109 protein-coding genes and 1 pseudogene (2 of these 110 running past the window's edge) are annotated in these 112,239 nt (G+C 62.0%); 62 read left to right on the top strand and 48 right to left on the bottom strand.

The window, feature by feature from the left end:
- A protein-coding gene (locus BM416_RS13475) for an SDR family oxidoreductase (RefSeq protein ID WP_092488381.1) crosses the window boundary here: on the bottom strand, positions 1-751 show its 5' portion. The gene continues 98 nt to the left of window position 1, outside the view; only the first 751 of its 849 coding nucleotides appear in the window; it begins with the start codon at positions 749-751; its stop codon lies beyond the left edge, outside the window.
- Between the two features lie 88 nt (positions 752-839).
- Between BM416_RS13475 and BM416_RS13470 the strand changes: the two genes are divergently transcribed.
- Positions 840-1,250 carry a winged helix-turn-helix transcriptional regulator gene (locus BM416_RS13470; protein ID WP_092488380.1) on the top strand — a complete coding sequence of 137 codons (411 nt, stop codon included), beginning with the start codon at positions 840-842 and terminating at the stop codon, positions 1,248-1,250.
- 106 nt (positions 1,251-1,356) lie between these two features.
- Here the strand turns inward: BM416_RS13470 and BM416_RS13465 are convergent, their stop codons facing one another.
- Entirely contained in the window at positions 1,357-2,067 is a 711-nt protein-coding gene (locus BM416_RS13465; RefSeq protein WP_175539061.1) for a hypothetical protein, read from the bottom strand.
- A gap of 169 nt (positions 2,068-2,236) precedes the next feature.
- Positions 2,237-3,415 (bottom strand): aldo/keto reductase, encoded by a 1,179-nt coding sequence (locus BM416_RS13460; protein ID WP_092488379.1) that lies wholly within the window; start codon positions 3,413-3,415, stop codon positions 2,237-2,239.
- 188 nt (positions 3,416-3,603) lie between these two features.
- Between BM416_RS13460 and BM416_RS13455 the strand changes: the two genes are divergently transcribed.
- Positions 3,604-4,584: an AraC family transcriptional regulator gene (locus BM416_RS13455; protein WP_175539060.1), complete on the top strand. Its 981-nt coding sequence runs from the start codon at positions 3,604-3,606 to the stop codon at positions 4,582-4,584.
- Positions 4,585-4,591: 7 nt separating this feature from the next.
- Here the strand turns inward: BM416_RS13455 and BM416_RS13450 are convergent, their stop codons facing one another.
- The gene (locus BM416_RS13450) at positions 4,592-5,101 is read right to left on the bottom strand and encodes an Lrp/AsnC family transcriptional regulator (protein ID WP_065926116.1); all 510 of its coding nucleotides are present in this window, start codon (positions 5,099-5,101) and stop codon (positions 4,592-4,594) included.
- Positions 5,102-5,299: 198 nt separating this feature from the next.
- Between BM416_RS13450 and BM416_RS13445 the strand changes: the two genes are divergently transcribed.
- The 3 genes from BM416_RS13445 (at position 5,300) to BM416_RS13435 (ending at position 7,379) form a co-directional block, all read left to right on the top strand.
- Positions 5,300-6,316 carry a 1-aminocyclopropane-1-carboxylate deaminase gene (locus BM416_RS13445; RefSeq protein WP_092488378.1) on the top strand — a complete coding sequence of 339 codons (1,017 nt, stop codon included), beginning with the start codon at positions 5,300-5,302 and terminating at the stop codon, positions 6,314-6,316.
- A 128-nt stretch (positions 6,317-6,444) separates the two neighbouring features.
- On the top strand, positions 6,445-6,909 hold the full coding sequence (locus tag BM416_RS13440; protein WP_092488377.1) for a transketolase: 465 nt from the start codon (positions 6,445-6,447) through the stop codon (positions 6,907-6,909).
- A 47-nt stretch (positions 6,910-6,956) separates the two neighbouring features.
- A complete protein-coding gene (locus BM416_RS13435) occupies positions 6,957-7,379 on the top strand; it encodes a hypothetical protein (RefSeq protein ID WP_092488376.1) in 423 nt (140 codons plus the stop codon).
- Between the two features lie 34 nt (positions 7,380-7,413).
- Here BM416_RS13435 and BM416_RS13430 read toward each other — a convergent pair whose 3' ends face one another.
- From BM416_RS13430 to BM416_RS13400, 7 genes are all read right to left on the bottom strand, one after another.
- Positions 7,414-8,568: a M20 family metallopeptidase gene (locus BM416_RS13430; protein WP_092488375.1), complete on the bottom strand. Its 1,155-nt coding sequence runs from the start codon at positions 8,566-8,568 to the stop codon at positions 7,414-7,416.
- Positions 8,565-9,989 carry a M20 family metallopeptidase gene (locus tag BM416_RS13425; RefSeq protein WP_092488374.1) on the bottom strand — a complete coding sequence of 475 codons (1,425 nt, stop codon included), beginning with the start codon at positions 9,987-9,989 and terminating at the stop codon, positions 8,565-8,567. Before BM416_RS13425 ends, BM416_RS13430 begins: the two co-directional genes overlap by 4 nt.
- Positions 9,986-10,975 carry an ABC transporter ATP-binding protein gene (locus BM416_RS13420; RefSeq protein ID WP_092488373.1) on the bottom strand — a complete coding sequence of 330 codons (990 nt, stop codon included), beginning with the start codon at positions 10,973-10,975 and terminating at the stop codon, positions 9,986-9,988. The genes BM416_RS13425 and BM416_RS13420 overlap by 4 nt, the downstream gene beginning before the upstream one ends.
- Positions 10,972-11,988: an ABC transporter ATP-binding protein gene (locus BM416_RS13415; protein ID WP_092488372.1), complete on the bottom strand. Its 1,017-nt coding sequence runs from the start codon at positions 11,986-11,988 to the stop codon at positions 10,972-10,974. Before BM416_RS13415 ends, BM416_RS13420 begins: the two co-directional genes overlap by 4 nt.
- Positions 11,989-12,020: 32 nt before the next feature.
- A complete protein-coding gene (locus BM416_RS13410) occupies positions 12,021-12,923 on the bottom strand; it encodes an ABC transporter permease (RefSeq protein WP_065926124.1) in 903 nt (300 codons plus the stop codon).
- 9 nt (positions 12,924-12,932) lie between these two features.
- On the bottom strand, positions 12,933-13,850 hold the full coding sequence (locus BM416_RS13405) for an ABC transporter permease (RefSeq protein WP_027603429.1): 918 nt from the start codon (positions 13,848-13,850) through the stop codon (positions 12,933-12,935).
- Between the two features lie 81 nt (positions 13,851-13,931).
- Positions 13,932-15,452, bottom strand: coding sequence for an ABC transporter substrate-binding protein (locus BM416_RS13400; protein ID WP_092488371.1), 1,521 nt, complete (start codon positions 15,450-15,452; stop codon positions 13,932-13,934).
- Positions 15,453-15,639: 187 nt separating this feature from the next.
- On the opposite strand from BM416_RS13400, the gene BM416_RS13395 reads away from it, so the two are divergent.
- Positions 15,640-16,557, top strand: a complete 918-nt coding sequence (locus BM416_RS13395; RefSeq protein ID WP_027603431.1) for a LysR substrate-binding domain-containing protein — start codon at positions 15,640-15,642, stop codon at positions 16,555-16,557.
- A 198-nt stretch (positions 16,558-16,755) separates the two neighbouring features.
- On the opposite strand, the gene BM416_RS13390 is transcribed toward BM416_RS13395, so the two are convergent.
- Positions 16,756-17,640: an NAD(P)H-binding protein gene (locus BM416_RS13390; protein WP_092488370.1), complete on the bottom strand. Its 885-nt coding sequence runs from the start codon at positions 17,638-17,640 to the stop codon at positions 16,756-16,758.
- A gap of 78 nt (positions 17,641-17,718) precedes the next feature.
- Between BM416_RS13390 and BM416_RS13385 the strand changes: the two genes are divergently transcribed.
- Complete coding sequence (locus BM416_RS13385; RefSeq protein ID WP_092488369.1) at positions 17,719-18,327, top strand: TetR/AcrR family transcriptional regulator; 609 nt, start codon at positions 17,719-17,721, stop codon at positions 18,325-18,327.
- Positions 18,328-18,548: 221 nt separating this feature from the next.
- Here BM416_RS13385 and BM416_RS13380 read toward each other — a convergent pair whose 3' ends face one another.
- Both BM416_RS13380 and BM416_RS13375 read right to left on the bottom strand, forming a co-directional pair.
- Entirely contained in the window at positions 18,549-19,976 is a 1,428-nt protein-coding gene (locus BM416_RS13380; RefSeq protein WP_092488443.1) for an aldehyde dehydrogenase family protein, read from the bottom strand.
- Between the two features lie 254 nt (positions 19,977-20,230).
- Positions 20,231-20,614: a winged helix-turn-helix transcriptional regulator gene (locus BM416_RS13375; RefSeq protein WP_065939609.1), complete on the bottom strand. Its 384-nt coding sequence runs from the start codon at positions 20,612-20,614 to the stop codon at positions 20,231-20,233.
- Between the two features lie 102 nt (positions 20,615-20,716).
- Here BM416_RS13375 and BM416_RS13370 point away from each other — a divergent pair, with 102 nt between their 5' ends.
- Positions 20,717-21,835 (top strand): NADH:flavin oxidoreductase, encoded by a 1,119-nt coding sequence (locus BM416_RS13370; protein WP_092488368.1) that lies wholly within the window; start codon positions 20,717-20,719, stop codon positions 21,833-21,835.
- A 274-nt stretch (positions 21,836-22,109) separates the two neighbouring features.
- On the top strand, positions 22,110-22,853 hold the full coding sequence (locus BM416_RS13365) for a YkgJ family cysteine cluster protein (protein WP_092488442.1): 744 nt from the start codon (positions 22,110-22,112) through the stop codon (positions 22,851-22,853).
- A 63-nt stretch (positions 22,854-22,916) separates the two neighbouring features.
- Here the strand turns inward: BM416_RS13365 and gspJ are convergent, their stop codons facing one another.
- Complete coding sequence (gene gspJ, locus BM416_RS13360; protein ID WP_092488367.1) at positions 22,917-23,522, bottom strand: type II secretion system minor pseudopilin GspJ; 606 nt, start codon at positions 23,520-23,522, stop codon at positions 22,917-22,919.
- Positions 23,519-23,980, bottom strand: coding sequence for a type II secretion system minor pseudopilin GspH (gene gspH, locus BM416_RS13355; RefSeq protein WP_092488366.1), 462 nt, complete (start codon positions 23,978-23,980; stop codon positions 23,519-23,521). The genes gspJ and gspH overlap by 4 nt, the downstream gene beginning before the upstream one ends.
- A 68-nt stretch (positions 23,981-24,048) precedes the next feature.
- Between gspH and BM416_RS13350 the strand changes: the two genes are divergently transcribed.
- Positions 24,049-24,480, top strand: a complete 432-nt coding sequence (locus BM416_RS13350) for a type II secretion system protein N (RefSeq protein WP_092488365.1) — start codon at positions 24,049-24,051, stop codon at positions 24,478-24,480.
- Between the two features lie 4 nt (positions 24,481-24,484).
- On the opposite strand, the gene gspI is transcribed toward BM416_RS13350, so the two are convergent.
- The gene (gene gspI, locus BM416_RS13345; protein ID WP_092488364.1) at positions 24,485-24,871 is read right to left on the bottom strand and encodes a type II secretion system minor pseudopilin GspI; all 387 of its coding nucleotides are present in this window, start codon (positions 24,869-24,871) and stop codon (positions 24,485-24,487) included.
- 137 nt (positions 24,872-25,008) lie between these two features.
- On the opposite strand from gspI, the gene gspG reads away from it, so the two are divergent.
- From gspG to gspF, 7 genes are read left to right on the top strand one after another with little or no spacing between them, the layout of a single operon-like run.
- Positions 25,009-25,458, top strand: coding sequence for a type II secretion system major pseudopilin GspG (gene gspG, locus BM416_RS13340; RefSeq protein WP_027603442.1), 450 nt, complete (start codon positions 25,009-25,011; stop codon positions 25,456-25,458).
- Between the two features lie 8 nt (positions 25,459-25,466).
- Positions 25,467-26,390 (top strand): type II secretion system minor pseudopilin GspK, encoded by a 924-nt coding sequence (gspK, locus tag BM416_RS13335; protein WP_092488363.1) that lies wholly within the window; start codon positions 25,467-25,469, stop codon positions 26,388-26,390.
- Complete coding sequence (gene gspL, locus BM416_RS13330; RefSeq protein WP_092488362.1) at positions 26,387-27,526, top strand: type II secretion system protein GspL; 1,140 nt, start codon at positions 26,387-26,389, stop codon at positions 27,524-27,526. Before gspK ends, gspL begins: the two co-directional genes overlap by 4 nt.
- A complete protein-coding gene (gspM, locus tag BM416_RS13325) occupies positions 27,519-28,028 on the top strand; it encodes a type II secretion system protein GspM (RefSeq protein ID WP_092488361.1) in 510 nt (169 codons plus the stop codon). Before gspL ends, gspM begins: the two co-directional genes overlap by 8 nt.
- Positions 28,025-30,355 (top strand): type II secretion system secretin GspD, encoded by a 2,331-nt coding sequence (gspD, locus tag BM416_RS13320; protein WP_092488360.1) that lies wholly within the window; start codon positions 28,025-28,027, stop codon positions 30,353-30,355. The genes gspM and gspD overlap by 4 nt, the downstream gene beginning before the upstream one ends.
- Positions 30,356-30,401: 46 nt before the next feature.
- Positions 30,402-31,820 (top strand): type II secretion system ATPase GspE, encoded by a 1,419-nt coding sequence (gspE, locus tag BM416_RS13315; RefSeq protein WP_092488359.1) that lies wholly within the window; start codon positions 30,402-30,404, stop codon positions 31,818-31,820.
- Complete coding sequence (gspF, locus tag BM416_RS13310) at positions 31,820-33,031, top strand: type II secretion system inner membrane protein GspF (protein WP_092488358.1); 1,212 nt, start codon at positions 31,820-31,822, stop codon at positions 33,029-33,031. The genes gspE and gspF overlap by 1 nt, the downstream gene beginning before the upstream one ends.
- A 57-nt stretch (positions 33,032-33,088) precedes the next feature.
- On the opposite strand, the gene BM416_RS13305 is transcribed toward gspF, so the two are convergent.
- On the bottom strand, positions 33,089-34,231 hold the full coding sequence (locus BM416_RS13305) for a pectate lyase family protein (protein WP_065926271.1): 1,143 nt from the start codon (positions 34,229-34,231) through the stop codon (positions 33,089-33,091).
- A gap of 252 nt (positions 34,232-34,483) precedes the next feature.
- On the opposite strand from BM416_RS13305, the gene BM416_RS13300 reads away from it, so the two are divergent.
- The 4 genes and pseudogenes from BM416_RS13300 to BM416_RS13290 all read left to right on the top strand — a co-directional run bounded on the left by BM416_RS13300 (position 34,484) and on the right by BM416_RS13290 (position 38,345).
- On the top strand, positions 34,484-35,746 hold the full coding sequence (locus BM416_RS13300; RefSeq protein WP_092488357.1) for a serine hydrolase domain-containing protein: 1,263 nt from the start codon (positions 34,484-34,486) through the stop codon (positions 35,744-35,746).
- A pseudogene (locus tag BM416_RS31170) lies at positions 35,680-35,826 on the top strand (hypothetical protein); the annotation flags it as partial. The gene BM416_RS13300 and the pseudogene BM416_RS31170, both read left to right, overlap by 67 nt.
- 37 nt (positions 35,827-35,863) lie before the next feature.
- On the top strand, positions 35,864-37,201 hold the full coding sequence (locus BM416_RS13295) for an alginate export family protein (RefSeq protein ID WP_092488356.1): 1,338 nt from the start codon (positions 35,864-35,866) through the stop codon (positions 37,199-37,201).
- A gap of 40 nt (positions 37,202-37,241) precedes the next feature.
- Entirely contained in the window at positions 37,242-38,345 is a 1,104-nt protein-coding gene (locus BM416_RS13290; RefSeq protein ID WP_092488355.1) for a polyamine ABC transporter substrate-binding protein, read from the top strand.
- A gap of 26 nt (positions 38,346-38,371) precedes the next feature.
- On the opposite strand, the gene BM416_RS13285 is transcribed toward BM416_RS13290, so the two are convergent.
- The gene (locus tag BM416_RS13285) at positions 38,372-38,983 is read right to left on the bottom strand and encodes a TetR/AcrR family transcriptional regulator (RefSeq protein ID WP_092488354.1); all 612 of its coding nucleotides are present in this window, start codon (positions 38,981-38,983) and stop codon (positions 38,372-38,374) included.
- A 98-nt stretch (positions 38,984-39,081) separates the two neighbouring features.
- Entirely contained in the window at positions 39,082-40,839 is a 1,758-nt protein-coding gene (locus BM416_RS13280) for a sigma-54-dependent Fis family transcriptional regulator (RefSeq protein ID WP_092488353.1), read from the bottom strand.
- A gap of 270 nt (positions 40,840-41,109) precedes the next feature.
- Between BM416_RS13280 and BM416_RS13275 the strand changes: the two genes are divergently transcribed.
- From BM416_RS13275 to BM416_RS13265, 3 genes are all read left to right on the top strand, one after another.
- Entirely contained in the window at positions 41,110-42,585 is a 1,476-nt protein-coding gene (locus tag BM416_RS13275) for a benzaldehyde dehydrogenase (RefSeq protein WP_092488352.1), read from the top strand.
- A gap of 37 nt (positions 42,586-42,622) precedes the next feature.
- Positions 42,623-43,390, top strand: coding sequence for a coniferyl-alcohol dehydrogenase (locus tag BM416_RS13270; RefSeq protein ID WP_092488351.1), 768 nt, complete (start codon positions 42,623-42,625; stop codon positions 43,388-43,390).
- Between the two features lie 81 nt (positions 43,391-43,471).
- Positions 43,472-44,419, top strand: a complete 948-nt coding sequence (locus BM416_RS13265; protein ID WP_092488350.1) for a SphA family protein — start codon at positions 43,472-43,474, stop codon at positions 44,417-44,419.
- On the opposite strand, the gene mhpT is transcribed toward BM416_RS13265, so the two are convergent.
- Positions 44,397-45,605, bottom strand: a complete 1,209-nt coding sequence (gene mhpT / locus BM416_RS13260) for a 3-(3-hydroxy-phenyl)propionate transporter MhpT (RefSeq protein ID WP_065947035.1) — start codon at positions 45,603-45,605, stop codon at positions 44,397-44,399. The genes BM416_RS13265 and mhpT overlap by 23 nt on opposite strands.
- A 307-nt stretch (positions 45,606-45,912) precedes the next feature.
- Between mhpT and BM416_RS13255 the strand changes: the two genes are divergently transcribed.
- Positions 45,913-47,238 carry an OprD family porin gene (locus BM416_RS13255; RefSeq protein WP_175539059.1) on the top strand — a complete coding sequence of 442 codons (1,326 nt, stop codon included), beginning with the start codon at positions 45,913-45,915 and terminating at the stop codon, positions 47,236-47,238.
- 6 nt (positions 47,239-47,244) lie between these two features.
- Here BM416_RS13255 and BM416_RS13250 read toward each other — a convergent pair whose 3' ends face one another.
- The gene (locus BM416_RS13250; protein ID WP_092488348.1) at positions 47,245-47,733 is read right to left on the bottom strand and encodes a MarR family winged helix-turn-helix transcriptional regulator; all 489 of its coding nucleotides are present in this window, start codon (positions 47,731-47,733) and stop codon (positions 47,245-47,247) included.
- Positions 47,734-47,947: 214 nt separating this feature from the next.
- Here BM416_RS13250 and BM416_RS13245 point away from each other — a divergent pair, with 214 nt between their 5' ends.
- The 6 genes from BM416_RS13245 to BM416_RS13220 all read left to right on the top strand — a co-directional run bounded on the left by BM416_RS13245 (position 47,948) and on the right by BM416_RS13220 (position 56,019).
- Positions 47,948-48,778, top strand: a complete 831-nt coding sequence (locus BM416_RS13245) for a p-hydroxycinnamoyl CoA hydratase/lyase (RefSeq protein WP_010567568.1) — start codon at positions 47,948-47,950, stop codon at positions 48,776-48,778.
- 76 nt (positions 48,779-48,854) lie between these two features.
- On the top strand, positions 48,855-50,303 hold the full coding sequence (locus BM416_RS13240; RefSeq protein WP_092488347.1) for an aldehyde dehydrogenase: 1,449 nt from the start codon (positions 48,855-48,857) through the stop codon (positions 50,301-50,303).
- 62 nt (positions 50,304-50,365) lie between these two features.
- Positions 50,366-52,240 carry a feruloyl-CoA synthase gene (locus BM416_RS13235; RefSeq protein ID WP_092488441.1) on the top strand — a complete coding sequence of 625 codons (1,875 nt, stop codon included), beginning with the start codon at positions 50,366-50,368 and terminating at the stop codon, positions 52,238-52,240.
- Positions 52,237-53,478 (top strand): thiolase family protein, encoded by a 1,242-nt coding sequence (locus BM416_RS13230; protein ID WP_092488346.1) that lies wholly within the window; start codon positions 52,237-52,239, stop codon positions 53,476-53,478. The genes BM416_RS13235 and BM416_RS13230 overlap by 4 nt, the downstream gene beginning before the upstream one ends.
- Before the next feature lie 35 nt (positions 53,479-53,513).
- Complete coding sequence (locus tag BM416_RS13225) at positions 53,514-55,238, top strand: acyl-CoA dehydrogenase (RefSeq protein ID WP_092488345.1); 1,725 nt, start codon at positions 53,514-53,516, stop codon at positions 55,236-55,238.
- Positions 55,239-55,305: 67 nt separating this feature from the next.
- Positions 55,306-56,019 (top strand): GntR family transcriptional regulator, encoded by a 714-nt coding sequence (locus BM416_RS13220; RefSeq protein WP_065939635.1) that lies wholly within the window; start codon positions 55,306-55,308, stop codon positions 56,017-56,019.
- Positions 56,020-56,025: 6 nt separating this feature from the next.
- Here BM416_RS13220 and BM416_RS13215 read toward each other — a convergent pair whose 3' ends face one another.
- From BM416_RS13215 to BM416_RS13205, 3 genes are all read right to left on the bottom strand, one after another.
- Positions 56,026-56,976, bottom strand: a complete 951-nt coding sequence (locus BM416_RS13215; protein ID WP_092488344.1) for a PDR/VanB family oxidoreductase — start codon at positions 56,974-56,976, stop codon at positions 56,026-56,028.
- Positions 56,977-57,005: 29 nt separating this feature from the next.
- Positions 57,006-58,067 (bottom strand): aromatic ring-hydroxylating oxygenase subunit alpha, encoded by a 1,062-nt coding sequence (locus BM416_RS13210; RefSeq protein ID WP_092488343.1) that lies wholly within the window; start codon positions 58,065-58,067, stop codon positions 57,006-57,008.
- Between the two features lie 137 nt (positions 58,068-58,204).
- On the bottom strand, positions 58,205-59,692 hold the full coding sequence (locus BM416_RS13205; protein WP_092488342.1) for an aldehyde dehydrogenase family protein: 1,488 nt from the start codon (positions 59,690-59,692) through the stop codon (positions 58,205-58,207).
- A 263-nt stretch (positions 59,693-59,955) separates the two neighbouring features.
- On the opposite strand from BM416_RS13205, the gene BM416_RS13200 reads away from it, so the two are divergent.
- Complete coding sequence (locus BM416_RS13200; protein ID WP_092488341.1) at positions 59,956-61,125, top strand: p-hydroxyphenylacetate 3-hydroxylase oxygenase component; 1,170 nt, start codon at positions 59,956-59,958, stop codon at positions 61,123-61,125.
- A 56-nt stretch (positions 61,126-61,181) separates the two neighbouring features.
- Positions 61,182-62,114: a p-hydroxyphenylacetate 3-hydroxylase reductase component gene (locus BM416_RS13195; protein ID WP_092488340.1), complete on the top strand. Its 933-nt coding sequence runs from the start codon at positions 61,182-61,184 to the stop codon at positions 62,112-62,114.
- A gap of 164 nt (positions 62,115-62,278) precedes the next feature.
- Here BM416_RS13195 and BM416_RS13190 read toward each other — a convergent pair whose 3' ends face one another.
- On the bottom strand, positions 62,279-63,607 hold the full coding sequence (locus tag BM416_RS13190) for an alginate export family protein (protein ID WP_092488339.1): 1,329 nt from the start codon (positions 63,605-63,607) through the stop codon (positions 62,279-62,281).
- A gap of 291 nt (positions 63,608-63,898) precedes the next feature.
- Between BM416_RS13190 and BM416_RS13185 the strand changes: the two genes are divergently transcribed.
- The 4 genes from BM416_RS13185 to BM416_RS13170 all read left to right on the top strand — a co-directional run bounded on the left by BM416_RS13185 (position 63,899) and on the right by BM416_RS13170 (position 67,687).
- Entirely contained in the window at positions 63,899-65,398 is a 1,500-nt protein-coding gene (locus BM416_RS13185; RefSeq protein WP_092488338.1) for an APC family permease, read from the top strand.
- Entirely contained in the window at positions 65,343-65,963 is a 621-nt protein-coding gene (locus tag BM416_RS13180; RefSeq protein WP_092488337.1) for a DUF3156 family protein, read from the top strand. The genes BM416_RS13185 and BM416_RS13180 overlap by 56 nt, the downstream gene beginning before the upstream one ends.
- Positions 65,964-66,079: 116 nt before the next feature.
- Complete coding sequence (gene feaR / locus BM416_RS13175; protein WP_092488336.1) at positions 66,080-67,042, top strand: transcriptional regulator FeaR; 963 nt, start codon at positions 66,080-66,082, stop codon at positions 67,040-67,042.
- Between the two features lie 15 nt (positions 67,043-67,057).
- Complete coding sequence (locus BM416_RS13170) at positions 67,058-67,687, top strand: TetR/AcrR family transcriptional regulator (RefSeq protein ID WP_092488335.1); 630 nt, start codon at positions 67,058-67,060, stop codon at positions 67,685-67,687.
- 23 nt (positions 67,688-67,710) lie between these two features.
- Here the strand turns inward: BM416_RS13170 and BM416_RS13165 are convergent, their stop codons facing one another.
- The 6 genes from BM416_RS13165 to BM416_RS13140 form a co-directional block, all read right to left on the bottom strand.
- A complete protein-coding gene (locus tag BM416_RS13165; RefSeq protein ID WP_092488334.1) occupies positions 67,711-68,481 on the bottom strand; it encodes an SDR family oxidoreductase in 771 nt (256 codons plus the stop codon).
- Positions 68,474-69,274 carry an SDR family NAD(P)-dependent oxidoreductase gene (locus BM416_RS13160; RefSeq protein WP_092488333.1) on the bottom strand — a complete coding sequence of 267 codons (801 nt, stop codon included), beginning with the start codon at positions 69,272-69,274 and terminating at the stop codon, positions 68,474-68,476. The genes BM416_RS13165 and BM416_RS13160 overlap by 8 nt, the downstream gene beginning before the upstream one ends.
- The gene (locus tag BM416_RS13155) at positions 69,267-70,088 is read right to left on the bottom strand and encodes a molybdenum cofactor biosynthesis F family protein (protein WP_065923951.1); all 822 of its coding nucleotides are present in this window, start codon (positions 70,086-70,088) and stop codon (positions 69,267-69,269) included. Before BM416_RS13155 ends, BM416_RS13160 begins: the two co-directional genes overlap by 8 nt.
- Positions 70,089-70,173: 85 nt before the next feature.
- On the bottom strand, positions 70,174-70,833 hold the full coding sequence (locus BM416_RS13150) for a response regulator transcription factor (protein WP_092488332.1): 660 nt from the start codon (positions 70,831-70,833) through the stop codon (positions 70,174-70,176).
- A 57-nt stretch (positions 70,834-70,890) separates the two neighbouring features.
- The gene (locus BM416_RS13145; RefSeq protein WP_092488331.1) at positions 70,891-71,256 is read right to left on the bottom strand and encodes a cupin domain-containing protein; all 366 of its coding nucleotides are present in this window, start codon (positions 71,254-71,256) and stop codon (positions 70,891-70,893) included.
- A 31-nt stretch (positions 71,257-71,287) separates the two neighbouring features.
- On the bottom strand, positions 71,288-72,586 hold the full coding sequence (locus BM416_RS13140; protein ID WP_027603486.1) for an NAD(P)/FAD-dependent oxidoreductase: 1,299 nt from the start codon (positions 72,584-72,586) through the stop codon (positions 71,288-71,290).
- 239 nt (positions 72,587-72,825) lie between these two features.
- Between BM416_RS13140 and hpaR (BM416_RS13135) the strand changes: the two genes are divergently transcribed.
- Positions 72,826-73,248 carry a homoprotocatechuate degradation operon regulator HpaR gene (gene hpaR, locus BM416_RS13135; protein ID WP_027603487.1) on the top strand — a complete coding sequence of 141 codons (423 nt, stop codon included), beginning with the start codon at positions 72,826-72,828 and terminating at the stop codon, positions 73,246-73,248.
- Positions 73,249-73,431: 183 nt separating this feature from the next.
- Here hpaR (BM416_RS13135) and hpaI read toward each other — a convergent pair whose 3' ends face one another.
- From hpaI to BM416_RS13095, 8 genes are read right to left on the bottom strand one after another with little or no spacing between them, the layout of a single operon-like run.
- A complete protein-coding gene (gene hpaI, locus BM416_RS13130; protein WP_092488330.1) occupies positions 73,432-74,235 on the bottom strand; it encodes a 4-hydroxy-2-oxoheptanedioate aldolase in 804 nt (267 codons plus the stop codon).
- 13 nt (positions 74,236-74,248) lie between these two features.
- Positions 74,249-75,052, bottom strand: coding sequence for a 2-oxo-hept-4-ene-1,7-dioate hydratase (gene hpaH, locus BM416_RS13125; RefSeq protein ID WP_092488329.1), 804 nt, complete (start codon positions 75,050-75,052; stop codon positions 74,249-74,251).
- Positions 75,053-75,064: 12 nt separating this feature from the next.
- Entirely contained in the window at positions 75,065-76,369 is a 1,305-nt protein-coding gene (locus tag BM416_RS13120) for an MFS transporter (protein ID WP_092488328.1), read from the bottom strand.
- A 51-nt stretch (positions 76,370-76,420) separates the two neighbouring features.
- On the bottom strand, positions 76,421-76,813 hold the full coding sequence (locus BM416_RS13115) for a tautomerase family protein (RefSeq protein WP_092488327.1): 393 nt from the start codon (positions 76,811-76,813) through the stop codon (positions 76,421-76,423).
- Between the two features lie 45 nt (positions 76,814-76,858).
- Positions 76,859-77,716 carry a 3,4-dihydroxyphenylacetate 2,3-dioxygenase gene (gene hpaD / locus BM416_RS13110; protein WP_074845900.1) on the bottom strand — a complete coding sequence of 286 codons (858 nt, stop codon included), beginning with the start codon at positions 77,714-77,716 and terminating at the stop codon, positions 76,859-76,861.
- Between the two features lie 49 nt (positions 77,717-77,765).
- The gene (gene hpaE, locus BM416_RS13105) at positions 77,766-79,226 is read right to left on the bottom strand and encodes a 5-carboxymethyl-2-hydroxymuconate semialdehyde dehydrogenase (protein WP_092488326.1); all 1,461 of its coding nucleotides are present in this window, start codon (positions 79,224-79,226) and stop codon (positions 77,766-77,768) included.
- Positions 79,227-79,231: 5 nt separating this feature from the next.
- The gene (locus BM416_RS13100; protein ID WP_092488325.1) at positions 79,232-80,002 is read right to left on the bottom strand and encodes a fumarylacetoacetate hydrolase family protein; all 771 of its coding nucleotides are present in this window, start codon (positions 80,000-80,002) and stop codon (positions 79,232-79,234) included.
- On the bottom strand, positions 79,999-80,667 hold the full coding sequence (locus BM416_RS13095) for a fumarylacetoacetate hydrolase family protein (protein ID WP_092488324.1): 669 nt from the start codon (positions 80,665-80,667) through the stop codon (positions 79,999-80,001). Before BM416_RS13095 ends, BM416_RS13100 begins: the two co-directional genes overlap by 4 nt.
- A gap of 161 nt (positions 80,668-80,828) precedes the next feature.
- Between BM416_RS13095 and hpaA the strand changes: the two genes are divergently transcribed.
- The 6 genes from hpaA to BM416_RS13065 all read left to right on the top strand — a co-directional run bounded on the left by hpaA (position 80,829) and on the right by BM416_RS13065 (position 87,188).
- Positions 80,829-81,734 carry a 4-hydroxyphenylacetate catabolism regulatory protein HpaA gene (gene hpaA / locus BM416_RS13090; RefSeq protein ID WP_092488323.1) on the top strand — a complete coding sequence of 302 codons (906 nt, stop codon included), beginning with the start codon at positions 80,829-80,831 and terminating at the stop codon, positions 81,732-81,734.
- Positions 81,735-81,907: 173 nt separating this feature from the next.
- Complete coding sequence (gene hpaR / locus BM416_RS13085) at positions 81,908-82,330, top strand: homoprotocatechuate degradation operon regulator HpaR (RefSeq protein ID WP_092488322.1); 423 nt, start codon at positions 81,908-81,910, stop codon at positions 82,328-82,330.
- Between the two features lie 168 nt (positions 82,331-82,498).
- Positions 82,499-83,479 carry a helix-turn-helix domain-containing protein gene (locus BM416_RS13080; RefSeq protein ID WP_092488321.1) on the top strand — a complete coding sequence of 327 codons (981 nt, stop codon included), beginning with the start codon at positions 82,499-82,501 and terminating at the stop codon, positions 83,477-83,479.
- Positions 83,480-83,547: 68 nt separating this feature from the next.
- Positions 83,548-84,480, top strand: coding sequence for a SphA family protein (locus BM416_RS13075; RefSeq protein ID WP_175472343.1), 933 nt, complete (start codon positions 83,548-83,550; stop codon positions 84,478-84,480).
- A gap of 10 nt (positions 84,481-84,490) precedes the next feature.
- The gene (locus BM416_RS13070; RefSeq protein ID WP_092488320.1) at positions 84,491-85,723 is read left to right on the top strand and encodes an MFS transporter; all 1,233 of its coding nucleotides are present in this window, start codon (positions 84,491-84,493) and stop codon (positions 85,721-85,723) included.
- 16 nt (positions 85,724-85,739) lie between these two features.
- Positions 85,740-87,188, top strand: coding sequence for an amidase (locus tag BM416_RS13065; RefSeq protein ID WP_092488319.1), 1,449 nt, complete (start codon positions 85,740-85,742; stop codon positions 87,186-87,188).
- Positions 87,189-87,250: 62 nt separating this feature from the next.
- Here BM416_RS13065 and BM416_RS13060 read toward each other — a convergent pair whose 3' ends face one another.
- Entirely contained in the window at positions 87,251-88,114 is an 864-nt protein-coding gene (locus BM416_RS13060) for a sensor domain-containing diguanylate cyclase (protein WP_092488440.1), read from the bottom strand.
- A gap of 220 nt (positions 88,115-88,334) precedes the next feature.
- Here BM416_RS13060 and BM416_RS13055 point away from each other — a divergent pair, with 220 nt between their 5' ends.
- Positions 88,335-89,114 carry a FadR/GntR family transcriptional regulator gene (locus tag BM416_RS13055; RefSeq protein WP_065939665.1) on the top strand — a complete coding sequence of 260 codons (780 nt, stop codon included), beginning with the start codon at positions 88,335-88,337 and terminating at the stop codon, positions 89,112-89,114.
- Here the strand turns inward: BM416_RS13055 and BM416_RS13050 are convergent.
- A complete protein-coding gene (locus BM416_RS13050; protein ID WP_092488439.1) occupies positions 89,054-89,887 on the bottom strand; it encodes an NAD-dependent epimerase/dehydratase family protein in 834 nt (277 codons plus the stop codon). The two genes, BM416_RS13055 and BM416_RS13050, sit on opposite strands and share 61 nt — an antisense overlap.
- An 81-nt stretch (positions 89,888-89,968) precedes the next feature.
- Positions 89,969-90,694, bottom strand: coding sequence for an oligogalacturonate-specific porin KdgM family protein (locus BM416_RS13045; protein WP_065939666.1), 726 nt, complete (start codon positions 90,692-90,694; stop codon positions 89,969-89,971).
- 359 nt (positions 90,695-91,053) lie between these two features.
- On the opposite strand from BM416_RS13045, the gene BM416_RS13040 reads away from it, so the two are divergent.
- From BM416_RS13040 to BM416_RS12995, 10 genes are all read left to right on the top strand, one after another.
- Complete coding sequence (locus tag BM416_RS13040; RefSeq protein ID WP_092488318.1) at positions 91,054-92,208, top strand: mandelate racemase family protein; 1,155 nt, start codon at positions 91,054-91,056, stop codon at positions 92,206-92,208.
- A 72-nt stretch (positions 92,209-92,280) separates the two neighbouring features.
- Complete coding sequence (locus BM416_RS13035; protein WP_092488317.1) at positions 92,281-93,891, top strand: ABC transporter substrate-binding protein; 1,611 nt, start codon at positions 92,281-92,283, stop codon at positions 93,889-93,891.
- 20 nt (positions 93,892-93,911) lie between these two features.
- Complete coding sequence (locus BM416_RS13030) at positions 93,912-94,949, top strand: ABC transporter permease (RefSeq protein ID WP_065923970.1); 1,038 nt, start codon at positions 93,912-93,914, stop codon at positions 94,947-94,949.
- Between the two features lie 45 nt (positions 94,950-94,994).
- The gene (locus BM416_RS13025) at positions 94,995-96,605 is read left to right on the top strand and encodes an ABC transporter substrate-binding protein (RefSeq protein WP_092488316.1); all 1,611 of its coding nucleotides are present in this window, start codon (positions 94,995-94,997) and stop codon (positions 96,603-96,605) included.
- Between the two features lie 42 nt (positions 96,606-96,647).
- Positions 96,648-97,565: an ABC transporter permease gene (locus tag BM416_RS13020; protein ID WP_092488315.1), complete on the top strand. Its 918-nt coding sequence runs from the start codon at positions 96,648-96,650 to the stop codon at positions 97,563-97,565.
- A gap of 14 nt (positions 97,566-97,579) precedes the next feature.
- Positions 97,580-98,419 (top strand): ABC transporter ATP-binding protein, encoded by an 840-nt coding sequence (locus tag BM416_RS13015; protein ID WP_092488314.1) that lies wholly within the window; start codon positions 97,580-97,582, stop codon positions 98,417-98,419.
- An 11-nt stretch (positions 98,420-98,430) separates the two neighbouring features.
- Positions 98,431-99,207: an ABC transporter ATP-binding protein gene (locus BM416_RS13010; protein ID WP_065939670.1), complete on the top strand. Its 777-nt coding sequence runs from the start codon at positions 98,431-98,433 to the stop codon at positions 99,205-99,207.
- 199 nt (positions 99,208-99,406) lie between these two features.
- Complete coding sequence (gene kdgD / locus BM416_RS13005) at positions 99,407-100,318, top strand: 5-dehydro-4-deoxyglucarate dehydratase (RefSeq protein ID WP_046035395.1); 912 nt, start codon at positions 99,407-99,409, stop codon at positions 100,316-100,318.
- A gap of 61 nt (positions 100,319-100,379) precedes the next feature.
- Complete coding sequence (locus tag BM416_RS13000) at positions 100,380-100,748, top strand: 5-carboxymethyl-2-hydroxymuconate Delta-isomerase (protein ID WP_092488313.1); 369 nt, start codon at positions 100,380-100,382, stop codon at positions 100,746-100,748.
- Between the two features lie 39 nt (positions 100,749-100,787).
- Positions 100,788-102,587, top strand: coding sequence for a glycosyl hydrolase family 28 protein (locus BM416_RS12995; protein ID WP_092488312.1), 1,800 nt, complete (start codon positions 100,788-100,790; stop codon positions 102,585-102,587).
- Positions 102,588-103,073: 486 nt separating this feature from the next.
- Here BM416_RS12995 and ppk2 read toward each other — a convergent pair whose 3' ends face one another.
- Positions 103,074-103,991, bottom strand: a complete 918-nt coding sequence (gene ppk2 / locus BM416_RS12990; protein ID WP_065939673.1) for a polyphosphate kinase 2 — start codon at positions 103,989-103,991, stop codon at positions 103,074-103,076.
- A 189-nt stretch (positions 103,992-104,180) separates the two neighbouring features.
- Between ppk2 and pstS the strand changes: the two genes are divergently transcribed.
- From pstS to BM416_RS12960, 6 genes are all read left to right on the top strand, one after another.
- Entirely contained in the window at positions 104,181-105,209 is a 1,029-nt protein-coding gene (pstS, locus tag BM416_RS12985; RefSeq protein ID WP_027603516.1) for a phosphate ABC transporter substrate-binding protein PstS, read from the top strand.
- A gap of 74 nt (positions 105,210-105,283) precedes the next feature.
- Positions 105,284-106,249, top strand: a complete 966-nt coding sequence (pstC, locus tag BM416_RS12980) for a phosphate ABC transporter permease subunit PstC (protein WP_027603517.1) — start codon at positions 105,284-105,286, stop codon at positions 106,247-106,249.
- Positions 106,249-107,160, top strand: a complete 912-nt coding sequence (gene pstA / locus BM416_RS12975; RefSeq protein ID WP_027603518.1) for a phosphate ABC transporter permease PstA — start codon at positions 106,249-106,251, stop codon at positions 107,158-107,160. The genes pstC and pstA overlap by 1 nt, the downstream gene beginning before the upstream one ends.
- Before the next feature lie 76 nt (positions 107,161-107,236).
- Complete coding sequence (gene pstB, locus BM416_RS12970; protein ID WP_010210300.1) at positions 107,237-107,998, top strand: phosphate ABC transporter ATP-binding protein PstB; 762 nt, start codon at positions 107,237-107,239, stop codon at positions 107,996-107,998.
- 55 nt (positions 107,999-108,053) lie between these two features.
- Positions 108,054-108,752, top strand: coding sequence for a hypothetical protein (locus BM416_RS12965; protein WP_092488311.1), 699 nt, complete (start codon positions 108,054-108,056; stop codon positions 108,750-108,752).
- Between the two features lie 56 nt (positions 108,753-108,808).
- The gene (locus BM416_RS12960; protein ID WP_027603521.1) at positions 108,809-109,360 is read left to right on the top strand and encodes a hypothetical protein; all 552 of its coding nucleotides are present in this window, start codon (positions 108,809-108,811) and stop codon (positions 109,358-109,360) included.
- Positions 109,361-109,432: 72 nt separating this feature from the next.
- Here the strand turns inward: BM416_RS12960 and BM416_RS12955 are convergent, their stop codons facing one another.
- Positions 109,433-109,684, bottom strand: coding sequence for a hypothetical protein (locus BM416_RS12955; RefSeq protein ID WP_092488438.1), 252 nt, complete (start codon positions 109,682-109,684; stop codon positions 109,433-109,435).
- 125 nt (positions 109,685-109,809) lie between these two features.
- Here BM416_RS12955 and BM416_RS12950 point away from each other — a divergent pair, with 125 nt between their 5' ends.
- Entirely contained in the window at positions 109,810-110,013 is a 204-nt protein-coding gene (locus tag BM416_RS12950; protein ID WP_092488310.1) for a hypothetical protein, read from the top strand.
- Between the two features lie 41 nt (positions 110,014-110,054).
- Here BM416_RS12950 and BM416_RS12945 read toward each other — a convergent pair whose 3' ends face one another.
- The 3 genes from BM416_RS12945 to BM416_RS12935 form a co-directional block, all read right to left on the bottom strand.
- Entirely contained in the window at positions 110,055-110,402 is a 348-nt protein-coding gene (locus tag BM416_RS12945) for a BrnA antitoxin family protein (protein ID WP_027603523.1), read from the bottom strand.
- A 3-nt stretch (positions 110,403-110,405) separates the two neighbouring features.
- Positions 110,406-110,687, bottom strand: coding sequence for a BrnT family toxin (locus BM416_RS12940; RefSeq protein ID WP_027603524.1), 282 nt, complete (start codon positions 110,685-110,687; stop codon positions 110,406-110,408).
- A 339-nt stretch (positions 110,688-111,026) separates the two neighbouring features.
- Positions 111,027-112,239: the 3' portion of a c-type cytochrome gene (locus BM416_RS12935; protein WP_092488309.1), read on the bottom strand. Its footprint extends 128 nt past the window's final position; only the last 1,213 of its 1,341 coding nucleotides appear in the window; its start codon lies off the right edge, out of view; it ends in the stop codon at positions 111,027-111,029.

The following is a 112,239-nucleotide window of genomic DNA, read 5'->3' as shown; positions in this document are numbered from 1 at the left end:
CTTGGGATGCGTTGACATCGTAGCCCGCCAGGGCCTGTGCGAGTGGCTCCGGGAGGCCGAAATTGATTAACGCAGAGGCGTAGTCAGTTTCAGGCAAGTTCTTGTAGGGAATGTTCCTGCCCGTTTGCCGAGAAACCTCGGCTGCGAGTTCCGATAACGTCCAGGCGCTGTCACCCGCCAACTCGTAGACCTTCCCCTCTTGATCGTCGCGGGTGAGCACGACGGCAGCGGCCTGGGCGAAATCTTCCCGTGTCGCCGCGGCAATCTTTCCATCACCTGCGCTGCCGATAAATTCACCGGCCGATAACGCACCAGCGATAGAGCCGGTGTAGTTCTCGGTATACCAACCATGACGCAATATCGTGAATGCCAACCCCGATGCTGTGAGCTCGGCTTCCGTTTGCCGATGCTCCTCGGCGAGGTTCAATGAAGAGGTATCCGCGTGCAGTACACTGGTATAAACGACGCGACCCACACCAGCCTGCTTTGCTGCGTTGATGACATTTCGATGCTGTGAGAGTCGCTTACCTATTTCGCTTGAGGAAATGAGTAGAAGCGTGTCGACTCCGCTGAGCGCCGCGACCAGGGTTTGCGGATTGTCATAGTCGGCAACACGTGCCTCCACGCCTAGATCACTCGCCTTGTCAGGGCTGCGCACCAGCGCGACCAGGTTGGACGCGGGTACTTTTTGCTTGAGTTGCTGGACAACGAGGCGGCCAAGTTGGCCGGTGGCTCCGGTGACGGCGATCATGAGGGGTTCCTTTTACAAAAAGTGATAGAGCAGGCAGAGTAGGGTCTTAACTAACTTTTCGTAAGTACGTACCTAAAGGTAAGTAAGCATGCCGGATTCCGAGTCCTCTGGAGCAACCCGTCCCGCAACAGTGGCCGACCGACTGCGCAGCGGTGAATTATTCGACCCGGATTGTCCCTCGAGGGTCGTGCTCCAGCACGTCAGCAGCCGCTGGGGAGTATTAGTATTGGTGGCCTTGCTCGCGGGTACGCATCGCTTCAGCGATCTGCGTCGCAAGATTGGAGGCGTCAGCGAAAAGATGCTTGCGCAGACCCTCCAGTTTTTGGAACTCGATGGTTTCGTCCTGCGCAAATCCTATCCGGTCGTGCCACCCCACGTTGAGTACAGCCTTACCCCTATGGGAACTGAAGTAGCCCGCCATGTCGAAGGCCTGGTTGACTGGATCGAAGGCAATCTGCCAAGGATTTTGGATGAACAACGTTCTCGACAGATTTCATAACGGCCTTGCGAGCTACAGGTAAGGCTATGCGTGAGGAAGACCTGGCCGCTTTGCCGTGGTCGGCAAGCGTTGCAGTTACGCGCAATGCCCAAGCGGGTCTTTATCTTCACGTCGGATGACTGAGCGACGGAGGTTTTCTGGTTCCCGCGGCAGAGTTTAACCAGAGCAGCATTGCGGCGAGAGAGGCGGCGACTACCAGCGTAAGCCACATGATGACCAGCAGGGTGAAGGTGACACTGTTGTTTAACTCACGAAAAATGCCGAAGGCAAAAGCCGTGTACCAAGACACACCCGAAACTGCACCGGAGGCGAGAAACAAGGCCGCTCTTTTGCGGGACACGCCAAAGAGAAGGGGGCGACTCAGGTCGCGTAGGGCTTCTGGCAGCACAAGCGCGTGGATGATTATTCCGTTGAAGGTCAGGACGATCACCACAATGACTTTCGCCCAGAGTTTGGGGTTTTCAAACTTTTCCGGCGACTCCATCGCGTAAAGGGCAAGGAAACCAAGGCCTGAAAGCCACAGGAGGCAGAGTCCAATAGTGACCGCGTCGCTGATGAAGTGAAAGGTGCGTCCGATTTCAACCGGGAGGCTGCCCCGGCGCATCCAACGCAAGATCCAGAGGTCCAGCATCGTCGCCCCACCGAGACCGAAGCACATGCCGAGCAGGTGTATACCTATAAGGAGTGTCAGCACTTTTAGCTGTGGGAGTGGAGCCGGCAATGGAACGCTCAGCGCGAGTGTGTCGGCGAGTAAGTAGCCACTGCCGGACAGCGCAAGCAGGCCGCCTAAAATCATGAAAGACGTGCGTATCTTCATTTATTACGGCCTTGGGCGAGTGTTTTTAGTTGGACGCGTGCGCAGTTTGTTTACTGGAATAGGCTGGTCAAGCGGCTGCTACCCGCAGCGTTGCTGCAACCAGGAGGATAAGTGTCGGGTTGATGAGGCCCAGCGCCACATCAGCAGGTTGCACGGGCGTAGACCCTGCTCAGGAAGGGACCGGTGCTTGGGCATCGATCAGGTTCCGGCTCTTGAGCTCCTCCCAAAAGGCTGCTGGGATACCGACCTTCATCGCCTGCACATTGGAAACGATCTGCCCCGGCGTACGGGCACCCGGAATGATCGCTGACACTTGCGGATGTGCTGCCGCGAACTGCAGGGCGGCAGTATGAATGTCGATGCCATGTCGTTTGGCAACCGCCATGATTCGCGCGCGCTTTTCCACCGCTCCGGCAGGCAGATCCAAACTGAAGTTGTATCGGCTGCGTCCTCCCAGGAATCCATCGTTCAGTGGTGTTCCAACCACAACGCTGGTGCCCTTCCTGCTCAATGCCGGAAAGGTGTTGCGTAACGCATCGCTGTGCTCAAGGAGCGAATACTGGCAGGCAAGCAACACGATGTCGGGAGTCGGGTCATCACCGGCCATTGCCTGGACCACAGCATTCGGCGTATTGACGCCGAAGCCCCATGCCTTGATGAGGCCCTCATCACGCATCTTTTCAAGCTCAACCATCGCCCCTGTGCGCGCAATGCGATACGCCGCTTCCCAACCGCCTTCCAGTTCGGTGTTATCGGGCGAGATGTCATGGATAAACACGATATCGATACGCGGCAGCCCCAGCCGCTGCAGGCTGTCTTCCACGGAACGACGCGCACCTGCCGCGGTGTAGTCATACCGGTAGTTGAAGGGCGCGGGTGACTTCCAGATGGCATGGTCCGCGCGCGGGCCACCCGCAGCAGTCAAAACCCGTCCTACCTTGGTGGAGACCACATAGTCGTTCGGATTTTTGCCGTGCAGAAAGCGGCCTACCCGATATTCACTCAAACCAAACCCGTAGAACGGCGACGTGTCGTAAAGCCTTACACCCGCGTCCCAGGCGGCCTGTAGAACCAGGCCGGCCTGCTCGTCGCTGAGCGGTGCAAAGATATTGCCAATCTGTGTCCCGCCCATGCCAAAGCGTTGAGGCGTCATGTATCGCAGGGTAGGCGAGGGCGAATTGGAGGGCAGGTCAGTGCGCACTGGCCGGCCTTCAGTACGCATCACGCTCCCGCGCTCTGTCAGCAAAGAGGGCGCTGGGGCTGCCGAACTTGCGACACTCGATGCTGGCAGCAAGGCGGCTGCAACAGTACCCACTGCCGAGTAAGTAAGAAAATCTCGTCTGTCCATCCTACTTTCCTTTCGCGACCGAGGTTTCACGGGATCATCGAAGCCGGTATTCGTACTGGAAGTTAGAACAGCGAGGGTTGGCCGGGTGACCCTAATACGCCATATTTTTTGCACAATCCTGCCGATGCGCTTGTGTTGGTCACGCACTCTCAGCAGACTCGAACATTCCGTAAACAGGGGCGCATGTGATGACGAGCGGTTCCTTCTCGCAGTTCGGTTCCGGCCACCTGCATTCTCTGACGTTGCGCGATCCCATACAGCCCAACGAGCGTCTCCAGGCACTCAGGCGGCTGATCGAAAAAGTCACCCGGCAGATTGGTTTGAACGAGGTCTGCAAAACATCGATTCCAGGTCTGGCCTTTTATCGAATGGCTGAGCTGGGTACGCCCACTTACTGCATTTATGAGCCTTGCGTGGCCATCATTCTGCAGGGGGCGAAGGAGATCACGTTCGGCGAGGAGGCCTGTGAGTTCGGGCCGGGGGCGTTCTTCGTCACGTCGGTCGACATCCCCACACTGGCCCGCGTTACCGCCGCCAGCGAGGCAACCCCCTATTTATCCGTGGTGTTGAAGCTCAACCTTTCCATGCTCAACGAGGTGATCCAGACCTTGGCCCCCCCCACGCAGGAAATGGCTACTCAAGCGCGGGGCTTCGTATCCGGTGCGGCGTCGAGTGAGATGCTCGATGCATTCGCTCGACTCGCTACGCTGATCGAACGGCCGCTTGAAGCAGGCTTGATGTCGGATCTGATCAAGCGGGAAATATGCGTTCGGCTGTTGTTAAGTGGTGCAGGGCAGTGGTTACGCAGCGTCACCCGCGACGGTTACCGAGACAAGGGCATCGTGAGAGCCATTGAATGGCTGAAACATCACTACGACAAACCGCTGCACGTGGCCGATCTCGCCGAACGATCAGGAATGGCCAGTTCTACGCTGCATCACAGTTTTCGCAAGCTGACAGGCACCAGCCCTGTTCAGTATCAAAAGGCGTTACGGCTGCAAGCCGCACGCAGCCTGATGTTGACCGATCGGGTTGACGTGAACACCGCCGCGTTGCGCGTCGGCTATGAAAGTGTCGCTCAATTCAGCCGTGAATATGCCCGGCGTTTCGGAGCCCCGCCCTCGAGAGACATCAAGCACGTACGGGAGCAGGGCGGACTGCTCGACTAGCGACGCTTCAAAGGGGAATGTGGGTGGTCGACAAGACCTGACGCAAGCCCATGAACGATCGAATCTGGCGAACCCCAGGCAGGTAAAGCAACTGTTCCGCGTGGAGCCGGTTGAAACTGTTGCTGTCCTTGGTTCGTATCAACATGAAGTAGTCGAACTCCCCCGTCACCACATGGCACTCCATGCAGCCGGACACTTTTTGTGCGGCTGCCTCGAATGCGGCGAAGGATTCCGGTGTGGAGCGGTCCAGCACCACGCCGATCAACACCACCATCCCCGCATCCAGCGCGACATTGTCGAGCAGCGCGACTATGCCTTTGATCAGGCCGACTTGCTTGAGCCGCTCGACGCGCCTGAGGCACGCCGGTGCACTCAATTTCACCTTCTCTGCCAGCGCCACATTGGAGATGGAAGCATCTCGTTGCAGGGCCTTGAGAATGGCGCGGTCGGTTCGATCCAGCGGCTGCGGCACCGGGGCTGATACGCTTGGCTTCTTGCGAGTGTTTATTGCGTTCATGACTATTTATTCGCAATTAAAGTATGTTCGATATTTATAGCGAGAAATTATAGTTCTTTAAGCGCTAGAAGTTTGCAACACATCTTTTTGGAAATCTTCTTAATATTGAACTCATCGAAGCCCGCCTGAAAGAACCTGGAAGGCAACCTTTGCCTTTCGGTCTGGCGCTTTGATGTCCAGTAATCAAGGAGCAGCGTCATGAACCTGAATCGTTTTAAACGTTATCCGTTGACCTTCGGTCCTTCTCCCATCACGCCCTTGAAGCGCCTCAGTGAACACCTGGGTGGCAAGGTCGAGCTGTATGCCAAGCGTGAAGACTGCAACAGTGGCCTGGCCTTCGGCGGGAACAAAACGCGCAAGCTCGAATATTTGATTCCCGAAGCGCTCGAGCAAGGCTGCGATACCTTGGTTTCCATCGGCGGTATCCAGTCGAACCAGACCCGCCAGGTGGCCGCCGTTGCCGCTCACCTGGGCATGAAGTGCGTGCTGGTGCAGGAAAACTGGGTGAACTACTCCGATGCGGTGTATGACCGCGTTGGCAATATCGAAATGTCGCGCATCATGGGCGCCGAGGTACGACTGGACGCCGCCGGGTTCGATATCGGCATCCGGCCCAGCTGGGAGAAGGCCATGGACGATGTGGTGGCGCGGGGTGGCAAGCCGTTCCCGATACCGGCGGGTTGTTCCGAACACCCCTACGGCGGCCTTGGGTTCGTCGGCTTTGCCGAGGAAGTGCGAGCGCAGGAAAAACAACTGGGGTTCACGTTCGACTACATCGTGGTCTGCTCTGTAACCGGCAGTACCCAGGCCGGCATGGTCGTCGGTTTCGCCGCGGACGGCCGCTCGAGGAACGTTATCGGCATTGATGCCTCGGCCAAGCCGGAGCAAACCAAGGCGCAGATCCTGCGTATCGCCCGGCACACCGCAGAGTTGGTGGAACTGGGCCGTGAGATCACCGAAGACGACGTGGTGCTCGATACACGTTTTGCCTACCCGGAATACGGTTTGCCCAACGAAGGCACGCTGGAAGCCATTCGTTTGTGCGGGAGCCTGGAAGGCGTGCTGACCGATCCGGTGTACGAGGGCAAATCCATGCACGGGATGATTGAAATGGTCCGCCGTGGTGAGTTCCCCGAAGGCTCCAAAGTGCTGTATGCGCACTTGGGTGGGGCGCCTGCGCTGAATGCCTACAGCTTCCTGTTTCGCAACGGCTGATTAACGCCAAAAAACCAGGGAGCTCACGACGCGATGGGTGAGTCGGCATCAATATTGAATGTCACGATCCCATCGTCGAATCGTCACCCGGAGCACGTTGCTCCTATCCAACCGCCGGGAGTACCGCCATGCATGCGATAACGCAATCCGCAGTCTGGATCAAGGAGCCTTCGGCGGATGCCGGAGTGGTGATCGTTACCAGCGCCGCGTTGCCCCCGTACATGATCGACAAGCTGCATGTGGCGATAGATGAATGGGACCAGGTGGCTTATCTAGCCATCAAACAGTCCGAGGCGTTGAGGCTCGATTGGCTGCAGGTCGGGTCCAGTCCGGAGCCGTCCGACGGGGCCTACGCGTGCCATGCCAGCCAACTGTTGCGCGGCGTCTCCCACGGCAGCTTTTTACTGGATGTCGAAACTGGCACGGATTCCGGCATGACGTGGCTGGGGTCCGTCTTTGGTCATCCGTTGCGCGTGGTCGAGCTTGGAGACGTAGCCTCCTCCACTGCACAGATGGATCAACAGGTGGAGGCGGTGTTAGCGGCGACCCGAAGCCTGGCGAAAAGCGTGTTGCAGGCACGCGGCGTCATTTAACCAATGACCTGGTCCATTCGCCGGTTGGAACCATAAAGGCATCGCTTATGAGCCAAGCTGTCGATTGTCGTCCCAACGCCATGAAGTGGATGCGCGAGCCATCAAGTTGCACGCGCATCGTGGTCATCGTGTGCGGACTTGATAGCGCTCATATTGACTTGATTCATCAAGGGTTCAGCTGTTTTGACAATATTGCGCTGCTCCATGTCGATGCGGTGGACACCGTGCCTGGCAAGCGCGTTGATGTGCAAGTGGCCAGGAGTGACTGTTCTTTTGTCGTGCTCGGTGAACTGGATGAGCGTGTATTGCATAGCCTTTCCATGGGTAAGCGATGCCTCTACTCCATAGCGCCAGACGTGTCGGCCGAATGTTCGGTGATTGCAGCAGTAGAACAGGTCAAAAACTTCGCCCGAGTGAGCCATTCCCGTCACCTTGAAACGATACCCGACAGTGCCAGGAGCTGCCTGTGAACCTGTCGGAGACCACACGTAGAAAACCATGACCTCAAACGCTGTCGCCGACCGCCAGAATGGTCGCCACCAGGGCCAGGGCGCGAGGTACCAGGGTGTCCAGCTCCAGGTATTCACGATCGGTGTGGACCTTGCCACCCACCGGGCCGAGCCCGCACAGGGTTGGAACGCCCAGGCTGGCGGTAAAGCCGGAGTCGGCGCAACCGCCGGTGAATTCGCCTTCGACGCTGAAACCCAATGCCAGTGCTTTTTGTTGGTAGAGGTGCAGCAGTCGTTCGCTGTGGCGTGCTTCCATCGGTAGAAAGGTCGTCGCTTCCTTGAGGACGGCGCGGGTGCCGATCAGTTCTTCTTCGGCGACGATGGCCTGGATTGCGCTGAAGATCCGATCCCAGTGCTTGAGTTCGATGAAGCGCACGTCCAGCCGCGCACAGGCGCTGGGCGCGACGGTGTTGCTCGACGTACCACCGGATATCAGCCCAACGTTAGTGGTGATGCCGGCCGGGTAATCGGTCAAGGCATGCAGCTTGACGATCTTGCGTGCCAGGGCCTCGATGGCGCTGGCCCCGTCGGCATGGTTGACCCCGGCATGCGCCGCGCGGCCGCTGACTTCGATGATCAGCGTGGCCCCGCCTTTGCGTGCGCTGACCACGTTGCCGCTGGCCCGGCCAGGTTCGGTGTTGAGCACGGCGCGGGCGGCACGGGCGGCGTTTTCGATATGGGGCCTGGCGCTGCCGGAGCCGATTTCTTCGTCGCCGGTGTACAGGACCTGCACCGGATAGGGTAACCGGCCGGCGCGCTTGAGTGCTTTGAGCGCGAAGCAATTGAGCACCAGGCCGCCTTTCATGTCGGCGACGCCGGGGCCGTAGGCGAGGTTGGCGTCGCGGCTGTAGCCGCGAGTCGTGGTGGTGCCCTTGGGGAAGACCGTGTCGCGATGGCCCAGCAGCAACACCGGCTTTCCAGGATCGCCTGGCACTTCGGCGAACAGCACGTCACCAAAACCCTCGGCCGGTATGCGCTTGAGCAGGATGCCGTCGGCCTCCAGTTCTGCCGCGAGCAGCGCGCCCACCGCGTCGACACCCGCCTTGTCATAGCTGTTGGAGTCGGTGTCGACGATCCGCCGCAGCAGCGCTTCCATGGCTGGGCGCTGGTCGGCAAGCCAGTCCAGGGCCTGTTGTGGCGTGGCGCTCATTGCGCCTGCTCCCGTAACTGATGTTCCCGGGTCAGGCGTGCCGCGTCGTTGCCCAGGTCCCAGAACAGCCCGGCCATGATTTGCAGGCTTTCCTTGACCACCGGCGCCAGCAAGTGCTCGTTCGGCGCATGTTGTGAACAGGCCGGGTACGAGTGCGGCACCCACAATGTCGGCAGGCCGAGCACGTCCGCGAACACGTCGTTGGGCAGCGAACCACCGAGGTTTGGCAGCAGCGCAGGTTTTTTGCCGGTGGTCTGTGCCAGGGAGCCGAGCGCCCAATCGACCCAAGGGCTCCGCGGGTCCAGCCGAGTGGCATGCATCACATCGATGCGGCTTTGCTTGACCTCGACATTGCTGAAGCCATGCGCATCCAGGTGGGTACGTACCGCCGGGATAAAGGTCGTGTAGTCGCTGTCGACCACGAAGCGGATATGGCAGTGGGCGTTAGCCTTGCCGGGAATCGCATGCACCGGGGCGTCTGGGTTGCCGGTCTTGAAGGCGATGACGTCGAGGGTGTTCCAGCCGAACACCTTTTCGCTCAGCGAGAGCTGCGGGTTACCCCAGTTGGCGTCGATGTCCGGATCGCCCGGTCCGCCACCCACGGCAATATCGGCCAGCGCCTGCCGAACCGGCTCCGGCAGTGTCTCGGGCATCAGGCCCGCCACTTTCACCCGACCGTGTTCATCGACCATGCTCGCGATGGCATTGGCCAGGATAATGCCGGGATTGGCCAGCAACCCGCCCCAGTTGCCGGAGTGATGGGCGCCTTCACGTAAGTTGACCACCAGCTCGAAGTTGAAGACCCCGCGCGAGCCGAGAAAAATCGTCGGGCGTGATGCCGCCAGGCGCGGGCCGTCCGAGGCGATGAAAATATCCGCCGCAAGCTCTTTGCTGTGGGCGGCACAGAATGCGTTCAAGCCCGGCGAGCCTTCTTCTTCGCCCATTTCCAGCAGCAGCTTGACGTTGAAACCCAGCTGGCCATCGCGCGCCTTGAGCGTTTGTTCCAGGGCGGTCAGGTTGATCAGGTGCTGGCCTTTGTTATCCGCCGTGCCGCGGCCGTACCAGCGATCGCCTTCGGCAATGACGTGCCACGGCGACAGGCCTTCGCGCCATTGCGCCTCATAGCCGCGCACCACATCACCGTGGCCGTAGCTGAGCACGGTCGGCAGGTCCGGGTGTTCAATGCGCGTGGCGATCATGAAGGGGCCGCGCTCGGCCACCGGGTTGTCATAGATCTTGACGCTGAAACCCATCGCCTCGACATGCGGGGTGATGAACTCATTGAGGTAGCGATACAGCTCGGGCTGGCTGTCCGCTGCCTGGCTTTCGGTGTGCAAGGCGACGCTGCGTTGGAGCAGATTGAAAAACTCGCCGTTGTCGAATTGTGCTGTGGTGTTGCTGATAGCCAGTGAACGACTCATGAGTGGACAAGCTCCAGTGTTTGGGCAGAAGTGTCGTGAAGGTGGCAACGCACGTTGCCGCCGATAAGCGGACCATTGGCCGGGTAGGCCGTTTTGCAGGGGGCGAAGCAGCTCGGGCAGCGCGGGTGGAAGGCGCAGCCGGACGGCGGTGACATGGGGTTGGGGAAGGTGCCGTGCAGGCCGATCTCGGGAATGCCCAGGCGCGGATCGGGCGTGAGCACCGAATCCAGCAAGGCGCGGGTATATGGGTGACCGGGTTGAGCGAACAACGATTCGCGCGTGCGTTCTTCGACGATGCGCCCCAGGTACATCACGGCGACCCGGTCGGCGAGGTGTTCGATGACCGCCAGGTTATGGCTGATCAGCAGATAGGTCAGGCCGAATTCGCGCTTGAGGTCCTGCAGCAGGTTGAGAATCTGCGCCTGCACCGACACATCCAGCGCTGAGGTGGGCTCGTCGCAGATCAACACGTCAGGGCGCATGATCAGCGCCCGGGCAATCGCCACCCGCTGGCGTTGTCCGCCGGACAGCTGGCTCGGGTAGCTGTCGATCACCCGCTTGGGCAGGCCGACCACATCAAGCATCGCTTCGGTCTTCCTGCGGCGCTCGGCGGTGCTGCCGATGGCATGCACGATCAGCGGCAGGGTAACGATTTCGCGCAGGGTCTTGCGTGGATTCAGCGAGGAATACGGGTCCTGGAAAATCGGCTGGATATGCCGGGACATTTCCTTGCGATCAGTCGCCGCCAGGTGTTTGCCATTGACCAACACGTCGCCGCTGGTGGGCGGCAACAGACCGAGCAGCATCTTGGCCAGGGTACTTTTGCCGCAACCGGATTCGCCCACCAGACCGAGGGTCTCGCCACGCATCAGGCGCAGGGAAACACCATCCACGGCCTTCAGGGTGGCGGCGGGTTTGAAAAAGCCCTGGTTGATCCGAAACTCACGGCGGATGTCACACAGCTCCAAAGCGATGTCTTTTTTCATGACCTTGCACGCTCCTGAAGGCGAATCGGTGCCGGGGCCGGGGCGGCGAACAGGCAGCGCGCCATGTGCCCGTCCTGTTCGACTTCGGGGATGTTTTGCGCGCAGGCCGGGATCGCCTGACCGCAACGATTGCGGAACGCACACCCTTGCTGTTCGCCGACCAGACTCGGCACCAGGCCTGGAATCGAACCCAGCGCCTCACCCGGTTTGGTCCGGCCAGGGATTGGAATACTCGCCAGCAGACCCCGGGTGTACGGATGCTGCGGGTTCTCGAACAGTTGCAGGGCAGGGGCGGTTTCGACGATTTCCCCGGCATACATCACGGCGACCCGGTCGGCGATCCGTGCCACCAGCCCAAGGTCGTGGGTGATGAAGATCACCGCCAGGCCGAGTTCTTTCTGGATGTCGCGGATCAAGCGCAGGATCTGCGCTTGAATGGTCACGTCCAGGGCCGTGGTGGGCTCATCAGCGATGATCAGGTCCGGTTCGCACATCAACGCCATGGCGATGATCACCCGCTGGCGCAGCCCGCCGGAAAGTTGATGCGGATACTGGCGCAAGCGCTCGGTGGCATTGCTGATCCCGACCTTCTCCAGCATCTGCGCGGCGCGCCCCAGGGCCTCCTTGCGTGAGACCTTGCGATGCTGGGTCAGTACCTCGCTGAGTTGATCGCCAATGCTGTAGGCCGGGTTCAGCGAGGTCATCGGCTCCTGGAAGATCATCGCCAGGCGGTTGCCGCGCAGGTCGCACATGCGCCGCTCGCTCTGGCCGAGCATGTCGATGCCGTCCAGCGTCAGCCGGGACGCGGTGCGTTTTGCCTTGCGTGGCAACAGGTCCATCAACGCCAGCGAGGTCAGGGATTTGCCGCAGCCGGATTCCCCGACGATGCACAGCATTTCACCGCGCTCGACTTCAAAACTCAGGCCGCGTACGGCATGCAGCATGTCATCCGGCGTCGGGCTGTTGCCCATGGGGATGTCCACGCGCAGGTTTTCTACATGGAGTAGTGCCATGTTCGGTTCCCTCTATCAGTTACGGCGGTCTATCAGTTACGGCCGTCGGGCAGGATCAGATCGCGCAGGCCATCGCCGACGAGGTTGATGCCCAGCACCAGAATCATCAGGGCGACGCCGGGAATGGCGATGACCCACGGGGAAAAGAACATGTAGGGTTTGCCTTCCGCGATCATCAGGCCCCAGGACGGCGTCGGTGGCTGCACGCCAACCCCGAGGAACGAGAGGGCTGACTCCAGCAGGATCGCGTGGGCCATTTCCAGCGTCGCGACGACGATCAGTGCGCCGACCAGATTGGGCAGGATTTCACTCACCAGAATGCGCAGGGTCGAGCAGCCGAGCGCCTGGGCCGACGCCACATATTCAGCATCGCGAATCTGTTGCACCGAGGCCCTGACCACCACCGCGAAGCGATCCCATAACAGGCAGCCGAGCAGCACGATCACCACTTTCAGTGAGCCGCCCATCAACGAGGCCGAGGCCAGCGCGACCATCACCACCGGCATCGCCAGCCGGGTGGTGATCAGGTAGCTGATAAACCCATCGACCTTGCCGCCGTAGTAGCCCGCCAACAGCCCCATGAGCGTGCCGATGAAGCCGGAAATCAGCGCCGCTGCAATGCCGATGAACAGCGAAATACGTGCGCCGTAGAGCAGCCTCGACAGGTAGTCACGGCCCAGCTTGTCGGTGCCGAGCACGTATTCCCAGGTGCCGTTGGCCATCCATACCGGTGGTTTCATGCGCAGCATCACGTCTTGCGCATAAGGGTCGTAAGGTGCCAGCCACGGCGCGAACAGTGCACCTGCGAAGATAATCAGCAACAACACCGCGCCGATGGCGAAACCCCGATGCCGCAAGCTCTTGCCAAGCACTCGGCTCAGGCTGCTCGGTGGTGGCAGGTAGTCATTGATCGCGAGAGTAGTGGGGGTGCTCATGTAGGCCTCCTAGCGCACGCGAATACGCGGGTCGAGCAGTGCGTTGAGCACATCGGCCAGCAACGTGAGGATGATGTAGATCACCGCAATCAACAGGACCACGGCCTGTACCACCGGAAAGTCGTCACGGGCGATGGCGTCCCAGGCAAGTTGCCCGATGCCCTGCAGGGAGAACACGGTTTCGATCACCACCGAGCCGCCGAGCATGAAGCCGAACTCCACCGCCGCCAGCGCGACGACCGGAATCAGCGCGTTGCGCAGTGCATGCTTGAACAGCACGCGGGCAGGGCGCAGGCCCTTGGCGCGGGCGGTGCGGATGTAATCGGAACTGAGCACATCAAGCATGCCGGCGCGGGTCAGGCGCATGATTGCCGGCGTCGCGTAGTAGCCCAGGGCAATGGCCGGCATGACGAAGTGCAGCAGGGTCGCGTTGCCGGACACCGGCAGCCACTTGAGCGTCACCGCGAACACCACGATCAGCATCAGCGCAAACCAGAAACTTGGCATTGCCTGACCCAGCACCGCGATGCTCAAGGCCAGCCGGTCAACCCAGGTGTCGCGTTTGACTGCGGCCAGCACGCCCAGTGGAATGGCCACCAGCAAGGCGATCCCCAGCGCCATGGCACCCAGCCCCAGGGTAATCGGCAAGCGGCTGGCGACGAGGTTGTAGACCGATTCCTGAAAGAAAAACGAGTTGCCCAGGTCCAGCCGCAGCAAATCGCCCAGCCAGTTGAAGTACTGGGTCGGCAGCGGTTTGTTCAAGCCGTACTGCACGCGTATCTGTTCGATCTGTTCGCTGGTGGCTTCCGGTCCGCCAATGGCAGTGGCGAGGTCGCCGGACAGGTGCAAAAGAGAAAAGCTGATCACCGACACGGTAATGGCAACGCAAATGGCGATGCCCAGGCGGCGCAGAAGGAATCCAAGCATGGCAAGTTTCCTCATATCCAATGGATGACAAGTGTGAGGACGTGTCCGTGGCGCACGAGAGTCCGTGCGCCCGGTTACGTATTACTTCCACGTGGACTCGACGAAACGCGGCAGCTCATCCGGGTACGGTGTGAACGCGAGTTCCGAGGTGTAGGCGTAGTTCATCGAGTAGTTGAACAGCGGCGCCCAGTAGGCCTGCTCGCTGATGCGCTGCAAGGCCTTGCGGTAGTTGTCCTTGCGCACTTGCGGGTCGAGGGCATTGTCGGCGGTCTGCAACCAGCCCTGGACTTGTGGGTCCTTGATATTGTCGTCCGGATTGCCCTTGAACCAGGTACCGGCCGACGCCGAGGTGTCGAGGATCGAGAACGAGCCCCAGGCCTGAAACGACATGGGCACCTTGCCGCCACGTTGCTGATCGCGCAGGGCGGCGTACTTCAAGTAGCGCAGCTTGGCGTTGATGCCCACCGCGCGCAGGTTGCCGATGATGGCTTCGACGTAATCACGGTCGCGATAAGCGAAGATTTCTGTCTCGAAGCCATTTGGGTAACCGGCTTCGGCGAGCAGCGCCTTGGCCTTGGCGGGGTCATAGTCGTAGACCGTGGCCGCGGTGGTATCGCAACCGAACTGGCCGGGATAACAGGCAACCTGCAAGGGCTTGGCTTCGCCCCCCACCAATTGCGTGGCCAGCGCATTGCGGTTGATCGCATGGTTGATGGCCTGGCGCACCTTGAGGTTCTTCATCGGTGAGTTTTCAGTGGAGGTGCCCCGTGCATCAAGAATCAGGAAACCGATGCGCATGGTTTCGCCACTGGTCACGGTCAGGTTCGGCATACCCTTGAGGTCGAACGCCTGATCCGAGGTCACACGCCAGGTCCAGTCGACACCGTCGGTCATCAACTCGGCCAGACGGGTTTCTGCATCCGGGATCACGCGGAACTTGAGGTGGCTGATATGGGGCTTGCCTTGTGGGCTGTCCGGGAAGTAGTCCTTGTTGATCTCCATGGTCACGCCTTCGCCGGCCACCACCGACACGGCTTTATACGGCCCGGTGCCAATGGGCTTGCGACTGAATTCGGCCAGGCCGACCTTCTCGAAGTACTGCTTGGGAAACATCGGAACGGCGTTGGACAGGTATTCCAGTGCCGGCGGGAAAGGCTTCTTCAAATACAGGCGGACGCTGTAGTCACCGGTTTTTTCGGCGCCCTTGATCCAGTCTACGTTTTGCACGGTAACGACTTTCGCTTCGGGCGACACCACGTAGTTGAGGGTGAACACCACGTCGTCGGCGGTGAAGGCGTCGCCGTTGTGAAATTTGACGCCCTTGCGCAGCTCAAAGTCGAGGGTGGTGTCGTCGACCTGCTTCCAGCTGGTGGCCAGCATGGGTTTGTATTCGCCGCTTTTGGGGTCGCGGTAGATCAGGTTGTCCCAGATCAGCCGGCCGAGAATCACGCCTTCGCGTAAATCGTTGTGATAGGGGCTGATGTTTTCAGGCTCGCTGTCGGAAGCGTAAACCAGGGTGTCGTTGGCTTTGCCGGCATGCGCCGGAAAGCTGCTGATAAGGCCCATCAGCGCGATACTGCAGGCGAAACCTTTGATGCCCATGCCGTCGTCTCCGTTGGCGAGAGTGGTTGAATCAAAGGGCAGCGAATCGCAAATGCGTAGAAGGAGGAGGAAAAGGTCGGGCGCTGTTTTTTTTGGTCTGGACACGAATGTAGGGAAGGGCTATCAATGCCGCAAGCACAATATTTCGATACTTCCTTTGCCGAAAAGGCAATCCTTGGGGGCTCCGATGCAGCTGTATGGCGTGCAGTCCACGGCACTGCGCTATTTTCTTGAAGTCGCCCGATGCGGATCGATCAGCGAGGCCTCAATGCGGCTGAATGTGGCGGCATCAGCGGTGAGCCGGCAAATTTCCAAGCTTGAGTTGGCCCTGGATGCCAGCCTGTTTGAGCGTCGTGCCCGCGGCATGGTGCTCAGCGAGGCGGGGGCGCGACTGGCGGCTTATGCGCGCAAGTCGCAGCTTGAGGCCGAGCAGGTGGTGCTGGAAATTACCGAGTTGCACGGCTTGCAGCGCGGTCATGTGCATGTTGCCTGTTCGGAAGGATTTGCCCTGGAATACATGCCCAGGAGCATCAGCGCGTTCAGGCGTGAGTATCAGGGCATTCATTTTACGTTGGAGGTCTGTGCACCCGCTGAAGCGACCGAGAAGGTTCGCTCCGGTGAAGCCGACCTGGCGATGACGTTCAGCCTGACGCCGCAAAAGGAAATCAAGGTCGAACATGTCCTGAGCGGGGCGATTTTTGCCGTGGTCTCCAATGCCCATCCCTTGGCCGGGCGTGAGTCTGTCAACCTCGCCGAGTTGCAACCCTGGCCCATTGCGTTACCCAAGGCCGACACTACGATACGGCAACTCTTCGACATCTGTTGCGGCGTCCAGGGGTTGTTGTTCGACCCGGTATTGACCACCAATTACGTTGCCGCGCTCTACAGTTTCGTCCGTGAAGAGGGAGGCATCAGCCTGGCCAGCGAAATGACCTTGCACCAACAGGTGGCGGACAAGCAGTTGCAATGCTTGCCGATCCTTGATGAAGGCATGCAGGCGCGGCGCATCGAACTGCAAAGCATGGCTGGGCGTAATCTACCGGCGGCGGTTTCGGCGTTCAGGGATTTTCTGATCGCTGAGCTGGCGAAGGCGAAGCGGCTTTGAAAAGATGAGGTTACTCCCATCTTCCACCTTGGAAGATCAGCGAGTTTTTCTGTGCTGACTGATGCTTAACGCATAGAGAACACGCTCAAGGATGAACTCCCTGGCTTCCGGATGTTTGAATGCTCTCATGAACAGCAACCTCTAGTTTGAGATTTAAAAGGTGTGCGTCTGTTATCGAGTTCTAATGCTCGGTAGTTCCTATTTCTTGAAGGCCTCAAGGTTTTCACGGAGCCATGCGGACAGCGAACGGGGTGGGGTACCCGTGAGGTCTTCAACCGTAAAGGTTCGTTCTGTCAGTATGGAATCATGGAAGATGCGATCAAGCCCCACGAGAATCTCGGCTACAAACGGGGAGAGTCCATCGGCAACTAACGCTGAATGCTGTGCGGCTGGAGACCGATGGGTATAGGCGACTGTGTGGCCTAACAGACTGGATAATTCCTCGGCAACTTGCGGCATTGTCCAGTTTCGCGGCCCAGTCAGGTGATACGCACGTTGTGAGCCTTCTGCTACTTCCTCCAGTAATGCTATGCGCGCCGAGTCCGCTACATCTCGAGTGTCTATAAGATTTACACGTCCATTGCCTGCGGCGCCGGCCCAAGTGCCCGTTGCAACAGCGTTGCCAGTACGCTTGAGCACATCCATGAACGTGGTAGGTCTCAATACGGTAGAGGCGATAGGTTGTTGACCCAGGTGGGCTTCTATCAATGAATGCCAGGCAAATGGATTGATAGGGGTCGATGGTCCCATAACCGAAAGCTTTACGATGTGCTGCACGCCCATTTCTACGGCAGCGTCAATAAGGGCAATCTCGTTGGCGACTTGTTGGGGTGAAGTGCCGTGAGCAATGAACAGCTTCTCGACACCGGCAAGTGCTTTTCTGAGCGTTGCCGGCTGATCAAAATCCAACTCGGCAGCGACCACCCCTGGGGCAAAAGCGGTGGATGATTTTTGCCGTGTGAGCGCCAGTAGGGTGACTGGGTCTTGCGCTAACTGACTGATCAATCGCCTGCCTACGCGGCCCGTCGCGCCGGCAACGGCGATGCTCAGTGGTTGCGTCCGATTGGTCGATTGATTGAGCATGATGAAATCTTCCTATATGGTGGAACGATCAGTCCAAGTATCCTGGTCTGATCGTTCCATGTTGTCAACGGAGGATTTATGAGCGGTAAACCGCAATATGACGAAAGTGCAGTCCTGAAGGCGGCGACGGCTGTTTTCTGGCGGCATGGGTACGCAAACGCATCGGTCAGCGATCTGACTGAAGCAACGGGGTTGTCTCGATCAAGCCTGTACCAGCGGTTCCATGATAAGGATGGGCTCTTCAACGAGTCGCTTCAGCTATATACCGACCGTGTATTAACGCGAATGAGATCGACCCGGGCACAGACCTCCAGGGCGAGCATAGAAGCGCTGCTACGAGAGTTTCTTCCGAAGGCATTTGGCGTGGAGCGTCCGCCTGGTTGCCTGATATCTCGCAGTAACGCTGAGCAAGAAGACCTCACTGCCACAGGAAAGAAAACCGCGAATTTTGCGGCTTGTCAGCAGCGACAGATTTTTGTGGATATTTTGACTCATGGCCGGTTGGAGGGTGAGATAGGGCAGCATGTCGATTTGGATCTACTGGCTTGGTATTACTTCGGAATACTGCAGGCTGTGGTAAATCTGCCTTCAGTCGGGGCGACTAACCAGGTACTTGGCGGCCTCATTGATGTCGCGATGTCGGCATGGCCTGAGAGCCAAGATAGTTCGGGTATTGAGACGATATGAGTGAGTAACCTCGATGGTAGGGGTATCTTTTCCGCAGTAGCGCCTGGGCATCTGATAAGTCTGCCCCGTGCTCAATAACGGTGAGTAGCGGTACGTGATCATACCGCTACGTCATCTAAGCCATAGGTGCCGATTTATAAAGCGTAACCGAATGTCCTGGCATGGTTGGTTGGTGTTTGACGGTTACTCTGCCCATGGCCGCATGGCCGGCAGCAGGCATGTCACACCGCCCGGCGAAAGCCAACGATCGCTTTGGTTTCGAGAAAATCGCCGAACGCAACTTCTCCCCATTCACGACCGTTACCCGACTGCTTGTATCCCCCGAACGGGGCCGCCAAATCCATGTCGGCATAATTGAGCGTGACTTGTCCGGCCCGAAGTTTACGCGCCACTGCCTCGGCGGCTGCATGTTCGCCCTGAACATAAGCGGCAAGGCCGAATACGGTGTCATTGGCGATCGCCACGGCGTCGGCTTCATCGGCATAACCGATGATGACAAGCACCGGGCCGAAGATCTCCTCGCGGGCGATAGTCATGTCATTCGTCACGTTGCAGAAGATGGTCGGCTGCACATAGAAACCGGTGTCGAGCCCTTCGGGTCGGCCGAGACCACCTGTTATCAGCGTTGCACCTTCTTCGATGCCGACCTGGATCAGGTTCTGGATCTTGCGCCACTGTGCCTCGGAGGCGACCGGGCCCATTTTCGCGTTACTTGCCGGGTGTCCGACAACCCACTGCGCTGCCGCCGTGCGCGCGAGATCGGCTACCTCATCCATTCGTGTAAATGGAACAAGCATCCGTGACGGCGCATTACATGATTGACCGCTGTTGAGCATCATTTGAGCCACGCCCGCCGCCACGGCTGACGGAAAGTCAGCGCTCGGCAAAAGGATGTTCGGCGACTTTCCGCCCAGTTCCTGGTGTACGCGTTTAACCGTCAGTGCCGCATTGCGCGCTACCTGGATGCCGGCGGGGGTGGATCCAGTAAACGAGACGAGATCGACTTCAGGATGGCCCGTCAGTGCGTCGCCAACACCTTTGCCGTCTCCATGTACCAGATTAAAAACACCGGCTGGTACACCGGCATCATGCATGATCTCGGTAAAGATCGTCGCCGAGAAAGGCGACACTTCAGAAGGCTTCACCACCATCGTGCAGCCTGTCGCCAACGCTGCGGCCACCTTGCAGGTCAACTGGTTGAGCGGCCAATTCCATGGCGTGATCAACGCACAAACGCCAATCGGCTCGCGTACGATCTCAGTGGTGCCCATCTCGTGTTCGAAACTGTATTTGGCTAACGCGGCGCGAGCGATTTGAATGTGGGCCAGGCCGGCCGTGACTTGCAATTGCTCGGCAAGCCATAGCGGTGCGCCCATTTCGTCGGACACTGCTATCGCAAGATCCTGTGCGCGCAACTGGTAGGCCGCGATGATTCGATCAAAGAGTGCAAGACGCTCCTCAACCGATATTTGTGAGAACGTCTGGAAGGCGGCTCTTGCCGCTGCGACCGCTTTATCGACATCGAGGGGGCCGCCGAGCGCAACCTGGCCGGCAACCGTTTCGTCAGCCGGATTAATGACATCCATTACGATATTGCCAGCGGGCTCCACCCACGAACCATCGATGTAAAACTGAAGATTTTCGCGCATTTTAGTCCTCGTCATATTGGGCTTTCCAAAACAGGTCAGGCCGTTGGGATCAGCGCTGCCGCGTCGATATCGAAGGCGCTTGGCCAATCGTCGAGAGTCGCAGAGAGGCGTTGATCAAAGGTCGCAATAAGGCATCGAAATGCGGCCATCTTTGGCGACCCTTACAAGGTATATGCGATAAACCTGGAGTCAATTAGGCACTTAAAGTAGCGTTGGTAGGTTCAGGGATACCGCGGGCAAACCTGCGAAGGCATTCACTCCGCCGGGCTTACCTGCGCGGCCTCGTCAAACTTCAACCGGGCCGTTTCAACCTCAGGCAATTTGTCGAGCGTCCATTTATGCAATTCGCGAAATGGCTGCTGCAGTGTTCGACCCAGTTGGGTGATCTCATACTGGACTGCCACGGGCGAAAACGAGATGACCTGGCGCGAGACAAGACCATTTCGTTCCAGTCGCCGCAGGCACTGTGTCAGGGCCTTCTGAGTGACGCCCTCGAGGCGACGCTTGATGGCGTTAAAGCGATGCGGCCCGTCATCAAGTACCGCCAGAACCATCATCGACCACTTGTCTGCGATTTGGTCGAACAGCGCCCGGCTTGGGCACTCCGACGAAAAACATTGCGGCTTTAATTCCAGCATCGAAGTTTCCTCACGTATACCTAGGCGATTCTAGGTGCCTAATTGACATTTAGTTTACAAAATATACTTATATGGTTTCCAAAAGCAAATGGAGTCCATCCAATGTCAAACCCAGATACCAGCGTTTTATTTCGTCCTCTTTCCATCCGCTCGCTTGAACTGAAAAACCGGATTGTCATGTCGCCGATGACCAGGCAATTTTCCCCAGAGGGCATCCCTGGTGAAGGTAGCGCTGCCTACTACCGGCGGCGGGCTGAAGGTCGGGTCGGATTGATTTTGTCAGAAGGCACCGTCATTAATCGTCCCGCTTCACGTAACGGTCCCGGTATTCCTTTTTTTCACGGTGCAGCAGCGCTGGCCGGATGGAAGAACGTGATCGATTCTGTTCACGCTGCCGGGGGTCGTATGGGGCCGCAACTCTGGCACACCGGCGCAGTGCGTGACGTCAGCGGCTGGGAGCCTGATGCGCCGGTTGAAAGCCCGTCTGGCCTCGATTCGCCAAACGTCCCTCGCGGTGTGGCGATGAGCGAAGAGGATATTGCAGACGCAGTTGCTGCGTTCGCCCAGGCGGCGGCGGATGCCAGGCGCCTGGGTTTCGACACCGTTGAGATCCATGGGGCGCATGGTTATTTGATCGATCAGTTCTTCTGGGCCGGCACCAATCAGCGCACCGATCGTTATGGCGGACCGACGATCAAAGAGCGCTCCCGTTTTGCCGCTGAGATCGTGTCTGCTGTGCGTCATGCGGTCGGGCCCGAATTTCCCATCATCATGCGCGTCAGTCAATGGAAGCAGCAGGACTTCGGGGTGCGCCTCGCCGAGACTCCTGCACTGATGGAAGACTGGCTGCTGCCGCTGGTTGAAGCGGGTGTTGATGTTCTGCATTGCTCGCAGCGACGCTTCTGGGACCCTGAGTTCCCCGAAATTGATGGTGAGAACGGGCTGAACTGCGCGGGCTGGGCGAAGAAAGTCACTGGCGCCACGACCATCAGCGTCGGTTCGGTCGGGCTGGATAATGATGTTACTCATGCATTCGCCGGCAAGGGATCGACCCCTGCGAGCCTGGATCGGCTTGTCGAGCGAATGGAGCGCGAAGAGTTTGATCTGATCGCAGTAGGGCGTGTTCTGCTGAGTGACCAGGATTGGGTCGCCAAAGTGGAAAAAGGCGATTACGCAGATCTGAAGGGCTTCAATCCGGCCTCTTTAGCCGAATTGGTTTAAGCCTTAGACCGGATTCCGGGCATCTACGTGCGAGTCGTAGAGGCCCGGAATCCGGGTGATACGGCGTCGCCACGGATGATGCCGAGCGATCTGGCAAGCGGTGGCGACCGGTCATGGGAAGGGGTGTTCAAGTATACCTGGTAGGGATTCAGTGCCTGATTGAAACCAGGTATACAGCCTATATCATTGGTTTCTTTAACCATCGCCTCTACTGGAAGTTTGGAAGCGAGAAACAGGATTGATCATGACACCTATAAGCCAATCAGTGACGCCCATGGAAAACAACGTCACGCGGTTTACCTGCAATGGGTGTGGAACTTGCTGTAAAGAACGTCTTATCCCTCTGACGCTTCAAGAGGCCGAGGAATGGTTAGATCGCGGTGGTAACGTCGCAGTCATACTCGAAGCTTTCGACACATCAGTCTTCCCGTTGCCAGGGCACTACAACCACAGCGTGCAACGCGCGGTCGATGTGGCCAGTGGAGAGGCACGTATTCAGGTCATTGCCATTTTTGCGGGTAACGCACTGACCCAGTGTCCAAGTCTAGGGGAGGATAACCGCTGCACGATCTATGAAGATCGACCGCTGGTGTGTCGAATCTATCCGATGGAAATCAATCCATTTCTAACCCTGCGCCCCGAAGAAAAGGTCTGCCCGCCGGAAGTCTGGGAGTCGGGAGAGGTGCTATGGTCCGACCGTGTAGTTGATCCTGTCCTGGAGGATCAGATTCAACGCTCCCGGCAGGCTGACCGCGACGATGCCAAGGCAAAAGTTTCAGTCTGCGCGGCGCTGGGGATGAGTGTTGCCGCTTGGAAAGGCAACGCGCTGGCTGTTTACTTAGCCGACCGTGCGCAATTGCAGCAGGCCATCAGTCTCGTTCGCGCGGGAGGCGACGTACCGGCCAATGTGTCCTGGAAAGTCCGCGTCGATGATGCTGACCTTCACACTCGTCTGCAGGGGGCAGGTGTTGAGCTGGATCTTCGTGCACAGACTGAATATATCTTTCACTCGCTTTAATCGAAGAGCTCAGTGCTTTGCCCGCTCCAGGGCGTGGGGATACCTGGGTCGTCGCTGACTCGCTTATTGCAGCGGCCCCAGCACTTGCCGATAGCGTTCTTCCCCCTGCGGCGTCTGGCGGGTCAGGTTGATTTCCAGGCCGATGGGATCGGCTTTACGGTTGCCGGCCAGCTGACGCCAGCCTTGGCCCGCTTCCCAGATGCGCACCTGCAGGTCACTGATGCCGGACAAGACAGCCACCGCTTTTTTTGGGGGCGGCAACGGATATCGATCACTGGCCGCTGATGTGGCGCGGTACAGCGTGTCACCCTCCAGCCACCAGCGCACCCGTTGCAGACCGTTTTCGGGAAGGGCTGCATTACGAATCACGTTCAGTTGAAAATCATGCTGGTCGGAGCTGCGAACGCTGATCGCGGCGAGCCCGTCGGGCTGTTCGTCATCGTTCAAGGCTGGCGTTCTCAGTTCAACGCTGGCGCGCAGGGCCAGGTCGCGGTCCAGCTGGTTGAGTGTGCGCAACAACGCTTCGGTTTGTTCAGTGCTGGCCTGCAGATGGCTGTCGGCACGGCTCACGCTGTCGAGGCCGCGCCAGGCAATCAGGCTGACAATGGCCATCAGCATGATCGCCACCATGACTTCGATGAGGGTAAAGCCGCGCTGGTGAGTTTTCATGGTGCATTTGCCACGCGTATCTGGCCGGTCGCCGTGCGTTGAATGTCGAGGCGGTGCTGGCCATCCGAAAGCTGCAGTTGCAAGGGCGAGGCGAACCATTCGGCATTCAGTACCACCGGTTGCCTGGGGGTTACCCGCACGCTCATCGAGGGTGTTTCCCAGGCACGGGGGCGCAGTTGCGAGTCGCTCATGAAGTGATCCCAGCCCTGGCCAGACTCGTGGCGCCGACTGAAGCGAAACCCTTTAGTGTCGGCCCGCCACGTGATGGGGCGGCCGTCGGCCCGGGCTTCGGCCTGGGCGATCTGCAGCATCTGGACCACGCGGTTGGCATCCTTGCGCAGCAATTGCAACGGGTCGGGTTTGATGCTCAGGCTGATCGCCGCCGAGGCGATGCCGATGATCACCAGGACCACCATTAATTCGATCAGGGTGAAGCCTTGTTGATTGGCCTTGGTCATGACACAACGCTCCTTCGTCGTGGGTCTCTCCTGTAGACTGCCCGGCAGGACAACAAGGAGGTTTTGTCGTGGTCGCTATTTTTCGTTTGACCGCGCCGCGAGTGGTGCAGGCAGTGGCATTGGCCACGGCGCTCGCGGGTGTGCTGGTCTGGTCTTCCGTGTTGCTGACATCGGCCGAGTCCCAGGTGCCGCCGGTCGAGCCGCCGGTTTTGGCCGCGCGCCCGGATACACCGGCGTTGCAGTGGTTTTCCAACCAGCCGGCGGTGGTGGACATCAAGGTCTCCGGCCTGATGGCGGGCGTGCGCGGGGCGGTGGCGATCCTGAGCCTGAACGAGGGGCCGCCGCGCAGTTTTCGGGTGGGCGAGTCATTGGCCCAGGGGGTGCGCCTGGCGGCGATCGAGGGCGATGCAGTAGTGATTGAGCGGGGCACGCAGCACACCCGCATTAAGGTCAGCACGCTGCCGGACTCGGTGGTGCTACCGCGCTTGACCCGACCCTGAACGCTCATTGGGGCGTTGCCTTCGGCGGGTTGAGCAGCGTTTCCACCCGCGCCAACGGTGGCGCCTCGCGCTTGCGCTCCGACACCTGCAGGGTGACGCGCATCAGGCGTCCATCGGCGCTCGGTGCGATGCTCTGTTCGCAACGCAACTGCAAGCGGCCCTGATCACATTCAAACGCTTTGTGTCCCCTGGGCAGGCGTCCCTCCAGGCGCAGTTCGGCGAGCCTGCCCTGGGCCGACAGCAGCGCCATCGAGCGGTCGCGCAGCAACCCATTGCTCTGGGTCATCAAGCCTGCAACGCGGACCGCCGCCGCCATCGCCACGGCAATGATCGCCAAGGCCACGAGCACCTCGATCAATGTAAAACCCTGCTCCTTGCGCGACAGCTCCATGGGTCACTCTTGGCGTAAAAACACGCCGTAGAGTAGCACTCAGAGAGCCGCGGGCAGCGGCCAATTATTTTTGCTATCCAGATAGTTAGTTTTGTTACACTGCGCGCCGAATTAGGATCGAGCCAAGGATGGTGGATATGGATTTCGCGCGCATCAAATATGGGCCTCGCGCCCGCCACGCTCAGCAAGGATTCACGCTGATCGAGATCATGGTGGTGGTGGTCATCCTCGGCATTCTGGCGGCGATTGTCGTGCCTAAAGTGCTGGACCGCCCGGACCAGGCCAGGGCGATTGCGGCCAAGCAGGACGTCGCCGGCCTGATGCAGGCGCTCAAGCTTTATCGCCTCGACCACGGCACCTATCCCAACATGAACCAGGGCCTCAAGGTACTGGTCGAGCGCCCGGCAGATGCAAAAAATACCAACTGGCGTTCTTATCTGGAGCGCCTGCCCAACGACCCCTGGGGCCGTCCTTACCATTACTTGAATCCCGGCGCGAACGGCGAAGTCGACATCTTCTCCCTCGGTGCCGACGGACAGCCTGATGGCGACGGTGTGAATGCCGATATCGGATCCTGGCAGCTCTAAGCGCGGCCATGAAATCACACTCGCCCACAGGGGCGAAACAGCGCGGCATGGCGATTATCAGCGCGATGCTGATCGCGGCGGTGGTCGCTGTGTTCGCCGCCGGCATGCTCACCCGCCAGAGCGTTTTTACCCGTTCACTTGAGGCCGAGCAGGCGCGAGTGCAGGGCAGTGCATCACTGCTGGGCGGCCTGGAAGTCAGCCGGCGATTGCTCCGGGACGCCCGCGAGCAGGATGTGCTGACGCGGCTTGACCAGCCGTGGGCCCGGCCTATCAACACCGCTCAGGACGGCGAATTCGAAGGCCGCCTTGAGGACCTGCAAGGCAAGTTCAACCTGCGCAATTTAATCGCCCAAGAGTCTGTTGATCTCGGGCAGATGCGCAGCTTTGAGCGGTTGTGCGAGATGATCGGTGTCGAGGCCCGCCTGGCGCAGCGCATCAGCCAACGCTTGATTGAGGCCTACCCACATAGGCCGGTTGCCTCAACAGTGGGGCAGCCGCCCCCGCCATTACCCGCCACCCAGCCGATGCTGCGCAGTCTTGATCAATTACGCGGTATCGAAGGCCTCAATGAGCGGGTCCTGGCGCGGCTCGAGCGCTACGTCAGCATTCTTCCGGTCAACACCTGGGTCAACGGCAATACGGCCAGCGCTGAGGTGCTGGCCGCGGTGGTGCCGGGTTTGTCCTGGGCGCAGGCCAAGGCGTTGGTCGCCGAGCGCGATCGCGGCCAGTGGTTTATCAATCGCGGCGACTTCGTTAACCGTGCGCGATTGCCCAACCTGAACGTGGATGAACTCAACGTCGGGATCACCAGTGAGTGGTTCCTGCTCCAGGGGCAGGCCCGCCGCAATCAGCGCCGTGTTCACCTGGCTGCGCTGCTGCATCGTCCGGAAGACGCAATGCCCAGGGTCATCTGGTCGAGGCTGGGCGTATGACGCGCCTGCGCCTTGCCTTGCCACCGCTGGAGTCCTTGACGTCGGACACCGAGCTTGAGTTCGCGCAACTGGACCGCAAGGGGCACGTCAGCCATACCGGCATCAGCACCCTTGGCCAGCTGGGACAACGGGTCAAGTCTCAGGCCGTCGAGTGTTTCCTTCACCCCATGGACACGGTACTTACGCGCATTGAACTTCCGCCGTTGTCAGCGTCCCGTATCGATGCGGCCGTTACCTGCGCTGCGCAGGCGTTGATCCTGGGGCCCAGCGAGCAGATGCATGTGGCGCACAGCGCTCGCGATGCCGATGGACAGGTGCACCTGAGCTGGTTGCCCAAGGCTGTACTGGATCGCCTCGGTCAGTTGCTTGGCCTGCACGGATTGAAGCTGGGCGGTCTGTATCCAGCGCCTTACCGCTTAGCCGTGCCAGCGGCCGGGCAGGTCAATGGGTGTGTGGTAGAGGGCCAGTTGCTGCTGCGTTTCACCCTCGCCCATGGGGCGGTGGAACCGTTGGTTGAGGACCGTCTGGAAGCGCTCGCCGCCACCGGCGAAAGTGTGCTGTGGCCCGTGGACCACCAGCGCTGGAACGGCGCTGCCCCTGGCTGGGGATTGCACGCCGGGGTCGGCCGGCGCACTGCACCGGCGGCCGGTTGGGGGCGGGCGTTGGGCTGTTGTGCGTTGGCCGTGGGTGTCTGGGTGGCCGGGCTCAACCTTTACGCCGCCCGCGAGGTTGCGCAAGGGCAGCAGCTCAAGCAGCAGATGAGCCAGCGCGTGAAGCACGCATTTCCCGAGCTGCCGGTGATTCTCAACCCTCTGCAACAGGCCCGCCAGCAGTTGGCGATCCGGCAAGGGGGCGGGCCCGCGCAGCTCAATCACGACTTTGCTTACCTGGTGCAGCAAGCCGCCATGGCGCTGCCGTTCATGGCTGGCAGCGTCCAGCAGCTGACCTTCAGCGAGCGCCAGTTGCAGCTGCAGATGACCGCCGAAGCCACTCCCGCTGCCGACGGCGCTGTACAGGCTGCGCTGAGGCAGGCGGGACTTTCCGCCCACCGCAACGAGCGCATCTGGACGCTGAGCGCGATGGCCGAACCCGCGTCGGGAGAGGGTGATTCCAGCGTGGAAAACGACGATGAATAATCCGCGGCTGATGGCATTCAGAGGACGCTGGAAAGCGCTGGCCCCGCGGGAAAAAACCATGCTCAGCGGTGCGGCGGTGTTTCTCGCCAGCCTGTTGGTCTGGCTGTCGCTGATCCAGCCGGCGCTCAAGAGCATTGACTATTGGCAAGCCGAAACCCCGAAGCTGCGCGCCCAGAGCCAGGCACTGGCGCTGTTGCTTCGCGAGGTCACCACGCCTGTCGGGCTGGACCTTGAACACTCATTGCGGCAATCCCTCGACGCCGCCGGACTGGCGGGGCACTACCGGTTGCAGGCCCAGGATCTGTCCTGGCAACTGACACTGGACGCGGCCCCCGCCGATGCGGTGCTCGGCTGGTTATTGAGTGACCCCAGGCAATTTTCGCTGGACGTGGTGGAGGCTCGTTTGCAGCGCGCCAGCGAAGCCTCGGCCGACAACACGGCAGGCACTCTCACAGGAACCGTCCGTATGGATCGGATGCACGGCGCTAAGGAAGCATCATGAAGTGGTCAGGTTCCCATTATGTACGCACGGCTGCGCCGTTTCTGTTGCTCGCACTGGGTGCATGCAGCGCGCAACCCACGGCGGATTTACCCCAGGACAGTGAGCTCGGGCTGCCCCTGGCCACCACCCAGCGCAGCGGCGATGCCCTGGTAGACCGGCAGCGTGCGCAAGTGCAAATCGAACGGCAGTCGCGGCCCTTGCACAAGGTTACCAACCCCGGACGTGGCGGCGGTGCCGGTCATAGCGGCGTGGCGCCGAGCAAACCCTTGGGCGATCAACCGGTCACGCTGAATTTCGTCGAGGCCGACATTCAAGCCGTGGTGCGGGCGTTGTCCCGTGCGACGGGGCAGCAGTTCCTGGTCGACCCGCGCGTCAAGGGCTCCCTCACGCTGGTTTCCGAAGGGCAGGTACCGGCGCATCAGGCCTACGACATGCTGCTGGCGGCACTGCGCATGCAGGGCTTCAGCGTGGTGGATGTGGGCGGTATCGCGCACGTGGTGCCCGAGGCCGATGCCAAGCTGCTCGGCGGGCCGATCTACAGTGCCGACAAGCCGGGCGGCAGCGGCATGCTCACCCGCACCTTCCGCCTGCAATACGAAAACGCGGTGAACCTGATCCCGGTGCTGCGCCCGATCGTTTCGCCGAACAACCCGATCAACGCCTACCCGGGCAACAACACCATCGTTGTCACCGACTACGCCGAGAACCTGGCGCGGGTGGCGCAGCTTATCGACGGTATCGATACCCCGAGCGCCATCGACACCGACGTGGTGCAGGTTCAAAACGGGATCGCCGTGGATATCGCCGAGATGGTCTCGCAACTGTTGGAGCAGCCGGGCAGCGATCCGACGCAGAAAATCACGGTGGTGGGCGACCCGCGCTCCAACGCGATCGTGATTCGTGCCGGCAGCCCGGAGCGGACCGAGTTGGCGCGTAACTTGATCTACAAGCTGGATAACGCCCAAGCCAACCCAAGCAATTTGCACGTGGTGTACCTGCGCAACGCCCAGGCCGCGAAACTGGCGCAGTCGTTACGCGGTTTGCTGACCGGTGAAAGCGACAGCGGTGGCGGTGACAATGCGCGGTCGGCCCTCAGCACAATGGGTGCCAATATCTCCGGCAGCCAGACCGGGCAGGGCAGTGGCCAAGGCAGTACCACCAGCGCCAATGAGTCGGCGCAGACGACCAGCAGCTCGAGCAGCCAGCCCGGTGGGCAGTCGAATGAGCAAAACGTCGCCTTCACCGCCGGTGGCGTGACCCTCCAGGCCGACTCGACCACCAACACCTTGCTGATTTCTGCCCCGGAGCCGTTGTACCGCAACCTGCGTGAAGTCATCGACATGCTCGACCAACGCCGCGCCCAAGTGGTGATTGAAAGCCTTATCGTTGAAGTCGGCGAGGACGATGCCAATGAGTTCGGCGTGCAGTGGCAGAGCGGCGACCTGGCCGGCAAAGGCGTGATTGGCGGCACTAACCTGGGCGGCGCGGGGTTCAACCTGAATGGCAAGACCAGCGTTGACGTGCTGCCCGGCGGGCTCAGCCTCGGCTTCATCAACGGTACGGTGGATGTGCCCGGCATTGGCAAGGTCATGGACCTCAAGGTGCTGGCCCGCGCGCTTAAAAGCAAAGGCGGCAGCAACGTCCTGTCGACGCCGAACCTGCTGACCCTGGACAACGAGGCGGCCAGTATTTTTGTTGGCCAGACCATCCCGTTTGTCAGTGGCAGCTACGTGACCGGTGGCGGCGGTACCAGCAATAATCCGTTCCAGACGGTCACCCGTGAAGAGGTCGGCTTGAAGCTGAATGTGCGCCCACAAATCTCTGAGGGTGGCACGGTCAAACTCGATATTTACCAGGAAGTCAGCAGCATCGATGAGCGCGCGTCCAGCAGCGCCGCGTCGGCCGGCATCGTCACCAACAAGCGCGCGATCGACACCAGTATTTTGCTCGATGACGGGCAGATCATGGTCCTCGGTGGCCTGCTCCAGGACGGTTACAGCCAGAGCAATGAAGCCGTGCCGTGGCTGTCGAGCATTCCGGGGCTGGGTGTGCTGTTTCGCAATGAACGCCGGGCGGTCACCAAGACCAACCTGATGGTGTTCCTGCGCCCGTATATCATCCGCGACAGTGGTGCCGGGCGCGCGATCACCCTGAACCGCTATGACTACATGCGTCGTGCCCAGGGCCATTCCCAGCCGGAACACAGCTGGGCGATGCCGGATGTGCAGGCGCCGCAGTTGCCGGCGGTGGAGAAGGGGATTCCGGGCGGGCAGCAGCAGGGGCCGAGGGCGGTGATTCGCGCGGTGCCTGTAGGTGCACGACCATGAGCCTGCTGTACGCAGGACCAAATGTGTATTCCTGTGGGAGAGGGGTATGAGCCTGCTCCCCTACGCCTGGGCCAAATCCCAACGCATCCTCCTGCGCCCCGGCGACGACGGCATGCTGCTGACCGTCTGCCCCTCCACCCCCGGCTGGTCGATCAGCGAAGTACGGCGCCGGTTCGGCCAGTCGCGGGTTGAGCAGGTACGCGACGACGAACTCGACGGCCTCCTCGCCAGTGCTTATGCCGATACGGGCAGCGCCGCCGCCGTGGTGGGTGCGGCAGAGAACGAAGTCGACCTCGACCGCCTGATGCAGGACATGCCCGAGATCACCGACCTGCTCGACACCCAGGACGGCGCACCGGTGATCCGTATGATCAACGCCTTGCTCACCCAGGCCGCGCGGGACGAGGCCAGTGATATTCACATCGAGCCCTATGAAAGCCATTCGGTGGTGCGTTACCGCGTCGACGGCACCCTGCGTGACGTGGTGTCGCCGCGCAAGGCGCTGCATGGCGCGCTGGTGTCGCGGATCAAGATCATGGCCCAGCTCGACATCGCCGAAAAACGCTTGCCCCAGGACGGCCGTATCGCCCTGCGCGTGGCCGGGCGGCCCATCGATATTCGTGTGTCGACCGTGCCCACCGGGCATGGCGAACGGGTGGTGATGCGCTTGCTCGACAAGCAAGCCGGGCGTTTGCAGCTGGAGACCCTGGGCATGGAGCCGCAGTTGCTGGCGCGCCTCGACACCTTGATCCGCCAGCCCCACGGCATCGTGCTGGTCACCGGGCCCACGGGCAGCGGCAAGACCACCAGCCTCTACGCCGCCCTGGCGCGGCTGGATGCGAGCACCAGCAATATCCTCACCGTGGAGGACCCGGTGGAGTACGACCTGCCGGGCATCAGCCAGATCCAGGTCAACGCCAAGATCGACATGACCTTCGGCCTGGCGCTGCGGGCGATCCTGCGCCAGGACCCGGACGTCATCATGATCGGTGAAATCCGCGATTTGGAGACCGCGCAAATCGCGGTGCAGGCCTCGCTCACGGGGCATTTGGTACTCGCTACGTTGCACACCAACGACGCGGTATCCGCCGTCAACCGCCTGCTGGACATGGGCGTCGAGCCGTTTTTGCTGGCGTCTTCAATGCTTGGGGTTCTGGCGCAACGCCTCGTGCGTCGTCTCTGCCCGCAATGCAAGGAAGAAGACCCGGCCAGCCCGGGCACTTGGCGTCCACTCGGGTGTTTGGCGTGTAACCACACCGGCTACAGCGGTCGCACCGGCATTCATGAACTGTTCTGCATTGACGACGCGATTCGCGCGCTGATTCACCAGGGTGCCGGTGAGCAGGCGCTCAGGGCCGCAGCTCGCAGCGCCGGTATGTGCAGCATGCGTGAGGATGGCGAACGCTGGGTCAACAGCGGCGTGACGGCACCCGAAGAAGTGCTCCGCGTGACACGGGACGCCTGATGAATCGCTACCGTTTCGAAGCCGCCGACGCCATGGGCAAGATCGAGAGCGGACACCTGGAAGCCGACAGTCAGCGCGAGGCGTTCGGGGTTCTGCGCCGGCGTGGCTTGACGGCCTTGTCGGTGCACCTTGAGCAAAATACGGCCTCGGCGGCCGGCGCGGGCCTGTTCAGCGCCAAGCTGTCGGACAACGACCTGGCCTGGGCCACGCGGCAACTGGCCAGCCTGCTCAGCGCCAGCCTGCCACTGGAGGCCGCGTTGAGTGCCACGGTGGAACAAGCCGAGCGCAAACACATCGTCCAGGCCCTGAGTGCGGTGCGTGCCGATGTACGCAGCGGCATGCGCCTGGCGGATGCCTTGGCTGCACGGCCACGGGACTTTCCGGAGATCTACCGCGCGCTGATTGCGGCGGGGGAGGAGTCCGGCGACCTCGCCCAGGTGATGGAGCGGTTGGCCGACTACATCGAAGAACGCAATAACCTGCGCAGTAAAATCCTCACCGCGTTTATCTATCCTGGAGTGGTAGGGCTGGTCTCGATCGCCATCGTGATCTTCCTGCTCAGCTACGTGGTGCCCCAGGTGGTCAGTGCGTTTTCCCAGGCGCGCCAGGACTTGCCCGGGCTGACATTGGCGATGCTCAATGCCAGTGATTTCATTCGCGGTTGGGGTTGGTTGTGCCTCAGTGCTTTGATCGCGGGTTTCTGGGGCTGGCGTGTGTACCTGCGCAACCCGCTGGCGCGTCTGGGTTGGCATCGCCGCGTGTTGCGCCTGCCGCTGATCGGGCGTTTTGTACTCGGGCTCAATACCGCACGGTTTGCCTCGACCCTGGCGATTCTCGGCGGCGCCGGGGTGCCGCTGTTGCGTGCACTGGAAGCGGCACGCCAGACCTTGTCCAACGACTGCCTGAGCCAGTGCGTCAACGACGCCACCGCCAAGGTGCGCGAAGGCGTCAGCCTGGCCACGGCGCTGGCGGCGGAGAGAGTATTTCCGCCCCTGCTGATCCACCTGATCGCCAGCGGCGAAAAGACTGGCTCGCTGCCGCCGATGCTCGATCGCGCCGCGCAGACACTGTCCCGCGATATCGAGCGCCGGGCGATGGGCATGACCGCACTGCTGGAGCCACTGATGATCGTGGTGATGGGCGCGGTGGTGCTGGTGATCGTGATGGCGGTGCTGTTGCCGATCATCGAGATCAACCAACTGGTGCAATAGCTGCACAAAAAAGCCCTCGTCACCGAGGGCTTTTCATTTCACAGGTGATACCGCTGCTTAGAGCTTACCGGCGCCGGCCTTGGCCTTGACGTCGGCGGCGACCTTATCGGCGGCCAGCGGAGTGTAGCTGTACGGCGGGGTCCAGCCGATGCTCGAACTCCACGAGCAGCTCAATGCGCTGCCGTTGAGGGTCGAGCCGGTGTCGCGGTAGACGCTGCCACCGTAATCGCCGGCGATCTTGTCGCAACCGCTGATACCGGCGATCTCGAAGGCGTTACGCTCGGAGAAGATCTTCGAGTTCTTGCCCACACCGTGAGCGTACGAGAACGGGTACACCTTATGGCTGGTGCTGCCCACATGGTAGTTGTTGTACAGGTGCACCTGGCCGAAACGCACGCGCGGCGCACGGGCAGAGATATTCTCAAACAGGCTGTTGTGGATGGTGACCTTGAGCTTGCCGTCATCGGTGGTGCGGCTATCGCTGGAACCGATCAGGTTGTTCTTCTCGTGCGACTTGAACGCCGAGTACGAGATGGTCACGTAGTTGGCGCCGTTTTTTACATCCAGCGCGCCGTCGTGATGCTGCTTCGGACGGCCGTTGGCACTGCCGTTCTGGTCATCGGTACGGCGGCCATCGGTGAAGGTCACGTGATCGACCCACACGTTATTGGCGCCCTCGATGGTCAGGCCATCGTATTCCGAGTTCCAGTTGCCTGCGCTGCCGTCCGTGGGGTCCCACTTCGGCTCGGGATCCCAAGGGTTTTCGATGGTGATGTTGCGGATGATGACGTCGTTTTCCTTGGCATAGAAGAAACCCTCACGGATTTCGGCATTGCTGGTGGTACCGACGATGGTGGTTTTGCCAGGAATATCCAGGCGACCGCGTACCTTCATATCAGCAGTCGTCGTATAAGCCTTGCCTTCGCTGATATCGATGATGCCGGTGATTTTGATGATGCGACCATTGGTGCCCACCGACGCGCTCAGTGCGGTTTTCAGCTCAGCCGCGTTTTTTGCCGTGTAGATATTATTCGCCGCAGCTCGCGAGCCGCCCTTGGTGCCGCCGTTCTGAGTGGCCCAACCGGTGGTGGCCGAATCCAGCCAGATGTCCGCGGCATGCGCAGGAACGCTGGAAAACAGCAGGGCACCGATAACGGCACTGGCCAGTTTTGAGGCAGTGAAGGTTGAGGGGGTTGTCATGAGTAATCAGATCCTTGATTAACTTGAGTGTTTAAACGCGCACAGGCATGCGCGTTTCTCGAGCGGACGTCCTTGCCACTGGTGCAGCGAATCGAACGTCCGCTGCATGAGAAATACTATCATGCGTGTCTGTGTTGTCGTACAACTGTTTATAAAATTAACGAGTAAAAAGTTTTATTGACTAAAATAAAATATCGGATAATTATTCCTGTGCATCTGCTCCCACGCAGAGTCATTTTCAGGGTTATCCCGATGAGTGTTAAAACCCCGTCTGTACTGGCGACTCTTTACGTCGAGGCCAATGAGTCGTGCTTTGCAACCCCCGTGGCACCTGCGCTGATGCAGGGCTTCCCGGCCGAGCCGAAACACCGGGTAACGTGGCACAACTGGATGCGCGCGCCCTTCAGCCAGTGGGGGTTCCGTCATCTGGCGCGGTTGCGTCCCACGATTGATGTGGCGGCGGGTCCAAGGCCTGCCGGTCAGCTCAAGGAAGCGCCCACAGCGCTGGACCCGCTGTGTTTCGACAGCGAATGCGGGCTCAGCATCAGCGTGATCGAACACCTTGTGGCCAGCCAGACCGACGCTTTTTTAGTGATGCAGGGCGACACGGTGTTGTTCGAGCGCTACTTCAACGGCCAGCGCGCGGATGACCGGCACATCATGTTCTCGGTGACCAAGTCGCTGATCGGCACCCTCGGCGAACAACTGGTTTCCAACGGCATGCTCAAGCCCGAGCTGTCTGCCGCGTACTACGTGCCTGAACTGGTGGGCAGTGCGTTTGGCGATGCCACCGTGCGCCAGTTGTTCGATATGGCCGTGGGCATCGACTACAACGAGGTGTATGACGATCCCGCCTCCGAGAGTTCGCAGTACGGTTATGCCTGCGGTTTCCAGCCGGCACCGGCGCAATACGCCCAGTTTGAATCGCTCTACCAATACCTGCCGTCACTGAAAAAACGTGGCGCACACGGCGGCTTTTTCCATTACGTGACCGCCACCACCGAAGTCCTGGCATGGGTCATGGAACGTGCCTCGGGCCAGGCGTGCAGTCAGATGTTGGAACAGATCTGGGGGCGCTTGGGGTGCGAGCGCGACGGTTATTTCATGGCCGATCCCTGGGGCCGTAACGTTGCCGGGGCGGGCTTCAGTGCCACCTTGAGAGACATGGCGCGCTTCGGTCGCCTGCTCGCCAACGACGGTCGCCAGGACGGGGTCGAGCTGTTGTCGCCCGAGACCGTGGCCCGTATCGCTGCCGGCTCAGATCCGGCGATCTACGCGCAAAATGCCGAGTTCTCCAGTTGGACGCCGGGTGCGTCCTATCGCAGCCAGTGGTACGTGTTCAACGACCACAGCCAAGCCCTGATGGCCGGAGGGATCCACGGCCAATACCTGTTCATCGACAAGCCGTCCGGTGTGGTGATCGTCAAGCAATCGTCACTCACCGATGCGGTCAGCCCGTTCGATACCGACAGCGTGCGCATGCTGCGCGCGATCGCCGCCCACCTGAGTCGCTGACCCACGCCCAAACAATAAGAGTCTTGCGTTCTATTCACCTGGCTTGCCCAGGTGTTGGCGGCGCCCTGCGTCGCCATTGACTGCCCTGTAACAACAATAATTCCACAGGAGCTTCTTATGGTTTTCACCAAGCGTTTTTCCCGAGCGCTGTTAGCGCTCGGCTTACCCTTGACCACCCACGTCGCGCTGGCGGGCTACACCTTTGAGGACGGCGATCTCAAGGGGGAAGTCAATCTCACCGTGGGCGGGGCGACGCTGTTTACCCGTGGCGTCAACTTCGGCAGCGGCCAGGTCGATGCACGCAGCGGTAAAAGCGGCGGCGCCCGCATCAACTGGCAAGAGGTCTACGTAAAACCGGGGGGCAAGCTCGAGTATGCGCTGCAACCGGATTTCAGCCTGCTGGCCGGCGGTTCCCTGGTGGCGGCGAGCACCTTCGGCGATGGCGATGCGGGAGGCTTCACCCGCAGCTCCGACGGCAAGGTCGCAGCCGAAGAACTCTACGGCGGTTTTCGCGCCGGCGAGTGGAAGTTCACCGCCGGCCGCCAGAACTACATGATCGGTACGGGGTTCATCGTCATGGACGGTAACCTCGACCAGTACAAGGACGGCGCCTACTGGCTCGGCCCGCGAACCGCCTTCAAGGATTCAGCGATCCTGGCCTGGGATCATGGCGCGCTGAAGTCCCAGGTATTCACCCTGCGCACCGATGATGACCTGGGCGATTTCCGCATGACCGGCGTCAACCTCGACTACAACCTCGATGACCAGGTGACGCTCGGTGCCATGGCCATGAAGGTCAATGCCCTCGGCCCCAAAGGCAGCACGCTGCCGCGCCGTCGGGACGGGATGCAGGTGTACAACCTCAGGGCGCTCAACGCCAAGGTGCCCGGCGTCCAGGCGCTGACCCTGAATGCCGAGTACGCGCTGGAGCGCGGCAGCGGCGAGGGTGTCGACTACGATGCCAACGCCTGGTATGCCCAGGCCGACTATGCCTTCACTACCTTGCCGCTGACGCCGATCATTGGCTACCGCTACGCGAGCTTTTCCGGCGACGACAACCTCACCGACAACCGCCAGAAAGCCTGGGATTCGCTGAGCAAAGGCTTTGTCGACTGGAGCACGTGGCTGGTCGGGGATGTAGTCGGCAACTACCTGCTGTTCAACAGCAACGAAAACGTCCAGCAGTTCTCCCTCAAGACCCACCTCAACGACACCCTGACCCTCGGCGCGATTCACTACCAGTTCTGGCTGGACGAGAAAAACTACATGGGCGCGCCGGTCAGCGATCGGCGCTTTGCTGACGAAAGTGTGGTTTTCCTCGACTGGACGCCCACGCCGTCGTTCTATACGTCGCTGTCCTACAACTGGGTCAAGCCGCTGGCCGCCGCCAAACAGGTATTCGGCGATGACCAGACGTTCAGTGCGCTGGAACTGTATTTCACCTACCGCTATTAAGTGCTGCGAGCCATCGCGGCCGCGCTGGAGTGTGTTGATCATGAACAAGTTTTTGCGCAATACCTTGCTGGGCACTGTCGCCTCGTTGTTCATCAGCGGTGTTTGCCTGGGCGAAGAACGCACCGTACGGATCTACAACTGGATCGAATACCTGCCACCCGAAGTGCTCAAGAGTTTCCAGGAGGAAACCGGCATTCGCCCGATTTACGATGTGTTCGACAGTGCCGAAACCATGGAGTCCAAGCTGCTGACAGGCAACTCCGGGTATGACGTGGTGTTCCCCGGCACCGCCAACCTGGGGCACCTGATCACGGCCGGGGCCGTGCAGCCGCTGGACCGCCAGCAGTTGCCGAACTGGCAGCACCTGGACCCGCAGTTCATGCAATCCCTGGAAGCCGTGGGTGACACCGGCAACCGCTACGCCGTGCCTTACCTGTGGGGCACCACATTGATCGGCTACAACGTCGACAAGGTGCGCAAGGCCCTGGGCCCCGACGTGCAGATGAACAGCTGGGACATCATCTTCAAGGAAGAAAACCTCGCCAAGCTCGCCAGTTGTGGCGTGGGTTTCCTCGACGCCGGCAACGAGATCCTGCCGATTGCCCTGCACTACAAGGGCCTCGACCCCAATAGCCAGAAGCGTGAGGACTATGTGCAAGCCCAGGCCGTGATGATGAAGATTCGCCCTTACGTCACTTACTTCAACTCGTCGCGCTACGGCATGGACCTGGCCAACGGTGATATCTGTGTGGGCGTGGGCTGGTCCGGCGGTGTCGCATTGGCCACGCGACTGGCGGATGCCGCCGGCAAGGGCGTCAAGGTCGAGATGGCACTGCCCAAGGAAGGCGCGCCGATGTGGGCGGACGTGATGATGATCCCGGCCAAGGCACCCGATCTGGCGGAGGCCCATGCGTTCATCAATTACATCCTGCGCCCGGACGTGATTGCGCGTATCAGCAACAAGATCGGCTACCCCAACCCGAACAAGGACGCCACTGCGCTGGTGGACGCCAGCATCCGCAACGACCCCAACATGTATGTGCCGGAGGAAGCACGCAAGACCCTGTTCGCCCTGGAGCCGATCCCGGCCGCCGCGGAGCGCATCCGTACCCGCACCTGGACGGCCATCAAGAGCAACCGCTGATCAGTGTGGCCTGACCCTGTAACGGGTCAGGCCTGCATGCCGTAGAACAGCAGCTCGGTGATACGCCTGACCTGGGTCGAGTGCGCGTCGAGATCCGGCTGTTCCTGGTTCACCAGCCTGAACAGTTGCAGGTGCGAATAGTCGTTCAACAGGAACGCGGCCAATTCCACATCGAGTTGCGGGCGCAGCTTGCCGGCCCGTTGCAGTTCCCGCAGCAGTTCGCTGATTTCCGCCCTGAGCGCATCGTTCATGGCGCGATAACCGGCCGGCAGTTCATTGCTGCCGCCGAACAGGATCAGCGGCAGCAGTTCACGCCACAGGCTGGGGTGCATGACTTCCAGGGCATAGACGGTGAGCAGGCTTTCCAGGTGGCACAGCGCTTCGACCGGATCGTCCATTGTGTGGATCTCGCGGCGGGTGTCGCTGATTGCGCGCTGATCGGCGTGATGCAGGATTTCCAGGATGATTTCCTGCTTGTTGCCGAAGTACTTGAACACCGTCGGCGGCGACACCCCGGCCTGGCTGGCGATCTGTTCGATGGTGGTGTTCTGGAAACCCTGGCGCTCAAACAGCTCGATCGCAGCCTTGCTGATAGCTTGCCGGCGTTCGGCTTTCTGACGTTCACGCAGTCCGCTCACAGGAGATCCTTGTCACGAGTAAAAAGAGGGGCGCTTATCGCCCCGGTATCCCTGCAAAATACTTAATTGGGTAAAGCTTTTAAAGCACTAATTGCCCATCAAGGGCTTTGCCGCTGATGCTTCTTCAGCCGATAGGCAAATTGTGCACGGCTGAGCCCCACAAGCCTGGCGGCGGCGGCCAGGTTGCCGGCGTTGCGTTGCAGGGCTTCGTTGAGCAGGCGCGATTCAAGGCCTTCGATGGAAAACCCCGGTTCCAGTTGGCCAAGGGTGTCGAACAGTGCCAGGCACGGCGGCGGTGCGCTGTTGGACAGGCTGCCGTGGTCGTCGAGGCCGTAGGGATCGGCCGGCATCGGTTCGTTGCGAAACAGGTGCACCAGGTCAATGGGTTGGCCTTCGTCGCTGGCGATCAGGCCGCGTTCGATCAGGTTTTGCAGCTCGCGCACATTGCCCGCGAAGTCATAGCGCAGCAACACCTTCAGGGCGCGCATGGTCAGGCCCACCGGCGTTCGCGCGTATTCCTGGCAGAAGCGCGTGAGGAACGCATTGATCAACAGCGGGATGTCGTCCCGGCGTTCGCGCAGCGGGGGCAGGGCGATGGGGTAGACATTCAGGCGGTAGAACAGGTCTTCACGAAAGCTGCCGTCGGCCACGGCTTTACGCAGGTCGATATTGGTGGCGGCCACCACGCGCACATCCACCTTGATCCCGCGCACCCCGCCGACCCGTTCGATTTCCCGTTCCTGCAAGGCCCGCAGCAACTTGCTTTGCCCGGCCAGGCTGAGGCTGGTGATCTCATCCAGAAACAGCGTGCCGCCCTGGGCTCGTTCGAAACGTCCAGGCCGCGAGTGCGTGGCGCCGGTATAGGCGCCGCGTTCGACACCGAACAGTTCGGCCTCGATCAGGTTGTCCGGAATGGCGGCGCAATTGAGTGCCACGAACGGGCTGTCCTGGCGGCGGCTGAGCTGGTGCAACTGGCGCGCAAACATCTCCTTGCCGACCCCGGACTCGCCGCTGATCAACACCGTTGCCGGGGTCAGTGCGACACGTTGCAGGGCTTGTGTCGCGGCGTTGAAGGCCGCACTCGCACCCACCAGTGTTTGCGGCGGGTTGGCCCTGGCACTGTGGTTCACCGGGTGGTCGGGCGTGGGCGCGACCGTGGCGTTGGTGACGGCCTGGGACACATTCAGGTAGCGCAGGTCCTGCTCGACGTCACCCCATTGCTCCGCGGTCTTGCCGATCACCCGGCAACAGCGGTGGCCCATGCCCCGGCATTCCACCTCGCGGAAAATCACCATTTGCCCGAACAGGCCACTGACAAAACCGATGGCATAGCCGGTTTCAGTCCAGCACACCGGGTCCTGGCCGATGCCGTAGGCACCCACGTGTTCATCGGCCTCGCAGGAGTGGTGCCAGAGGAACTCGCCTTCATAGAACCCCGAGTCGGCATCGAACTTGAAGTGCAGCGGTTCAACCTTGGTCATGCCTTCCAGGGTGTGCAGGTGGGTCCCGGCGCGGAACACGGCGGCGGCATCGGCCTGTGGCCAGCGCTCGCGGATCAGCCGCGCATCTCGCGCGCCGGAGACATAACCGGTGCGGGTGAACAGGCCACGCGCCTGCTCCAGCCCCAGGCGTTCGATGACCTCCGCGCGCAGGGCACCGAACGACGAACCGTGCAGCAACACCATGCGTTGATCGTTGAGCCAGATACGCCCGTCTTCGGGCGAGAAGAACAGGCAATCGGTCAGTTCCGCCGGGGTGGGCGAGCTGCTGTCACTGAGTTGGCGGCTGTCGCCGCGCGGATGGTAGGGCGCGCTGGCCACCCGGTCGTCGGGCAGCGCGCAGTGGGGATTAGTCATTGTTATGCCCCTGCAAAGCGAGTGATCGATATGAGTAACTGCTCAGATAGTTATTAAACATAACCTTATCAATTGAACAAGTGGCGGTGCCGCGGTTTTTGCAGCCGATGGGGCGATGAGGCGTGGGCGCCCCGTGGCAGGCCTCGTCCCAGAGCCCTCGGTCCTTTATGTCTGCGTCGTTGGGTGCAAGCGGCACAGCCTTTGCTCAAGGCTTGATGCGGCGTTTGCACCCTGTGCAGGCGATGACAATTACAAGAACCGGGAGTTGCCATGTCAGTACCTGAAACCACCCACCTGCTACAACGGGCCATTGCGTCCGAATGCCTGTTCAACGGCGATTGGATACCCGCTTCGGGGTCTGTGATCGCGGTGATCGAACCCGCCACCGGCGAACCCCTGATGCGCAGCGCCATGGCCAACCCGGCCGACATCGCCGTCGCCTGCCGCAGCGCGGCCCTGGCCCAGCCGGCCTGGGCTGCACTCGGCCCACGGGAGCGCGCCGAGGTGTTTCGCAAGGCGGCGGACCTGGCCCAGCAGTCCTTTGCCGAACTGGCGCTGTACGTCGCGCGGGAAACCGGCGGCGCCTTGTTCAAGGGCGAGCACGAAGTGCGCGAAGCGATTGTGCTGCTGCATCAGGCGGCGGGGCTGTTGTCCCAACCCCACGGGCTGGTGCTGCCCAGTGCGGCCGGTCGCCTGTCCTATGCCCGGCGTCAGCCCCATGGCGTGGTCGGGGTGATTTCACCGTTCAATTTTCCGCTGGTGCTGTCGCTGCGCTCGGTGGCCCCGGCCCTGGCGGCGGGCAATGCGGTGGTGCTCAAGCCCGACCCGCAGACCCCGGTCAGCGGTGGTTTTCTGATCGCCCGGCTGTTCGAGGAGGCGGGCTTGCCCAAGGGCCTGCTGCAGGTGTTGCCCGGCGCCGCGCCGGCGGGTGAGGCGCTGTGCCGCGATCCGAATGTGCAGATGATTGCGTTCACCGGGTCGACGGCGGCGGGGCGCAAAGTCGCCGAAGTGGCCGGACGACACCTGAAAAAAGTCGCGCTGGAACTGGGCGGCAAAAACCCGCTGATCATTCTCGAAGACGCCGACCTCGACCTGGCCGCGAGCAATGCCGCCTGGGGCGCCTGGCTGCACCAGGGGCAAATCTGCATGGCCACCGGCTTGATTCTCGCCCATGAATCCATCGCCGAACGCCTCACGCGCAAGTTGGTGGACAAGGCCCGGGCGTTGACCGTGGGCAATGCCGCCCGCGGTGAAGCCGCGCTCGGCCCGTTGATCAACCAACGGCAATTGCAGCGCGTGCACGAGATCGTCAGCGACAGCCTGCAAGCGGGCGCGCGGTTGGAGGCGGGCGGCGAATACGACCAGTTGTTCTACCAGCCCACCGTGCTCAGTGGCGTGCGGCCAGGCATGCGTGCGTTTGAGGATGAAATCTTCGGGCCGGTGGCCACGGTGGTCAGTTTTGCCACCGACGAAGAGGCCATCGAGCTGGCCAACCGCACCGAGTATGGCCTCTCGGCCGCGATCATCTCGCCTTCGGTCGGGCGTGCCATGGCCATCGGCGAGCGGCTTGACTGCGGCCTGCTGCACATCAATGACCAGACCGTCGCCGACGAATGCATCAACCCCTTTGGTGGGCGCGGCGCTTCCGGTAATGGCGGCAGCGTAGGCGGGCCGGCCGACTGGGACGAGTACAGCCAGTGGCAATGGGTCACGGTGAAGAACACTGCGCCTGCCTATCCGTTTTGATCCACCTATGCCTATACAAAAACAAGAGGGCTTGAACATGAACCTGCACAACAAAACCCTGGTCGTCACCGGCGTCGCCTCCGGCATTGGCGCCGAGCTGGCGCGGCTCGCGCGCTTCCAGGGCGCCACGGTGATCGGCGTTGATCGCCATGCACCGCAACTGAGCCTGGATGGCTTCTTCCAGGCTGACCTGGGCGATCCGGCCAGCATCGATGCCCTGGTGGCACGCCTGCCGGCGCGGGTCGATGGGCTGTGCAACATCGCCGGCGTGCCCGGCACGGCGCCCGTGCAGGCGGTGGCCACGGTCAATTACCTGGGGTTGCGGCACCTGACTCAAGCGCTGCTGCCACGCATGGCGGCGGGCGGCAGCATCGTCAATGTCGCTTCGGTGCTCGGTGCGCAGTGGCCGCAACGCCTGGAGCTGCACAAGGCCCTGGCCGTGACGCAAAGCTTCGAGGCCGGGCAGCAATGGCTGGCGGCCAATCCGGTGGAGCAGGCCAGCTGTTATCAGTACTTCAAGGAGGCGCTGATCGTGTGGAGCTTCCAGCAATCCCAGGCCTGGTTTCGCGATCACGCGGTGCGTATCAACTGCGTGGCGCCGGGGCCGGTGTTTACCCCGATTCTCGACGATTTTGTCAGCATGCTCGGGCCGGAGCGGGTGGCCGCGGACAGCCAGCGCATGACCCGTCCGGCCCTGGCCGATGAGGTGGCGGCGGTGATTGCCTTCCTCTGCTCGGACGCCGCGCGCTGGGTCAACGGGGTCAATCTGCCGGTCGACGGTGGGTTGGCCGCCACCTACGTGTAGGGGTTGCAACGGCGGTAAACCCCGGTGCGGATCCACCGTGCCGGGGGTCTTGAACAACAACAAAAATACAGGACATACAAGATGCTCAAGCCTATCTTGCGGGCGGCTGCGGCCGGGACCTTTATCGCACTGTCATCGACTGCACATGCTTACGACTTGCCCGGCCTCAACCTGGGCAGCACCAGTTTCTACGACGGCTCACCGGCACCCGCCGGCCCTGGCTGGTACCTGGAGGAATACCTGACGTATTCCCGGGCGAGCCGCTTCAATGATGCCAACGGCCACAAGCTGGCACTGCCCAACCAGGACGTGGAAGTGGTGGCGCCCACCACGCAGATCATCTACCTCGGCCAACCCTTGGCGAATGGCGCGATGCCCGGATTCACCCTGATCAACACCTCCCTGGCCCACGTGGATGTCGACGACGGGTTGAACAATGCGGCCCTGAGTTCTCGCGCCGGCTTTGGTGATGTGATTGTGGGGCCCTTCCTGCAACTGCCGACCCTGAGCCGCGCCGATGGCAGCCCGCTGTTGACCCAACGTATCGAAGCCGATATCTCGGTGCCGGTGGGCGCCTATGACCGCAAGCGCTCGATCAACCCAGGCAGTAATTTCTGGTCATTCAACCCGTATTACGCGGCGACGTACTGGTTCAGCCCGAAGTGGTCGACGAGCGGGCGGTTCATGTACCTGTGGAATGGCAAGAACGATGATCCGCAGGCAGGCTTCGGGGATGTTTCCGATACCCAGGCCGGCCAGGCGTTGCATGCCAACCTGACCCTGCAATATGCCGTGAGCCAGCAACTGAGCGTGGGGCTGAACGGCTACTGGTTGAAGCAGATCACCGACACCCAGGTCGATGGGCACGCCGTGAGCGGGCGTCGGGAGAAGGTCTGGGCCATTGGCCCAGGCCTGGTCTACGGGTTCAGCAAGGAAGACGTGCTATCGGTAAATGCCTACTTCGAGCAGCAGGCGGAGAACCGCACGCAGGGCAACAAACTGGTGCTCAATTGGCTGCATAAGTTCTAGTGGGCGCCGTACGCACCATCACGCTGATGATGGTCAGTGCGGCAATCACCACCCCGGGGGAGGTCGCCAGCAGTACCCCGGCGGTGCCGGCGCCGGCGGCGAGCAGTTGCCCGGCCGCCAGCGGCCCGGCCACCGAACCCAGGCGGCCGACGGCCACCGCGGCACCGACACCGGTGGCGCGCACCGAGGTCGGGTAGGAGGGCGGTGCCGATGCATACAGCACCAACTGCGCGGCCATGACGAACAGGCCTGCGGCAAAACCGGCGATGGCCATGGGCACGATGCCCACCGACAACCCGACCCCGGCCAACGCTGCGAGCAATCCGGCATACACGCCCAGCACCACTTTGACCGCATTGCAGCGGTCCAGCAGCACGCCGCCGAGCAGCGAACCGAGGGCGCCGCCGATATTGAAGAGCATCTGCACCATGCCTGCCTGGGGCTTGCTGAAACCTTGCTCCAGCAACAGCGACGGCAGCCAGTTAAGCAGCATGTACATCACGGTCAGGGTGAAGAAATAGCTGAGCCACAAGGCCAGTGTGGTGCGGGCGCGACCTTCGCCGAACAGCGCCTGGCCGGTAGAAGGGCGGGCGCCGTGCGGAGTGTCGCGCTGTTGGCGAAAGGCGCTGGACTCCGGCAGCAGCAGGATCATCAACGGTACGGCGAGCAACGGCGCCAGGCCACCGATGATAAAGGTGGTCTGCCAGTGCTCACTGGAAAACATCGCCACCACCGCGGCCAATGCGCCACCCAGCGGCACCCCGCAGTACATCACGCTGATGGCCGTGCCCCGGTTGCGTTCGCTCACCGCTTCGGCGCACAGCGCGATCAGGTTGGGCAGTGCGGCGCCCAGGCCCAGGCCGGTGAGAAAGCGCACCAGCAACAGGCTGGCGTAGCTGTCGACAAACGCGGTGCTCAGGGAAAACAGCCCGAACAGCAGCACGGCGCCCACCAGGATTTTCTTGCGCCCGATGCGGTCGGCGACCCAGCCGCCGAAGAATGCCCCTGGCAGCAGGCCGATGATGCCGACGCTGAACACCCAGCCGAGCATCTTCGGATCCAGGGCGAACGTTTGACGTAAGCCGGCGGCGGCAGTGCCGGCGGCCTGCAGATCGAACCCTTCGATCAGCGCAACGATAAAGCACAACGCAATAGTCAGCGTCGAACGACGCGATGGACTGTCCATGGGCAAACCTCATTGTTGTTTTTGTTGTGGGACGAGCGCGAGTGGCTGCTGGTGATTAAGATAACAAAGATAACTAAAAAATGAATCGTGGATTAATCTGCCCATAAAACATGAATAAATCCATGTAATTCATATGGTTGTGATGTTGATCCATATGCAACTAAAAAATAGATAGGTTTATTAATGTTCGATTATCGCTCAGTTGCGGTTGACGGGCACCGTCGGCTGTTTCCATTCTTGGCTCGCGAAGCCGACCGGGCCGAGCGTGTGCCACCCCAAAAACAACAACAAAAAATGGACATCGAACATGCCAGAACTCCCTATGGAGCACGCCGTTGCAGCGGCGCCCGTCGCCTGTGTGTCGAACAATACCCCACGCCTGCTCATGGCATGTCTGGCCTTGAGCGTGCTGCCCACTTCGCTGTGGGCCGCAGGCTTTATCGACGACAGCCACGGCACCTTGACCTTGCGCAATTACTACCTGGACCGCGACTACAAGGACGACGGGGCGAAGACCGCCGCGCGGGAATGGGCCCAGGCGTTCATCCTCAACCTTGAATCGGGCTACACCCCAGGTCCCGTGGGCTTCGGCCTGGATGTGCGCGGGTTGATGGGGGTCAAGCTCGACTCGTCGCCGGACCGCAGCGGCACCGAGTTGCTGCCGGTGTCGGCCAGCGACAAGCGCGCCGCCGATGAGTACTCGCGCCTGGCGCCCACCGCCAAGCTGCGGTTTGCGCAAACCACGGTGAAGGCCGGCGATGTGTCGATCTTCCTGCCGTTCGCCTTTGCCAGCCCGTCGCGCCTGCTGCCGCAAACCTTTCGCGGCACCACCTTGAGCTCCAAGGACATCGAGGGCCTGACCCTTAACACCGGCTACATCGACCGCATCAACAAGCGCGACTCCACCGACTACCAGGCCATGACCATCGCCTCGCCCAACCGGCGATTCAACGCCACCGCCACCACGTCGCACCTGGCGTATGTGGGCGGTGACTATCAGGTCAACAAAGACCTCAGCCTGCGCGTCTATCACTCCCAGGTCGCGGACCTCTACCAGCAGGACACCCTGGCGCTGCTGCACAACCTGCCGTTGGGCGAGGGTGTGTTCACCAGCGACCTGCGCAGTTTTTTCAGCCGCGAGGACGGCAGTGCCAAGGCGGGCAACGTGGATAACCGCAACCTTTCAGCCCTGTTCGGCTACCGCCTCGGCGGCCATCGCGTCAGTCTTGGCTACATGCACTCAAGCGGGGAGACGGCCACACCCTATATCTCCGGCACCGAGTTGATGGGCATGAGCGAACTGACCATGAGCTCGGACTTTCTCAACGCCAAGGAGCGCACCTGGCAGGCCATCTACGACTATGACTTCGCTGCGGCGGGTGTGCCGGGGTTGAAGACTCGGCTGCGCTATGTGCGCGGCGACAATATCGAACTGGCCGCTTTCAATGCCGAGGACCGCAAGGAGCGCGAGTTCCAGATGGAGCTGGGGTATGTGATCCAGGACGGCCCGCTGAAGAACGTCGGGTTCATGGCGCGCAAGTCGATCTACCGCAATGACTTCCCGAGCGGCGCGGCCTTTCGCGATGAAAACCAGACCCGTTTCCTGGTGCTCTACACCGTGGCGCTCTGGTAAGCCGAATTAATCCTGATAAACCTTCTTCAGCAGGCGCAGCAGCTCTTCGCGTTCCTGGGCGTCAAGGGCGGCCGTGGCGTCCAGGTCACTCTGGGCGGCGATGGCCTTGAGTTCCTTGAGCAGGGTTTCGCCGCTCTTGCTGAGGAAGATCCCGTAGGAGCGCTTGTCCGGCTTGCAGCGCACCCGCACGGCGAGGGCGCGGCTTTCCAGCTTGTTCAGCAACGGCACTACTTGGGGCGGCTCGATGGCCAGGGCGCGGGCCAGATCGGCCTGCATCAGCCCGGGGTTCTGCTCGATGATTGCCAGGGCGGAGAACTGTGCGGGGCGCAGGTCGTGGTCCGACAGCCGGCCGATCAGGTTCTGGAACAACTTGAGCTGGGCGCGGCGCATGGCGTAGCCGATCAGATCGTCCAGGGCTGAATCCAGCGGCGGCCGTACCTCGTCGTGGTCGGGCAGGGCCTGGCTGGCGGCGGCGATGGTGGAAGGCTTGGCCATTGGCAGTGTAATCCTCAGAAGGTGGAGGTTAAGAAGGCTATCTAGTTTGCCGGGGTTGGCGCGCCATGGCTATGCCGGCTTTTCACAACGCCTGGAAAACACAGGTTTCCTCGCGTAAAAATATTGGTTATCCAGATTAATAGTTAATTGACATAACTATATTTGCGGTTTAATTTCGAATCATCTTCAAACCCCAGAACAAGAGCGTACCGCCATGAGCAATTACGAAGGCCGTTGGACCACCGTCAAGGTTGAGATCGAAGAAGGCATCGCCTGGGTCATTCTCAATCGTCCGGAAAAACGCAACGCCATGAGCCCGACCCTGAACCGGGAAATGATCGACGTCCTCGAAACCCTCGAGCAGGACCCTGCCGCTGGCGTGCTGGTGCTGACCGGCGCCGGCGAAGCCTGGACCGCCGGCATGGACCTCAAGGAATACTTTCGCGAGGTGGACGCCGGCCCGGAAATCCTCCAGGAAAAAATCCGCCGCGAAGCCTCGCAATGGCAATGGAAACTGCTGCGCATGTACGCCAAGCCGACCATCGCCATGGTCAATGGCTGGTGCTTCGGCGGTGGTTTCAGCCCGCTGGTGGCCTGTGACCTGGCGATCTGTGCGGACGAAGCGACCTTTGGCCTTTCGGAAATCAACTGGGGCATCCCGCCGGGCAACCTGGTGAGCAAGGCCATGGCCGACACCGTGGGCCATCGCCAATCGCTGTACTACATCATGACCGGCAAGACCTTTGGCGGGCAGAAAGCCGCCGAAATGGGCCTGGTCAACGAAAGCGTGCCGCTGGCTCAACTGCGTGAAGTGACCATCGAACTGGCGCGCAACCTGCTGGAGAAAAACCCGGTGGTGCTGCGTGCCGCCAAGCATGGCTTCAAGCGCTGCCGCGAATTGACCTGGGAGCAGAACGAGGATTACCTCTACGCCAAGCTCGATCAGTCGCGCCTGCTCGACACCGAAGGCGGTCGCGAGCAGGGCATGAAGCAGTTCCTCGACGACAAGAGCATCAAGCCTGGCCTGCAGGCGTATAAACGCTGAAGGGCGCGGCCGCCTGGCCGCGCCGTTGTACCCTGCTTGAACGTATTCCCGATAAAGACAATAAAGAGGAATCACCATGCTGGACGTGCCCCTGTTGATCGGCGGCCAGTCGTGCCCCGCCCGTGACGGTCGAACTTTCGAGCGCCGCAACCCGGTGACCGGTGAAGTGGTCTCGCGGGTGGCCGCCGCCACCCTGGAAGATGCCGACGCCGCCGTCGCCGCTGCCCACGCCGCGTTCCCCGCATGGGCGGCGCTGGCGCCCAACGAACGCCGCACCCGCTTGCTCAACGCAGCCGAGCAATTGCAGGCGCGCAGCGCCGAATTCATTGCCGCCGCCGGCGAGACCGGCGCCATGGCCAACTGGTATGGCTTCAACGTGCGGCTGGCGGCCAATATGCTGCGCGAAGCGGCGTCGATGACCACCCAGATCACCGGTGAAGTGATCCCCTCCGATGTCCCCGGCAGTTTCGCCATGGCCTTGCGCCAGCCTTGCGGCGTGGTGCTGGGTATCGCGCCGTGGAATGCCCCGGTGATCCTCGCCACCCGCGCCATCGCCATGCCGTTGGTCTGCGGCAATACCGTGGTGCTCAAGGCCTCGGAGTTGAGCCCGGCGGTGCACCGCCTGATCGGCCAGGTGTTGCAGGACGCCGGCCTGGGCGATGGCGTGGTCAATGTCATCAGCAATGCCCCGGCGGATGCCGCTGCGATTGTCGAGCGGCTGATCGCCAACCCGGCCGTGCGCCGGGTCAACTTCACCGGCTCGACCCATGTGGGGCGGATTGTCGGCGAACTCTCGGCGCGTCACCTCAAGCCGGCCTTGCTGGAACTGGGCGGCAAGGCGCCGTTGCTGGTGCTCGACGACGCCGACCTCGACGCGGCGGTGGCAGCGGCAGCCTTTGGCGCCTATTTCAACCAGGGCCAGATTTGCATGTCCACCGAGCGCCTGATTGTCGATGCCAAGGTCGCCGATGCCTTCACCGCCAAGCTGGCGGCCAAGGTCGCGACCCTGCGCGCGGGCGATCCCGTGGCGGCGGATTCGGTCCTGGGTTCCCTGGTAGACGCCGGCGCCGGCACACGCATCAAGGCCCTGATCGACGATGCCCTCGCCAAGGGCGCGCGGCTGGTGGTGGGTGGCCAACTGGACGGCAGCATCCTGCAGCCGACCCTGATCGATGGCGTCACCGAGCATATGCGCCTGTACCGCGAAGAGTCCTTCGGTCCGGTGGCGGTACTGCTGCGCGGCGACGGTGATGAGGCGTTACTGCGCCTGGCCAACGACTCCGAGTTCGGCCTCTCGGCGGCGATCTTCAGCCGTGACACCGGACGTGCCCTGGCCCTGGCCCAGCGGGTCGAGTCGGGCATTTGCCATATCAACGGCCCGACCGTGCATGACGAGGCGCAGATGCCGTTTGGCGGGGTCAAGTCCAGCGGCTACGGCAGCTTTGGCGGCAAGGCCTCGATCGAGCACTTCACGCAATTGCGCTGGGTGACCTTGCAGAACGGGCCACGGCATTACCCGATCTGAGCAGGCGTCGCGACATAACAATAACAAGGCGGCATTGATCCGCCTTGCTGGAGGACACCCTTGTGAGTTCCGAATTCAGACCGCAACCCCAGCCCGCACCGCGATACCGCGAGGTCTCCATCGGCCACGCAGCGGTGGCGATCACTGAAGAACACGGCGTGCTGCATATGCGCTCCCTCGAGCCCCTGGCCGAGTTGCCGGCGCGCTTGCTCGATCGCCTGGTGCATTGGGCCCAGGTGCGCCCCGAGCAGACGTTTATCGCCGCACGCCAGGCCGGCGGTGATTGGCGCCGGGTCAGTTACCGCGAGATGCTCGACAGCGTGCGTGCGATTGCCCAGGGCCTGTTGAGTTACGGGTTGTCGGCGGATAAGCCGCTGGCCTTGCTGTCGGGCAACGATATCGAGCATTTGCAGGTCGCCCTCGGCGCGATGTACGCCGGTATTCCCTACTGCCCGGTGTCGCCGGCATATTCGTTGTTGTCCCAGGATTTCGCCAAGCTGCGGCATGTGTGCGACCTGCTGCAACCGGGGCTGGTGTTCGTCAGCGATGGGGCCGCTTACCAGCGTGCCATCGACGCCGTCCTGCCGGCCGAGACGCCGCTGATCAGCGTGCGCGGCCAGGTGCCTGGGCGCACTCAGGCCAGCTTCGCCAGCCTGCTGCAAACGCCGGGCGGCGCCGAGGCCGACGCGGCGTTTCAGGCCACCGGCCCGGACAGCATCGCCAAGTTCCTGTTCACCTCGGGTTCGACCAAGTTGCCCAAGGCGGTGATCACCACCCAGCGCATGCTCTGTGCCAACCAGCAAATGCTGTTGCAGACGTTCCCGGTGTTCGGTGAGGAACCGCCGGTGCTGGTGGACTGGCTGCCGTGGAACCACACCTTCGGTGGCAGCCATAACGTCGGCATCGTGCTCTACAACGGCGGCACCTTTTACCTCGACGACGGCAAGCCCACGGTCCAGGGCTTTGCCGAGACCCTGCGCAACCTCAAGGAGGTTTCGCCCACGGCCTATTTGACGGTGCCCAAGGGCTGGGAAGAATTGGTCAACGCCCTGGAACAGGACGCCGCGTTGCGCGAACGTTTTTTTGCGCGGATGAAACTGTTCTTCTTCGCCGCCGCCGGCCTGTCGCAAAGTATCTGGGATCGCCTCGACCGCGTGGCGGAACAGCACTGCGGTGAGCGCATCCGCATGATGGCCGGGCTGGGCATGACCGAAGCCGCGCCGTCCTGCACCTTCACCACCGGGCCGTTGTCCATGGCCGGCTATATCGGCTTGCCTGCGCCCGGCTGCGAGGTGCGCCTGGTGCCGTTGGACGGCAAGTTCGAAGGGCGCTTTCGCGGGCCGCACATCATGCCGGGGTACTGGCGGGCGCCGGAGCAAACCGCCGAGGTGTTCGACGAACAGGGTTTCTACTGTTCAGGTGACGCGATCAAGCTCGCCGACCCGCACCAGCCGCAACTGGGGCTGATGTTCGACGGGCGCATCGCCGAGGATTTCAAGTTGTCTTCCGGGGTGTTTGTCAGTGTCGGCCCGTTGCGCAATCGCGCGGTGCTCGACGGCTCCCCCTATGTGCAGGACCTGGTGATTGCCGCGCCGGACCGCGAATGCCTGGGCGCCCTGGTATTCCCCCGGCTCTACGAGTGCCGTCGGCTGGCCGGCTTGAGCGCCGACGCCAGCGACGCCGAGGTGCTGGCCAGCGCGCCGGTACGCCAGTGGTTCGGCGACTGGTTGCAGCGCCTCAACCGCGAGGCCACCGGCAATGCCAGTCGCCTGGAATGGATTGCCCTGCTCGACGAGCCGGCGTCCATCGACCGTGGGGAAATCACCGACAAAGGCTCGATCAACCAGCGCGCCGTGCTGCAATGGCGCGCGGCCAGGGTCGAGGCGCTGTATCGCGGTGAAGACCCTGCGATCCTGCGCGCCGGGCCCAAGCCTTGAACAGCGTCGGGCAGTATTCGGCGTTTGCCGATGCAGCGATTTTCGCGGCGGTGCGCACGCCGTGGGTCGACCTTGGCGGCGCACTGTCCCAGGTGTCGCCCATCGACCTGGGGATCAAGGTGGGCCGCGAAGTGCTGGCCCGGGCCGGCATCGCCCCCCTGGCGGTGGACAGCGTATTGGCCGGTTCCATGGCCCAGGCCAGTTTCGATGCCTACTTGCTGCCCCGGCATATCGGCCTGTACAGCGGGGTGGCGCAAGCGGTCCCGGCACTGGGGGTGCAGCGCATCTGCGCCACCGGTTTCGAGCTGCTGCGCCAGGCCGCTGAACAACTGCGCGACGAGGTGCAACTGGCGCTGTGCGTGGCCAGCGAGTCCATGTCGCGCAACCCGATTGCGGCCTACACCCATCGGGATGGGTTTCGCCTCGGCGGCGAGGTGCAATTCAAGGATTTTCTCTGGGAGGCCCTGTACGATCCGGCCCCCGGCCTGGACATGATCGCCACCGCCGACAACCTGGCGCGCCGTTATGGCCTCAGCCGCAAGGCCGTGGACCGCTACGCCTGCGACAGCCATCAGCGTGGCTTGCAGGCGCAACGTGAGGGCGCGTGGGCGGAAGAAATCGTCACGGTCGATAACCAGGTGTTCGAGCTTGAGGGGTACCAGCCCAGAGGCATCAGCCTCGCGCGCCGGGCCAGTGCCGTCAGCGCCGACAGCCACCCACGTCCTACCGACCTTGAGGCTCTGACGCGCTTGCGCGCCGTGCATCCAGGCGGCGTGCAAACCGCCGGCAACAGTTGCGCGGTGGTCGATGGCGCGGCGGCGGCTTTGGTGGGGCGTGCCTCGGCCTGCACGCGTCCGGCCCTGGCGCGGCTGCTGGCCAGCGCGGTGGTCGGCGTGGCCCCCGAGTTCATGGGCATCGGCCCGGCACCGGCGATCCGCCTGCTGCTGCAACGCAGCGGCTTGAACCTGGGCGACATCGGCCGCTTCGAGATCAACGAAGCCCAGGCCGCTCAAGTGTTGGCGGTGGCCCAGGAACTGGAGCTGGACAGCACCCGCCTCAACGTCGAGGGCGGCTCGCTTGCCCTGGGGCATCCCCTGGCCGCCACCGGCCTGCGCCTGGTGATGACCCTGGCCCGACAGCTGCGCCAGCACAACTTGCGCTACGGGATTGCCGCGGCGTGCGTGGGTGGCGGGCAGGGCATGGCGTTGCTGATCGAGAACCCTGCCTACCGGGCTTGAAGCGCACGATTCTTTTTTGTCGATGAGGTGTTCCGATGTGGAGCTATGAGGCGCCCCTGCGCGATATGCAATTTGTCCTGGAGCATTGGCTGCAGGCGCCCACTGCATGGCAGGCCTTGGACCTGCCCCTGGCAATGCAGGTGCTGGAGGAGGCCGCACGCTTCAGTCAGGGCGTGCTGGCGCCGCTGAACAGTCACGGTGATCGTCAGGGCTGCCGTTGGCAGGCGGGGCAGGTCAGCACTCCGGATGGTTTTGTCGAGGCTTACCAGGCCTATGTGGACGGTGGCTGGCCAGGGCTGGCGTGCGCCGAGGCAGTGGGCGGACAGGGCTTGCCGCAACTGCTCGACGCGGCGCTGCAAGAGATGCTCTACGCCAGCAACCACGCCTGGGCCATGTACACCGGCATCGCCCACGGCGCCTACCTGTGCCTCAAGACCCACGCCGCCCCGTGGTTGCAGGCACGCTACCTGCCCGACATCGTCAGTGGCCAGGCCTTACCCACCATGTGCCTCACCGAGTCCCAGGCCGGCAGTGATGTCGGCTTGCTGCGTTGTCGCGCGCAACCCCAGGCGGATGGCAGTTATCGCCTCAGCGGCAGCAAGCTGTTTATCTCCGGCGGCGAGCATGACCTCACGGCGAATATCCTGCACCTGGTGCTGGCGCGCCTGCCCGATGCGCCGCCGGGCAGCCGTGGCATTTCACTGTTCCTGGTGCCCAAGCAACTGGACGATGGCCAGGCCAATGGCGTGCACTGCGACGGCATCGAACACAAGATGGGCATCAAGGGCAGCGCCACCTGTTCCTTGGTGTTCGACGCCGCCCAGGGCTGGCTGATCGGCGAGGCCAATCGCGGCCTGGCGGCGATGTTCGTGATGATGAATTCGGCACGCCTGCATGTGGGCCTGCAAGGCCTGGGGCATGTCGAGGCGGCCTGGCAGAACGCCCGCCAGTACGCCGCCGAACGCTTGCAGATGCGCGCACCGTCAAGGCCTGAAGAGGTGGTGGCCCAGGCGGCTGACCCGATCCGTTATCACCCGGCCATGCGCCGCGTGTTGTTGGAGCTGCGTACCACCAGCGAAGGCATGCGCGCCATCGGCTACTGGGCCGCCCATTTGCTGGATCAGGCCGAGCATGACCAGGACTCGTCGGCCGCCCGGTTGGCGCCGTTGCTGACCCCCATCATCAAGGCGTTTTTCACCGAACAGGGCTTTCGCCAGGCCAGCCATGGGCTGCAGGTGTTCGGCGGTTATGGCTATGTCACCGAGTTCGCCATCGAGCAAACCCTGCGGGACAGCCGCATCGCGATGATCTACGAGGGCAGTAACGAGATCCAGGCCAATGACCTGTTGCTGCGCAAGGTGCTGGGGGATGACGGCCGAGCCTTTGGCCTGCTGCTGGCCGAGTTGCGCGCCGAGGCCGGGCAGGGCGCGCAGTATGAGGAATGCGCAGGCTTTTCCGCTGCGTTGGCCAGCCTGTGCGACACGTTGGCCCGTGTGGTGAGCGCCATACGTGAACGCGCGCATGAAGACAGTGAATACCCCTATCGGGCAGCGCCGGACTTTCTCCAACTCTGTGGCGTCGCGTTGCTGGCCTTTGCCTGGGCGCGGGCCGCGCGGGTCTCCAGGGCACTGCCCGACGATCACCCCTTGCGTGCCGCCAAGCTGCAAAGCGCCGGGTTCTTTTTCGATTACCTGCCCTCGCGGCTGGCGCAGCACCTGGGCGCCATAGACGGGGCACGGGCAGCGCTGGCGTTCATCTGACGCGGCCAGGTGCTTGCGGTACTACTTGCGGTACCATGGCGGCCCACGTTTTCTGGAAGTTGCCTGGATGAGTAAACCCGGTCAATTGGTGCTGGTTGCACTGCGCAAGATGATTGCCAGCGGGGAGTTGGCGGCGGGCGAGCGGCTGATGGAGATTCCCACGGCGCAGCTGTTCGGCGTGTCGCGCATGCCGGTGCGCATGGCCTTTCGTACCCTTGAGCAGGAAGGACTGCTGGTGCCGTTTGGCGGGCGCGGCTATCAGGTGCGTTCGGTCAGCCCCAGCGACATTGCCGGCGCCGTCGAAGTGCGCGGCGTGCTTGAGGGCCTGGCAGCGCGTCAGACCGCCGAGCTTGGTTTATCCGATGCGGCACGTGCGGCGCTGGAGCGCTGCCTGGTGGAAGGCGATCAACTGTTCGAAAAGGGCTACGTGACCGAGGATGACCTTGAGGTCTATCACGACCTGAACATGCGCTTTCACCAGGTCATCGTCGAAGGCAGCCACAACCCGGCGATCGCCGACGCGCTGGCCCGCAATGATCACCTGCCGTTCGCCTCGGTGACGGCGCTGGCGGTGGATCGCGAGGACATGGCCCGCGAGTACCGACGCTTCAACTATGCCCACATGCAGCATCACTCGGTCTTCGACGCCCTGGTCAATCGCCAGGGCGCGCGGGCCGAAGCCATCATGCGCGAACACGCCAACGCGACGTTGCGCTATGCCGAGATCTTCAGCTCAGCCACCGCCGCCGCGCGCATGAAGGTGATTTTGCCCGCGTCGTGACACCTGTCAGATATCGAGCACCAGCAACGGGGTCTTCGCGCGTGAACAGCAGGGCGTGAACTGGTCATTCAGGGCCTGTTCCTGCTCGGTGAGGAACAGGTCGCGGTGCTCCGGTATGCCCTCCAGCACACGGGTCAGGCAGGTGCCGCAAATCCCCTGTTCGCAGGACACGGCAATCTCTATGCCGTGGCTTTCCAGGACCTGGACCACGGTCTTGTCGGCGGGAATTTCAAAGACCTGGCCGCTGCTGCCGAGCTTTACCGAAAAGCCGCCGTCGAGGCTGCTGTCCACCGGTGCCGCGCTGAAGTATTCGCGGTGCAGGCAGTCTTCCTGCCAGCCCTGCGCGCGTGCGCTGTCGAGCACATGCTGCATGAACCCGCCGGGGCCGCAGACATACAGGTGCACGTCGTCTGCGGGCGCCGCCAGTACCTGGGCAGCATTCAAGGCCGTGTGCGGCTGCTCATCGAAATGCAGGAACACCCGCGCGGCAAACGGCGACGCCTTGAGCCGCTGCACAAACGCCGCACGCTCACTGGCGCGGGCGCAGTAATGCAGTTCGAAGTCGGCACCCACATGGGCCAGGCGCTCGGCCATGCACAGGATCGGGGTGATGCCGATGCCGCCGGCAAACAGCAGGCTGCGTCGCGCGTTGTCGGCCAGGGGAAACAGGTTGCGTGGTTCGCTGATGGTCAGGCGGGCGCCCTCGTGAACCTGCTCGTGCAGGCTGCGCGAGCCGCCCCGGGACGCCGGGTCCTTGAGCACGCCGATCAGGTAGCGATGACGTTCTTCGGGGTGATTGCACAGGGAATATTGCCGGATCACCCCATCGGGCAGGTGCACGTCAATATGCGCGCCGGCACTGAAGGCCGGCAGCGGCTGGCCATCGACACTGGCCAGTTCATAGCTGCAAATGTCCTGGGCTTCGTTGTTACGGGATACCACCACCACATCGATCATGTTCAGTCCTCGCAAAGTTGTCGCGCTGTTCAGGCGGTGGTGGTGGCGATCAGTTGCGGTTCGAGGGCGCGTTCCTTGGCAATCAGTCGCTCCAGGATCTTGCGCGATTGCACGCCACCCGCGTCGATATTCAACTTGAGCAGGTTGCGTTGCGGGTGGGCCAGCAGGTTCTGTTGCTGGCGTTCGAGCATCTCCAGGTCCTCGCTGAAAATCTTGCCCTGGCCCTCGCGAATGCTTGCGGTCAGTGCCTCATCGTGGGGGTTGAAGTTGCGCGCCATGCCCCAGAAGTACCAGATCGAGGTGTCGGTTTGCGGGGTGATGAAGTCGACCACGATGCTCGCGGCCTTGTGTTCGGGGGCGGCGTTATAGCCACCTTTGCCGGCGTGGGCCACGCCGACTTCGATCAGCACATGGCTGGGCGGGGTGAAGCGGCAGATCTGCCAGCGGTCCACCGGCACGTCATCGGCGAGATTATTACCGCGCAGGGCCATGCGCCAGAACGGCGGGGCCATGATGTTTTCCATGTGCCGGGCGGTGACCACTTCATCGCCGTCCACCGTGGTCACGGGCGGTGCCTCGTCGATTTCCTTCTGGCCGATGCTGGAGGAGTGCACATAGGTTTCGTGGGTCAGGTCCATCAGGTTGTCGATCATCAGGCGGTAGTCGCACTGGATGTCAAACAGCCCGCCGCCATAGGCCCACTGGTCACTCACGGCCCATTCCAGGTGGTGGATCAGCGCCGGGTCGGCCTGGGCCTGATCGCCGGGCCACACCCAGATGAAGCCGTAGCGCTCAACGGCGGCAAAGGTCTTGTTGCACGGAAAACCACGTACCCGCTGGCCGGGCATTTCCACGGTCTTGCCGTCGCCGCCCATGACCAGGCCGTGATAGCCGCAGACGAGGTTGCCGTTCTCGACATACCCCAGTGAAAGCGGCGCGCCGCGATGGGGGCAGAAGTCCTCGACCGCCACCACGGCGCCTTCCTGGCCACGATAAAACACCATCTTTTCGCCGCAGATCTGTCGACCCAGGGGCTTGTGTGCGATTTCATCGGGGGTGCAGGCGACATACCAAGTGTTCTTGGGGTACATGATGACTCTCCAGGCGGCGGATTGTTTTTATTTAATGGATCCATTAAATGGCTGGCCTGATGGAGAGTCAATCTGTTATGGCTGTTTTATTGGGCGATTATCGGACGATAACATGTCAATGGATCCAATGATTGGATTCAGTAGCGAATCATCACCGACTTCAACTCGGTGTAGTCCTCGATGAAGGCGCTGCCGAACTCCCGGCCTATCCCCGAGGACTTGTTGCCGCCAAACGGCACCGCCGGGTCAAGCATCGTGTGCATGTTCACCCACACCGTGCCGGCCTCGATGGCGGGCACCATGCGCAGGGCCTTGCCCAGGTCGTTGGTCCACAGGCTGGCGCTCAAGCCGTAGGGGGTGTTGTTCATCAAGGCCAGCAGTTCCTCTTCGCTATCGTACGGCAAGAATGTGGCAATGGGGCCGAAGGTCTCTTCGTTGAGCAGGGTGTCGTTGACGCCGTTGGCGAGGATGATCGTCGGCTCGACGTAACAGCCCGGACGGTCGATCAGGTTGCCACCGTGAATGATGCGGTTGTTTTCGGCACGGGCCTTGGCGAAGAACTCGCCGAGTTTGAGTTGGTGCTGGCGGTTGGTTACGGGGCCGAATTCGGTGCGCTCGTCCAGGGGCGAGCCGATGTTCAGCGTGCTCAGGCGCTGGGCCAGTTTGCCCATCACCGTTTCGATCTGCGAACGATGCACAAAGAAGCGTTCGGCGGCGGCGCAGATTTGCCCGGAGTGCAAAAAGCCTGCTTCGATGATGCCGTTGACGGCCTTGTCCAGGTCCACATCGGGCAGGAACCCGGCCGAGTTCTTGCCGCCCAGCTCAAGGGTGGCGCGGGTCAGCCCGGCGCCCATGGCACTCTGGCCCACCGCAATCCCGGTCGGCACGGAGCCGGTAAACGACACCTTGTCGGTGCCGGGGTGTTCGATCAGGCCTTTGCCGACGCTGCCGCCGCCGGTCAAGATGTTCAGCGCGCCGGCGGGAAGGCCGGCGGCAATCGCCAGTTCGGCGATGCGCAGGATGGTCAGCGGCGTGAACTCGCTGGGCTTGATGATGATGCTGCAACCGGTCACCAGCGCCGAGGCGAGTTTCCAGATGGCGATCATGGTCGAGAAATTCCACGGCACGATGCCGACCACCACTCCGACCGGCTCGCGCAGGGTGAACGCGGTGTAGCGCTCGCCGGCGAAGGAGGGCAACGATGGGGTAATGGTCTGGCCGCTGATCTTGGTGGCCCAGCCGGCGTAGTAACGCAGGAAGTGCGCGGCCTGGTCGACTTCGAAGGCGCGGGAAATCTGGATGATCTTGCCTGACTGGCAGGTTTCGATCTGTGCCAGTTCTTCGCGGTGTTGCTCCAGCAGGTCGGCCAGCTTGAGCAGTACATTGCCGCGCACCGCCGGTGCGACCTGCGACCACTGTTTGAAGCCGCGGCTCGCGGACGCCACGGCCGCGTCAATGTCGGCCGGGTCGGCGTCGGCGACATCGGCGATGACCTGGCCGGTGGCCGGGTTGATCACCTCCAACCGCTGGCTGGAATGGCTCTCGACGTAGCCACCGTCAATGAACAACCCATGGGTTCGACGGAGAAAGGCTTCAACCTGGGGCAGCAGTGGAATATCGCTCATGGGGTTTTTCCTGGTGGCAGAGATTGAAAAGCCCGAGGTTAATCCCAGTGGCCGGAACGGGCTTGACTGTGGCTGCCCAGTGGCATGTCTGTGGCTGCCAGCGCCTGTGCACGACGGATCAGCCTGAGCCTTTGAAAAGTACAATCTTGACTCTGGAAGGTGCATGTCCTGCCAGGAAGGCAAGCTCCATACTGGCCCTGCATCCGGCGCCACGCCTCGATTTACGGCGTTGCCCGGACATCCAATAATAAGCAGGGCCATCCATGAAAAAGCCAAACCCGCTCCTTGAAGACCTCAAGTCCATCCTGCCGACCATCGCCGCCAATGCCTTCGTGGCCGAGCAGGACCGCCAGGTGCCCGCCGAGAATATTGCGCTGCTCAAGAGCATCGGCATGCACCGTGTGTTTCAGCCGAAAGTGTTCGGCGGCATGGAGTTGTCGCTGCCGCAGTTTGCCGACTGCATCGCCTTGCTCGCCGGGGCCTGCGCCAGCACGGCCTGGGCCATGAGCCTGTTGTGTACCCACAGCCATCAATTGGCACTGTTCTCGGCCCAATTGCAGCAGGAGGTCTGGGGCGCTGACCCGGATGCCACGGCCAGCAGCAGCATCGCGCCGTTCGGGCGCACCGAGGAAGTCGAGGGCGGCGTGCTGTTCAGCGGAGAAATGGGTTGGAGCAGCGGCTGTGATCACGCCGAGTGGGCGATCGTGGGTTTCCGCCGCAACAACCCCCAGGGCACCCAGGATTACTGCTTCGCGGTGCTGCCGCGCAGTGACTACCAGATCCGCGATGACTGGTTTGCCGCCGGCATGAAGGGCAGCGGCACCAAGACCTTGATCATCGACAAGGCCTGGGTGCCGGAACACCGCATCCAGAAAGCCAAGGACATGATGGAAGGCAAGTCCGCCGGCTTTGGGCTGTACCCCCACAGCAGGATTTTCTACTCACCGTACCGGCCGTATTTTGCCAGTGGCTTTTCCACCGTCAGCCTGGGCGTCGCCGAGCGGATGCTCGAGGTGTTCCGCGAAAAGACCAGGACCCGCGTGCGCGCCTACACCGGCGCGGCAGTCGGGGCCGCGACCCCGGCGTTGATGCGCCTGGCCGAGTCGACGCACCAGGTGGCCGCCGCGCGCGCCTTCCTCGAGAAAACCTGGGACGAACACGCCGAACACAGTGAACAGCAGCGCTACCCAAGCCGCGAGACCCTGGCGTTCTGGCGCACCAACCAGGCCTACGCGACCAAGATGTGCATCCAGGCGGTGGACCGTCTGTTCGAAGCCGCCGGCGGCAACGCCTGGTTCGAGCACAACGAGATGCAGCGCCTGTTCCGCGACTCGCACATGACCGGCGCCCATGCCTACACCGACTACGACGTCTGTGCACAGATCCTCGGCCGCGAGTTGATGGGCCTGGAGCCCGATCCGAGCATGATCTGAAGCTGCTTTTGAAAACAACAATCAGGGCTGCGCCTGACGCAGCCCGGGAGTCTTGCATGTCTGAATCGACCTTCGACCCACGCGCCTTTCGCCGGGCCCTGGGCAACTTTGCCACGGGCGTGACCGTGGTCACCGCCGCCGACGCCTCCGGCCGCAAGGTGGGCGTTACCGCCAACAGCTTCAACTCGGTGTCCCTGGACCCACCGCTGGTGCTGTGGAGCATCGACAAACGCTCCAGCAGCCACGGGGTGTTCGAGGAGGCCAGCCACTTCGCGGTCAACGTGCTGGCGGCGGACCAGATCGACCTCTCGAACAATTTTGCCCGGCCCAAGGACGACCGCTTCGCCGAGATCGCCTATGCACCGGGGGAGGGCGGGGCGCCGGTGTTCGCCGATTGTGCGGCACGTTTTCACTGCGAGAAATACCAGCAGGTGGATGGCGGCGATCACTGGATCATGATCGGCAAGGTGGTGGCCTTCGACGATTTCGGGCGCTCGCCGCTGCTCTACCACCAGGGCGCCTACTCCATGGTCCTGCCCCACACGCGCATGACCAGGCGCGACGAAAGCCAACCGCCGAGCAGCCACTTCCAGGGGCGCCTGAGCCATAACCTGTATTACCTGATGACCCAGGCGGTTCGCGCTTACCAGTCCAGCTACCAGCCCCGGCAACTGTCCACCGGCCTGCGCACCAGCGAGGCGCGGATGCTGATGGTGCTGGAGAACGATGCCCGCCTGAGCGCTGGCGACCTGCTGCGGGAAGTGGCGATGCCGGTGCGGGAAATCGACGACGCCGTGGCCAACCTCAAGCGCAAGGGGCTGGTCGATGACGACGAGCACGGCGTGCGCCTGACCGCGGCGGGTATCGAACAGACCGAAGACCTCTGGGCCATTGCACGGGAACAGCAGGACAAGGTCTTCGCCGAGTTCAGCCAGGACCAGATCGACACCTTCAAGACGGTGTTGAAGGGACTGATCAGCCACTGCTGATTGCCTGAATCAAGGATCATCCCCCGTACCTGTGGTGAGGGAGACCGCACTGCTTCTTCGACGTAGCGCTGTCGCGTAGCAAACTGGGCCCTCTGTGGCGAGCGGGCTGCGCAGGACGCCTGCGGCCCGACGGGCGCAAGTGACTGCGCAGCACCTCAATGGCCTCAGAAAGGCACGGCCACGGTCAGCTGGCTGTAGAGGTTGGTGCCGTTGCCACCCACTTGGTTACCGCCGGTGTCGGCATCCTTCTTGGGTTGGTAGATGCCTACCAGCGGGCTGATGATCAGGTGGCTGTTGACTGCCCATTCCACATACAGGTCCAGCTCCCGGGCGTCGAGGTTCAGCGCATCGTGTTTGCGCAGGGTATTGAAGTCGAAGTACAGCGCGGCAATCGTCAGGTTTTCCAGCGGAGTCGCCTTGAGGCCGATGTGGTGAATACCGGTGTTGCTGTTGAATGGGCCGGCGTAATTGCCGGCGACTTCACCCTGGACCCAGGTACCGTAGCCGGTGCTGAGCCCGGTGAACAGCGGGTCCCATTTTTGCGAATAGCGCGTGTAGCGATAGGTCAGCTTCGGTGCCCAACTGACATCGGCGAAGGTGTAGCCGGCTTCACCGTACCAGGCTTTTTCCGGCCCGGTGTCTTTGTCCTGCCAGGCGTATTCGAAGGCGAAACTGGCGTTGTCGATGCCCGCACTGCCTTCGCCGCGCAGGCTGTAGGTATTGAGGCCGTCACGCTGCTTCTGGACGTCGTTGGCCCATTGGTCGGTGACGCCCATGCCGCGCACCCAGGTCAACCCCAGCGTACCGGCTGCGGCCGTGTAGTCGAGGGTGCCCGCCGCCAGTTCGGTTTCGGCCTGGGCGCGGTTGTCCGACTTGAGCCACAGCACCGAACCGTGCAGGCCCTCTTGCCCGCCCAGGCGCAGCACCGCCGTACGGTCGAAGGCGTGCCGTGCCCCGAGGTAGAAGCCGCCCCCGCGATTCAACGCGCCGTCAGCCGGACCCTTACCCAGGTTGGGACCGTCGTCGTTGATCAGGAAACCGCGGCCGAGCTTGACTACCTGGCGGCCCACGGAAACATCCACCCCGTCCTTGCCCAGTGCCGGGAACAGGTCGGCCGAGCGCCACCCGAGGTAGGCGTCTTCGATTTTCGTGGTGCGCTCCGACCCCACGGTGTTGCCGCCCGCATCGCCGTCGCCCCAGGTGCCCGAGCTGACCCAATTGAGCGCGCCATAGCCGCTGCCGTACCCGGCCAGGCCCTGGTCGCCGCTCACCCCGTACTTGATGAAACCCTCGCGCCAGGTCGAGCCGCCCGCTGTACCGTCGTAGTTGTGGCGGCTGTTGAACAGGCCGTACACCGCCAGGAAGTCCGCATTCAGGTGGGTGTCCTCGTCGGCATACAGCTCATACGCCCGGGCTGGCGAATGGCCGATCAACAGCGCGATACCCAGACCGACGGCCAAGGATTGCGTGCGTATTTTCAAGGTGTGCTCCATTGTTATAGTCCCCAGCTTGGTTAAGTCGAGGGCGCATTAAGATGACCCCAGGCGGAGGAAGTCTTTCACCTGCCTGCCACGTAATTGATCCTGCCCGCCAAGCCGTATGCCTTGGCAGGCAGCAACAAAAGCCACGGCAGACATGGGCAAGACGCTCGGTGCTCGGGAAGTGCACAGTGATTTTGCGCACGATGCCGTTTCGATCAGGGACTGGCTGGGGAGGGCTTTGTCGCCGGCTCCTTGAACGGCTCGATGCATCCACTCAGAAATCCGCTTTCGAGGATCCGCACCATGTCGATCAATGACCGGCTCACACAGCATTTGAAACGCGGCAGCGTCGGGTTTCCGACTGCGCTGGCCAGCACCATTGGCCTGATCATGGCCAGCCCGGTGATTCTCACCGCGACCATGGGCTTCGGTATCGGCGGCAGCGCCTTCGCGGTGGCCATGCTGATTGCGGCGGTGATGATGCTGGCCCAGGCGACCACCTTCGCCGAGGCCGCCTCGATCCTGCCGACCACCGGCTCGGTCTACGACTACATCAATTGCGGCATGGGCCGTTTCTTTGCGATCACCGGCACCCTGTCGGCGTACCTGATCGTGCACGTGTTCGCCGGCACGGCCGAGACGATTCTGTCCGGAGTCATGGCCCTGGTGAACTTCGAACACCTCAACACCCTGGCAGAGTCCGCCGGTGGCTCCTGGTTGCTGGGGGTGGGGTTTGTCGTGGTGTTCGGCATTCTCAATGCCTTTGGCGTCAGCGCCTTCGGCAGGGCCGAGATCATCCTGACCTTCGGCATGTGGACCACCCTGATGGTGTTCGGCGTGCTCGGCCTGATCGCCGCACCGGCGGTGCAACTGGAGGGCTGGTTCGGCGTGTCGCTGGTGGGTACCGACCTGGTCACCATTCTGTCGCTGGTGGGCATGGCCATGTTCATGTTCGTCGGTTGCGAGTTCGTCACGCCGTTGGCCCCGGACCTGCGCAACTCGGCCAAGGTCATGCCCAAGGCCATGATTTTCGGCTTGTTGAGCGTGGCGACCTGCATGTTCATCTATGGCGCGGCGATGAAGCGCCAGGTGGAAAACGTGGTGCTGGATGCCGCCACCGGCGTGCACCTGCTCGATACGCCCATGGCGATCCCGCGGTTCGCCGAGCAGGTCATGGGTGATATTGGCCCGCTGTGGCTGGGGATCGGCTTCCTGTTCGCCGGTGCCGCCACCATCAACACGCTGATGGCGGGCGTGCCGAGGATTCTCTACGGCATGGCGGTGGACGGCGCGTTGCCCAAGGTCTTCACTTATTTGCACCCGCGCTTCAAGACGCCGCTGCTGTGCATCCTGGTGGCGATGCTGATTCCGTGCCTGTATGCCCTGTGGTTGGGCGGCAACACCGACAACATCATGCACCTGGTGCTGGCGGCGGTGTGTGCGTGGAGTTTCTCTTACCTGCTGGTGACGCTGTCGGTGGTGATCCTGCGCATTCGTCGTCCGGACCTGCCACGGGCCTATCGTTCGCCGTTCTTCCCGGTGCCACAGATCCTTTCCAGCGTCGGCATCTTGCTGGGCATGTGGTTCATTACCCCGCCGGGCATGAACCCTGCGGACATTTATGTGCCGTTCGGGGTGATGCTCGGGATCACAGCTTCATACGCGCTGTTCTGGACACTGGTGGTACAGAAGGTCAATCCATTCAAGCCGGCTTCGGTAGAAGAAGTGCTGGCCAAGGAGTTTTCCCATGAGCCTGGCAACCCTCACAACCCTTATCTCGAGCAGGCTGCAAAAGCTGTCTGATCTGTTCAGCGCCCAACGGGCCCCGTCCGGTTACCGGCCTGGGGTCACGCTTGAGTACGTGCGGCGCAACCTCGGGCTGGCGAGTTTCACCTCGACGGGGCCAGCCCAGGCAAGGTTTTGCCTGGACGACATCGGCCTTCAGGTCGACGTGGCCGAGCGCACCGAAGCGCAATTGCTGATGCACCTGGTGATGACCGAATTCAGGTTCACGGTGCCCGCCTCAGAGCAGGGCAGTGCGCGCTTTGAACTGCACCACAGCGGGTCGATCCGACGCACGGGGCTGGCCTGCCGGCAACGGGCGGGCGCGCCGGATTTGCTGGCCAGGCTCCAGGCGGCCTTGAACGATGACTCCGACCTGCATCAAGCGTTGATGGGGCTGGACTTCAAGCGCCTGCACCTCGATTTGAGCGGGCAGCAATGGCAGGTACGGCTTGAACACATGGGCGGCAGCGAGGTGGTCAACCGCATGCCGGCGTTCCGGCGCTATATCCCCTTGAGCGGCGCGCAGCGTGCCGGGCTGCTCACGGTACTGGCGGGTTTGCAGCGGGTATTGGGCGCGCTCTGAGTCGAGGAATTGGCATCATTAGTGCTTCTACAGTCGGTATCACGGACTTGTTGCGCCTATATAGATAACATGTTAACTATTGGCCGACAAAAACAAGAAACCATTGTGGAGATGCCATGAGCACCTATCAGTCTGCGCACTATGGGTTGGAAACCTGGACTCGGGATCTGCGAGCGGCCTGCGGCCATTTCGACACGGAACTGGCCTTCAACCGCTCACTGTTCATCGGTGAAGTGTCCAAGCACTCCCGGGGCGGCCTGTCACTGGCCAACCTGCGCACCAACGCCGGCCTGATCAAACGCGAGCGACCCAATGCCGATCACGATATGGACCAGCATTGCTTCCTGGTCAGCCAGCGCAGTGGCTATTGCCAGATCACCCAGAACGGCCAGGTCATTCAATTGGCCCCCGGCGATATGCTGCTGATGGACTCCACGGGTTCGATCGAGATCAGCCCTTTTGGCCTTATCGAACATGCCTCGCTGTCACTCTCGCGCAATGAAGTGTGCAAGCAGCTGGGCAGCGCCTCGAAAACCTTCGGCAAGATCTCTTCGAGCAAGGCCTGCGGGCGCATGCTCCACGTGTTGATGGACCAGCTGTGCCGCGAGGGCCTGGAGGGTCAGGATTCGATTGAAGAGGCCGAGGCGCTGCAAGCGGCGTTTGTTTCGCTGCTCGGGTCAGCCTTTGAACTGCATGACGCCCCAGGCGACAGCGCCACATCCTTGCACGGCAGTAACCTGCGCAGTTATGTACAGAAAGTCATCGATGAGTCCCTGACCCAACCCGGCCTGAGCCCGGTGGGCCTGGCCAGTCGCTTGAACATCTCGGTGCGGCATTTGTACCGCTTGTTTGAAGAACAGGACGACAGCGTCTGCCGCTACATCCAGCGTGCGCGGCTCAAACGCAGCGCGGACGACTTGACCAACCCGTTCCTCAAGAGCGAGTCGATCACCTCGATTGCCTACAAGTGGGGTTTCACCGATTCCGCGCACTTCAGCCGCTCGTTCAAGAAGCAATTCGAGCTGTCGCCCAAGGATTTTCGTTCCACTCATCTGCAGCAAGCGGCCGGTGCGGCATAGGGTATCGATGGATCAATGAAACCGCTCACCCTGTCGGCCCATAACATTTGCGCAGTCGCGGTCGAACACTTTGCCGCTTACGGCTACGACGCTTCATCGCTGAACGAAATCGCGGTCGGGGCGGGCATGCGCAAGGCCTCGCTGTACGCGCACTTTGTCAGCAAGGACGCGCTGTTTCAGACGGTCTTCGAGATTGCCCTGGCCCATGAGCATCAGTACATCGCGCAGTGCTTCAAGGAAGAGACCGTCCACCCCGGCGTGCCAGGGCAATTGCACCTTGAACGGTTGAGCGGGCGCTATGCAGGGTCGGCGCACCTGCGCTTTCTGTTGCGCACGGCCTACTTTCCGCCGGCGGATATTCGCAGCGTGATTACGGCAGGATTTGAGGGCTACCTGGCGAGCATTCGCGAGGATTTCCAGCGTGCCGCGCAAGGGCGGTACAGGATGGTACGACCTGAGGCGCTTGAGGTGTTTTGTGACGCTTACCTGGGTATCGTCGACAGCCTGCATGTGGAGCTGATCTATTCGACGCCCCAGGGTTACGTCAAGCGGCTTGCGGCGTTGTCGCGGGTGTTCAGTGATTCACTGTCGCTGCTTGAAGGGGCGAGCGCTATTCAGCGGATACACCGCCCCTCCCAGATTTGATCCGGTTTACATCCCGACAGAGGTCATTTCACCTCAGGCAGCGTCGAGCCGCCGTCCACCACGATGGTCTGCCCGGTGATGTAGGTCGCCAGGTCGGAGGCCAGGAACAGCATGGCCCCGGCAATATCCTGAGCGGCACCGAGGCGTCCCAGGGGCACGCGGCTGGCGATGTCGGCATTGACCTGGCTGTCGCCCAGGTTATCCATGGCCGGCGTGGCAATCATCCCTGGCTCGACGCCGTTGACGCGCACCTGGTAAGGCGCCAGCTCCAGCGCGGCATTGCGGATAAAACCGTTGACCCCGGCCTTGGACGCCGCATAGTGGCTGAGCCCCGCGTAGGCAACCCGTGGCCCGGTGACCGATGAGGTGACCAGCACGCAGCCACCGCCCTGCCGTTGAAACATCGGCAAGGCGGCCTGGGTCAGCCAGAACAGGGCCGAGAGGTTGACCGCCAGCGTGCGTTCAAGCATGGCCGGGGTGATCTGGGCGAACGCTGTCAACGGAAAGTAGCCGGCGTTGTGCACCAGGATATCCAGGCGGCCCCAGGCCAGCTCTATGCCCTTGATCCCTTCGAACACCGCCGTCGCCTCGGCCAGGTCCAGCGCGATGGCCTCGACCCGGCAGCCGCGCGCACGCAAGCCCTCGGCCAATGCCTGGGCTTGTGCCAGGCGCAGGTCGGCGATCATGACGCGGGCGCCACGCCAGGCGAACGCCTCGACGATGGCCTGGCCGATACCCTGGGCGCCGCCGGTGACCAGCACGGTCTTGCCGCTGAAATCCAAGTCTTCAGGCATGTGCACGCTCCATATGGGCGTAAGCCAGCGTGGGTACATCGACAATGCTCGAACCGCCATCGGCGACCACGCTGGCGCCGGTGATGATCGCGGCATCCGGGCTGGCCAGGAAGCGGCATACCTTGGCGATTTCCTCGGCGCTGGCGGGGCGCCGCAACGGCACGTCGGCGCATACGCGCGCATAGGCTTGCGGCAGGGTGTCGCCATGGAAGCTCATCAACGGCTGCATTTCCTCGTCGGCCATGGGCGTGGTAACCCAGCCGGGACACACCGCGTTCACGCGCACGCCACGTGGCCCGTAATCCCGTGCCAGGGAGCGATTGAGCCCGAGCAGCGCATGCTTGGCGGTGGTGTAGCCGCATACTTCGGGTCCGGCGGCCAGCGAGGCGATGGAACCGAGCAGCACGATATTGCCGGCGCTTTCGATCAGCAGCGGCAGGCAGGCGCGAGCGCTGTAGAACGCGCTGTCCAGATTGCTGCGCAAGGCCGCCTCCCAGGTGTGTGGGCTGGTCTGGGTGGCGCTGCCCACGCCATGCCCGCCGGCGCAGGCCAGCAGCACATCGAGGCGGCCGTAGCGCTGACCGATCTGTGCAACGAAACCCTCCCAGGTGGCCGGGCAGGCCGCATCGCCGACCAGCACCAGGCCGCCGGTGTCCTGTGCAACCTGCTCCAGCGGCTCGCGGCGACGGCCGATGAGCACCAGGTTGGCGCCTTCGGCGGCGTACAAGCGCGCGCAGGCGGCACCGATGCCCGTGCCGGCACCGGTGATGACAACGGTACGTGGATCAGGCATCGGGATACTCCGTGCGGTTGAGCACTTGGCAGTAGGAGCTGACTGGAAAGTTCGACAGCTCATCGAACGACGCGCCGGCATAGCCGAAGATCTTGCCGTCGCTGCGGTGCTGTTGCAGGTCGATCAGCACCAGGCCGAGGGTCGGGATGATCTTTTCGCGCCAGACGAACAGGTACAGCTGATCGGCGATCTTGTAGTAGTGGCAGCGGTCGGTATCGCACAGGCCTTGCTCCACGCCCTTGAGGCATTGCCAGGCATAGAACTGATCGTTCAGGTAGATGTGCTCGTAGACTTCGCTGGGGCTGTAGCGATACAGGTTGCGCAGGCCGGTCAGTTCCTGGGTGGGCGCGTGGGGGCATTGGCCCGGCTGCCAGGGTTGATCCAGGCTGCCGTGCAGGAAGTCCACGTCCACCGAGGTCAGGGCCTTGCCGGCCAGGGCGCGGCTGTAGAGGCCTTGCTCGGTTTGTTCGCGGTCCGGCATGCGCCCGATCACGGCGGTGAACGACGATGTGGTGGTGTCCAGCACCAGGCTGATGGACCAAGCCTGGCCGGCTTCATGCTTGATGAAGTCGACCAGGTACAGGCCCGGGCGGACCGAGGTGGCGCGGTAGGCGGCCGAACCGCTGGAGTGACCGTCGGCGGCGTGCCAGTGCAACTGCTCGGTGTCGAAGCGATGCTCGATCTGCCAGCCGTTGGCGAAGTGCAGGGTGAAGGCCTTGCCGTTGAGGTCGGCAAGGTTGGGCAGGATAAACGCGTCGGGGGCAAAACCGTCGGCGAGGGCGCCTACGGTGATCCAGTCGGATGAAGTGGTCATTGCATGGCTCCGGTTGAGGGAATGGACACCCCGGATCATGCGGTTGGCAACCTGGCGCGCCTATCAACCAAAGGGTTGAGGCGGCTTACAGAAACAGCGCGGCGACCAGTTCGGTACGGCTGCTGACACCCATCTTGCGGAACAGGTGGATCAGGTGGGTCTTGATGGTGGGCAGGCCGACATCCAGCTCCAGGGCCAGTTGCTTGTTGCTCGCGCCCTGGCGTAATAACCAGGCAATCTCGCGCTCTTTGGGCGTGAGCCCGGCCAGCGCATCGTCGCAGGGCTGCATATTGGCCACGGCCATTTGCAGCAATGCCTGCAAGGCATTGAGCTGAGCCAGTTGGTCGGGGGTAAACACCCCTTGCTCCGCCGTGCGCAGCAAGGAGATGGCCGCCTGGGGCTGGTCGGCGCGATGGGCGACGATCTCCACCACATCGACCACACCGTAGCGCTGCAGGAAGTCTTGATAGCGGCGGCTGTCACGCAGGGGCTGGCGGGCCATGGCGAACCCCAGCGGCACCACCGCCAGCCCGCTGGACAGGCAATTGCGCGGTTGCAACGGGTCGAATTGGCGGTAGTTGTCGAGGTAGTCGCGGTGCATCTCACCGCTCATGCCTTGCAGCCTGAAATCACGGGCCTGCAACTGGCGGTCGACACAATAGAACGCTGCCTGGCTGGCGGGCACCAGTTGAGTGAAAGCCTGCAGGCAATGGCCGGCGACTTCCTGAGCGGGGATGGCGTGCATGGTCAGTCACCTGCGCCGGAACAAACGCTGCCGGCCGAAGCCGGCAGAGGGGAGCGATCAGACTACCGCGAAATAGTGCTTCACAAAACTCTCGCTCACCACCTCCCACAGCACCGGCGTGCCCTTGGTCACGAACCAGCTGTCGCCGGCCTTGTAACGGGTGCTCTGGCCAGTACTTTCGTCGGTCAGCACCACTTCGCCGGTGACCACCGTGGCTTGTTCGACGAACGGGTAGACCATGCGGAACTTGCCTTGGGTGGTGCCGAAATAGGCGCTGCTGACGGCGTCGGTCGGGGCGCCGAAGGTCATTTTGCCAAAGGCTTTGACTTCGCCCTCGAGGATCTCGGAGCCGAGGTCGGCAACGGTGCCCCAGGCATCGAGGTCCGATAGTTGGATGTCTTTCTTCAGGGGGGTAACGGGCATGGCAGTTCTCCTGTGAATGAAACAGTGGGGCTCAACGGCGACCGTTGAAGTAGCCCGAAAGTTGATGAAGGCTTTTGCCGGCCGTGAGCAGCAGCGGGCGGATATGGTCCTTGCCCAGGATCTGCGCATGCTTGACCGCGCTGATCAGGTCGTAGCGCGACGAGCCTTCGCTCATGCCCTCGGCCAGGACCTTGCAGATGATGTGGCTGGGCGTGACCCCGAAGCCGGCGTAGCCCTGCACATAAAAGGCATTCGGACGCCCGCTGAGCGTGCCGATCTGCGGGAACAGGTTGGCCCCGGTCGCCATCGGCCCGCCCCACGCCAGGTCGATCTTCACGTCCTTGAGGTAGGGGAAAATCTTCAGCATCAGGTTGCGGTTCCAGGCCTTGAGGTCCAGCGGGATGTGCTCGACGAAAGGCGTGGCGGCACCGAACAGCAAGCGGTTTTCGTTGGTGACCCGGTAGTAGTCGATCACCGGGCGGATATCGCTGTAGGCGCCGCGTATCGGGCTGATGCGGTTGATCAGCTCGTCGGATAGCGGTTCGGTCATCAACTGGAAGGCGTAGGTATTGACGGTGGTCTTGTGCAGTTCCGGTTCCAGCTTGTTGAGAAAACTGTCGCAGGCCCACAGCAACTTGGAGGCTTTGACCGAGCCTCGGCCGGTGCGCACGGTGATGCGTTCGCCATAACTGACTTCCAGGGCCGGGCTGTGCTCAAAGATGCGCACGCCGTGGCCGGCCAGGGCCTTGGCTTCGCCCAGCAGCAGGTTCAGCGAGTGCACATGCCCGCCGCCCATGTGCAGCAGCGCGCTGGTATAGGCGTCGGAACCAATGATCTGCTTGACCTCGGAGCCCGCCATAAAGCGGATTTCGTCCTTGGTGTTGATCGACTTGAAGTCCTTCTCCCAGGCGCGCAGGGTTTTTTCCTGGCGGGCGTTGAAGCCCATGTAGCCGTAGCCGTGGCAGAAGTCGGCGTCGATCGCGTACTTGGCGATGCGATCCTTGATGATGCCGGCGCCCAGCTCGCTGATTTCAAAGATCTGGCGCAGGCCTTCGTCGCCGACCTGGTTCTTGATTTTCTCCAGGTCATGGCCGATCCCCGCCATGATCTGCCCGCCATTGCGACCCGTGCCGCCGAAACCCAGGTAGCGCGCTTCGAGCACCACAATGTTGGTGATGCCTTTTTCGGCGAGTTCCAGTGCGGTGTTGATGCCGGAGAAACCGCCGCCAATCACCACCACATCGGCTTCCACGTCCTGTTCGAGGGTGGGGAAGCTGAGGTTGTATTTCTTGGTTGCCGAGTAGTAGGTCGGCGTTTCGATATTGATCATGGCGCAGCCTGGAAAAGTGAAGGGAAACTCACTGCAGAGCCGACACGAAGCTCTGTGCCTGTTGGGGTGTATTAAGTGCCTTCCGAGCGGTAGGTGTCTTGATTCTGTGTGCCGCCGCTCTTGACCGTGGCTGCCAATCATCAACCCTGAATCCGGCCGCGCGGTAAAGCCGCACACGGGCAACAATCGCCAATGCTAGAATGTTGTTAATCTGTTAACCAATTGCGACGCCGCCATCCATGTCCAAACCGCGCCAATCCCTGACCCTCACTTTGCTCCATGCGCGTGAAGCCGCCATGGGGTTTTTTCGCCCTTCGCTCAATCAACACGGGCTGACCGAGCAGCAATGGCGGGTCATTCGGATTCTCAGCCAGCATGAGGAGCTTGAGATCAACCGCCTGGCCGAGCTGGCGTGCATTCTCAAGCCGAGCATGACCGGGGTGCTGGTGCGCATGGAAGCGGCAGGCATGGTTGAGCGGCGCAAGGCGCAACAGGACCAACGTCGCGTGCTGGTGCGGCTGGCCGAGAAGGGCCAAGCCTGTTTCGACTCCATGAGCCAGAGCATGGAAGCCAATTACCAGCGCTTGCAGGCGGGGTTTGGCGAAGAGAAGTTGCAGACCTTGCTGACCTTGCTCAACGAACTGAAAACCCTCAAGCGCTAGTTAAACTACCCCCCGTAGATACCGTCTTATCCAACACCGCGCAAATCCTACGAATGCCAACCCCCCACCAAGGTCTCCCCCCGTAGCAGCTGCCGAGCGCAAGCGAGGCTGCGTCAGGCGCGCTGCCGATTCAAGCTCGAGTCGCGGCCGACGCAGCCTCGCTTGCGCTCGGCAGCTGCTACGTCAGTAGACGCCGCCGGCCGTGACGGCAGGCGCCGATGAGTCCTTGAAGGCCGCCGCCAGGCTTTGCAGCCCGCGCATCAGCACCGTGGTGTCGACGCCCACCGCCACGAACGCCGCGCCCAGTTCGATGTAGCGCCGCGCCAGTGCCTGGTCGGCGCTGAGAATGCCGGCGGCTTTGCCGGCGCTGCGGATGCGCGCGATGGCGTCTTCGATTGCCGCCTGCACCTCGGGGTGGCCGGGGTTGCCGCGATGGCCCATCGACGCGCTCAGGTCCGCCGGCCCGATAAACACCCCGTCGACGCCTTCCACCGCCGCAATCGCCTCCAGGTTGGCCAGGCCCTCGCGGTTTTCGATCTGCAGCAGCAGGCACATCTGCTCGTCGGCTTTGTCGAGGTAGCCGGCAATGCTGTTCCAGCGTGAAGCCCTGGCCAGCGCGCTGCCGACACCACGCACGCCGTGGGGTGGATAGTGGATGGCTCTCACCAGTTCCCGCGCCTGTTCTGCGCTCTCCACCATGGGCACCAGCAAGGTCTGTACGCCAATGTCGAGCACTTGCTTGATCAACGCGGTGTCGCCGATCACCGGGCGAATCACCGGCTGGCTGGGGTAGGGCGCCACGGCCTGGAGCTGGCCGAGCAGGCCGCGCAGGTCGTTGGGCGCATGTTCGCCGTCGATCAGCAGCCAATCGAAACCGGCGTTGGCGGCCAGTTCCGCGCAATAGGCATCGGCCAGGCCCAGCCACAGGCCGATCTGGGTTTCACCGCTGCGCAGGCGATGTTTGAAGGTGTTGACAGGCATGTCCATGAGCACTCTCCCGTTAAACGAATCGGCAGGCAATCGACCCCAGCATGTCGTAGTCGACATGGAAGGTATCGCCAGGGTTGGCCGCCACCGGGCGGGTGAAGGAGCCACCCAGGATGATTTGTCCGGGTTGCAGGGTGACGTCATAGGCGGCCAGTTTATTCGCGAGCCAGGCCACGCCCTTGGCCGGGTGATTGAGCACGGCGGCGGAGACGCCGGACTCTTCGATCACACCATTGCGGTAAAGCACCGCTGGCACCTTGCGCAAGTCGATCTCGCTGGGCCGCACGGCCCGCCCGCCCATGACCACGCCGGCGTTGGCGGCATTGTCGGAGATGGTGTCGAAGACCTTGCGGGTCGCCTTGGTGTGCGGGTCGACCTGCTGGATGCGCGCATCGATGATCTCCAGTGCCGGGATCACCCATTCGGTGGCGTCGAGCACATCGAACACTGTCACGTTCGGGCCTTTCAGCGGTTTGCCCAGGATAAATGCCAGCTCCACCTCGACGCGCGGCACGATAAAGCGCTCGAAGGGGATGTCGGTGCCTTCATCGAAAAACATGTCGTCCAGCAGCGCACCGAAATCCGGCTCGGTGATATTGGACGAGACCTGCATGGCCCGGGAGGTCAGGCCAATCTTGTGGCCGACCAGCTTGCGCCCGTCCCTGATTTTCTGTTCCACCCAGGCGCGCTGGATGGCGTAGGCGTCTTCGAGGGTGATCGCCGGGTGATCGAGGGAAAACTGACGCACCTGTTCGCGTGAACGTTCGGCCTGGTCGAGGCGCGCGGCGGCTTGCAAAATGAGCGATTGATCAAGCATGGCAAAAGTCTCTTATTGAGGGTTGACGATGGCCGCCCGGGTGCGCAGCACCAGCAGGCCGCCAAGAGCAATCAGCAGCGCCAGGACGTACAGGGCCAGGCTGGCGCTCTGGGTGGTGTCGCGCATCCAGCCGATCAGGTAGGGCGCGAAGAATGACGCGATGCTGCCGAACGAGCTGATCAGGGCGATCCCGGCGGCCTGGGTGTTATTGGAGAGGAACGCGGGAGGCAGTTGCCAGAACATCGGCAACGCCGCGCTGGCGCCCATGCCGGCGACGATCAGGCCGCCCAGCACCACGGCCGGGTTGGCGGGGGCGAGCCCGGCGATGGCAATGCCGGCGGCCGACATCAGCAAGGGCACACACAGGTGCCAGCGGCGTTCACGCTGGCGGTCGGACGAACGCCCGCAGCCGATCATGAAAAAACACCCGGCCAGGTACGGCACCGCACTGAGCAGGCCGACCTTGCCGTCGCTGCCGATGCCGGCGCCGTGGATCAGCGTCGGCATCCAGAACGCCAGGGTGTTGACCGCCAGCATCACCGCGAAGTACACCGCCACCAGCAGCCACACCTGTGGGTTGCTGAGAATGGCGGAAAACGAGGTGATGGATTTGCGGTGTTCTTCCTGGTGCAGTTGCTCGCGCAGGTGTTGCTTCTGTTCCGGCGCCAGCCACTTGACCGTCTCGAAGCTGTCCGGCAGGCACTTGAGCACCACCAGCCCGAGCAGAATCACGGGGGCGCCTTCGATGACGAACATCCATTGCCAGCCGCGCAGGCCGCCCAGGTCGTGGAAGTGTTCAAGGATGCCGCCGGAAAGCGGGCCGCCGATCACCCCGGCCATCGGCACAGCGATGGCAAACAGGGCGGTGACCTGCGCGCGACGACCGGCCGGGTACCAGCGGTTCAGAAACACCAGGATGCCCGGGAAGAAACCGGCCTCGGCCACCCCCAGTAAAAAGCGCAGCACGTAGAAGCCCATGGCGCCGTCGATCAGGTACATGCAGGTCGACAGCACACCCCACACCACCATCAGCGTGGCAATCCAACGCCTTGGGCCCACTCGGTCCAGGGCCATGTTGCTGGGTACGCCAAACAACGCATAGGCCACGAAGAACAGGCCGGCGCCCAAGCCATAGACCGTGTCGCTGAGGTTCAAGTCTGCGCTCATCTGCATCTTGGCGAAGCCGATGTTGATGCGGTCGAGGTGGGCGAAGAGGTAGCAGACCAGCAACAGCGGCATCAGCCGCCAGGTAATGGTGCTGTGGGTACGGTCGCGTGCGACCTGGCCGAGGGGGGCGGCGGTATGGGCTGTGCTCATGGTCTTATACTTTTTGTCTGAGAGGCCGAGGGTGTGAACGGGCAGGGCGCTTTAGCCGACCTGCGCCTTGAGGAACGCATGCACGTTGTTCTGCTTGAAGTTGAGCTGCTCGTGCAGTTCGAGCATTTCAAACGACAAGGCCAGCAGGCGCTGGGCCTGAAGCGCGGCGAAGTGCTGGGTGATGACCTCGAACAGGCGCTCGGCGACGTGCTGGCGTGTGGTCAGGTCGCGGCCATGGCCGACCTTCAACGTCATGTGCACGAAGGCGTAGTCATGCTTGCCGTCGGCCATGCGCCAGGTGTCCAGGCGCACGCCACGGCTGCGGATGCCGCCCAGGGGAAACACGCCGCTGGCGTCCAGGCAGGCATGGACTTTTTCAAACAGGCCCGGCAGGTCTGCCTGCTGTTCGATGTTGTCGGTGTATTCAGCGATGAAGTGGGGCATGAACGGCTCCTTCAGGCTGCGCGGGGATGCCGCGCGGCCATGCGGTCAAACAGGGAAAATGGCGTTGATCTGCCCGGTGCCCGAGCTGCCGAAGGGTTCGGTGATGATCTCGGCCGGCTTGTCGTAGTCCGGTCCGCCGAGCAAACCGAGAAGCATGGCGGTGTCGTGCATCTTGCCTTCGCCAAAGCAATGCTCGGCGTAGTCCGGGAGCATGGCGCAGAACTCTTTCCAGCGGCCCTGGCGCCACAGTTCCACCACATGCAGGTCGACCTGTTTGTCGAATTCACGGGTCCAGTTATGGATATTGGCTTCGGCATTGCGGTCGTCGGAGAAGCGGTGCGACAGCGACCCCGAGGCCAGCACCACGACTTTGCGATCGCTCTTCTCGATGGCCCGGCGCACGGCGGCGCCGAAGGTGAAGCTGTCTTGCAGGCGATGCCAGGCACACCAGGCGGCAATCGAAACGACGTTGAAGGTCTGCTCGTCCGGTACGCCCATGTGCATGTAGCGCATCGGCACCAGGGTGCCGTATTCCAGCTCCAGGCTCGGGATGTTGTGGGCCAGGGTACGCACGTCGGCGGCGTTGGCCTCGGCGGCGATCAGTTCGCCCAGCTCCGGGCAGCCGGGGTATTCGTAGGCCATGTTCTTGATGAAGTGCGGCAGTTCGTTACTGGTGTAGATGCCCTTGAAGTGCTCGCCGCTGTTGACGTGATAGGCGCTGTTGACCAGCCAGTGCACGTCGAACACCACGGCGGTATCGGCGCCCAGCTCGCGGGCGCGCCGACCGATTTCCTTGTGCCCGGCAATCGCCGCTTCGCGGCAGCCGTGATGCTTGCCAGGCAGCTCCGATAAATACATCGAGGGTACGTGGCAGATTTTCGCCGCCAGGACGACTTCGCCCATGATGATGCTCCTGAAATTGTTGTTTTTGTCTTCGGGGGACTGGTGTTGCTCAGACGCCCCAGCGTGGAATGTGATGGCTGCCCATCGAGATACACACGTTCTTGATCTCGGCGAACACTTCGAAGCTGTACTGGCCGCCTTCACGGCCGGTGCCGGAGCCCTTCACGCCGCCGAACGGTTGGCGCAGGTCGCGCACGTTCTGGCTGTTGATGAACACCATGCCCGCTTCGATGCCATAGGCCAGACGATGCGCCTTGCCGATGTCCTGGGTCCAGATGTAAGACGCCAGGCCGTACTCGGTGGCGTTGGCCAGTTGCAGCGCTTCGGCTTCGTCCTTGAACGGAATCAGGCACACCACCGGGCCGAAGATCTCTTCCTGGGCGATACGCATGGAGTTGTTCACGTCAGCGAACACCGTGGGCTGGATAAACTGGCCCTTGCTCAGATGCGCCGCCAGGTTGGCCGGGCGCTCCAGGCCACCGGCGAGCAGAGTGGCGCCTTCTTCCATACCGATCTTGATGTAGCCGGTGACCTTGTCGTAGTGGGCCTGGGTGATCATCGAGCCGACCTGGGTCTTCGGGTCTTGCGGGTCGCCGACGATCAAGCGCTTGGCGCGCGCGGCAAACTCGGCGACGAACTGCGGGTACACGCTTTCCTGGATAAAGATCCGGCTGCCGGCGGTGCAGCGTTCGCCGTTGAGCGAGAAGATGGTGAACAGCGCGGCGTCGAGGGCGCGTTCCAGGTCGGCGTCTTCGAAGATCAGCACCGGCGACTTGCCGCCCAGTTCCATGGAGTACTTCTTCAGCCCGGCGGTCTGCATGATTTTCTTGCCGGTGGCGGTGCCGCCGGTGAAGGAAATCGCGCGGACATCGGGGTGACGCACCAGGGCATCGCCGGCGGTGGCGCCGTAACCCTGGATGACATTGAGCACGCCTTTTGGAATCCCGGCCTCCACCGCCAGGCGCCCCAGTTCGTTGGCGGTCAGCGGCGACAGCTCGGACATTTTCAGCACCGCGGTATTGCCCAGGGCCAGGCACGGCGCGGTCTTCCAGGTGGCGGTCATGAACGGCACGTTCCACGGCGACACCAGCGCGCAGACACCCACCGGCTGGTACAGGGTGTAGTTGAGCATCTGGTCATCGACCGGGTAGCTGTGGCCGTCCATGCGCGTGCAGACTTCGGCGAAAAAATCGAAGTTGTGCGAGGCGCGGGGAATCAATACGTTTTTGGTCTGGTGAATCGGCAGGCCGGTGTCGAGGGTTTCCAGTTCGGCCAGGTGGGGCACGTTCTGTTCGATCAGTTCGCCGAGCTTGCGCATCAAGCGCGCCCGTTCCTTGGCCGGGGTGCCGGCCCATTTCGGGAAGGCTTCCTTGGCCGCCGCCACGGCTTGCGCGACTTCCTCGGCGCCGCCGCTGGCGACTTCACCGATGGCTTCGCCGGTGGCCGGGTTGTAGTTGACGAACACGTCTTTGCTTTCGACCTCACGGCCGTTGATCCAATGTTTGATCATGCTGCTCAAGCCTCTTTACGGGCGCTGAAGAACGCCGCTTCGCTGACAATTCGGTTAACCAGGCGGCCTACGCCTTCGACTTCCACAATCACTTCATCGCCAGGCACGACGTCCGCCAGGCCTTCGGGCGTGCCGGTGGCGATCATGTCGCCGGGTTGCAGGGTCATGAAGCTGGACAGGTATTCGATCAGGTAGGGAATGTCGAAAATCATGTCCTGGGTGCTGCCTTCCTGGCGCAGCTCGCCGTTGATCCAGGTGCGCAGTTTCAGGTTGCCCGGGTCCGGCACATCGGCTACATCGACGATCCACGGGCCGACAGGCGTGGTGGCGTCGCGGTTTTTCACGCGCAGGTTGGGCCGGTAGTAATTTTCCAGGTAGTCGCGAATGGCGTAGTCGTTGCACACGGTGTAGCCCGCCAGGTAATCCAGGGCGTCTTCGCGCTTGACGTTGCGCGCCGGCTTGCCGATGACGGCCACCAGTTCGCACTCGTAGTGCATGTAGGCGACGTTATCCGGGCGCCAGGTCACCTGGTTGTGGCCGGTGTAGGTGCCCACGGACTTGATGAAGGCCAGGGGTTCGGTCGGCGGCTTGAACGCCAGTTCAGCGGCGTGGTCGGCATAGTTCAGGCCCAGGGCGAACATGCTGCCGGTGGCCGGTGGCAGCCATTGCACCTGGTCTTCGGCCAACAGGCGACCGTCGGCCAGGCGCACGGCGTTTTCAGCTTCTACTTGTACCGAATGGACTTCACCTTCAAAGCGAATACGGGCGTGTTTCATGGGAGCTCCTCTGCCTTGATGTGGTTGACCAGGCGGCCGAGGCCACTGATCTCGACCTCCACGGTGTCGCCGGGCTGCACATCCACCCGGCCTTCTGGCGTGCCGGTGATCAGCACATCGCCTGCGTGCAGGGTCATGAATTCGCTGATCTCGGCGATCAGCAATGGAATGTTGCGCACGAAGTTGGCCGTGGTGTTGTGCTGGCGAACCTCGCCGTTGACGTACAGCGTGATCGCGAGATTGTGCGGGTTCGAGACCTGTGCGGTGGGGATCAGCTCGGGCCCGATGGCACAGAACCCATCGCGGCATTTGGCTTTGACGGCGGGACGGTAGTAGCTGTCTTCCGGCAGGCTGAACTCATTGACGAGGGTGTAGCCGGCCACGTAGTCGAGGGCTTCATCTACGCTGACGCGGCTGGCGCTCTTGCCCATCACCACCCCCAATGCCGGCCCAGGCTGCAAGCGTTCGCCCTGGCCGGGATGCACCACCTCGGCGCCGTGCTGGTTGCGGGTGTTGGGCGTCTTGATGAACAGCACCGGCTTGACCGGCGGTTTCTGGTACGGCGGCTGTTCGAATTCGGCGAGGCGCTGCTTGAGCAACCCCTGGTAGTTCAGCGCGACACCGAAAAGGGTGCCGGTCGCGATGTCATGCAAGGCACGGCTCATGGGTTCTCCTGGCAGGGCCATGGCGGCCTTGCATTTAGTTAATGTGTTAACAGTTATAATTAAGATGTTAACTATCGTCAAGGGTGTAGACTGTCCACGGGGTGCTTGCAGGGTGAGCACCGCTGCATCAGGGCAATCACAATAAAAACGAGTAGCGTGCGATGAGCGACCGTCAACCCATCCCGAACATCAACATTGGCCAGGTGTACGACCAGCGCTACAGCGACGCCGAAGCCCACTACGACAAGCTGGCCAACCTGGCGGATTTCTTCGGGCGCAACATGCCCGTTCACCGGCATGACCGGTTCTTCCAGGTTCACTACGTAAAAAGCGGCACCGTGCGCGTGTACCTGGACGACCAGCAATACGTCGAGTCCGGGCCGATGTTCTTCCTCACGCCACCCACGGTGCCGCACTCGTTTGTGACCGAGGCCGACAGTGACGGGCATGTGCTCACGGTGCGTCAGCAATTGGTGTGGCAACTGATCGAAGCCGACGCCAGCCTGGCGCCGGCCGGTGTGCAATTGCCGGCCGCGTGTGTCGCCCTGACGCAGTTGGCGCCGCAATACGCGGGCGATATCCGCCGCCTGGATTATCTGTTCGAGGAACTGCGCGAAGAGGTAAAAGCCCAGCGCTCCGGGCGCAGCGCAGCCCTGGACAGCCTGACGCGGTTGATCATGATCAGCCTGTTGCGGCTGTGTTCGAACTCGTTGAAAGCCACGCCCGCCCGCCACGAAGACTTGAAAATCTTCCACCGCTTCAACGAGCTGATCGAAGCGCACTACCAGCAACACTGGCCGTTGTCGCGGTATGCCCAGGGCATTGGGGTGACAGAAGCACGGCTCAACGACGTGTGCCGGCGTATTGCCGACCTGCCGTCCAAGCGCCTGATCCTGGAGCGCCTGATGCAGGAAGCCAAGCGCCTGCTGCTGTTTACCGGCAGCTCGGCCAACGAGATCTGCTATCAGCTGGGGTTCAAGGACCCGGCCTATTTCAGTCGTTTTTTCCAGCGTTACGCCCAGCTCACTCCGGGGGAGTACCGCCAGCGCCAATCGGGATTGCGTTGAGCCAGGCATAAGGGGGGTCTTGTTGATCTTGTGCGGATCATCATGAGCATCGCCGCGGTGCAACAGAATGGCTTTTACGCCGAACCGATTGTACTTTTCACAGCCCCCAGGCCGCTTGCAGCGGTTGGCCGGCGACACTAAGCTGCCGACTCGCCCATCCAATTGGTGCCGATATGGCCAACCCCAGACCTTCGCTGACCCTGACCCTGCTGCAAGCCCGTGAAGCCGCAATGGCGTTCTTCCGCCCGGCGTTGAACAAGCATGCCCTGACCGAGCAACAGTGGCGGGTCATTCGGATCCTGCGCCAGCAGGGCGAACTCGAAAGCCATCAACTCGCCCAGCAGGCCTGCATCCTGAAACCGAGCATGACCGGAGTGTTGACGCGCCTGGAGCGCGACGGCCTGGTGCGTCGGCAGAAGTCCAGCCAGGATCAGCGTCGGGTGTTCGTGGGCCTCACCGAGCGCGGCCAGCAGTGTTTCGTCTCCATGAGCGAAGGCATGGAAAGCAACTACCAGAAGATCGAAGAGCAGTTTGGCGCCGAGAAGATGGAGCAGTTGCTGGGCTTGCTCAATGAGCTGAAAAACATCAAGCCTTGAACGCGCCAATATTTCATTAATAGGTGAACATCTTTGCCCGTAGAGGGCATCGCGGGCGCAAATCCTCACTATCCATTTTCGGCACACATGCACGCGCTGCCCCGGGTTCGGAATGGAACTTGCGTGCGATACGACCTGTAAGCCTTGCAACTGAAAAAGGTTAGGTCAATGAACAATAATAATGTGCAGATGCCTGCGGCCTCGGTGGTGCTTCCACCGGCGTTACCCCTCCAGCGTTTCCTGACCAGCGACATCGACGAGCACGCACGCAATATGGGCGGCTGGCAGGTTCGCTACGATCAGTTGTCACCTGGCCCCTTTGCCGGTGAGTTGCTGGAGTTCCGCTCGGACTGGATGCAACTGGTGCGCGACCGCTCTAATCAGGCCATGGTCAAGAGTGGTGTGGCCTGGAAAGGTGCGATCACCTTCAGTATTCCCTTGAGTGCCGACGGCCCGGTGTATTGCTCGGGGCATCCGATCCACGAGCCCAGCCTGTTGGTGGCCCACGGTGAAAACCTGCCCGAGCTGCACACTCCACAGCACCTGGACCTGCTCGGCGTGGCCATCGAAGAGCACGCCCTGGAACATGTGCTGGAGTGCCAGGGCATTCAGTTTCGAATTACCGATCTTCCCAGGTGTTACCGCTTGGGTGATTCATCCGTGCAACGTGACCTCGCGGCGTTGTTCGACGAGCTGGCGGGCTGCGATGCCGTGCTCGGACATGACTCGATCCGCCGCGGCATCCGCGATGCGGTGATGCTGCATATGCTGGAGTTGATCGCCCCGGACCAGGCGCCACCCCTCAATCCCACGGCGCGCAAAAGGATGGTCGATCGCGCCCGCGAATATGCATTGAGTCACCTGGACGAGCCGCTGTCGATCCTTGACCTGTGCAACCACATCGGCGCCAGCCGGCGCAAACTCCAGTACTGTTTTCAGGAGACCCTGGGCATCAACCCGGTGGCCTATCTGCGGGCACTGCGCCTCAATGCGGTGCGCCGCGAACTGCGAACCAGCACCCAAGCCCACGGCGTACAGGAAGTGGCGGCGCGCTGGGGCTTCTGGCATTTGAGCCGGTTCGCAAGCGATTACCGCACCATGTTCGGCGAAAGCCCGTCCCAGACCCTGCGTCGCACACAACTCTGCTGAAAACGGATAACCGCCTCACTCTGCGCGTTACTAGGATGGCCCACACCACTTGATGGGAGGGGCATTCGATGATTCACCACAATAATGCAAGCGCCACACGCATGACGCTGTTCACCCTGGGGCTGCTGGGTTGCTGCGCCAGTGTCCAGGCCACCGAGAACGGTGCGCCGACCACCGCTGTCGGTGTGTACGATTTCGGCGCGGGGATGATGCCGCCGGCCACGCCGTTCGGGACCGTGGGACTGCGCACGGCGTTTTACTCGGCCAATGTGCAGAAGGACCGTAACGGTCGCTCCGTCGACAACCACTTCTCACTGGATGTGTTGTCCATCGGCGTCGCCTACATGCGCATGACCGATCACACGGTGCTGGGTGCCAACTATGGTTTCGGCGTGGTGGTACCGTTCTTCAAGATGGACGCTTCCGTCAAGGTACCGACCCCGGCCGGCCCGCTGAGCCTGGAGGCCGATCCGTTTCGAATGGCCGACATGCAGTTTCTGCCGGTGATCCTGCAATGGAACCTGTCGCCGAACCTGTTTATCAACACGCAACTGCAGATCCAGGCGCCCACCGGTGACTACGACAAGAATCGTTTGATCTCCCCAGGGCTCAATCACTGGACGTTCTCGCCGATCGTCAACGCCACCTACATCACCGACAGTGGCTTCGAGGTTTCCTCAAGCGTTGAGGTGGACGTCAATACCCGCAACCCCGCGACCGACTACAAGAACGGTGTCGAGTACCGCCACGAATTTGCCGTGGGCCAGCATGTAGGGCCGTGGACCCTGGGCCTGGGCGGTTACTACTACCGTCAGTTCAGCGATGACGACGCGCCGGGGCTGCAATCGGGCAACCGGGCGCGGGTGCTGGCTGTCGGGCCGGCCGTGAGTTACTTCAAGCCCGGTCTGCCGCCCATTTGGCTGCACGCCTACAAGGAAACCGATGCCCGCAACCGTGCCGAGGGTTACACCGTGGCACTGCGCATTTCTCAAAGTTTCTAAGGGGCTGGCCATGAACTCATCACATTCCGATTCCCCCTCGCCGCGGCAAGCCACCGGGCGCCGTGAAGGGCTGGTGCTGATGCTGGGCAGCAGCCTGACCATCATGGGCGCGGCCATGGTCGCGCCGATCCTGCCCAAGCTGGGCGCCGAGTTCGGTGCGCTGGAACCGCGCGCCGACCTGCTGGTGCCTTTGGCGGTTACCGGGCCGGCACTCGCGATTGCGCTGTGCGCCCCCCTGGCCGGCTGGTTGGCCGACCGGGTCGGGCGCAAGGCGTTGCTGGTGATCGCCACGCTGTTGTATGCCGTGCTCGGGGCCATCCCGGCGCTGCTGGATAACTTGCCCGCCATCGTCGGTGTACGCCTGCTGTTCGGCGCGGCGGAGGCGGCGGTGATGACCTGTTGCGCGACGCTGATTGCCGACTATTGGCACGGCGAGGAACGGCTGCGCTACATCAATCGGCAAGTGGTCACCATCGGTTTGGTCGGCTCGCTGTTCTATGTCGTGGGCGGCGCGTTGGGCGAACACTCCTGGCGCCTGCCATTCCTGTTGTACCTGCTGCCACTGCTGTTGGTGCCGATGATGATCAAGGTGCTGTGGGAACCCGCCGCCGCTCGCCAGCCCGTCGAGGTGGCTGAACAGGGCAGGGTGGCCGTGCTGCCGTTGGTGCTCGGTTATCTGCTGATCCTCAGTGGGATGGTGCTGAGTTTTATCGTGCCGATCCAGGCGCCGGTTTTACTCGTCAGCCTCGGCATCACTTCAAGCACGATGATCGGGCTCTCGGCGGGGGGCAGTCTGCTGGCGACCCTGGGCGGTTCGTTAGCCTGGCCGCTGCTGCGCCGGCGCATCGGTATCCCCGGTTGCAATGCGCTGTTGCTGAGCCTGCTGGGCTTGGGGTTGTGGCTGCTGATGCGCGCACCGAGCTACAGCATGGTGCTGGTGGCCGTGCTGATCCATGGCCTGGGCGCCGGGCTGCTGGTGCCCAACGCGATGGCGCCGGTGATGAATGCCCTGAGCGCGAAAACCCGCGGGCGCGGCTTGGGTGGGTTCACGGCGTTTCTGTATTTCGGTCAATTTGTCAGCCCGCTGGTGGTGGCCGTGCTCAGCGTTTACTCGGGTGACGTGCGTCGTTCAATCCTGTGGCTGGCCTGCGCCAGTTTTGCCTCGGCCCTGGCCTGGGCACTGGCAGGCCTGCAAGCACGGCGCAAAGCGCTGACCCAGGCATTCGGATCAAGTCATTCGTAATCAAGAGGAGATAAGCATGGACATCCACAACCTGCTGGACAGCGAAGACGCCACCGGTTTGGCCGAATGGGTCAGGCGCGGTGAGGTGCAGCCCGGCGAGCTGCTGGAAGCGGTGATCGAGCGTATCGAACGGGTCGAACCGCAGCTGAATGCGGTGGCCGAGCGGCTTTACGATTCGGCCCGCCAGTCGGTACGCGCGTCGCGCCCCGGCCCCGGTGTGTTTGCCGGGGTACCGACCCTGATCAAGGATCTGTTTTCGCCGGTCAACGGCGCGGCGATGACCCATGGCTCGCAGGCGTTGGGAGGCGCTCGCGCTGACTTTGAAGCCGAACACGTAAGCCGTATCCGCCGTGCCGGGTGCGTGATTGTCGGTACCAGCACCTCACCCGAATTCGGCACCTCGTATTCCACCGAGTCCAACCGCTTTGGCGCCACGCGCAACCCCTGGAATATCGGTCACAGTGCCGGCGGTTCCAGCGGCGGCGCGGCAGCCTTGGTGGCGGCGCGCGTCGTACCGTTTGCCCATGGCAACGATGGCGGCGGTTCCTTGCGTGTGCCGGCGTCCTGCTGTGGGGTTTTCGGCCTCAAGCCCAGCCGTGGGCTGTTGCCTTCCGGGCCGATGATCGGCGAGGGCTGGGCCGGCATGGGCAGCCCCCATGCGATTACCTTGTCGGTACGTGACAGCGCCGCGCTGCTGGATGCCACGGCCGGGATCGACCTGGGCGCACCCTATGCCGCGCCGCTGCAGGCGCGGCCCTATGTCACCGCGCTGCAGCAGGACCCTCGGCCGCTGCGGATCGCCCTGGTCGAGCAGCTCGGGCCTTGGCCGACCTCCGGCGAAAGTGTGCAAGCCGTACGTCAGGCCGCCAGGTTGTGCGAGTCCCTGGGCCACCGCGTTGAACCGGTCAACTTGCCGGTGGCGCTGCCGGCGTTTCTCGATCAGGTCTTCACCATCATCGGTGCAAGCACGCGTCACTACGTCGATGTGTTGGGGCAGATGCGCGGTTTCGCCGTGCAGCCTGAGGAGCTGGAAGCCCGCACCCGCATTATCTTGCGCTGCAAAGGGGCTGTCAGCGGTGCGCAGTACGCCGGTGCCGTGGAATGGATTCATGCCCTGGGCCGGCAGTTGGCGGTGTTCATGCAGGATTACGACCTGATCCTCACGCCGACCCTGGCCCGCGAGCCGGTGCCGATCGGGGAGCTGGACCTGCAAGACGACCGCTTGAGCCTGGAGGAACTGATCGAACGGTTCCACAGCTACTCACCGTTCACGGCCCTGTTCAATGCCAGCGGGCAACCAGCAATGTCGGTGCCGTTGCACTGGAGCGCTGCCGGCCTGCCGATGGGCGCCCACTTCGCCGCTCGCTTTGGCGAAGAAAGTACCCTGCTGGCCCTTGCGGGGCAGCTGGAGCGGGCCCAGCCCTGGCGCGGTCGGGTTCCGCCGGTCAATGCCTGTCGGTTGTGAGCGTCTGAGGGCTTCTGCATCGGGCGGGTGGACCTACCTGCCTGATGCAAACCGCCTTCTGGTCACTCAGCCGCCAATCGCTGCCTTTTTATCCGGTACATATCACCGTCCGCATGGCTGAGCAGGGTGTCGGCATCCTCTCCGTCCTGGGGATAAACCGCCACGCCGATGCTGCAGGACGGCATCTTCACCCCACCAAACTCGGGCCCCAGCGGCTCGGCCATGACCGCGAGTATCTGCACCACCCTGGCAGAAATAGCCTCCCGCGACGGGATGTCGGTCAACAGCACCGTGAACTCATCACCGCCCATCCGCGCCACCAGGTCGCTGTCGAGTACGCAGCGTTCCAGGCGTCGGGCGATCGCACACAGCACGCGATCGCCCATGGCATGGCCATGCACATCGTTGATGCCCTTGAAGTCATTGATGTCCAGGAACAGCAACGCCAGGCCGCGGTTGTGGGACTGCGCACTGTGCAGGGCCTGGTCCAGCCGATCATTGAACAGTGAGCGGTTGGTCAGGCCCGTCAGCGGATCATGGTGGGCAAGGAAGCGCAGTTCTTCTTCGGCCTGGGTGAGCGCCGTCACGTCCCGTGCGACGCCGATGCGCGCGCCCACCTCTTTGGACCAGAAGGCCGCCCACAGGATGTGCACCACACTGCCATCCTTGCGTAGATAGCGATTGCGAAAGTCGACATGGGATTGACCGTTCATGACCCGCACAATCGAGGCTCGGGTGCGCGCCAGGTCTTCCGGGTGCATGTAGTGGGTGATCAGGGTGCCGACCAGTTCGTCGGCACGGTAGCCGAGCAGGGCCTCGCAGCCATCGCTGACGAAGACAATCTGGCTGTCGCCGTCGACGACAAATACCGTATCCAGCATCAGGTGGATCAGTTTCGGGTACAGCGCTTGCAGGTCAACGGGCATGGGGCATCGGGCGTCCGGTTCATATCGGTCGATCATAGCCCGATCATGAGCAGGGGCGTCGAGCAATCCTGCACATTTTTAGTCCGCTCGGCAGCCGCTGAGAGCGGCCTGGCAGAGGCTTTTCGCGTAGGGGGAGGCGCTGGGAGCCACAGGGAGGGTTGTCGTACAACCGAATGCGCTATGATGCGCGTTCCTTCGCCAACCGAGATACCCGTTCTTGATGGACAACCCGAACGTCCAGCCCACCGTTCGCCGCCGGCACCGCAGCCTGGCCGAAGAACTGGTCACCGAGCTTTCCCGGCGCATCTGTTCCGGTGAGCTGCCGCGTGCCACCAAGCTGCCCACCGAATCCGAAGTGATGGCCGAACATGGGGTGAGCCGCACGGTGGTGCGCGAGGCCATTTCGCGCCTGCAGGCCTCGGGCCTGGTGGAAACCCGGCACGGCGTCGGCACCTTTGTGAAGGATATCCCGAGCCCCAGCGGGTTTCGCATCGACCCGGACAGCATCGTGACCTTGCAGGATGTGCTGGCCGTGCTGGAGTTGCGCATCAGCCTGGAGGTGGAGGCTGCCGGCCTGGCGTGCGTGGGGCGGACCGACGAGCAATTGCAGGTGATGCGCGACTCGCTGGATGCGCTGAACTCGCGGGCGGTGAGTGCCGACTACGCGGTGTCGGCAGACTTTCAGTTCCATCAGCAGATCGCGCTGGCCACGGGCAATCGCTATTTCACCGACATCATGTTGCACCTGGGGCTCAACATCCTGCCGCGTACACGCCTGCACTCCAAACGCCTGGCCAACGACAACAAGGAGCCCTTCCTGGAGCGCTTGAGCCGTGAGCATGAGGACATCTACAAAGCCATCCTGCGCCGTGACGCCGATGCGGCTCGGGCGGCGATGCGCCTGCACCTGTCCAACAGCCGCGAGCGCATGCGCCGGGCCTATGAAGCCGCCGCCGCCGAGTTGTCGAACGGCCCGGCCGCGGTGAACGCGCCGCCCTGAAGCCGGCTGCCCGGTTCATCGGCCGGCGCTGGCGGTTGCTGCTCGACCTTGGCGCGAAACGCTTCCGAACTGTCCTTGGGCGCAAAGCCCAGGTGCTCGGTGTGCCGGGTGCTCCACCAGCGATCGCGATTGGCCGAGACGCCATACACCACACTGTGCCCCACATCCTTGGCCAGCAGGGCGCGCGTCACCAGGTGGTCCAGGTCGGTGTAGCTCAGCCACGTCGACAGCATCCGCCGGTTGCGCGGCTCGGGGAACGACGAGCCGATGCGCAAGCTCACGGTTTCAATCCCATAGCGGTGAAAGTAGAACGCCGCCAGGTCTTCGCCGTAGGACTTGGAGAGGGCGTAGTAGCCATCCGGACGGCGCGGTGAGTGCACGTCCAGTTCAACGTCCTGGGGATAGAAACCGGTGACGTGGTTGGAGCTGGCAAACACAATCCGCTTGACCCCCTGCTGTCGCGCCGCCTCATAAATGTGGAACGTGCCGCGAATATTGGCGTCGAGAATCTCCTCGAACGGCCGCTCCACGGAAATCCCGCCCAGGTGAACGATGGCGTCGACGCCGGTGACCAGTGCCGCCACGGCGGCCTTGTCGGCCAGGTTGCAGGTGATCACCTCGTCGTGCTCTCCACGGCTGGGGGCCATGGGGCTGATGTCCGATGCGCGGACGATGTCGGCATGGGCCTGCAAGGTGTTCCGCAGGATTTGCCCCAGGCCGCCGGCAGCGCCGGTGAGCAAGATGCGCGTGAAGGGTTTGGGTGGTGTGGTCATGGTCAGGTCTTCCATTGAACGCTGAATGCAGGTGGCTTGCCTGTCGAGCGATGCGCACTCGCCAGGCAAGGCGTGGGGGCTTTACATGAAGTTGTACTGGATGCCCAGGCGCCACCGCGCCTGGCGGTCTTCGGACGTGGCGTTGACCTTCACATCACCAATCTCCATGAACGGGGCCCATTCCTTGGTGAGCTTGTATTTGACGATCAGGTTCTGTTCGTAATCGCTTTTCTTGTTGTCGTAGCGGATGTAGTCAGTCTTGAAGTAGATGAACTGATATTCGTACGCCCACTTACTGGCCGGCGTGTAGCCGAGCCAGCCCTCGAAACGATGGGTGGTCTGGTCATCCTTGATGTGGTCGGGCAAGTCCTCGTCGACCTGGTCGCGGTCCAGCTTCTTGGCATCCAGGCGATAGCGCGTGGCGGCGTAGAAGGCGTCGTTGATCTTGTAGTTGTACTTGAGGCCGAACTTGTAGGTGGTCGAGTCTTTCGAGCTGTCCATCTGGAACGCCGGGGTCAACGTCGATTGCGCGCTGAGTTTGTAGTTGTAGCTCACGGTGAACTCGTGCCCGTTGTTGACCATGTTGTCGTAGGCGACGTCTTCACGGTCTCCGGCGGTGCGGTATTTCATTTCCGCTTCAAATCCCAGGCCACTGTCCAGGCGGTAGTTGAGCTTGATTCGGTCAGCGTGGGCGCTGTCCTCCTCGGTGAACTGGTGGCGGTAGTTGATGCTGGCAGAGTCAGCGCTGACATACAGCGGCAGGCCGAGGGTCAGGGCAGTAACGAGCGTGCGTAGGGTGGTGTTCATACGGTCTTCTTTTTTGTTTTTGTTAGGGTCGTTTGACGGTTGCTACGGCAGTGGGTTGTTGCGTATGGCTCTCATCTAAGGTGCCGATATACGTTATCGTACGACAAGATGACTCGTCTATGGGTTATCGGTGGTTTTGAAACATCTTGAAATATATGTGCCCAGTGAATAGGGCTTTACAGCAATCCGAGTTATTCCTTGGTTGTCTTTAAAAATAGGGGTTTTGCCGGGATTTACTGAAAATGCATGCAGAAGAGGGGCGGGTTATTGGGTCTTTTCAAGTGTTGTACGATGACCTATGATCGGTCGCAACAGACGACACTTCCGTCACAAATCCAATAAGAAGGCTTACGACGTCCATGAGAATCACAGCAGTCAACGTCCAGGTATTTTCCTACCCGACCCGCCGCGCAGTGGACGGTGCCGGCCATGCACACCCGGGTGATGTCACCCAGGCGCAGATGGCTTTGCTGCGCATCCAGACCGAAGACGGCCAGGAGGGTTATGCCTTCGGCGCCCCTGAACTGATTCGCCCGTATGTGCTCGATGGTTTCGTGCGCAAAGTGCTGGTGGGGCAGAACGCTTTTGATCGCGAAAAGATCTGGCACGACCTCGCGCACTGGCAGCGCGGCAGTGCCAGCCAGTTGACCGACCGCGCCCTGGCGCTGGTGGAGCAGGCCCTGTGGGATTGGGCCGGGCGCAAGCTGGGTGTGCCGGTGCACAAGTTGATTGGTGGTTTCCGCGACAAGGTGCCCGCCTACGGCTCCACCATGTGTGGCGACGAACTGCCCGGAGGCCTGGCGACCCCGGAAGACTACGGGCGTTTTGCCGAGACCCTGGTGCAGCGCGGCTACAAGGCCATCAAGCTGCACACCTGGATGCCGCCGGTGTCCTTCGCCCCGAGCCCGCGCATCGACGTGCAGGCTTGCGCGGCGGTACGCGAAGCGGTCGGCCCGGACATCGCCCTGATGCTCGATGGTTATCACTGGTACAGCCGCACCGAAGCGCTGTACATCGGGCGTGAGCTGGAGAAGCTCGACTTCGCCTGGTTCGAAGAGCCGATGATGGAAGAGTCCGCCGAGTCCTATGCCTGGCTGGCGGGGCAGTTGGACATTCCGGTGCTGGGCCCGGAAACCCTGTCCGGCAAACACCTGAGCCGCGCCAGTTGGGTCAAGCACGATGTGTGCGATATCTTGCGCGCCGGTGTGGCGGGCGTCGGCGGCATTGCGCCGTGCCTGAAGGTTGCCCACCTGGCTGAATCCTTCGGCATGGATTGCGAGATTCATGGCAACGGTGCGGCCAACCTGGCCGTGGTCGGCGCGATCAAGAACTGCACCTGGTATGAGCGTGGCCTGTTGCACCCGTACCTGGATTACGACGAAGTACCGGCCTACCTCAAGTGTCTGGTAGACCCGATGGACAGCGACGGTTTTGTGCACCTGTCCGACTTGCCGGGCCTGGGTGAAGACATCGATTTCAACTTCATCGAGACCAATACGCTTAAAAGCTTCTGACGTGTACAGGGTCAGTCCGGCATCCGTCGGGCTGATCAAGAGCCCTATAAATATAAAAAAGGCACTCTTGTTATGAGCATTTTCCCTTCGCTATGGGCGCGGGTGTTCGTCGCCGCGCTGGCTGTCACCGCTGTACCTGCAAGCTTCGCAAAAACCCCGGCCGATCAATTGATCGTCGGCATGAGCATGATCAACCTGCTGTCCCTCGACCCGGCGGCGGCCACCGGCCTGGACGTGTCGGAGATCAACGCCAACCTCTATGACATGTTGCTGGTGCAGGACGTCGCCCAGCCGGATCGCCTGGTACCGGCGCTGGCCGAGCGCTGGCAGGTCAGTGATGACCGCAAGACCCTGACCTTCAACCTGCGCACCGGCGTGAAATTCCAGTCCGGCAATGACCTGAGTGCCGAAGACGTTGCCTGGTCGTTGCAGCGCGTGCTCAAGCTCAACCTCGCACTGGCCTCCACCTGGAAGGCCTACGGCTTTACCGCCGAGAACGTCGAGCGCTACATGCGTGCCACGGATGCCGCGACCTTTGTGATCGAGTTGCCCCGGCCCACTGACCCGCTGCTGGTGCTCAACACCCTGGCGACCTCGCCGAGCGCCTTTGTCCTCGATCGCAAGAAAGTCCTCGAACACCAGAAGAACAACGACATGGGCGCCGCCTGGCTGGTGACTCACGCCGCCGGCAGCGGTGCGTTCGTGCTCAATGACTGGCGCGCCAACGACGTGATCCTGATGAGCCGTTTCGACGGGTACTGGGGCGGCCCGGCCAAGCTCAAGCGCATCGTCATGCGCAACATGACCGAGTCGCAGTCGTTGCGCCTGATGATCGAGCGCGGCGACCTGGACATCGCCAAAGGCATGTCCGCGCCGGACATTGAAGCCCTGCAGAAAAGCGCCAAGGTCCGCACCCAGACCTTGCAGCGCGGCACCCTGTACTACGTCGCCCTGAGTGTGAAGCAACCGATGTTTGCCGATGCGCGTGTGCGCAAGGCCGTGCGTGCGCTGATCGACTACCAGGGCATCAACCAGACCGTCATGCCCCATTACGGCGTGATCAACCAACGGCCGCTGCCCCTGGGCCTGGCCGCGCGCCTGCCGGATCCCGGCTACACGCTCAACGTCAAGCAGGCCAAGGCCTGGCTGGCCGAGGCCGGTTACCCCAACGGTTTCAAGACCACCATTCGCGTGCTCGCCGAACCGCCGTTTATCAACATTGCCTCCAACCTGCAGTCGACCCTGGCCCAGGCCGGTATCGACGCCAGCATCATCACCGGCACGGGCAACCAGATCTACGGCGCAATGCGTGAGCGCAGCTTCGACATCATCGTCGGCCGCGGCGGTGGCGGGGCGGAACGGCATCCGCACTCCAGCCTGCGTACGCTGGTGTACAACCCGGATAACCGCGATGAAGCCAAGCTCACCAACTTCCAGGGCTGGCGCACATCCTTCTACAGCCCTGAGCTGAACCAGCTGATCGAGCGCGCGGAAGTCGAGCCTGACACAGGCAAGCAATTGGCCCAGTACCGCGACATCCAGGAGCAGGTCGACCGGCAGGTCGGGGCCATTTTGCCGGTCTCGCAAATGACCGACACCGTGGTGGTGTACGAAGACGTGGCCGACTTCCAGGGCCATACCGCCGCGACCACGCGCTACAAAGACGTCTACAAGAAGCGCTGACCGATTATCAGGAGCTCACTATGTTTGTTATGACTGCCTCTGTCATGGGCGCTCGCGCGTCCAACACGGCCCGGCGCGCGGGTACGGTGCTGGTGACCTTGCTCGGCCTGCTGGCCCTGACGTTCATCATCGGCCGGGTCATGCCGCTCGACCCCGTGCTGGCGGTAGTCGGGCCGGATGCCGACAGTTCCACCTATGATCAGGTGTACCGGTCGATGGGCCTGGATAAGCCGATCTGGACCCAATTCGGTCTTTACCTCAACGATCTGCTCCACGGTGACTTCGGCAACGCGCTGTTGACCGGCCACCCGGTGCTCGACGACATCCTGCGCGTCTTCCCCGCGACGATTGAACTGGCCACCCTGGCGATTCTGTTCGGCGTGCTGATCGGTTTGCCGCTGGGCGTCTGTGCCGCCAGCAACCAGGGGCGCCTCGGCGATCACGTGGCGCGGGTGATCACCTTGTTCGGCTATTCCACGCCGATTTTCTGGCTGGGCATGATGGGGTTGCTGGTGTTCTACGCCTGGCTCGGCTGGGCCGGTGGAGCGGGGCGCATCGACCTGGCCTATGACGGCATGGTGCCCGAGGTCACCGGCCTGCTGCTGATCGACTCGACCCTGGCACGTGACTGGGAGGCCTTCGCCAGCGCCCTGCGCCACATCGTGTTGCCGGCGCTGATCCTCGGCCTGAACTCGGTGGCGTATATCAGCCGCATGACCCGCAGCTTCATGCTCGAGCAGCTGTCCCAGGAGTACATCATCACCGCGCGGGTCAAGGGCCTGTCCCGTCGCCAGGTGGTGTGGGGGCATGCGTTTCGCAACATCCTCGTGCAGTTGCTGACGGTGGTTGCGCTGGCCTACGGCTCGTTGCTGGAGGGCGCGGTGCTGATCGAAACCGTGTTTGCCTGGCCGGGGTTCGGCCAGTACCTGACCAGCAGCCTGATGCTCGGCGACATGAACGCGGTGATGGGCTGCGTGTTGGTGATCGGCTTGATTTTCGTCGCGCTCAACCTGATCAGCGACGCCTTGTACAAGGTGTTCGACCCCCGTACCCGTTAACGCACTGCGCCGTACCGATAAAACTATAAAAAGAAGGAATTTTGCATGAAGACGGTATTTTCAACACTGCACCTTGGCCTGTTGACGGCGATGCTCGCCCTTGGGCCGATGACAACGGCCAGCGCCAAGACCCCCGCCGATCAATTGATCGTCGGCATGAGCATGGTCAACCTGTTTTCCATCGACCCGGCCAATGCGCCCGGCCTGGATGCCTCCGGCGTCAACGCCAACCTCTACGACACGCTGATCAAGCGCGACCAGGGCAACCCGGAAAAACACCTGCCGCAATTGGCCGAACGCTGGGACATCAGCGAAGACGGCAAGCAGGTGACCTTTCATCTGCGCCAGGATGTGAAATTCCATTCGGGTAACCCGCTGACCGCCGAGGACGTGGCGTGGTCGCTGTACCGGGTGATGAAGCTCAATTTCGGCCTGGCCACCACCTGGAAGGCCTACGGCTACAGCGTCGAGAATATCCAATCGCTGATCCGCGCCACGGACGCCCACACCCTGGTCATCGACCTGCCGCAGACCATGGACCCGCTGCTGCTGGTGGACTCCCTGGCGATCTCGCCGAGCGCTGTGGTCGTGGACCGCAAGACGGCCCTGGCGCATGAGAAAAACGGCGACCTCGGTGCCGGCTGGCTGGTGACCAACGAGGCCGGCAGTGGCCCCTTCGTGCTGAGCAAATGGAGCGCCAACGATTCGCTGCTGCTGACCCGTTTCGACGGCTACTGGGGCGGCGCGGCCAAGCTCAAGCGCGTGGTGGTGCGGCACATGACCGAATCCCAATCCTTGCGCCTGATGCTCGAACGCGGCGACCTCGACCTGGCCTACGGCATGGCGGCGCCGGACATTCGCGCCATCGACGGCTCGGACAAGATCCAGGTGCAATCATTGCCGCGCGGCACTATGTACTACGTGGCGATGAGCATGAAGCAACCCGAGTTTGCCAAGACTCAGGTGCGTGAAGCCGTGCGCAACCTGATCGACTACAAGGGCCTGGATGAACAGGTGATGCCGTATTACGGCAAGCTCAATCAGCAGCCGATGCAGTTGGGGCTGGAAGCGCGCTTGCCGGATCCGGGTTATCACATGGACGTAGCCAAGGCGAAAAAGCTGCTGGCCGAGGCGGGTTACCCCAACGGTTTCAACACCACCATTCGCACGCTGTCGGAGCCGCCGTTCATTGACATCGCCGCGCGCCTGCAAGCGACCCTGGCCGAAGGCGGGATCAAGGCCAGCATCGTCACCGGCACCGGCAACCAGGTCTACGGCGCCATGCGCGCGCGCAATTTCGAGATCATCGTGGCCCGTGGCGCCGAGCGCTATCCGCATCCGTATTTCAGCCTGCGCACCTTCGCCTACAACCCCGACAACAGCGATGACGCCGGCTTGCCGAACTTCCAGGGCTGGCGCGCTTCATTCTTCAATCCGCAGCTCAACAGCCTGATCGACCAGGCGGGCGTGACGCGCGATTCGGCACAGCGGGTCAGCCTGTATCACCAGGCGCAGACGCTCTATGACCAGCAGGTGGGGCCGATCCTGATGATCTCGCAGATGACCGACACCGTGGTCAGCGCGGCCGACGTCAAGGGTTTCAGTGGTGACGATGCCGAGGCCACCCGTTACCTGGGTGTCTACAAGCAGCGTTGAGTGGGGCTGCGGCCCTTCAGAATTCACACAGAGAAGATGCTTATGAATGCCAATCTGTCTTCCATCGACACGGCGGCGAAGCGGCCGGTGGATCGCTCGCCGGGCTCCAGCTTCGATGCCTTCTGCAAGAGCGGCCTGCGGGTGCTGCGTCACCTGTTGCGCAACCCCATGACCCTGGCGGGTCTGCTGGTTGCGCTGCTCTTGGTGGTGGTCGCGGCCTTTGCGCCGTGGATCGCCACCCATGACCCGGTCACGCAAAACCTCGCCACAGCCTTGCAGGCGCCGGGCTCGGCGCACTGGTTCGGCACCGACGAATACGGCCGGGATATTTTCAGTCGGCTGGTCTATGGCTCGCGGATCACGCTGTACATCATTGCCCTGGTAACCGTGATCGTCGGTCCCATCGGGCTGTTTATCGGCACCGTCTCGGGCTATTTCGGCGGGGCGGTCGACACCGTGTTCATGCGCCTGACCGATATCTTTATTTCCTTTCCCAGCCTGGTCCTGGCGCTGGCCTTTATCGCCGCCCTGGGCCCTGGCCTGGAGCATGCGGTGGTGGCGATTGCCTTGACCTCATGGCCACCGATTGCGCGGCTCGCGCGGGCCGAAACCCTGTCCCTGCGCAACGCCGACTTTGTCGTCGCCGTGGAACTGCAAGGCGCGTCGCCGGCGCGGATTATCCTGCGCCATATCGTGCCGATGTGCCTGTCCTCGGTGATCATCCGCCTGACCATGAACATGGCCGGGATCATCCTCACCGCCGCCGCGTTGGGCTTCCTCGGCCTGGGTGCCCAGGCGCCGCTGCCGGAGTGGGGCGCGATGATTTCCACCGGGCGCCGCTACATGCTCGAGTGCTGGTGGCTGGTGGCGGTTCCCGGGGCGGCGATCATGTTGGTCAGCCTGGCCTTCAACCTGTTGGGCGATGGCCTGCGGGACATCCTTGATCCGCGCAGCGAATAATCGGAGAACACCTTATGTCCGCCATCAAACTGAATGTCGAAGGGCTGAATGTGCGCTTCGTCAGTGGCCAGAAAGAAACCCACGCTGTGCGCGATGTGTCCTTTACCTTGGGGCGGGAGAAACTGGCGATTGTCGGTGAGTCCGGCTCAGGCAAGTCCACCGTCGGGCGCAGCCTGCTCAAGCTGCATCCGCCCAGTGCGAAAATCACCGCCAAGGCCATGGCGTTCGGCGAAGTCGACCTGCTCTCGGCCAGTGAAAAAGCGATGCAGAAGATTCGCGGCCAGCGCATCTCGATGATCATGCAAGACCCCAAGTACTCGCTGAACCCGGTGGTCAAGGTGGGCGACCAGATTGCCGAAGCCTACCTGGCCCACCACAAGGCCAGTCGCAGTGATGCGCGCGAGCGGGTCATGCAGATGCTCGAGCAGGTGCATATCCGCGATCCGAAGCGGGTCTACAACCTGTACCCCCACGAGGTGTCCGGCGGTATGGGCCAGCGCATCATGATCGCGATGATGGTCATCACTCGCCCGGAAGTGATCATTGCCGATGAGCCTACGTCGGCCCTGGATGTCTCGGTGCGCCAGCAAGTACTCAATGTGCTGGAAGAACTGGTGGACCAGCAGCAGATGGGGCTGATTTTTGTCAGTCACGACCTCAACCTGGTGCGCAACTACTGTGACCGCGTGCTGGTGATGTACGCCGGGCGCGTGGTCGAATCCCTGGCTGCCTGCGACCTGCAATACGCCGAGCATCCCTACACCCGTGGCCTGCTGGCCGCGCTGCCGAGCATGGATAACCGTCGCGTGCACCTGCCGGTGCTCAAGCGCGATCCACTCTGGCTGACTCAATAAGGAACCTGACCATGCCCATGATCCAAGCGCACGCCTTGAACCTGAGTTTCGGCACCGGCGCTGCCATCAACCAGGTGCTGCACGATGTGAGTCTGAGTGTCGCCGACGGCGAATCGTTCGGCCTGGTGGGGGAGTCCGGTTCGGGCAAGACCACCGTGCTGCGCTGCCTGGCGGGACAATACCGGCATTGGAATGGCGAGCTGAGCATCGCCGGCGCGCCGTTGCAGCACAAGATTCCCAAGGAGCACTTTCGCAAAGTGCAGATGGTCTTCCAGGACCCCTACGGCTCCCTGCACCCCAGGCACACCATCGACACCGCCCTGCGCGAGCCGCTGATCATCCACGGGGTAGGGGACAAGGACGACCGGATCAACGAGATCCTGCTCAAGGTCGGCCTCAACGACAGCTTCCGCTTCCGCTATCCCCATCAGTTGTCCGGTGGGCAGCGCCAACGGGTGGCGATTGCGCGCGCATTGATCCTTGAGCCCCGCGTGCTGTTGCTGGATGAACCGACCTCGGCCCTGGATGTGTCGGTCCAGGCCGAGATCCTCAACCTGCTGGCGGACCTGCGCCAGCGCGAGAAACTCACCTATCTGCTGGTCACCCATGACCTGGGGGTGGTCACTCACTTGTGCGACCGGGTAGCGGTGATGCAGCACGGCCGGATCGTCGAATTGCTCGACTGCCAGGCCTTGAGCCAGGACCAGGCCGTGCACGACTACACGCGCATGCTGGTGCAGGCCAGCCGTGACTTCAGCCAGGAGTCTGAGCGACGGCGGGTCGGCTGATTCCTGTAGTCATCGTATGACTATGCTTGAATGGTAATGCGCTGATTCCTATGTATTGCGATTAATATGCTGTTTTTGTTGAATTAAATCTTAAAGGTGCGAACTAAGACACTTAGGGCTAGCTAACAATCATTTGTAGTTGTACGATGACTTACCTCTTAAGGTATCCCTTTATTTTTTTGATTTGAGGTTTGCGAACATGACGCCACAAGAACTAAAAACAGTCCTGTCTTCCGGCTTGCTCTCTTTCCCGGTTACCGACTTTGACGCGGCCGGTGACTTCCGTGCCGACACCTATGCCCGCCGCCTGGAATGGCTGGCACCCTACGGCGCCAGCGCGTTGTTCGCGGCCGGGGGCACCGGGGAATTCTTCTCCCTGGAAGCCAAGGAATACACGCAGATCATCAAGACTGCAGTGGACACCTGCAAAGGCCAGGTGCCCATCCTCGCCGGGGCAGGGGGCCCGACTCGTCAGGCCATCGCCTACGCCCAGGAGGCCGAGCGCCTCGGTGCCGCCGGTATTCTGCTGATGCCTCACTACCTCACCGAAGCCAGCCAGAAAGGCCTGGTGGCCCACGTTGAGCAGGTGTGCAATTCGGTGGATTTCGGCGTGGTGGTGTACAACCGCAACCTGTGCCGTCTCAATGCCGACAGCCTCGAGCAGCTGGCCGAGCGCTGCCCGAACCTGATCGGTTTCAAGGACGGCATCGGTGAAGTCGAATCCATGGTGTCGATCCGTCGTCGCCTCGGCGATCGCCTGACCTACCTCGGCGGGCTGCCGACCGCCGAAGTCTATGCCGCGGCCTACAAGGCCCTGGGCGTGCCGGTGTATTCCTCGGCGGTGTTCAACTTCATCCCGAAAACCGCGATGGATTTCTACCGCGCCGTGGCCGCCGACGACCACGCCACCGTGGGCCGCTTGATCGATGATTTCTTCCTGCCGTACCTGGCGATCCGCAACCGCTGCGAAGGCTATGGCGTGAGCATCGTCAAGGCCGGCGCACGCCTGGTCGGTCACGACGCCGGCCCGGTGCGCGCGCCGTTGACCGACTTGCTGCCTGAAGAAGTGGAGCAGTTGGACGTGCTGATCAAGGCGCTGGGCGCCCAGTAAGCTGTCAGTCTGCGGCGCCCTGTGTGGCGCCGCTGTCCTTTCATCAACCTGAGGTTTGACCATGCCCCACTGCATCATCGATTGCCCGGCGGCCCTGGCCCAGCGCATCGGCGAACACACCCTGCTGGCCACCGTACACGATGCCCTCGACAGCTTCGGCGTATTCAAGCCCGGCGACATCAAGGTGCGGCTCAACGGCTTCACCCATTACCGCTGTGGCAGCACTCAAGATGACTTCGTGCACGTCGCCCTGTACCTGTTCGCCGGGCGCACTGCCGAACAGCAACGCAGCCTGGCTTCGGCGACGCTGGGCGCCCTGATTGAACTGCTGCCGCAGGTCGATGCGCTGTCCATGGATGTACGCGAAATGCCCCGCGAGACCTTCGTCAATCGCAGCCAATACCTCGAAGAATCCGGGCGGCAGAGGTAGCCCCTCGGTGTGAATACCGGCAAAAACAAGGAGAACAACATGCCGTATCAACCCCTGAAAAAAACCTCGGTGCGTTGCGCGCTGGCCCTCGTGGCGCTTGGATGCAGCCCGCTGTCATGGGCGCTGCAAGCCCCGTCAAAACTGCAGGTACCGACGCTGGCCTTTGATGACCGGCAAATCATCCTGGTGTGGGAAAAGCCTGCCGAGCATGCCGGCATCAAGGATTACCGGGTCTACGCCAACGGCACGCTGCTGGGCAGCGCGAATGCCAACAATGACCAGGTGTCACCGGCCAAACCCTACATCGACCAGTTTTATCGGCAAGACACCGCCAACTTCCACCATCGCATCGGCATTCACAGCTTTACTGCCCAAGGCTTGAAGCCCGACACGGCGTACCGTTTCACCGTGCGTTCGGTGGACGGTAACGGCAAGGAATCCGCCGACAGCGCTCCAGTGCTGCAACGCACCACCCCGGTTGCGGCGGTATTTGACGTGAAAAAATACGGCGCCAAAGGCGACGGCAGTCACCTCGATACCCAGGCGATCCAGAACGCCATCGATGCCTGCACCGTCGGTTGCAAAGTCTTGCTGCCTGAAGGCACCTACAAAAGCGGCGCGCTCTACCTCAAGAGCAACATGACCCTGGAGATCGCCGAAGGCGCGACCTTGCTCGGCTCCGAGCGCGCCGAAGATTACCCGCTGGCCGGCTACATTCAGTACCCGTATTCCACCACCGTGCGCCCGGCCTCGCTGATCAACGCGTTGCCCCGCGATCCACGCCAGCATCAGTCATTCGAAAACATCCGCATCGTCGGCAAGGGCACCCTCGACGGCAATGGCTGGAAGCGCAACGCCGATGTCGTCGACGAGCGTGGTCAGGCACTGCCGTTCTACCTGCCCAGCGACAATACCCGCTACGCCCAGGACGGCATCCTCGCCAAGGCGCAGGTGGAACAGGCCGTGGCGCGCGGCATGAACGTCAAGGATGCCTACGGGCAGATGCGCTCCTCGCTGATTACCCTGCGCAATGTGAAGAACGTCTTCTACGGCGGCTTCACCGTGGTGAACCCGGCATTCCACGGCATCATGAACCTGGAGACCGAAAACGTGGTGCTGGCCAACACCACCCACACGACCTACGACGCCAACAACGGCGACGGCATCGAGTTCGCCAACAGCAAGGGTGCGATGGTGTTCAACAACTTCTTCGACACCGGCGATGACTGCGTGAACTTCGCGGCCGGCACCGGTGCCGATGCCGTACACCAGCCGCCGCAGGAAGACGCGTGGATCTTCAACAATTACTTCCGCAAGGGCCATGGCATGGTGGTCGCCGGCAGCCACACCGGCGCCTGGATCCAGAACATCCTGGCCGAAGACAACGTGTCGGACGGCACTGATGCCGGGTTGCGCATGAAGAGCACCAACTTCATGGGCGGCGGCGCGCGCAACGTCACATTCCGCGACTCGGCGATCCGCAACACCGTCAAGCAAGCGTTCATTTTTACCCTCGACTACAACGACCCGAACGCCAAGCTCGACTATCAGCGCTCAACCATCGCGGGGCAGTTCAAGGATATCCGCGTCAGCGACGTGAGCGTCGAGAATGCCCAAGGGGCTGCGATCGAAGTCAAGGGTGATGCAGCGCACAACGCCTACCATCAGGGCCTGGTGTTCGAGCGCGTGCGCTTTCGCGGCGCGGCCAAGGCGCGTATCGATGGACTGAAAGACTCACGCTTCGACCACGTGGTTTTCAGCCAGACCGGCGCTGCCAACCCATGGCAGGTCAGCGATAGCCAAGGGCTGGTGTTCAAGAATGTGGAGCCGGCGCCGTAAGCGCAAACGTTATGGCGAATGGACCCTCGTAGTGAGCGGGCTTGCCCCGCGCTGGACTGCGTAGCAGCCCCAAAACACAGCCCCGGAACTGTCTGGCACACTGCGACGTTCTTATTGGGGCTGCTGTGCAGCCCAGCGCGGGGCAAGCCCGCTCACCACAGGTACGGTGTTCGCTCTTAACTACCCCTGGGGAATCTATTGCGTCCTGCGTTAATAGACCTGCGGCACGATGATAGCCAAGGGCTGGTGTTCAAGAATGTGGAGCCGGCGTCGTAAGTGCAAACGTTATGGCGAATGGACCCTCGTAGTGAGCGGGCTTGCCCCGCGCTGGGCTGCGCAGCAGCCCCAAAACACAGCCCCGGAACTGTCTGGCACACTGCGACGTTCTTATTGGGGCTGCTACGCAGCCCAGCGCGGGGCAAGCCCGCTCACCACAGGTACGGTGTTCGCTCTTAACTACCCCTGGGGAATCTATTGCGTCCTGCGTTAATAGACCTGAGGCACGATGATGTCCACCGGCGTCGGATTGCGCGAGTAGTCCTCCTGGCGGACCCGTTGCGGCAGCTCGATCACCGGCAGTTCCACTTCCTCATAAGGCATCTGCCCGAGCAGGTGGTGGATGCAGTTGAGGCGGGCTTTCTTTTTGTCGTCGGCCTGCACCACCCACCATGGCGCTTCGGCGATGTGGGTGCGCTCGAGCATGACTTCCTTGGCCTTGGTGTACGCCTCCCAGCGCCGGCGCGACTCCAGGTCCATGGGGCTGAGTTTCCACTGTTTGAGCGGATCGTGAATGCGGCTGAGAAAGCGCAGGTGCTGTTCCTGGTCGGAAATGGAAAACCAGTATTTGATCAACTGGATGCCGGAGCGGGCGAGCATGCGTTCGAACTCCGGCACGGTGCGGAAGAATTCCTCGTACTGGTCTTCGTTGCAAAAGCCCATGACTTGTTCGACGCCGGCGCGGTTGTACCAGCTGCGGTCGAACAGCACGATTTCACCGGCGGCCGGCAGGTGCGAGACATACCGCTGGAAATACCACTGCGTCTGTTCGCGGTCGTTGGGGGCGGGCAGGGCGGCGACGCGGCAGACCCGTGGGTTGAGGCGCTGGGTAATGCGCTTGATCACACCGCCTTTGCCGGCGGCATCGCGACCCTCGAACAGGATCACCACTTTGGCGCCGGTCTTGACCACCCAGCTTTGCAGCTTCACCAGTTCGCCTTGCAGGCGGAACAGTTCGCTGAAGTAAATCCTGCGCGCGGCCTTCTCGGGGCTTTCCTCGACGTGCTCGTCGAACAGCGCGTTGAGGTCGTGCCCGTCTTCGGACAATTCCAGTTCCAGCTCTTCGTCACTGTGATCCAGCAGCTCTCGGTGGATGCGCTGGATCAAGGCGTCGTCTACTGCAGACATGGGAGGCACTCGCGTCGTGGGGGGAGATGGCAAAGTCTTAGTCGCATTTTGTTACCAACCAATTACATCGAAATGTGTGGCTGGGGCGGAAAGACCGGACGAAATAGCGGTTTGCCACCCAATTTTCATAAAAGCGTAACAAAGCTGCTGCAAAGTTCCGGGAGCCCGTAATCACAAGGATTTCCCTGAATGAAACGTCTGATGAAGTCAGCTGCACTCGCCGTTGCGGTTTCTCTAAGTGCCACCTCGGTATTTGCTGCCGAGAACGTCCGTCTGACAGGTTCTGGCGCCAGTTTCCCAGCGCCGATCTACCTCACCTGGTTCAAGGATTTCAGCAAGAAGACCGAAGGCGTCACGGTTGACTACCAGTCCAAAGGCAGTGGCGCGGGTGTACAGGACTTCCTGAACAAAACCGTGGACTTCGCCGCCAGTGACTCGGCCATGAAGGACGAAGACATTGCCAAGGTTGCCGAAGGCGTGCAGCTGCTGCCGATGACCGCAGGCGAAATCGTCCTGGCGTTCAACCTGCCGGGCAATCCTAAAGAGCTGAAGTTGCCACGGGATGTGTACTCCAACATCTTCCTGGGCAAGATCACCAAGTGGAACGATCCACAGATCGTCGCCGCCAACCCTGGCCTGAAACTGCCGGACATGCCGATCACAGTAGTCGTGCGTGCAGACTCCAGCGGCACCACTGCCGTATTCACCAAGCACTTGGCGGCCATCAACCCGCAGTTCCAGAAGGACTTGGGTGAAGGCAACACCGTCAACTGGCCAGCCAGCGACAAATTCATCAAGTCGCCTAAGAACGATGGTGTGACCGCCACCGTACGCCAGACCCCAGGCGCGATTGGCTACATCGAATACGGCTTCGCCAAGCTGGCCAAGGTTGACTTTGCCCAGCTGCAGAACAAGGCCGGCAAGTACGTGGTACCTAACGCCGAAAGCGGTGCCGAAGCCCTGGCCGCGGTGAAAATGCCGGAAAGCCTGGTGGCCTGGCTGCCGGACCCGGACGGCGCCAAGTCCTACCCGATCACGTCCTACACCTGGATGATCTTCCGCAAGGACAACGGCAACCCGGCCAAGGCCAAGGCCATGCGTGAAATGGTCGAGTACAGCCTGACCGAAGGGCAGAAAATCGCCGATTCGATGGGCTATATCCCGCTGCCGAAGTCGGTGGTCGATCAGGTCCGTAAAGCGTCCGCCAACATCCAGTAACGCTTGTGAGGCCTCTCTCGGCGGGCGCTGTCAGCCCGGCCGGGAGGGTTACCCCCCTGTTCCGGAATCAGCCAATGAACACACCGTTTGTCGTACCCGGTAACCCGGATTCTGCCTGCCAGCCACCTTCTGCGAAGGATTTCCTGGTTGATCGCACCTTCCGTGCGCTTGCACGAATAGGCGTGGTTCTGGTGCTGGCGTTGGTGTTTGCCCTGGTGTTCGAAGTCGGGCGCAAGGCCCTTCCAGGCATGGAAAAGCACGGGTTTGACGTGCTGCTGGGCAGCGTCTGGGATGTCAACCAAGGCAAGTACGGCATCCTGCCGGCTATCTGGGGCACGCTCTACAGTGCCTTTATCGCGTTGCTGATCGCAGGTGTTTTCGGCGTCAGCATGGCGATTTTCCTCACCCAGGATTTTTTGCCGGCGAAGCTGGCGGCGGTGTTTCGTACCATCGTCGAACTGCTCGCGGCCATCCCCAGCGTCGTTTACGGCCTGTGGGGCATTTACGTGGTCATCCCGGCGATCCGGCCGTTGACCGCATGGTTGAACACTGAACTTGGCTGGATCCCCTTTTTCGGCACGTCCCTGAGCGGCCCGGGGTTGCTCCCGGCGGCGCTGGTACTGGCCATCATGATTCTGCCGACCATCGCCGCCGTGTCGCAGGATGCGCTCACCGCCGTGCCGATGAAAACCAAGCAAGCCGCCTACGGCATGGGGACCACCCACTGGGAAGCGATTCTCAAGGTGATGGTGCCGTCCGCCGCCACCGGCATCTTCGGTTCCCTGGTGCTGGGCCTGGGCCGCGCACTCGGTGAAACCATGGCCCTGGCCATGCTGGTGGGCAACGCCAACAACATCTCGCTGTCGTTGTTCGCCCCGGCCAACACCCTGGCAGCCTTGCTGGCGCTGAACTTCCCCGAAGCCGGGCCGAACGAGATCGAAGTATTGATGTACGCCGCACTGGTGCTGATGTTGATCACGCTGATCGTGAACATCTTCGGCTCCATGATCATGATGTACGCCCAACGGGGTAATAAGTGATGACTGATCTCACTGCTGCAACCGACCTGACGTCCCCCGCAGGCGCAATGCCCAGTCTGCAACGCCGGTTCGAAGGCCGTGCCCTGCGCAGCCTGGTGTTGACCACCCTGGTCTGGGCGGGCGCGCTGCTGGCCAGCGTACCGCTGATTTCCGTGCTCTACATGCTCATCACCCGCGGCGGTGCGCGCCTGAGCCTTGAAGTGTTCACCGAGCTGCCGCCCACCGGTTTCGAGACCGGCGGCGGTTTCGGCAACGCGATGGCCGGTACCTTCGTGATGGTCGGCATTGCCGCTGCCATCGCCGTGCCGGTCGGCATCATGGCGGCGATCTTCCTCGCCGAACTGGGCCCGGACAGCAAGCTGGCGAACGCCGCGCGTTTTGCCGCGAAGATGCTCACCGGCCTGCCGTCGATTCTGGCCGGTGTGTTTGCCTACGCCCTGGTGGTGATGACCACCGGCACCTACTCGGCCCCGGCCGGTGGCGTGGCACTGGCGGTGCTGATGCTGCCGATCGTGGTGCTGACGGCTGAAGAGTCGATGCGCATGGTGCCCAAGATCATGAAGGACGCCGCCTACGGCATGGGCTGCACCCGCTCCCAGGTGATCTGGAAAATCGTCCTGCCCACCGGCCTGCCGGCAATCCTCACCGGCGTGATGCTTGCCGTGGCCCGCGCCGCCGGCGAAACCGCGCCGCTGTTGTTTACCGCGCTGTTCAGCAACTACTGGATCTACCACGACGGCAGCCTGGCGGTGATGAACCCGACGGCCTCCCTGGCTGTGCTGATCTACAACTTCTCCGGCATGCCCTTCGACAACCAGCTTGAACTCGCATGGGCGGCGTCGCTGGTACTGGTAATGATCGTGCTGGTCGTGAATATCGTGAGCCGTATCTTCGGCAAGCCAAAGTATTGAAAACGGGAGCATCTGAATCTTGAACGTATCAACTGCGCAAATAGCCGCTCCGTTTGTCACCCAGGCGCCTGTGGTCATGGACTGCAAGCTGGACAAGATCTTCTACGGCAACTTCATGGCCGTGCGTGACAGCCATGTGCCGATCGAAAAGAACAAGATCACCGGCTTCATCGGCCCTTCCGGCTGCGGTAAAAGTACCGTGCTGCGTAGCCTCAACCGCATGAACGACCTGGTCAAGGGCTTCCGTTTCGAGGGCCATGTGCACTTCCTCGGCCAGGACGTCTACGGCAAGGGCGTGGACCCGGTGGTCGTGCGCCGCTACATCGGCATGGTGTTCCAGCAGCCGAACCCGTTCTCGATGAGCATCTTCGACAACGTCGCCTTCGGCCTGCGCCTGAACCGCTACAAAGGCGACCTGGGCGACCGCGTCAAGCACGCCCTGCAAGGCGCCGCGCTGTGGGATGAGGTCAAGGACAAGCTCAAGGTCAGCGGCCTGTCGCTGTCCGGTGGCCAGCAGCAACGCCTGTGCATCGCCCGCGCCATCGCTACCGAGCCGGAAGTGCTGTTGCTCGACGAGCCGTGCTCGGCGCTGGACCCGATCGCCACGCGCCGGGTCGAGGAACTGATGGTCGAGCTGAAGAAGGACTACACCATCGCCCTGGTGACCCACAACATGCAGCAGGCCATCCGCGTGGCCGACACCACGGCGTTTTTCTCGGTGGATATTTCCCAGGGCACGCGCACCGGCTACCTGGTGGAGATGGGCCCGACGGCGCAGATCTTCGAGAACCCGCGTGAACAAATGACCGGGGACTACATCAGCGGCAAGTTCAGCTGATGCCCCTGCGGGAGCTGGGATGCTCCCGTATTTTCCACTGCTTATGGGAATGCCGATGCCTGCAACACGACGCCTTGATTTACCCGCGATTGAACGCGCACTGCGTGAGGTGCAACAGCGCTTTGCCGAGCTCAGCCGGGACTTTACTGAGCCGCGCGATCCGTTGACCGACGAAGTGCTGCACAACGTGCTTGAAGGCTACGCGCTGATTGACGACTATGTGGCGCGGGGCGTCGACCTGTTCGACCTGCAGCAGCTGGACCTGATGCTGGAGATCAACGCCACCGTGCTCTGTGGCAGCGACCCGGCACGGCGCCTGGAATATGCCCACCACCTGGCGGCGACCGAAGAACACTTCTTCAACAATGTCGAAGGTGGCATCAAGGACTTGTACAACTGGTACTGCGCGTACCGCAGTGAATCAGTCTGGAAGCGCGCCGCCGGGGTGTATGTACGCATCCTCAGCAAGCCGCAGCTGTTCATTGAAGGCAACAACCGCAGCGGTTCGCTGATCGTCAGCTATTTGCTGATGCGTGCAGGCCTGCCGCCGTTCGTGCTGACGCTGGAGAACGCCGAGGGCTACTTCAACCCTTCGTCGGTGATCCGCAACTCAGCCAAACATGGAGTCAAGGCGTTGTACGAATTGCCCAAGATCAAGAAAAAATACGCCGCCTTCCTGGAAGAACAGGCGCCGGATCCGCACAAGTTTTTTCTCAAGGACCCGAGCCAGCCCGTTTCTCAAGGGGGCCATTGATGAGCGGTTCTCCGGTATTCGCCAGGGCAGGGCGGGCCCTCCAGCGCATCCTGCCGATGCAGCAGCGTCCGCGCATCCGCATTTCCTTCGATATCGACGACACCCTGGCCTGCCAGCTGCACCACTGCGACGTCGAGCCGAGCCGGCTGCCGGCCTGCGTGCACCGTTGGCTGGGTGAGCCCTTGCGGATCGGCACGCGTTCCCTGACCCGTGAGCTACGTCGCCAGGGCTGCAGCATCTGGGTCTACACCTCTTCCGGTCGCACGCCGTCCTATATCCGCCGCTGGCTGATGCTCTACGGCATCCGCGTCGACGGCGTGGTCAACAGCGTGCTGCATAACCATGCCCTGACGGCGCGCGGGCTGTCGAACGCGCCCTCGAAATTCCCCCCGGCCTTCGACATCGACCTGCATGTGGATGACTCCGAAGGCGTGCGCAGTGAAGGCCATGACCATGGTTTTCGCGTGGTAGTGGTGGACCCTCAAGACGAAAACTGGGCGCAGCGGGTGTTGGAGGCCGTAGCGCAGGTCCAGGCGCAGTTGGCCTGGCAGCAGCCGCTCCGGTACAAAAAGACAACACGGCAGCGCGCGGAGGTTTTTTCTTCCTGAGGCGCTGTGAAAATCCAGAAAAGCCACTCGAACGAGTGGTTTTTTTGTCTTGCCGCAGCGCCCCGAGCGGCCTCAGTCGGAGCGCGCAGCCTCCATGCCGCGCCGAATCCGCATCAGGTCCTGATACGCCTCGGTGCGCTTTGCATCGGCTATCTGTTTTGCTTCGGTAAAGCGCAGCCAGTCACCGGCATCGGCCAGGCTGCTGCCTATGATGGCGTAGGCCTGTGTTTCCAGGCGGTCGGCCTCGTAGAACAGCTCGGTGTTCCTGGCCAGCTCTGCTTCCCAGTCGGTTTGTTTCGACGCTTCACGCATGTTCGCAGCCATGGCCTTCACCCCAAGGTCGTCATGTGCGAGCGAAGAGTGCAGGGGCCTGATCAAGGCCGCCGGGTTCGTAGCTCGCGTAGGAGCGACACAAGCCGTTCTCGTGTCTGATAGGTCCTTCAGTGTTGATGGATAAACGTGGGGGTTCGTTCAAATTAGTTCGGGGGGCGGGCCGCACCCTCGGCTCGATCTATGTGATACCGGCAGCAGGTCTGGTGCTGGTACTGGGCGTCTACCGGTTTATCTCCGAAGGCGGCGCACTGATCAATGTGATCGGCAACGGCGTGGCCATCCTGTTCATTGCCCGCTGGGATGGGGCGCTGGACCGTTAGCCACTCAAGCGGGAGTTGGGGTAGGTCGCAGAAAACCTTGGTCAATCGGCCGGTTTGGCTGTGCCCAGCACGCGATTCAACTCGCCAGCGACAGCGATGAGTTGTTGTTCCAGTGCTTCAACTTCAGAGAGGCTAATGCCATTGTTGATAACTTGCAGGGTTTTAGCCCGCTTCTTTGGGGCGGGCGCCAGATTGTGTGCTTGTTGCGAAATCAACGCCTGACGCAACAGATTGTTGATCACGGTTTGATAGCCCGTACCGGCGCTTTCTGCGCGTTCACGGGCGGCATCGATAACCGCATCGTCAAGCATGATGGTGATGCGGGTCTTGCCTTTGTTGCTGGCGACAGCACCGCGTTTGCTGTGGGTGAAATCGTATTCGTCTTTCATTGTTCAAGCCTCCAGATAACGGCGCCGTTCATTTTTTGATGCGAGCCTGGCGCTGATAACGCGTACGAAATTCGGATCGCGGTAAGTGTATGTCACTACCAAAATTCGTCCCCTCGCGTCAGTGCCCATGGTCACCCAGCGCTCTTCATCGTGATCGTGGTCTTGTATCGTCAGGGCGATCTCATCGTTGAACACCGGCTCTGCCTCCGCCAGGCTTATGCCCTTGTGCTTCTGCTGATTGGCGATGTTTTTTGCCTCATCGTATTGAATCCTGAACGTCTTCATTATGCATACTTTATATGTATGAAAAAGCGGTTGAAGGAACCGTCAGTCAGGAAGATGGCCAGCCATAAATAGCGGTAGTGTGAATTTGCCATGTTCCGCTCGGTCAGTTGGGTCTCGATCTTGCTGAGGTTGCCAACATATTTCCGTGCGTAATGGTTAATCCGTTACGTAGAAGGATTCTGTTTTGATTGTCGGAAGAGGCGAGCTTGAACCGGTGAGTAATCGGACAGATCAACGTTCGCGGGGCCGGATCAATACTAAGTTTGTTCACATCAACCCTTATTCCCCGGCATGCTCATTTCACTGACCACGCCGGGGAAAAGATCAGGACCGCGACTTTTAACGCATATGCAAAATAATCGGACTGCTGCTGGCCGGGTCGGTATGCCCGCGCAGCTTGCCGACTGCCGTGGCGTCGACCGCCTCTGCGTGGTTACCCCAGGTGCTGCGCACGTAGGTCAGCACCTGGGCGATTTCCTCATCGGACAGTTGCTCACGAAACGCCGGCATGCGGTAGGCGTCCGGTACGCCGGCGGCCACTACCCGCTGTGAGCCGTTGAGGGTGATGTTGATCGCCGAGGCACTTTCCCTGGCCAATGCCGAGGTGGCGCCGGCCAGGGGCGGCATCCATTCGGGCTGGCCCTTGCCGTCCGGGCCATGGCAGGAGGCGCAGCGGGTCGCGTAGGTGTGGGCACCGGGGACGTCCTGGCGTGTATCGGCAGCTACGTACTGCCAGGGCGTGCCGTCACGCTGTGGGTCGCCGGGCAGTGACTTGAGGTAACGGGCGATGGCGGCCAGGTCGGCGTCTTCCATGAACTGCGTGGAGTTGTTGAAGGCTTCGGTCATCGAGCCATAGACCACCGCATGGGCGTTGCGCCCGGTCTTGAGGAATTGCACGATCTGCGCCTCGCTCCAGCGCCCCAGGCCGGTGTTCGGGTCCTGGCGCAGGCTTGGTGCGTACCAGCCGTCGAGCAGGGCGCCGGCGAGGAACGGCTTGCCGGACTCGTCCAGGGCTTTTTCGTTGAAGGCCAGGCCGCGCGGCGTGTGGCAGCTGCCGCAGTGGCCAGGGCCCTGGACGATGTAGGCGCCACGGTTCCATAGCGCGTCCTGGTTGGGTTTGGCCGCGTAAGTGGCGGTCGGCGCGAAGAGGCCGTTCCACAAGGCGATGGGCCAGCGCAGATTGAGCGGCCAGGGAATATCGCTGGGGATATTGGGTTCGTTGGCCGGTTGTACGCCTTGCATGAAGAACGCATACATCGCGCGGATATCGTCGTCGCTGAGCTTGACGTAAGACGGGTAGGGCATCGCCGGGTAGAGCCGGCGGCCGCCCGGTGCCACGCCGTGGCGCACCGCGCGGTCGAAGTCGGCGAGGCTGTAGGTGCCGATGCCGTGGGTGCGGTCCGGAGTAATGTTGGTGGCGTGAATGGCGCCCAGGGGCGTGGCCATTTCCAGGCCGCCGGCAAACGGCGCCTTACCCGCCAGGCTGTGGCAGGCCACGCAGTCGCTGAGGCGAGCGACATACTCGCCACGACTGACCTGTGCCGGGTCGAAG

It is taken from the genome of Pseudomonas sp. NFACC42-2 (assembly GCF_900116055.1).
Taxonomy (GTDB): domain Bacteria; phylum Pseudomonadota; class Gammaproteobacteria; order Pseudomonadales; family Pseudomonadaceae; genus Aquipseudomonas; species Aquipseudomonas marginalis.
This window is presented reverse-complemented; position numbering and strand designations above follow the sequence as displayed.

Bases quoted from the DNA above. Each gene is read 5' to 3' on its own strand.
- BM416_RS13470 (WP_092488380.1), top strand. From the start codon at position 840: ATGCCGGATTCCGAGTCCTCTGGAGCAACCCGTCCCGCAACAGTGGCC.
- BM416_RS13465 (WP_175539061.1), bottom strand. From the start codon at position 2,067: ATGAAGATACGCACGTCTTTCATGATTTTAGGCGGCCTGCTTGCGCTG.
- BM416_RS13460 (WP_092488379.1), bottom strand. From the start codon at position 3,415: ATGGACAGACGAGATTTTCTTACTTACTCGGCAGTGGGTACTGTTGCA.
- BM416_RS13455 (WP_175539060.1), top strand. From the start codon at position 3,604: ATGACGAGCGGTTCCTTCTCGCAGTTCGGTTCCGGCCACCTGCATTCT.
- BM416_RS13450 (WP_065926116.1), bottom strand. From the start codon at position 5,101: ATGAACGCAATAAACACTCGCAAGAAGCCAAGCGTATCAGCCCCGGTG.
- BM416_RS13445 (WP_092488378.1), top strand. From the start codon at position 5,300: ATGAACCTGAATCGTTTTAAACGTTATCCGTTGACCTTCGGTCCTTCT.
- BM416_RS13440 (WP_092488377.1), top strand. From the start codon at position 6,445: ATGCATGCGATAACGCAATCCGCAGTCTGGATCAAGGAGCCTTCGGCG.
- BM416_RS13435 (WP_092488376.1), top strand. From the start codon at position 6,957: ATGAGCCAAGCTGTCGATTGTCGTCCCAACGCCATGAAGTGGATGCGC.
- BM416_RS13430 (WP_092488375.1), bottom strand. From the start codon at position 8,568: ATGAGCGCCACGCCACAACAGGCCCTGGACTGGCTTGCCGACCAGCGC.
- BM416_RS13425 (WP_092488374.1), bottom strand. From the start codon at position 9,989: ATGAGTCGTTCACTGGCTATCAGCAACACCACAGCACAATTCGACAAC.
- BM416_RS13420 (WP_092488373.1), bottom strand. From the start codon at position 10,975: ATGAAAAAAGACATCGCTTTGGAGCTGTGTGACATCCGCCGTGAGTTT.
- BM416_RS13415 (WP_092488372.1), bottom strand. From the start codon at position 11,988: ATGGCACTACTCCATGTAGAAAACCTGCGCGTGGACATCCCCATGGGC.
- BM416_RS13410 (WP_065926124.1), bottom strand. From the start codon at position 12,923: ATGAGCACCCCCACTACTCTCGCGATCAATGACTACCTGCCACCACCG.
- BM416_RS13405 (WP_027603429.1), bottom strand. From the start codon at position 13,850: ATGCTTGGATTCCTTCTGCGCCGCCTGGGCATCGCCATTTGCGTTGCC.
- BM416_RS13400 (WP_092488371.1), bottom strand. From the start codon at position 15,452: ATGGGCATCAAAGGTTTCGCCTGCAGTATCGCGCTGATGGGCCTTATC.
- BM416_RS13395 (WP_027603431.1), top strand. From the start codon at position 15,640: ATGCAGCTGTATGGCGTGCAGTCCACGGCACTGCGCTATTTTCTTGAA.
- BM416_RS13390 (WP_092488370.1), bottom strand. From the start codon at position 17,640: ATGCTCAATCAATCGACCAATCGGACGCAACCACTGAGCATCGCCGTT.
- BM416_RS13385 (WP_092488369.1), top strand. From the start codon at position 17,719: ATGAGCGGTAAACCGCAATATGACGAAAGTGCAGTCCTGAAGGCGGCG.
- BM416_RS13380 (WP_092488443.1), bottom strand. From the start codon at position 19,976: ATGCGCGAAAATCTTCAGTTTTACATCGATGGTTCGTGGGTGGAGCCC.
- BM416_RS13375 (WP_065939609.1), bottom strand. From the start codon at position 20,614: ATGCTGGAATTAAAGCCGCAATGTTTTTCGTCGGAGTGCCCAAGCCGG.
- BM416_RS13370 (WP_092488368.1), top strand. From the start codon at position 20,717: ATGTCAAACCCAGATACCAGCGTTTTATTTCGTCCTCTTTCCATCCGC.
- BM416_RS13365 (WP_092488442.1), top strand. From the start codon at position 22,110: ATGGAAAACAACGTCACGCGGTTTACCTGCAATGGGTGTGGAACTTGC.
- gspJ (WP_092488367.1), bottom strand. From the start codon at position 23,522: ATGAAAACTCACCAGCGCGGCTTTACCCTCATCGAAGTCATGGTGGCG.
- gspH (WP_092488366.1), bottom strand. From the start codon at position 23,980: ATGACCAAGGCCAATCAACAAGGCTTCACCCTGATCGAATTAATGGTG.
- gspI (WP_092488364.1), bottom strand. From the start codon at position 24,871: ATGGAGCTGTCGCGCAAGGAGCAGGGTTTTACATTGATCGAGGTGCTC.
- gspG (WP_027603442.1), top strand. From the start codon at position 25,009: ATGGATTTCGCGCGCATCAAATATGGGCCTCGCGCCCGCCACGCTCAG.
- gspK (WP_092488363.1), top strand. From the start codon at position 25,467: ATGAAATCACACTCGCCCACAGGGGCGAAACAGCGCGGCATGGCGATT.
- gspL (WP_092488362.1), top strand. From the start codon at position 26,387: ATGACGCGCCTGCGCCTTGCCTTGCCACCGCTGGAGTCCTTGACGTCG.
- gspM (WP_092488361.1), top strand. From the start codon at position 27,519: ATGAATAATCCGCGGCTGATGGCATTCAGAGGACGCTGGAAAGCGCTG.
- gspD (WP_092488360.1), top strand. From the start codon at position 28,025: ATGAAGTGGTCAGGTTCCCATTATGTACGCACGGCTGCGCCGTTTCTG.
- gspE (WP_092488359.1), top strand. From the start codon at position 30,402: ATGAGCCTGCTCCCCTACGCCTGGGCCAAATCCCAACGCATCCTCCTG.
- gspF (WP_092488358.1), top strand. From the start codon at position 31,820: ATGAATCGCTACCGTTTCGAAGCCGCCGACGCCATGGGCAAGATCGAG.
- BM416_RS13305 (WP_065926271.1), bottom strand. From the start codon at position 34,231: ATGACAACCCCCTCAACCTTCACTGCCTCAAAACTGGCCAGTGCCGTT.
- BM416_RS13300 (WP_092488357.1), top strand. From the start codon at position 34,484: ATGAGTGTTAAAACCCCGTCTGTACTGGCGACTCTTTACGTCGAGGCC.
- BM416_RS13295 (WP_092488356.1), top strand. From the start codon at position 35,864: ATGGTTTTCACCAAGCGTTTTTCCCGAGCGCTGTTAGCGCTCGGCTTA.
- BM416_RS13290 (WP_092488355.1), top strand. From the start codon at position 37,242: ATGAACAAGTTTTTGCGCAATACCTTGCTGGGCACTGTCGCCTCGTTG.
- BM416_RS13280 (WP_092488353.1), bottom strand. From the start codon at position 40,839: ATGACTAATCCCCACTGCGCGCTGCCCGACGACCGGGTGGCCAGCGCG.
- BM416_RS13275 (WP_092488352.1), top strand. From the start codon at position 41,110: ATGTCAGTACCTGAAACCACCCACCTGCTACAACGGGCCATTGCGTCC.
- BM416_RS13270 (WP_092488351.1), top strand. From the start codon at position 42,623: ATGAACCTGCACAACAAAACCCTGGTCGTCACCGGCGTCGCCTCCGGC.
- BM416_RS13265 (WP_092488350.1), top strand. From the start codon at position 43,472: ATGCTCAAGCCTATCTTGCGGGCGGCTGCGGCCGGGACCTTTATCGCA.
- mhpT (WP_065947035.1), bottom strand. From the start codon at position 45,605: ATGGACAGTCCATCGCGTCGTTCGACGCTGACTATTGCGTTGTGCTTT.
- BM416_RS13255 (WP_175539059.1), top strand. From the start codon at position 45,913: ATGCCAGAACTCCCTATGGAGCACGCCGTTGCAGCGGCGCCCGTCGCC.
- BM416_RS13250 (WP_092488348.1), bottom strand. From the start codon at position 47,733: ATGGCCAAGCCTTCCACCATCGCCGCCGCCAGCCAGGCCCTGCCCGAC.
- BM416_RS13245 (WP_010567568.1), top strand. From the start codon at position 47,948: ATGAGCAATTACGAAGGCCGTTGGACCACCGTCAAGGTTGAGATCGAA.
- BM416_RS13240 (WP_092488347.1), top strand. From the start codon at position 48,855: ATGCTGGACGTGCCCCTGTTGATCGGCGGCCAGTCGTGCCCCGCCCGT.
- BM416_RS13225 (WP_092488345.1), top strand. From the start codon at position 53,514: ATGTGGAGCTATGAGGCGCCCCTGCGCGATATGCAATTTGTCCTGGAG.
- BM416_RS13220 (WP_065939635.1), top strand. From the start codon at position 55,306: ATGAGTAAACCCGGTCAATTGGTGCTGGTTGCACTGCGCAAGATGATT.
- BM416_RS13215 (WP_092488344.1), bottom strand. From the start codon at position 56,976: ATGATCGATGTGGTGGTGGTATCCCGTAACAACGAAGCCCAGGACATT.
- BM416_RS13210 (WP_092488343.1), bottom strand. From the start codon at position 58,067: ATGTACCCCAAGAACACTTGGTATGTCGCCTGCACCCCCGATGAAATC.
- BM416_RS13205 (WP_092488342.1), bottom strand. From the start codon at position 59,692: ATGAGCGATATTCCACTGCTGCCCCAGGTTGAAGCCTTTCTCCGTCGA.
- BM416_RS13200 (WP_092488341.1), top strand. From the start codon at position 59,956: ATGAAAAAGCCAAACCCGCTCCTTGAAGACCTCAAGTCCATCCTGCCG.
- BM416_RS13195 (WP_092488340.1), top strand. From the start codon at position 61,182: ATGTCTGAATCGACCTTCGACCCACGCGCCTTTCGCCGGGCCCTGGGC.
- BM416_RS13190 (WP_092488339.1), bottom strand. From the start codon at position 63,607: ATGGAGCACACCTTGAAAATACGCACGCAATCCTTGGCCGTCGGTCTG.
- BM416_RS13185 (WP_092488338.1), top strand. From the start codon at position 63,899: ATGTCGATCAATGACCGGCTCACACAGCATTTGAAACGCGGCAGCGTC.
- BM416_RS13180 (WP_092488337.1), top strand. From the start codon at position 65,343: ATGAGCCTGGCAACCCTCACAACCCTTATCTCGAGCAGGCTGCAAAAG.
- feaR (WP_092488336.1), top strand. From the start codon at position 66,080: ATGAGCACCTATCAGTCTGCGCACTATGGGTTGGAAACCTGGACTCGG.
- BM416_RS13170 (WP_092488335.1), top strand. From the start codon at position 67,058: ATGAAACCGCTCACCCTGTCGGCCCATAACATTTGCGCAGTCGCGGTC.
- BM416_RS13165 (WP_092488334.1), bottom strand. From the start codon at position 68,481: ATGCCTGAAGACTTGGATTTCAGCGGCAAGACCGTGCTGGTCACCGGC.
- BM416_RS13160 (WP_092488333.1), bottom strand. From the start codon at position 69,274: ATGCCTGATCCACGTACCGTTGTCATCACCGGTGCCGGCACGGGCATC.
- BM416_RS13155 (WP_065923951.1), bottom strand. From the start codon at position 70,088: ATGACCACTTCATCCGACTGGATCACCGTAGGCGCCCTCGCCGACGGT.
- BM416_RS13150 (WP_092488332.1), bottom strand. From the start codon at position 70,833: ATGCACGCCATCCCCGCTCAGGAAGTCGCCGGCCATTGCCTGCAGGCT.
- BM416_RS13145 (WP_092488331.1), bottom strand. From the start codon at position 71,256: ATGCCCGTTACCCCCCTGAAGAAAGACATCCAACTATCGGACCTCGAT.
- BM416_RS13140 (WP_027603486.1), bottom strand. From the start codon at position 72,586: ATGATCAATATCGAAACGCCGACCTACTACTCGGCAACCAAGAAATAC.
- hpaR (WP_027603487.1), top strand. From the start codon at position 72,826: ATGTCCAAACCGCGCCAATCCCTGACCCTCACTTTGCTCCATGCGCGT.
- hpaI (WP_092488330.1), bottom strand. From the start codon at position 74,235: ATGGACATGCCTGTCAACACCTTCAAACATCGCCTGCGCAGCGGTGAA.
- hpaH (WP_092488329.1), bottom strand. From the start codon at position 75,052: ATGCTTGATCAATCGCTCATTTTGCAAGCCGCCGCGCGCCTCGACCAG.
- BM416_RS13120 (WP_092488328.1), bottom strand. From the start codon at position 76,369: ATGAGCACAGCCCATACCGCCGCCCCCCTCGGCCAGGTCGCACGCGAC.
- BM416_RS13115 (WP_092488327.1), bottom strand. From the start codon at position 76,813: ATGCCCCACTTCATCGCTGAATACACCGACAACATCGAACAGCAGGCA.
- hpaD (WP_074845900.1), bottom strand. From the start codon at position 77,716: ATGGGCGAAGTCGTCCTGGCGGCGAAAATCTGCCACGTACCCTCGATG.
- hpaE (WP_092488326.1), bottom strand. From the start codon at position 79,226: ATGATCAAACATTGGATCAACGGCCGTGAGGTCGAAAGCAAAGACGTG.
- BM416_RS13100 (WP_092488325.1), bottom strand. From the start codon at position 80,002: ATGAAACACGCCCGTATTCGCTTTGAAGGTGAAGTCCATTCGGTACAA.
- BM416_RS13095 (WP_092488324.1), bottom strand. From the start codon at position 80,667: ATGAGCCGTGCCTTGCATGACATCGCGACCGGCACCCTTTTCGGTGTC.
- hpaA (WP_092488323.1), top strand. From the start codon at position 80,829: ATGAGCGACCGTCAACCCATCCCGAACATCAACATTGGCCAGGTGTAC.
- hpaR (WP_092488322.1), top strand. From the start codon at position 81,908: ATGGCCAACCCCAGACCTTCGCTGACCCTGACCCTGCTGCAAGCCCGT.
- BM416_RS13080 (WP_092488321.1), top strand. From the start codon at position 82,499: ATGAACAATAATAATGTGCAGATGCCTGCGGCCTCGGTGGTGCTTCCA.
- BM416_RS13075 (WP_175472343.1), top strand. From the start codon at position 83,548: ATGATTCACCACAATAATGCAAGCGCCACACGCATGACGCTGTTCACC.
- BM416_RS13070 (WP_092488320.1), top strand. From the start codon at position 84,491: ATGAACTCATCACATTCCGATTCCCCCTCGCCGCGGCAAGCCACCGGG.
- BM416_RS13065 (WP_092488319.1), top strand. From the start codon at position 85,740: ATGGACATCCACAACCTGCTGGACAGCGAAGACGCCACCGGTTTGGCC.
- BM416_RS13060 (WP_092488440.1), bottom strand. From the start codon at position 88,114: ATGCCCGTTGACCTGCAAGCGCTGTACCCGAAACTGATCCACCTGATG.
- BM416_RS13055 (WP_065939665.1), top strand. From the start codon at position 88,335: ATGGACAACCCGAACGTCCAGCCCACCGTTCGCCGCCGGCACCGCAGC.
- BM416_RS13050 (WP_092488439.1), bottom strand. From the start codon at position 89,887: ATGACCACACCACCCAAACCCTTCACGCGCATCTTGCTCACCGGCGCT.
- BM416_RS13045 (WP_065939666.1), bottom strand. From the start codon at position 90,694: ATGAACACCACCCTACGCACGCTCGTTACTGCCCTGACCCTCGGCCTG.
- BM416_RS13040 (WP_092488318.1), top strand. From the start codon at position 91,054: ATGAGAATCACAGCAGTCAACGTCCAGGTATTTTCCTACCCGACCCGC.
- BM416_RS13035 (WP_092488317.1), top strand. From the start codon at position 92,281: ATGAGCATTTTCCCTTCGCTATGGGCGCGGGTGTTCGTCGCCGCGCTG.
- BM416_RS13030 (WP_065923970.1), top strand. From the start codon at position 93,912: ATGTTTGTTATGACTGCCTCTGTCATGGGCGCTCGCGCGTCCAACACG.
- BM416_RS13025 (WP_092488316.1), top strand. From the start codon at position 94,995: ATGAAGACGGTATTTTCAACACTGCACCTTGGCCTGTTGACGGCGATG.
- BM416_RS13020 (WP_092488315.1), top strand. From the start codon at position 96,648: ATGAATGCCAATCTGTCTTCCATCGACACGGCGGCGAAGCGGCCGGTG.
- BM416_RS13015 (WP_092488314.1), top strand. From the start codon at position 97,580: ATGTCCGCCATCAAACTGAATGTCGAAGGGCTGAATGTGCGCTTCGTC.
- BM416_RS13010 (WP_065939670.1), top strand. From the start codon at position 98,431: ATGCCCATGATCCAAGCGCACGCCTTGAACCTGAGTTTCGGCACCGGC.
- kdgD (WP_046035395.1), top strand. From the start codon at position 99,407: ATGACGCCACAAGAACTAAAAACAGTCCTGTCTTCCGGCTTGCTCTCT.
- BM416_RS13000 (WP_092488313.1), top strand. From the start codon at position 100,380: ATGCCCCACTGCATCATCGATTGCCCGGCGGCCCTGGCCCAGCGCATC.
- BM416_RS12995 (WP_092488312.1), top strand. From the start codon at position 100,788: ATGCCGTATCAACCCCTGAAAAAAACCTCGGTGCGTTGCGCGCTGGCC.
- ppk2 (WP_065939673.1), bottom strand. From the start codon at position 103,991: ATGTCTGCAGTAGACGACGCCTTGATCCAGCGCATCCACCGAGAGCTG.
- pstS (WP_027603516.1), top strand. From the start codon at position 104,181: ATGAAACGTCTGATGAAGTCAGCTGCACTCGCCGTTGCGGTTTCTCTA.
- pstC (WP_027603517.1), top strand. From the start codon at position 105,284: ATGAACACACCGTTTGTCGTACCCGGTAACCCGGATTCTGCCTGCCAG.
- pstA (WP_027603518.1), top strand. From the start codon at position 106,249: ATGACTGATCTCACTGCTGCAACCGACCTGACGTCCCCCGCAGGCGCA.
- pstB (WP_010210300.1), top strand. From the start codon at position 107,237: ATGGACTGCAAGCTGGACAAGATCTTCTACGGCAACTTCATGGCCGTG.
- BM416_RS12965 (WP_092488311.1), top strand. From the start codon at position 108,054: ATGCCTGCAACACGACGCCTTGATTTACCCGCGATTGAACGCGCACTG.
- BM416_RS12960 (WP_027603521.1), top strand. From the start codon at position 108,809: ATGCAGCAGCGTCCGCGCATCCGCATTTCCTTCGATATCGACGACACC.
- BM416_RS12955 (WP_092488438.1), bottom strand. From the start codon at position 109,684: ATGGCTGCGAACATGCGTGAAGCGTCGAAACAAACCGACTGGGAAGCA.
- BM416_RS12950 (WP_092488310.1), top strand. From the start codon at position 109,810: ATGGATAAACGTGGGGGTTCGTTCAAATTAGTTCGGGGGGCGGGCCGC.
- BM416_RS12945 (WP_027603523.1), bottom strand. From the start codon at position 110,402: ATGAAAGACGAATACGATTTCACCCACAGCAAACGCGGTGCTGTCGCC.
- BM416_RS12940 (WP_027603524.1), bottom strand. From the start codon at position 110,687: ATGAAGACGTTCAGGATTCAATACGATGAGGCAAAAAACATCGCCAAT.